We start from the raw sequence: 115,343 nt of genomic DNA, 5'->3' as shown, positions 1-115,343 counted from the left end.
CCCGGATGTGATCCTGGTAGCTTCGGGTTCGGAAGTTTCAACACTGGTTGCCGGTGCCGAACTTCTGCGCAAAGAAGGTGTGAAAGTACGTATTGTTTCCGCTCCATCCGAAGGATTATTCCGTAATCAAAGCAAAGAATATCAGGAATCCATACTTCCTGCAGGAGCCAAAATCTTTGGTCTGACAGCCGGACTACCGGTAAATCTTGGAGGTCTGGTAGGTTCCAATGGTAAAGTATTCGGTCTTGAATCTTTTGGTTTCTCCGCACCTTACAAAGTACTGGATGAAAAGCTTGGATTCACAGCAGAAAACGTATACAATCAGGTAAAAGCAATGCTCTGATCAATCATTCAATGTGCTAATGTGTCAGCCCTCCGGGACTGGGGCATTAGCACATTCACTATATTAGCACATTAAAGAAAATGAAGAAAATTGGAATTTGTTGCGACCATGCCGGTTTTGAATTAAAAGAATATGTAAGAGGCTGGCTGGAAGCAAAAGGCTGGGAATACAAAGACTTTGGAACATACTCGACAGACAGCTGTGACTATCCCGACTTTGCCCACCCGCTGGCACTGGCTGTAGAAGCCGGTGAATATTATCCGGGAATTGCCATTTGTGGCAGTGGAAACGGTATCAGTATGACACTTAACAAACATCAAGGTATACGTGCGGCACTTTGCTGGTCAGCAGAAATTGCACACATGGCACGCCTGCACAACGATGCAAATGTATTGGTCATGCCCGGCCGTTATATCAGCACCGAAGAGGCGGACATGATTATGACAGAGTTCTTCTCGACTCAATTTGAGGGCGGACGTCATCAAAAACGTATTGATAAGATCCCGGTAAAGTAAAACCATACGGTTTCATATCAGTAGAACACTAATTCTTATAATAATACAGCCGCCCCCTGAAGGGAGCGGCTTTTCTGTATGTAAAAAATCTCTCCGAACCGACAAGCCTCGCTATAACACAGACTCGTGTCCTAAAAAACATCCGGAAAAGATTCCGTCTTTTTCTATTTAGAGACAATCCGGCATACTTCTCTATCAGTGCTTTTCCTTACGTTCAAACTCACCTTCTTCACTATAATACTTCCACGTACCTTTAGGTTGATTATTTGCATACTTCCCACGAAATTTCAGTTTACCGTTTTCGTAATATTCACGGTAACGACCATGACGTTTTCCTTCTTTTATCTCCGCTTCGCTTTTCAAAGCACCTTCCGGATAAAACTCCCGTAACACATTTCCCTGAAACTTTTCAACATAGAAACGCTCCAGTTCACTCATCAGTTCTTTCTCTGTATCCGCCTCTTCATCCATCTCTTCATCTTCTTCATCCGTATCAACCGCAACAAGCTCTTCGGGTTGATACGGGCTGTAATCCATTACATACTGTAGCGAAGCAGAACGGGTGTCCCCTACAACCTGCATGGTCCAGTAAGGAAACGAATACAGAATGTCTTTATTAGATTGTATTTCTTTCCAAGTAGTAGCATTCATCATAGGTTTCAACTGGGAATAGAATTTACGTACGTCTGTATAAAGGAAAATTGTAGAACTCGAACTTAAATAAGACAATGCGTTTTCAAATCCCGGATTATCCTTCAACAGATTCTTCTGTTTGTAATCTTCCACAAAAGAAAGCAAAGACGAAGCTTTATTACTGAAAACCACATAATCATCTACATACGTATAGTACGGCTTCTCAAACTTATCGAACAAACCTCCGAAAAACAGGCGAAAGAAGCCCTTCATTTCAATATAGTTAATCTCAAAATCTTTATAATTAACAGTTTTAACCCTAACCGGTGTACGCCTCTTGATCTTTTTTTCGATAAACTCCATATTCTTATGGGCATGTTCAATATCTTTAGCTCCAATAGCCAGAATAAGTTCGGGTTCACGTCCCAGCAACCCCGGTTCGGACTGTGTGATGGCAAACTCTCCCGACATCCAGCTCAGGAAATTTTCTTCCAAAGAGATGCCGAATACACTTTCAATCTTTTTTCGGGAACTCTTATAAGAATCATACAACAGTTTATCATGAACAGAAAGCGCATTCTCCAACTCGTTTACAAAAGTTATGGGATTGCTAAAACCGATATTGGTATAAAGAGCGGTTCGTCCGGACAAAATCCGATGGGCTTTCATCTTATGCTTACCTGAATTCAATAAAGCAGTCACATAAGGATCTGCCGTATCTTTCCGTAAAGTATACCCTTTTACCTCCATCCGCTCTTTATCCGTATTAAAATATAATCCGGCAAAATCCATGGAGTTGCTGAACATATCAACATATTCGTTTTTAGTCCCCAGATAAATAGTCATGAATTGAGGCAGTCGGGCGTAATTAATAAAAACCCGAAGAAGCCCTTTACCGGAAACAAGTTTCTCCGCTTCAATAAAAGCATGATCGAGCCCTATCCTGGGCTTATTACGTGAGTCAATGGCTAACTCGACAAGCCCGGACGTAAAGGAGCCTACAAAATGATTGTCCACAAAAGCACAATAAAAAATATCATGTGTATCCGGATTATGCATTTCAAGAATATTGATACCGTCATGCTTCCGGTTCGTCACCGAATTGCCAGCCATAGTCAGCACCGTTTCAATCTGATCCTTCAACAAGTCCATTTTAGACGCCTTCTGCATATCCAAAATGATCAAAAAATCCCAATCGGCCGTACGTATCTTATGAAGAGAAATAAGCATATCCCGCTTGCCAACAAGCGACAGCAACATCTTATTACTTTTAACAACCGAATCAAGCATCTCTACACTCTTTGTAATCTCCTCAAAAGATTTCGCTTTCTTCAGGCATTGCCATGTTTCACTGCTACTGAATTTCTCCCAATCGTCAATCGGAGCAGAAGACTGAATAATGAAAGCTGCATCTTCAGGAACCAGATATATCTGCTGAATATTACGGTCAGGTGAAACAAATAAATGGATTATGGAATATGCAAAATATATAACCAACACCAATCCGGTAACAGATAAAGCTCTTTTGACGATTTTATACGTGCGTGTTTTCTTTCTGGGCTCAGTATTCAATTCTTGTTGCCCGCTACTTGATTCATTCATCTTCATTTTATTTTTAACTGGGACAAAAGTACTAAAAAAAGCCGGAAAATGAAGTTCACTGATTACCAAGTGATAAGAGTACATTAAGATAAGTACATTAAAATATAAAAAACATAATTCCTCAAAAGTCTGATATAATCAAAGATTTGTAAACCATAAGACCCCGCTAATGCTTATGAACGCAGAAAAAGAGTATCAGATTAACAAAAAAGGATTCTATACCCGGATCCCTATTTTTTTCAGTTTTCCTATTTTTCACAATAGAGATGAACAGGTTAAAGGATAAAAAGCTATCTTTGTGACTCAATAATCCGGAAAATCAAAAGATATGGATCAACTGAAAACCATCAAAGAGCTTATCAACCAAGGAGATATAGAAAAGGCGCTTCAGGCACTTGACGAATTTCTCCGGACTGAACCAGCCGGAAAAGATGAAGCTTACTATCTGATGGGAAATGCTTACCGCAAATTGGGAGACTGGCAAAAAGCTCTCAACAATTACCAGTCCGCCATCGAACTCAATCCCGACAGCCCGGCTCTCCAGGCACGCAAGATGGTGATGGATATTTTAAATTTCTACAATAAAGATATGTATAATCAATAAACGTAATAAAGACAGATTATGGCAAAAATCAAAGGAGCAATCGTAGTCGACACGGAGCGTTGCAAGGGGTGCAACCTGTGTGTGGTAGCTTGTCCGCTCAACGTAATATCCCTCGCCAAAGAGGTGAATGTAAAAGGGTATAATTATGCCCAGCAGATTCTTGAAGATACCTGTAACGGATGCAGTTCATGCGCAACTGTATGCCCGGACGGATGTATCTCTGTTTATAAAATTAAAGTAGAATAAAAGAAAAGAATATGGCAGAAGAAGTTGTATTAATGAAAGGAAACGAAGCCATCGCCCATGCGGCCATCCGCTGTGGTGCCGACGGATACTTCGGATATCCTATTACTCCGCAATCGGAGGTGTTGGAAACTCTTGCCGAACTGAGACCTTGGGAAACTACCGGTATGGTAGTCCTTCAGGCGGAAAGTGAAGTGGCAGCTATCAATATGGTTTATGGCGGTGCCGGAAGCGGCAAAATGGTGATGACCTCATCATCAAGTCCCGGTGTCAGCCTGAAACAAGAAGGTATTTCTTATCTGGCAGGTGCCGAACTTCCATGTCTGATCGTAAACGTAATGCGCGGCGGCCCCGGTTTGGGTACCATCCAGCCCAGCCAGGCAGACTATTTCCAAACTGTAAAAGGTGGAGGACACGGTGACTATAAACTCATCGCATTGGCTCCGGCTTCTGTTCAGGAAATGGCAGACTTTGTCGGACTCGCTTTCGAACTTGCGTTCAAATACCGTAATCCGGCCATCATCCTTGCAGACGGTGTTATCGGACAAATGATGGAGAAAGTGGTTCTTCCTCCCGCAAAAGCCCGCCGTACGGATGCGGAAGTCATAGCACAATGTCCATGGGCTTCTACCGGAAAAACAAAAGACCGTAAGCCCAACATCATCACTTCGTTGGAACTGCGTCCGGAAGAGATGGAGAAAAACAACCTCCGCTTCCAGGCAAAGTACAGAGTAATTGAAGAAAACGAAGTACGTTTTGAAGAAATTGACTGCGAAGACGCAGAATATCTGATTGTAGCTTTTGGCTCAATGGCACGTATCGGTCAGAAAGCCATGGAGTTGGCACGTGAAGAAGGCATTAAAGTCGGTATGCTTCGTCCCATCACTTTATGGCCGTTCCCGACGAAAGCAATTGCCGAGTATGCCAATAAAGTAAAAGGTATGCTGGTAACCGAGCTGAATGCCGGACAGATGGTAGAAGACGTCCGCTTAGCGGTAAACGGAAAAGTAAAAGTAGAACATTTCGGCCGCCTGGGAGGCATTGTTCCCGACCCGGACGAAATAGTAACTGCATTGAAAGAACAATTAATCAAATAACTACAGTACGATGAATCCCGATAAAATAAGAAACGTATTGAACATACTGTTTATGATATTGGCTCTGGCAGCTATCATCACCTACTTCGTAGCGAAGGATGACTTTAAGGTGTTTATCTACGTATGCGGCGCGGCAATCTTTGTCAAGCTGATGGAGTTTTTTATACGGTTCACCAACAGATAAGTTTCTGAGTTTTTGTGTTTTCAAGTCCGTGAGACTTCAAACCTCCGAACTTAAAACCATAAGTTCAGTGATTTAAAGATTAAAAAAAGAAGTTATGACGAAAGAAGAAATAATCAAGCCCGAGAATCTGGTTTATAAAAAACCGACTCTGATGAATGACAATGGTATGCACTATTGCCCGGGTTGCAGCCACGGCGTGGTACATAAACTGATTGCCGAAGTAATTGAAGAGATGGGATTGGAAGACAAAGCTGTCGGTATCTCACCTGTAGGTTGCGCTGTATTCATATATAATTACCTTGACATCGACTGGCAAGAGGCTGCCCATGGACGTGCACCCGCACTTGCTACAGCCATTAAGCGCCTCTGGCCCGACCGCTTGGTATTTACTTACCAGGGAGACGGCGACCTTGCCTGCATCGGTACGGCAGAAACCATCCATGCACTGAATCGTGGTGAAAATATTACGATTGTCTTCATCAACAACGCCATCTACGGTATGACCGGAGGACAAATGGCTCCTACAACCCTGATGGGAATGAAGACGGCTACCTGCCCTTATGGACGTGATCCGGAACTCCACGGCTATCCGCTGAAGATTACTGAAATCGCTGCTCAACTGGAAGGTACAGCTTACGTAACCCGCCAATCGGTACAAACAGTTCCCGCCATCCGAAAAGCTAAAAAAGCGATTCGTAAAGCATTCGAGAACTCAATGAACGGAAAAGGTTCCAACTTGGTAGAAATCGTTTCAACCTGTAGCTCCGGATGGAAAATGACTCCGGAGAAAGCCAACAAATGGATGGAAGAACACATGTTTCCATTCTATCCTTTGGGCGACCTGAAAGATAAATAATAATTTAATATTATTAAGATGAAAGAAGAAATAATTATAGCAGGATTCGGTGGACAGGGTGTGCTGTCTATGGGAAAGATTTTAGCTTACTCCGGACTGATGGAAGGCAAAGAAGTGACCTGGATGCCGGCTTATGGTCCTGAACAACGTGGCGGTACAGCCAACGTTACAGTCATTGTAAGCGACGACAAAATATCCTCACCGATTTTGAGTAAATATGACACAGCCATCATTCTGAATCAGCCTTCACTTGAAAAGTTCGAAAGCCGTGTAAAGCCAGGAGGTATCCTGATTTATGACGGATACGGAATCATTAACCCTCCTACCCGCAAAGACATCAAAGTATACCGCATCGACGCAATGGATGCGGCCAACGAGATGAACAATGCCAAAGCATTCAACATGATTGTACTGGGAGGATTACTGAAGCTTCGCCCCATCGTTACATTAGAGAATGTAGTGAAAGGTCTGAAGAAAACATTACCCGAACGTCACCATCACTTGATTCCGATGAATGAAGAAGCCATCAAAAAAGGTATGGAACTGATCAGAGAGGTTTAAGCCGACTGAGAATTGAGAATCGAAATTTAAAAATTATTAGCTATGCTACAGCCTGGGAAACCGGATAATTTTTAAAATTCAATTCTCAATTCTCATTTTAATAAGTATCTTTGCGGCTAATTATGAGACGAATCCTACTTACATATATACTCCTTGTCGTAGGTTTACTGACCGCACAGGCACAGTTCAATCCTACACAACAAGTCGATCCCCGTACCGGTAGAGATGCCAACGGTAACCAGATAGACCCGGCCATGCAGGTGCATGAAGACAGTACAGACGTTGAAATACAAGGACTTCCCCCAAAACTCTACATGTGGCATGTCAGCGAAAACCTGGGAACAATCCAGAAAATACCCGCTGATACGGCAACCCACATGTTTCAAAACACTAATTTAGTGGAAGGCTTGAGAGGGCATTATAATTATCTGGGTAACTTAGGTTCTCCCCGCCTGTCACGTCTCTTTTTCGAACGACGTGACGCAGAACCGACTATCTTTATGGAGCCATTCTCCAGTTTTTTTGTTCGTCCTGACGAATTCAACTTTACTAACAGTAACGTACCTTTCACCAATCTTACCTACTATAAAGCCGGCAATAAGGTAAACGGAGAGGAGCGTTTTAAGTCCTATTTCTCAGTTAATGTAAATAAACAACTGGCATTTGGTTTCAATTTCGATTATCTGTACGGAAGGGGATATTACAACAATCAAAACACTTCCTTCTTTAATGCTGCACTCTTCGGAAGTTATATAGGCGACCGCTACGAAGCAACATTGCTTTATAGCAACAACTATCTAAAGATGAATGAAAACGGCGGTATCACCGATGACCGTTACATCACCCGCCCGGAAGAAATGGCAGAGGGAAAAAAAGAATATGAATCACAGAACATCCCCACCTTGTTAAGCAAAAGTGCCAACCGTAACAAAGACTTTTATATATTCCTCACCCAACGTTACAAACTGGGATTCACTCGTGAAGTGGCCAAAGCCAAAGACGATACCACCAGTACGGAAAAGACGGAATTTGTTCCAGTTACCAGCTTCATCCATACAATGAAAGTGGAACGTACCCGCCACCAGTTCACTTCGGAGGACGAATTGTACAAAATCTACCCGGAAGCTTATATCCAGCCGGGCAATAAGCTGGTGAATGACTCTACCAGCTATATCGGAGTAAAAAACACGTTAGGAATCGCCCTGCTCGAAGGTTTTAATAAATATGCCAAAGCCGGGTTGACTGCTTTTATCTCACATAAGCTAAGTAATTACCGGCTAATGGACAGAGACTCCGTGAGCGTAGATAAATACAGTGAACACGAAGTTTTTGTCGGAGGTGAGTTGGCCAAACGACAGGGAAAAACGCTCCATTACCGTGCCATGGGCGAAGTTGGTATTCTGGATAAAGCGATTGGTCAGTTCCGTGTCAATGCCGATCTTGACCTGAACTTCCGCTTATGGAAAGATACGGTCAGCTTTATTGCCCGCGGATCGATCAGCAATACCCTTCCGGCATTCTATATGCGTCATTATCATTCTAAATATTTTTACTGGGATAATGACAATATGAACAAAGAGTTCCGCACACGCCTGGAAGGCGAGCTGAACATCGAGCATTGGCAGACCCACCTGAAAGCCGGAGTAGAAAATATTAAGAACTATACGTACTTCAATCAAAAGGCACTCCCTCAGCAGAATGACGGTAATATTCAGGTACTTTCCGCCACTCTGTCGCAAAATTTCCGATTGGGTATTTTCCATCTGGACAATGAAGTGACCTGGCAAAAGTCGAGCAACACTACCGTATTGCCCTTACCGGAGCTTTCACTTTACCATAATTTCTATATTCAGACGACCTTGGCAAAAAAAGTGCTTCATGTGCAGTTGGGAGCCGATGTACGCTATTTTACCAAGTATTATGCCCCGGCGTATACTCCGGCCATCCAGCAGTTCCATCTGCAACCGGAAGACGATCAGGTAAAGATTGGCGGTTACCCCATCATCAATGTATATGCCAACCTGCAACTGAAGCGTACACGTCTTTTCGCAATGATGTATCATGTCAATCAGGGAATGGGTAACTCGAATTACTTCCTGTCGCCCCATTATCCCATCAATCCGCGCCTGTTTAAGATCGGTGTTTCCTGGAACTTCTACGATTAATCGCTACCATGAATCTATTGAAGCCTAAATATCTGAAATATGTAGTATTAGGACTGATATCAGCCCTCGTTGTCACATTCTGGCCTCGTAAAGAGAAGCCGCAAGGACATCCGCGCGACTACGCAGAGATCGAAGAAAGCGGCATCCTCCATGCCGCCACGGAATATAACTCCATCAGTTTTTATGTGGATGGAGATACCGTTTCGGGATTTCATTATGAATTGATAGAGGCATTTGCACGTGACAAGGGCTTGCAAGTACAGGTCTCTCCGGTGATGAGCTTCAACCAACGGCTGGAAGGATTAGCCAATGGCACCTATGACGTAGTAGCTTATGGTATACCGACAACAAGTGAACTGAAAGACTCTCTGCTCCTCACCTCACCCATTATCTTGAGCAAACAAGTCCTGGTGCAACGCAAAGCCGAAGAGAACGACTCGCTTGCTATCAGAAGCCAACTCGACCTGGCCGGCAAAACACTGAACGTAGTAAAAGGTTCTCCATCCATTCTTAGAATACGCAACCTCAGCAATGAAATAGGTGATACAATCTATGTAAACGAAGTAGAAAAATATGGTTCCGAACAACTGATTGCGCTGGTTGCGCATGGGGATATCGATTTTGCCGTATGTGACGAGAGCATCGCCCGGATAGCCGTAGATTCATTGCCTCAACTCGATATTAATACCGCTATCAGTTTCACCCAATTTTACTCGTGGGGAGTCAGCAAGCATTCCCCTGCTCTGCTCGATAGCCTGAATACATGGCTGTCCGACTTCCGAAAGAAAGGTGAATATCAGGCTATCTATCGTAAATATTACGGGAAATAATAACCGGCTTTCTTCCCCCTCCCGTTTCCTTTAAAGATAATAGTTACCAGTTGTACAACTGATACTGTACGAATTGAGCAACTGGTAATATACGAGTTGCACAACCGGAGAATGTAAATTAAGAAACGGGCACAGACAATCTCTATTATGATAACTGTTAATCATTCGTCGCTTTCAGCAGAATTGAGTATATTTGCGGATGGATAAATAAAAAAATATGAGCGATAAGATTATAAAATGGGGATTCATTGGTTGCGGAGAAGTAACCAAATACAAAAGTGGACCTGCCTTTCAGAAAGTAGAAGGTTCCAAAGTCATAGCAGTCATGAGTCGTGACGGCAATAAGGCCAAAGCTTATGCCAAAGAACGGAACATTCCGAAGTGGTATGACGATGCACAGGAACTGATTGACGACCCGGATGTAAATGCCGTATACATAGCCACTCCTCCCTCTTCACACGCCACTTATGCCATCATGTCCATGAAAGCCGGAAAACCGGTATATATCGAAAAGCCAATGGCGCAAACTTACGAAGAATGCGCCCGTATCAACCGTATTTCTCAAGAGACAGGAGTGCCTTGCTTTGTAGCTTACTACCGGCGCTATCTGCCTTATTTTATGAAAGTCAAGGAACTGGTAGACAAAGGAATTATCGGAAATGTGATTAACGTGCAGATCCGTTTCGCTCAACCCCCACGCGACCTGGATTACAACAGAGAGAACCTGCCTTGGCGTGTACAGGCAGACATTGCCGGAGGAGGATATTTTTATGACCTTGCCCCCCACCAGATCGATCTTCTACAGGAAATGTTCGGTTGTATTCTTGAAGCCAGCGGATATAAGAGTAACCGTGGGGGACTTTATCCAGCAGAAGATACATTGAGTGCTTGTTTCCAGTTCGACAATGGTTTGGTAGGAAGTGGTTCATGGTGCTTCGTTGCCCATGATTCGGCTCGCGAAGACCGCATTGAGATTATCGGTGATAATGGCATGATCTGTTTCTCCGTATTCACCTATGACCCGATTGCCCTTCACACCGAAAGAGGACGTGAAGAAATAGTTGTAGAAAACCCCGAACATGTGCAGCAACCTTTGATTCAAGCTGTGGTAGACCATCTTCTTGGAAAATCGACTTGTTCCTGTGACGGCGAAAGTGCCACAACGACCAATTGGGTCATGGATAAAATACTTGGAAAGATCTAAACGATAAACGTTTTAGACTATGAATGAATCATGCAACGCTAAACGATCAACGATCAACGGTGAACAATGACTGATGAACAATAGAGATTGTTTTTTCCTTATGCCTTCGGCTTATTAAAGCACCATTCATCATTGATCGTTCAGTGTTGATAATTACTTCATCGTTTTTTTTTCTTTTCCATGTCACGTTTTCCTTCCTCTTCCGTCTTGCTTATGTAAATGGAACTAAAACAATTCAAAATAGCCGTTCTTCCACTCCGCGACAAATTGCTAAGTTATGCGCGGAAGTTGACCGATGACCATTCGGATGCCGAAGATGCCGTGCAAGAAGTAATGCTGAAACTATGGAACCTCCGTCTAAAACTGGACGAGTACCACAGCATTGAAGCACTTGCCATGACAATGACGCACCATACCTGTATGGACATCTGGCGGGGAAAACATCCCGACAACCTATCGCTCGACAGCGTACAGGCTGCCAGCCCGGTTGCCACCCCCGAACGCTTACTGGAAGAAAAAGACGAATTCCGCCTGATGCGCGAAATAATCGGCACGCTACCGCCTCTGCAACAAACCATCCTAAGGATGAAAGATGTAGAAGAGTATGAAACCGAAGAAATCGCCGAAATAACAGGATGCAGCTCCGAAGCCATCCGCAGCAATTTATCCAGGGCACGAAAAAAAGTGAGAGACATTTACCTGCAAACCATACAGCAAAGAAAAAGGAGAAACGAAGCATGAATATAGAAGAATTATTGAACAAGTATTTTGAAGGAGAAACCACCTGTGAGGAAGAACGTGAGCTCCGCCGTTTTTTCACCCGGGGCATCGTACCGGAGCATCTGCAGATATACCGCCCGATGTTTGGTTTCCTCAACGAAGAGAACCGGCAGAGCAAGACTGCCGTCCCTGAAGTTCCGAGAACTTCTGTCCCTCTGCGCCGCCGTCTACTTTACATATTCAGCGGAATGGTTGCCGGAATATTGCTTATATTGGGCATTGCCGGTCTCAACCGACATATCAATACCTCGACCGCTAATTATGTAATCATCGACGGGAAATGCTATACCGATGCCAAGCTGGTACACGAACAAGCCATGATCGCGTTTCGTGATGTCAGTATCAGCGAGGAGGAAGTATTCGCTACGCTGTTCTCCGAATAAAAAAAGAAAATAATAAAAGAAACGAAGTATGAATAAAGTCATTCGCACCACATGGATTGTCCTGTTACTTACTGTCGCCTCCGGCATGGCAAGAGCACAACAGGGACTACAAATAGCTTCCGTATTCCAGAAATACGGTAAACAAAAAGGAGTGACTATGGTAGAGCTGTCCAACGAAATGCTGGAAACCTACCAGATGACTCTCTATAAAAGCCTTGTCTTCAAAGATGTCGAGGAAGCACTGCCCACCATTCTCAACTGTCTGGATGCCGACAAAAAGAAAGCTAAGAAAGTGAAGGAAGTGGTGGCAGGCGGCCAAATCCAGTCCGGCTATTATCAATTGCCCCAGCTAAAAGAAGACGTCAACCGGTTCATCCTGTTCAAAACCGGCAAAAAAGGATCGGCTACCCTGATTTACATCGAGGGCGAGTTGGATGCAGACGATTTGGTAACCATGTTATTTATGAAAAAAAACTAAACATTATAAGAATATGAAACACATTTATTTATTACTGTTTATGCTGATCCCGATGACGGGAATGGCTCAAGAAGGCATTTCTCAAGACACGACTCTTTACGTCAACGGACGCAAAATCCTGATTAAAGAAAACGAGGGGAAAATAAAGGTAAAACTTTACGAACAGTCTTCGCACGGCGATACGATAGAGAACGATCAGATTTTTGAGGGAATCTATACGGATGGACAAAGCACCGAACGCCGTACGGCATTCACCGTCCCCTTCGTCAAAAGAAAGAACCATTATCGGTTCGACCCGCATATTGCCGGATTCTATATGGGATACACACGGCTCTCTGACGGCATCAATTTCAATACTCCAGACGGACTGAATATAAACGCCAACAAGTCCTGGGAAATCGGTTTCAATCTGTTTCAAGGCTCCCTGACACTCTCACGTGATCGCCAATGGGGTATAACGACCGGTTTAGGCTGGGGATACCGCTCTTTCCGCCTGGGCAACAACTATGCCTTCAGACAAATAGAGGGAGTCACCGGCATTGTTCCGGGCGTTCCCGACGAGGAAGTGTATACCAAAAGCCGGTTACGTTATTTCTACTTCCGCATTCCGGTAGCCCTGGAATGGCAAAAAAGATTCAGCCACAGCAACGGCCCACTATTCTTTTCAGCCGGACTTGAAGCGGAAATCCGTCACGGGGCCAAGTCGAAAGCAAAAGTCAACGGACATAAAAAGAACCTGGACAGCAACCTGAATATCCACCCGGTAGGCATTAACCTCCTGGCACAAGCAGGTTACGGTGACATCGGAGTGTATTTGCGCTACTCTACCTACAGCCTCTTCGAGCACAAAAAAGGTCCCGAACTTTATCCCTACTCTTTCGGCCTCTGCTGGTATTGGTAACAGGAAGCCTGACGGATGGCAACTATATCCCCGTCCAATGGCATCAACAGTCTGACTATTCAAAAAGAATAAGCTGATTTCTCTGCCGGAAGGAACAATCTATCGTTCATATTGTTTATATTTGCAAAAAGCGTATAACAATATTAACGATAGATTTTTATATCACATGACCAAAGAAGAACTAATGAGGAAAGCCATCGAACTTTCCAGAGAAAATGTAGCAAACGGAGGAGGTCCCTTCGGAGCTGTCATAGCAAAAGATGGAGAAATAGTGGTCACAGGCGTCAATCGTGTAACAGCCTCATGCGACCCTACCGCCCACGCAGAAGTAACCGCCATCCGTGCTGCCGCCTCAAAACTGGGAACTTTTAACCTGAGCGGTTACGAAATTTATACTTCCTGCGAGCCCTGCCCCATGTGCCTGGGTGCTATCTATTGGGCACGATTAGACAAGATGTACTATGGCAATAACAAGACAGATGCCAAAAACATCGGGTTCGACGACTCGTTTATCTACGATGAACTGGAACTGAAACCGGAGAACCGCAAACTACCATCCGAAGTATTACTCCACGACGAAGCAATCAAAGCTTTTGAGGAGTGGATGGAAAAAGAAGATAAGATAGAATACTGATAAAACAAGAATCCCCGTAGAACACTGCATCGTCCTTCGGGGATTTCTATACACACAAAAGTTATAATTTAATTGCTTGGGAATCTAATTAGAAACGGAGACCTAAAGTAAACAGTACTTGGCTACGGGTATTAGTTACTTTGGTTGTTTCCGGTGTCAGCACCGTAGTTGCGTTGTTCTCCTCATACTTATTTACGAACGGATAGAAATCTTCTTTATATGCAGAGAATTTATAAGCCAAATCTGCATAGAACATAGATCCACGATATCCAATACCCAAAGTATAATTGCTCAAAGCTTTCGTATTTGCCCAGTCAGTATCTGTCTGAATAGAATAATAAGGCATATCTTTGAAAGCATCTCCATGGAAAATTGCCGAAGAGTAATTATAACCGGCACGCAAAGCAAACTGGGGAATCACTTTATATTCAAGGCCAAGACGGAGGGTATTTACACCTTTCATCATAGGTCTCGTACTATTTTCAAACGTAAACTCTGAACTTGAACCGGTCGGTCCTCGGAACTTCATCGTTGAATAATCCTGATATTCATATTCAGCACCTAATGCCAGACTGGTACCCACGGTGTATCCTAAACTTACATTGTAAGTCCACGGAGTCTGAAGCCGGAATTCACGTACCATATCTCCATTTCCGGGTAACTTATCCCTCGTATCTATAGACCACTGATCTATCTTCCCTGTCTCAACATTCAGCACATCCGATTCCAAATAAGCACTGGTCTTATAATCCAGATTATAGAATGTAGGAGTATGGATAGCAAGACCGATACGGAACGGAGAATCTTCGAACGGACGAAGAATCGTACCTAATTTTACATCAAAGCCGGAACCTCTTACTTTATTCCAACTTCTTAAGTTGTAATTCTGTGGTGCATGCGCTCCTGTATATGCTTCGGAATAATAAGTGTACTTACTATAATCAACAGCATATGCTCCAATAGTCAATCCCAAATAAAACCGATCATTAAAATTGAAAGCAATATTAAAATCATACTGATCGATTCCTCCACGTTCCTGTGAGCTAAAGTTGGCAACACCATCATCATACATACCATAATAATTGCCCGGTGTTGTATACAATGGTTTACCATTGATGTCATATCTTTGATTCCCATCTTTATCCACATACGGAGAATTAGGCTTGCCGGCTGCATTCATTTTATCAGTTGTAATATCACTAATCAACCAACCGTCATATCCCAATATGGAAAGCCATCCTATCTCCGGATCATCGTAAGGATGATCTCCCCATTTTGATATACCGCTTGCCTGTTCGGCCATCTGATAGGTCTGCGAACTGTTACCAAGTCCTCCTGCCATCTTCATATTCTTATAAAAAGACTTAGCCTTGTGATAGTTAAATCCAAAATTCACATAACGCAAAGAAGTTTCATTGCCAATCTTAGATGCAAATACAAAACCCAGATTATCAAAAGAACCTTGCATTTTATCCGACTTAAATTTATCTCCCAAATATTTGCTTTCCGTCCCGTATGAAGAAAAGCCGAAAGAAGTCATAAAATCATTACTGCGATAGATACCGATACCGGCAGGATTCGTTCCGATTGTAGAGATATCCCCCCCTAAAGCTCCCATGGCGCCACCCATGCCGACAAAACGGGCGGTTCCGTTCAAGTCCTTTCCTGTTATCTTGGCAGCATCGTACACAGTCTGTGCACTTATCGGGGCTGCTGCTACCAACAGCCCCAAAGTTGCTAAAGTAATTATTTTTTTCATCGTCAAATGCTTTTTTAAGTTAATACCTCCATTATCATCTTCTGCCCCTTGAAGAGCCACCGCCACCACCGGAAGAACGGGAAGAACCACCACCGCCACCGGTAGAATAACTACGTGAACTACTACCTGAAGGTGAAGAATAACTACGCGTAGACGAACTGCTGCTGCGAGAAGGAGTACTGTTGTACGAACGACGAGTGGTACTCTCATTGTAACTACGCGAAGGAGCCGTAGAACTGCCACGAGTATAAGTAGAACTGCTTCTTGTACTTGCCCTTCTGCCTCCTTCCGAGTAAGACGGAGAACCTGTAGTAGTGCTTCCGCCGCGGGTTCCTTCATAAGAAGAACTGCTGCGTGTGCTACTTGGACGAGTATAGGTACTTCGACGTGAAGAAGAAGCATCTGTACGGGTAGTAGATCCCGGACGCTCACCGACTACACGCGTTCCTATCACACGTCTGGCAGAGCTCTCTCCTCTATTGTAAGAAGATGTTCCTGACGAACGAACGGAAGAACCGCTATTGGAACGAACCGCACCTGAACCATACCGGCGAACAGTTGAAGAGTTTCCATAACTGCTTCTCACAGCAGACGAACCACGGCGGGTATAAGTATCGTATCTTCCTGCCCAGCTACCTCCGCCACCCCATCCGGGATGATAGTGATGATGGTGTCCCCAGTAGCCGCCATACCAGCCGCCCCAGTAACCACCCCAATAACCGGGATAATAGCCTCCCCAGGCGTAATAAGGTGAAGACCATCCCCAGCCCCAGCCCCATCCGGGACCATAAGAGTTATAACGCCAATCCCACCACAAGCGGTTGGTAAACGTCGGGAATGCATAAGCATAGAAACCGTCTGTATAAACATTCCAATCCCAAGAATTAGCTCCATAAACAATATCCCAGTAAAGCGGGCTGCTAATGCTTACCGCAAAACGGGGATTACGGAAACGAATGATGCGTTCAGCGTACTCGTAGTCATCCTGTGAGCCATTGAACCCGTTCACCCATTCACCATCCGGATCGGAGACAGCTTTTTCTTTTACATATAATGTATCGTCCTCCATTGCGAACTCATTATCTTTAGCATCGTAACGGCGGTTATACTCATCCACATCACGCATATCACGTTTGTTTCCTTTACGGTCCTGAACCACTACCGTAGTACCCGGAGCCGTATAAATATTCGTAGTGACTGTCCTTTTTTCCGGCACCTTCTTTACAGGAATCTTTTCTGCTTCCTGCTTTTTTTCCTTAGAAGGCACGAAATAAAGGTCGTCATTATTGCTTTGTGCCATCACAGCCAGTGGAAGGCACAGGGCAAACAGCGATAATAAAACAATCTTTTTCATATTTCCGTGGTTTATTGGTTACTTTATCTTTTTATTCACGTTACAAAGATAAGCAAGGTATTCACGCTGTCGGATAGATTTTCCCCAAACAATAATAGGGATTTCCCTATTTTGCCGTTCTTTAACTTAACAAACCTCAACCCGATAAAAACAATGTTTACTTTGTTTCTATCCCTTTAAATCGTACTTTTGCAAATAAAAACACCTATGAAGTACTTTGAGTTCACTTTTGATACACATCCTTGCACCGAAACGGTGAATGATGTGCTTGCTGCCGTGTTGGGTGAAGCCGGATTTGAGAGTTTTGTCGGACGGGAAGGCGGACTGACCGCTTATATTCAGCAATCACTTTACAATGAAGAGACATTGAAAACAGAGCTGGCAAATTTTCCTGTGCCGGATACGGAAATTTCTTATACGTTTGCCGAAGCCGAAGACAAGGACTGGAACGAAGAATGGGAAAAAAATTTCTTCCAACCGATTGTAATCGGAGACCGTTGTGTGATTCATAGCACATTTCATCAGGACGTGCCTAAGGCAGAATATGATATCCTGATCAATCCGCAGATGGCATTCGGAACAGGGCACCATGAAACAACAAGCCTGATTATCGGAGAATTGTTGGATAGCGAACTGACCGGCAAGTCGCTGCTGGATATGGGTTGCGGAACTTCAATACTGGCTATTCTCGCACGAATGCGGGGAGCTAAGCCTTGCACAGCCATCGATATCGACGAATGGTGTGTACGCAACTCGATAGAGAACATCGAACTGAATGGAGTGACAGATATTGCCGTCTCGCAGGGGGATGCTTCGGCATTACAAGGGAAAGGGCCATTCGATGTAGTAATAGCCAATATCAACCGCAATATCTTACTGAACGACATGAAGCAGTATGTAGCATGCATGCATCCGGGATCGGAGTTATTTATGAGCGGATTCTATATAGATGATATTCCGGCTATCCGCCGGGAAGCAGAAAAGCACGGACTCACCTTCGTACACCATCAGGAGAAAAACCGATGGGCAGCAGTAAAGTTCGTACTTTAACACACACGGGTCTGCCACAGAGTAGCACACGAACGACATAACAGTCAGCCCTGTGCTAATCTGCGGTATGACCGGATCAGACTTCAAATTCCTTTTTCACCTGCCTGCACCAGTCTTTTATTCGCTTATCAGTCATTTCCGACTGATTTTCGATGTCAATGACCAATCCACACCATTTATCACCTTTCAGAGCCAGGGAACGCTCGAAACTATATCCGTCTATAGAAGTAAAACCGACAAGCGTAGCTCCATCATTCTCAAAAACTTCGGCAAGCAGTCCGACACCATCGGCAAAGTTCTCGGGATACTTCACCTGATCGCCAAGCCCGAAGATAGCCACTTTCTTCCCTTTCAACTGCAAGGTGCGGAGTTCGGGCAGAAGCTCGTCCCAATAAGTAGGCAGTTCGCCATCGAACCAGGTGGAAGCACCGACTATGAAATTATCATAGGCTTCAAAATCATTCTGCCAGGCATTTTCGATAGCTACAGACTCGGCAGAAGCACCAAATTCTTTTTGAATCTTTTCAGCCACCCAAGAGGTTTTATCGGCTTTGGCAGCATAGAATATTCCTATCTTTTTCATGATTGATCGTTTTTTTAATTAGAACTCCATCAACTCTTTGGCTGCTTTATATATCTTTTCATCATTCGGCAGGATAGCCCGTTCCAATATCGGATTGAAACCTACCGGAGTAAAGGTGGAACCCACACGTTGTACCGGGGCATCCAGGTAACGGAACATTTCTCCGGCAATCTGCGCTGCAATTTCGGCACCGAATCCGGAGAAGACTTTGTCTTCATGAACCACCATCACTTTACCGGTTTTCCGTACGGAAGCAAAAATTGCCTCTTTATCCAACGGAATCAGCGAACGGAGATCGATGACTTCGACACTCCCCACCCCTTCCCGGGCAAGACGTTCGGCAACATCCAGACAAAAATGGGTAGTATTGCCATAAGTAATTATAGTCAGATCGGTTCCTTCGCGACGGATACGGGCCTTACCAAAGGGAACTTCAAACTCTTCGGGCACAACGGCAGCAGCCTCTACTGAGTTGTAAAGCGCTTTGGGCTCCAGATAAAGAGTGAATCCCTTGGAACGCATACTGGTGCGGAGCAGCCCGGCAGCATCGTCGGCAAACGACGGACAAACAATGCGGGCACCGGGTAAAGTCGTAAGAGCCCCTTCAAGGTTCTGCGAATGATACAATCCACCGCCAATGTATCCACCCGAAGCAAGGCGAAGTGTAATATTGGGAGTAAACTTACCGTTGCTACGCCAATACTCGTGTGTACACTCAACGTACTGCTCGACAGCAGGCCAGAAGTAATCGGCAAACTCAGCGCCTTCAATAACCACATGTATTTTAGGATCGAAACGGCACATTCCGTTGGCCGTTCCCACAATGTAATCTTCGGCTATCGGAGCACTGAACACACGGGCATCACCGAACTCCTGTTGCATCCCCTTGGTGACATTGAATACGCCTCCTTTATCTTTATTGGCCACGTCTTGTCCCCAGATAAAGGTATCAGGATTGCGGCGAAACTCCTCTTTGAGCGTTTCATTAATGGCGTTCACCATGAAACTCTTCTCACCTTCGACAGGGCCCGGAAGTCCGTCTTTATACTTTTGAGGAATATACGGTTCGGGAAGGACAAAGTCATAAATGCTCTCCGGAGTCGGATCGGGTGCAGCCAACGCTTTACGATTGGCGGCAGCCAGTTCTTTCTTGGCGGCAGCTTCTATCTGTTGAAGGTCCTCTTCCGTCAGGCGCTTGTAGCGCAACAGCATCCGGCGGAACTTCATCAGCGGATCGGCTTCCTTCACGTATGCCAACTCATTCTCGTCGCGATAGAGAGTATGCTTATCAGAGTTGGAGTGCGAACCGATACGTACGCAATTGGCATGTACTATAACCGGAGTACGGTTGGCTATAGCAAATTCACGGGCTTCGGTCATGGCATTCATCGAGTCAAATACATCCTTTCCATTGCAATGAATGATGCGGAGGTTCTTAAAACCGGAGAAGTTATCGGCCACTTTACGATTGGCAGTCTGATCCTTTTTAGGGACGGAAATGCCATAACCGTTGTCCTGGAATACAAAAATAACCGGAAGACGTTCGTTGCTGGCCCCGTTGATAGCTTCGTAGACAAATCCCTCGGATGTGGCAGACTCACCATGTGAAGTAATGGCAACCCCCTTATGACCATAATAAACCATGGCACGCCCTACGCCTGCCGCATGAAGATCGTGCGTACCGGTAGCAGAAGAGATATTCTCAATGTGCCATTCCGGTTTGGCAAAGTGATTGGACATGTGACGTCCGGCACTACCCGGATCTGTAGCTTTTGAGATACCGTTCAGAATGAGTTCCTCCGGAGTCATTCCGGCAGAAAGCACAGTGAGCATATCCCGGTAATAAGGAAAAAGATAGTCCTCACCAAGAGTAAAAACCTGCCCGATAGCAAGCTGAATACCGTCATGCCCGGCATAAGGAGCATGATAGGACCAGCCAAGAGATTGCAGCAAATAGGCGGGTGCCTTCTCGTCGAGCGCACGCCCCAAAGTCATTAAATGATACCACTTGCGGAGCGTCTGTTCGTCAGTGGTTTTTATATCGTATTTCTTCATATTTAAAGTGGGTTTAGGATTTTCACCACAAATCACACAGATGATCACAGTTTAAGGATAAAGCTCCCCGAATAAGTTCAGCAACAATCCGGGAGATCTGTGGTGAGACTGATTTATTATTCTGTAAATCTCCGATATGACGACTATTCTTTCCAGTTCTCCAGATAGTCGGCAATGAAGTGCAGGAAGTTACCTCCCAGCGAACCATCCACCACACGGTGATCATAAGAGAGTGACAAGTACATCTTATGGCGAATGGCTATCACATCTCCTTCGGGAGTCTCCACCACAGCCGGCTTTTTCTCAATGACGCCCACTCCGAGAATAGCCACCTGCGGCTGGTTGATGATCGGAGTGCCGAACAACATCTTAAACGTACCGAAATTGGTGATCGTGAATGTTCCGCCATCAATATCGTCAGGCATCAACTTATTAACCCGTGCCTTTTTCGCCAACGAATCGATAGCGACGGCAAGTCCGTTAAGATTCAAACGATCGGCATCATGCACTACGGGAACAATCAAGTTTCCATCATCTTGCGAAACAGCAATGCCCACATTGACATGTTTCTTATACAGAATGTTGTATCCGTCTACCGAGACATTTACCTGTGGATAGGCAGCCAACGCCTGGGCAGTGGCCTCAGCAATGGCAGGCATATAAGTCAGCTTCACACCTTCACGACGGAAGAAAGCGTCTTTGGTCTTTTCGCGCCAGCGCACCAGCCGGGTGACATCTACTTCGACCACATTAGTCACATGCGGAGAAACCTTTTTCGACATCACCATGTGGTCGGCGATGATGCGACGTACTCGATCCATTTCTTTGACCTCTACCGATGCGTCTGAAGAAACGGCAGAAGCAGATTGTCCATGCTGAGCCTGAGGAGCCATAGTGGCAGCCTTCTTTTGTACTTCTGCAGAAGGGACAGACGAAGAACCCGAATTATTCCCTGCAACCGCTGAAACCACCGTAGTAGAAACGTCAGCTGCCGGAGCACCTTTCTTCATCTCGATGTAACTGCGGATATCTTTTTTACTCAGCCGACCTTCATAACCTGTTCCGGGAATCGAATCCAGTTCTTCCTGAGAAATCTTCGCCTCTCGTGCTAATTGAAGTACTGCCGGCGAATACCAACGTTCTACTTTGGGAGCGGTAACTTCCGCCTGAACTTTCGGAGCAGACGCAGTGCCCGATACCTCGGCAGCCTTTGGAGCAGATGCCGTTTCTACAGAGTCTGCGGTTTCCGATGCTTCTCCGGAACCTTCTCCATCCATATCTACAATGGCAACTACCGTACCTACAGGTACCGTATCGCCTTCCTTAAACAATATTTCCACCACTTTCCCGGCAACGGGAGAAGGAATCTCCGCACTGACCTTAGCAGTGTTCACTTCGAAAAGTACGTCGTCCTCATTGACCACGTCACCTACTTGCACCGACCATGATAAAATGGTTCCTTCGGTAATACTTTCGCCCAACTTGGGCATTTTTATTTCGAATCTTGCCATATACACAATTATTTATTCTTTCACTTGTACAAGTAGAACAAGATTGTGAAAAAGAAAGTTTTAAGTTAATGTTTTTTTAAGTAATCGCCTGGATAAGAAAGCCGTTTAGTGGCTAAAAACATAAGAAAGCAAGCCGATTTCATAGCAAACATAACGCATTATCAATAAACACTTTACAATCCATTAAGGTATCTTTATCTCAGCCCGGGTATGCGGGCTCATGAGCCCGGGTACGCGGGCCCACCAGCCCAGGTATGCGGGCTCATGGGCCCGGGTATGCGGGACGAGATAAGAACCTGACCATTTTCACTAAAGGTACTAAGGAAAACAAACTGCTTTAAAGGGCATAAACGGATAGGATAACAGATACATCTATCTGTATATCAAATACACACAATGAATCGAGCTTGCCAAATCGAGGGTGGAAGATGGAAGATGAAGGTGGAAGATAAATGGCATAAAAACAGCATCTTCCACCGGGACAGATATCTTATAATCAACGACATGCGTCCTAAAAGGTGGAAGATGGAAGATCGAAATGCATTTTTCGTATGAGAAGGCTGAATTTTGAAGGGAAAATAGTTCTCCTTCACCGGATACTGAATAATCAGACTGCTTGGTAATATTCACGTCAGTTACAGATGATGTTGTATTTATTTTCCCGTACCCCCTCGATAATTGCCAGTTCCTCCTTACTGAACGCTTCGGAAACCGAAGGACCTGCAAAATAACGAAAAATCCACTCCCGGAATTTATCTGTAGATAGAGCCGGATGCATGTACTCTTTCAGATTCGTCACTTCGCTACGAACCGAACGGACAGTAGGATGTACAGCAACCTTTTCCTCAAGTCCTTCTACCTCAAGCAACTTATTCAATAATACCAGATTTGTATCATACAGCAGTGTGCAATGATACATTGCACGATTGCGATGTACGCATTGCGCACTGCCCGAGACTTTTCGCCCGTCGACATAAATACCCAATCGTTCGTCGCCTCTCACTGCAACTCCGGCGGCAGTCAACATTTCAACCGTTCGCTCCAGATAAGTTTCGAAACGCGCCAGACGGGTAGTTTCAATGAACGTAAGATTGATGTTGCCCAAATCGTGATATACGGCACCGCCACCGGAAAACCGCCGGAATACAGGAATCTTGTTTTGTTCCGCCATCGTCCGGTTCACTTCCGTTTCCACCCGCTGATGCTTGCCTATAATTACGGACGGAGCACTTTGCCAAAGCATGAATACATCTTCTGTACCCTGCTTCAACAAATACTCTTCAGCCGCCAGATTGAAACCGGCATCCGTAGAAGAGCTATTTATAAACCGCATCAGGCAAACAGTGTCTCGTGGTAAATTTCACCGACTGTCGGGTGCGGGAAAACACTCTTTCGGAATTCATCGACCGTATATCCTCTCTGGACAGCAATGCCTGCCACAACAATAATTTCCGAAGCCGGATTGCCCAACATGTGACAACCGATAATCCGATCGTTATGATCGATAATCAGTTTACACAGTCCGTTCCCCAACTCGTTTTCGGCAACAAAACGCCCCGAATAAACCATCGGTAATTTTTGTATCCGATAATAAATACCCTTAGCTATCAGTTCCTCCTCCGTTTTACCCACACCGGCCAGTTCGGGATTGGTATAGACTACGCCCGGAACACAATCATAATCCATCCGGTCATCTATTCCCAAAATATGATTAATGGCAACTTCTGCTTCACGAATAGCCGTATGTGCCAATAAAGAAAAGCCGGTAATGTCACCGCAAGCATATACGCGAGGATGAGAAGTCAACATGTGTTCATCTACGACGACCCCATTTCGGTGCAACTCAATATTCAGTTTATCCAATCCTACTTGGGTGATATTCGCTTTACGGCCTACGCTCACTAAAATCCGGTCGGCATCGATAAACGAACTTTTTCCATCCTTTTCCACAGTTACTCCTTTATCACTCACCTCGGTTACTTTCGTGTTCAGATAGAAATTAACCCCTTTCTTTGTATAGTCAGCACGCAACATCGCACTGGTTTCTTTATCCATTGCTCCAAGAATTTCCGGCATCATCTCGATCACTTTCACCCTAACGCCCATGCTGTTAAAAAACGAAGCAAACTCCATTCCGATCACTCCACCTCCAATAATGGCGAGTGATGATGGAAGAACAGTGCTATCCAGTGCCTCTCGTGAGGTCCAGTAATCTACGTCCGAAAGCCCCTTTATCGGAGGGATCACGGTCTCCGATCCGGTACAAACCAGCAGATAGGTCGCCTCGTATACCTCTCCATCACAGCGGATATGGAATCCTTCTTCACCTTCGCCCTCTATCACCACTTCCTTATCTACAATAGTCACTCCGTAAGAGTTTACCGTCATTCTCACTCCGCCCGTCAACTTCTGTACCGTTTTGTTTTTCCGACCGATGATTTTTTCCATATCAAATGCAGGAGCACCATCTACCGAGACACCGTATTTCGGCGCACTCTTGATACCGTCCAGCACCTTAGCGGAATAAAGCAGGGCTTTGGTAGGAATACATCCTTCATTAAGACACACACCGCCCATTGCTTTTTTCTCGAACAAAACAGCACGCAAACCGTTAGCTCCTGCTCTCTCGGCAGCAGTATACCCGGCAGGTCCACCACCGATAATAGCTATATCATATCTCATAATCGTATGTTTTTTTTAGTTATTCATATCATTAACAACAAAAAAAGATAGGCCTTAGTTTTAAAAGGTCGTTTTTTTACAATGGCCCCAATAGGGTAAACAGTTACTTCTGCTGCACAAAGTATAAATCATTATAAAATTGTTCACTAATAAAAAACACCTACCGGCACAGGAAAAAAGCAAAGGTCCGGTTACGGAGATCGATGACATTCCAAACAAAAAGATTATCTACAGGCAAATTCTATTATAGAATGAATAAGCAGTCACACCTCATTCATCTTTATCAATATGATCGTTTCCTTTTACTCTGTCCCCCTTTACCCGTATAGAAAGCAGGACTTATTAATCAATTTTAGATAAGGGAAGATATTTTTCTGATAAATTATTTGTCTATTAAGCGACAAGCCTGCATATTTGCACACTTTTGAAACCTACTATCTGTATTTACGGAAAGTCGGGATACAAAAAGCTTTCAGGATATCATCCGTCTGATATGAACGGATAATATCAAGATAGAACTAACTATAAAAATAAAACAGTATAAAGAATCCATTATAGTAATATGAAGAAATTGCTTTGTCCCCAGTGTAAAATAGCCGGTATGTATGTAAAAAACGATCAGGGTGAACGCCTGTTAGTATATATTGCCCAAGATGGAACAGTCGTATCCAAATATCCGGAAATCCCAATCGAAGGATTCGATTTTACGGAAGTATATTGTCTGGGCTGTTCCTGGCATGGATCGCCCAAACAACTGACAAGATTCTAAGCGATACGCCACCATCCTGTGCTAATAAGCCAAAACTTCACCACAGATTAACAGATTACACAGAGAAACACTATTATCACTTATCTCTTGCTATATAGTTGTGTAATCTCTCAATCTGTAATGAAGCAGGCTTTAGACATGGATAAAAATCTCATATAGCCGTATAGTCAAGAGTGCAGGTCAATTGTCCCACTGCCTGAAATCAATCCAAACCATCTTCGACATTTTGAGATCCGTCCTAGCCGAATCGTGCCCATAACGAATGCCACAGTTATAGTGTACATACGTCTTTTGTAAATCGATGGCATCTGTGATAGCGACAGAAACGACTCCGGGCTGTGCATCCGACTCTAAAGAGTAAATGCACTGCTGTTGATGCAACTTCATACTGTTGTTGATGTGATTTAAATAATTCTGGCGAAGAGTCCAGCCTCCCCATGTTACATAGTTGGGTGTCATCGCCTGTGCAGCGTCTATCCAACGCAACCCCTGACTTGTTTCGTAAACAAAGGCTTCCGCCCTGTCGTAGAACTCTCCGGGAATAAACTGCCAAAGCTTACTGTACAACCCGTTACCAAACTGCCCTTTACAGGAATAGTCCATCGATTTAGTATTGTAAGACACTTCGGTAGACGATTCTTTGCCAAACGACACTTTGAATGCCTCCCAAGGTTTGTCTTCCAGTTTGGTGGGTGATACGGAGACAGACACTTTCCAGAAAGAGTTCTCCGTATAACTGGCACCATGATTCACTGTTTGCGGCTGATAACTGATCTCCCGAAAAATTCCCCCGTCCGAATGAATGGTTATCTCACTGGAAGCTTCCCGCATCAAATTCCAGATGTAAGCATAGACATTAATACCTTTGGGAGTGGTATAATCTTTGATATTGGCAGTGAAGCCATTTCCTGCGTTATTCGTGATACTCAATATGCAGTTGTTGTTCTTACTATATATCTGGAAGTTATAGGCATCTATCGCCCAGAAATTATCTATAATCACATCAGGTGCGGCACCTTCTTTCATCTTATAAGGGACTGCCTGCATCGAATAATTCATGTCTCCCTGAGCATAACCATAAATACGGTTATAAATCTCAATCCTTTTCAAGGCCTCTTTATCCGCCATTTGCGCATTATATCCGGGATCCGGATCGTTACCTTCAGGTAAGGTATCAACAGAGCGGCTCAACAGTTTTTGATTAAAGGAAGCCACTCCCTTACCAATCATATTATCTTTGGCATACGGATCGGCAGAAGGAAAAATACGGTAATGCTGTACGTTATCATAATTGATCGCGTAATAGCCTGCTTCCATATAGACTCCTATCAGTGAAAGCATCTCCTGCTTCTGTTCCGGAGTGGACTGAGTGGCAATCACATAAAAATCCCTTTTATAGAACTTCAACATACGAAACAGAGATATCGGATATTTACCGGAGATAACATCATTGATATTCAAAATGACCGTCATATAAATCTTCGGATTCTTGATGTCGGCATTAAGTTCCGTCTCAGGATCTTTCATCTTGTCATAGTCTACAATGGTCTTCTTACCTATTTCCCAGGAAGAAGGAATGTTGTTGAACAAGCGGGATGTAATATCTTTCACTTCCGCATCGTTAGTTCCCATGCGTATCAGGACCACGTCCTTCTTGTCTACCGCATAGTCCTCATCCGTCCCCGGAACATCATCAATGACGTCCCTAACGCACCCCCCGAAAAGAATACTTGAGAACAGAAGTATCATATATATCATTTTAGTTTTCATCATAATCTTTTTTTATGGTTCGTTTTACCAGTTATTATAATCTATCCACACTGTAGTGGTTTTATGCACATCCACAGTAGCATTGTAAGCCGTTCCGGCACTGCTCGGCAAAGAATGAATCACCGCCGCTCCCCAACTCGTAAACCAAGCTCCTCCACGCTGCAGCACCATTCCATCAGTTATTTCGATGGCTACAACACCAGCCGACGCACCGGTTGTCCGGGCGGTAATGGCACATTGCTGCTCGTAATTGAGCAGATTCTGGTTAAACTGCAAGTCGTTGTCATAGTCACAGAAAGGATTATCCGTACCCGGAGTTCCCGCCACATGATCATAAAGAATATCATACCATGCAGGCGAAATCATAGTGACGGCATCGATCATCCCCTCTGCATTCATAGCCTTGCTACCTCGGAAAAGAGTTTCAGGATACCACTTCCAGCAATAACTCATCTCGGCATCGGTAATGGTACGAGTCACCTCACGGGTCATTTCCGCCAACTGATAAGTAATGGACTTACCCCAACGATACTCACCCTTTAAAACCGGAGTTGCTCCCAAATCAAATCCCACGCTCTTTTCGTATGCATGCTCAATGGTACTCTCTGTCTCCGGCAAGCCTGGTGCAAAGTCAATAAGTTTGAGATTCAACTGTGAACTTTGGTCGTCACGGATATTAATCTTTGTATAAGCATTGTTTCGCAATCCCCATATCAATGCCCAAAGTTCATACATCGGTGGATTATCCAGGGATACCAATGAATGGTCGAGCCTGTTGGAAAAACCATTTCCACCCGAACTATAAACAGCAAGCATATTATCTCCATTGGTCGGTGCGTAAATACGCAGATTATAAGCATCAATGGTCCATTCGCGATCAACCATCCCATCATACCTTTTATCATCCCGCGGGAGATACTCCCTGATATCAGCCGTATAGGGTAATAGCGTCTCATATCCGGTCATGTGATATTTATAATCACTGGTATATACATAATACCGATTGCTGATATAGATCTTCTTCATAGCATGCAATGCCCGTTCGGTAACTTCCGGAGCCGAAGGATCATCCGTCGGTCCGGGAGAGCCCAACATGCTACGAGTATGAGGATTGAGGCCGCCCGTTCCGCAAAGCTTCTTCAAAGCATCCGGATCGTTTGCGTCATAATAGGCATAGCGCTGTTCGCGCGGAAAGCTGACTTTATAATATCCTTTATCTACATAAAGCCCGAAAAGTTTAAGCATTTGCGCCTTCAAATCTTCTCCCTTACCGTCTTTGGCAATTAAGATGACTCCCTGACGATTGTGACGGATGTCCTGTATCATTTCAGGACTGTAAGTACCTGCTATGAAATCGGCAACACTACCTACAATCGTCAGATCGTTCAAAGAATCTTTTGCCATGGTTTCCAGGGTTTCCACCTTGTCTGTCCCCGGTAAATCATTAAAAGACACCATCTTGTCATAGTGGTTCACTGTTTGCAGTTGATCTGTAACTTTCTTTGTTTCCGCACTCATTCCATTAAGCCAGATCAGATAGCTGCCCGATCTGGAAGCTACATCGACCTCATCCGTATTAGTACCGGTTGCAGCCGATAAGTCTTCTGCGCTGATCGGTTCATCCGTATCGCAGGAGTAAAATGCAAGCAAAACAAATAGAAAAATGAATAAAGTTTTCATATTCATATATGTTTAAAAGTGAGACAATATGCCACATTTACCGGCTGAAATGTGACGGGGTTAATTACTTCGTCTATAAAAAGAGAACGTATAGCAAAAAGAATAGGTTCAACCCGATATCACTCAAGCATAAAATACAGTCTATCAAATGGAAGCAATCTATGTCCGGAATCCCTATAAACATTGCAATGTAGAAAGTTATTAGAACTTTCTAATTATTTCATTTTAATAATCCTGACCGGACGAAAGATTTTAATTGATTAGTGATACAGAATAAAACGCTCAATATATTGATAGAAATCATCAGACAGAAAGTCATCCCATATTGAGTAAAGTTTTTTAGAAAGGGAGCAAAAAAATCTCTCACTTAACGAAGTTTATCAGTCCTGCAGCTAAACTAATAATCCTCAGACGGGTTATACCAACAGTATTCACCCATTAATGATGTATCATGGACAATAGTATTTTAATCAATAACGTTCAAATTTTCGATGGAAGCAACGAACAGACCGGCCGGGGAAATGTGCTGGTGGTAAACAGCCGGATTAAAGCCGTTTCAGAAAGTCCGATCCCTACAGACGGAATTTCCAATCTTACCATTCTTGACGGAAAGGGAAAATTCCTGATGCCCGGACTGATCGACGCACACTGGCATGCTTATATGTCATGCAATACGATGATGGATCTGCTTACTGCAGACACCGCTTATACGCAGTTCAAAGCCGGACAAGAAGCTCAAGCTACCCTACTCCGCGGCTTCACAGCCATCCGGGATGCAGGCGGTCCGGTCTTCGGGCTTAAACGGGCCATCGACGAAGGAATCCTTTCCGGACCACGCATCTATCCCAGTGGTTCCCTTATCTCTCAGACAGGAGGGCATGGAGATTTCCGGGCAGTATATGACGAGCCCCGCCCCTTTGACTGTTGCGGACTGACGCATACCGAAGAGATAGGGGCTGCCCTTATCGCCGACGGAATAGACGCCGTGACCGTTGCCGCACGCAATAATCTCCGCTTAGGAGCCAGCCAGATTAAATTGATGACGGGCGGTGGAGTGGCTTCCTTGTATGATCGGCTGGAAGATACACAGTTTTTCGAGGAAGAAATTCATGCTGCCGTTAAAGCGGCGGAAGATGCAGGCACATACGTAATGGTACATGTTTACGTGCCGAGAGCCATCCAGAGAGCTATCCGAGCAGGAGTGAAAAGCATCGAGCACGGTCATCTGATTGACGAGCCTACCATGCAACTGATCGCAGAGAAAGAAATATGGCTCAGTATGCAGCCCTTCACTTTAGGAGATAATCAATTCCCGACAAAAGAACAACAGGAGAAGCATGCCCTGGTAGTTCAAGGTACGGACCAAACCTATCAACTGGCAAAGAAATACAACGTCAAGCTGGCATGGGGAACAGATTTACTGTTCAATCCTGCCAACACGAAGAATCAGAATCAGGGAATCCTTAAATTAAGGCAATGGTTCAGCAACTTTGAAATTCTCAAAATGGTAACGCATGATAATGCTGAATTGCTGGCTCTGTCCGGTGCACGAAATCCCTATCCCGGGAAATTGGGTGTTATAGAAGAAGATGCCTGGGCAGACTTAATTTTGGTAGATGGGGATGTACTGAAAGATATTACCCTATTGGGAAATCCGGAAAAGAATTTCATAATGATCATGAAAGGAGGAGAAATATACAAGAATAGAGTCTGACAACTCTGCTTTTCGCAAATGTCACTTCATAGAGACAGCTGATACAGCATACAACAAGGGCCCTGAAAGATCATACTTCCAGAGCCCTTGCAATTTCTACTCTTACTACTCAACCACCATGATACGGTCGTTCAGCCCCACTTTCGTATTCTCCTCCACAAAAATCTCTTTCACCACTCCATCGGCAACCGAACGAATTTCGTTTTCCATCTTCATGGCAACCAGTACGCACAGCGGATCACCCTTCTTCACTTCATCTCCCTTCCTGACGTAAGTTTTCAGGATAACGCCCGGCATGGGAGCTACAACTACCTGACGTCCTACGGCATCTGCTCCGCTACGGGCATTATGTATCTTCTCGAGTTCTCCTTTCAGCTCAATCTGATAAAGTTCCCCCTTATTCATAATGGTATAAGAGGAATGGGAAGTCGGAGATATCTGTACACCGTGCGAATGATGATTGATGATAATGGAGTAGATAGAGTCACCCCCTACGTTGTAGTCCACATCATACACTTTTCCGTTAACCGCCACTTTCTTCACAGGCCCGTCTTCCAGTATCTCCACTTTATACTCGCTGTCGGGCACATCCTGTATCTTGGCATAATAGGTTGCTAATATTGTTGTCATAATCATTCTGAGTTTAATAGTTATTGGCAGTCATCTGCAACTTGCCGTAATATTTCCAAAGCGAATCTCCTACTACCGGAAGCGTAGTGGCGCGTGAAGCAGCCTCTTTTTCTTCTTCATAGTGCTTCAGCGCAGCAGCAATCACCGCTACAGTCGGATCGGTATTCTGCCTGCGCTTCAGGTCTTCCTTATCGAAACGGGTGTCGATAAAGGTAGTATCGTATTCTCCTTTCAGGAAAGCCGCATTCTTCAACACACGCTGGTGGAAAGGAATCGTAGTCTTGATACCCAAGATCTTATATTCCCGCAACGCACGAGCCATATTCGAAATAGCCGAATCACGGTTACGCCCCCAACAACAAAGTTTGGCAATCATCGGATCATAATGCAACGAAACCTCAAATCCCGCATAAGCCGCACTATCCAAACGAACATTACGTCCTTCGGGAGCTTCACGAACGGTTATCACCCCGGGTGAAGGCATAAAGTTGTTTTCAGGATCTTCGGCATAGATGCGACATTCGATGGCAGCACCCCGAAATTCGACATCTTCCTGCCGGTAAGGGAGACGGTTGCCCGCAGCCACCAGAATCATGTCTCGCACTAAATCCACTCCCGTACACTCTTCCGTCACCGGATGTTCAACCTGCAGGCGGGTGTTCATCTCCAGAAAATAAAAATTCTGGTCTTTATCCATCATGAACTCCAGCGTACCGGCACTGTAATAATTAATCCGCTTACAGGCCTCCACTGCAACCTTCAGCATCTTGGCACGTGTTTCGGGCTTCACAAAAGGAGAAGGCGACTCTTCGATCACTTTCTGATTACGCCGTTGAATGGAACATTCACGTTCGTACAGATGAATCACATTGCCATACTTATCGCCCAGTATCTGCACCTCAATATGATGCGGATTCTCGATATATTTTTCAATATAAACGGCATCGTTGCCAAATGAAGTTCCGGCTTCGGATTGCGAAAGGCGAAGTGCGGTTTCCATCTCCTCTTCACTGCGTACCAGACGCATACCTTTTCCACCACCTCCGGCAAGTGCTTTCAGCATAATGGGATAGCCAACTTCGGCAGCTACCTTTTTGGCTTCGGCAATACCTTTCACCGGATCTTCCGTGCCCGGTACGATCGGTAAACCGGCTTCACGCATAATCCGACGGGCCTCAGTCTTAATACCCATTCGGGCAATAATATCGGCACTCGGACCAATAAAGATAACCCCCTCTTCCTCACAACGACGGGCGAAGTCTGCATTCTCAGACAGAAAGCCATATCCCGGATGAATGGCAGCTCCCGTCTTTTTAGCAATCTGCAGAATCTTCTCCGGCTTCAGATAAGAGGTATCTTCCGGCGAATCGGAGATACAATAAGCCTCTTCGGCATAACGTACATGCAAGGCACCACGGTCTACGCGGGTATAAATAGCCACCGTAGCAATGTTCATCACCCGACAGGTACGGAAAATACGCATGGCAATCTCGCCACGGTTCGCAACTAATATCTTTTTTATCATACGATGTTCTCCTCTGCTTTAAAGTGGAAGGTTTGAATGTTTCTTCGGCGGATTGGACTGCCGCTTATTAGCGAGCATCTCAAAACTGCGTATCAGGCGCATACGGGTTATGGCCGGGTCGATAACTTCGTCTACATAGCCCAATTCGGCAGCCCGGTACGGATTGGCAAATTTACTGCGATAATCATCCTGTAGCTCTTTTCTTTTCGCCTCGGCATCTGCAGCTTTGTCAATCTCTTTGCGGAACAGAATATTCACCGCACCGTCCGGCCCCATTACGGCAATCTCGGCAGTAGGGTATGCCAGATTCACATCTCCCCTGATATGCTTGGAACTCATTACATCATAAGCACCGCCATAAGCTTTACGGGTAATGACAGTTACTTTAGGTACAGTGGCTTCGCAATAAGCATAGAGCAGTTTAGCACCGTTACGGATAATGCCGCCATACTCCTGATCCACACCCGGAAGGAACCCCGGCACATCGACCAGCGTGAGCAACGGAATATTGAACGCATCGCAGAAACGCACAAAGCGTGCCGCTTTGATAGAAGCATTGATATCGAGTGTTCCGGCCAGTGCCAACGGCTGATTGGCCACCACTCCTATCGTTTTCCCGTTCAGGCGGATATAACCGATAACGATGTTACGGGCAAATTCTTCCTGCAATTCAAAGAAACTATTATCATCCGCCACGGCACGGATCATCTCTTTTATATCGTATGGCTGATTGGGGTTGGTAGGCACGAGTTCCGATAGTTCGGGCGTAAGCCGCGTCGGAGAATCGGTGGTAGCCACAAACGGAGGTTCCTCCATATTATTGCCGGGCAGATAAGAAATCAGTTCACGGATGTAATTGATACATTCAATATCATTTTCGGCAGAAAGATGCGCCACCCCCGACTTCATAGTATGGACATCCGCCCCTCCCAGATCTTCTTTGCTGACCTCTTCCTGCGTAACACTTTTTACCACATCGGGACCGGTAATAAACATATAACCGGAGTTTTTCACCATCAGGATAAAATCGGTCAATGCAGGCGAATAGACCGCCCCGCCCGCACACGGGCCCATGATGGCACTGATCTGCGGAATGACACCCGAGGCTAAAGAATTGCGTAAGAATATCTCCGCATAACCGGCCAGCGAACGGACTCCTTCCTGAATGCGGGCTCCTCCGGAATCGTTCAGCCCGATGATGGGTGCTCCCATCTGCATAGCCATATCCATTACTTTACAAATCTTCTTGGCATACGTTTCGGACAGTGCACCGCCAAAAACGGTAAAGTCCTGAGCAAAGACATAGACAAGCCGTTTGCCGATCATTCCGTATCCGGTCACAACCCCGTCACCGGAAATCTTCTGTTTCTCCATACCGAAATCGGTACAACGGTGGGTGACCAGTTTATCGAGTTCAATAAACGATCCTTTCTCCAGAAGCAGGTCGATACGTTCACGTGCTGTCAGTTTTCCGACAGAATGCTGTTTCTCGATACGGGCGTCTCCGCCACCTTTTTCAGCTTGCCTGTTCAACTCTTCCAGGCGATTGATAAGCTCTTTCATAGGCTATTATTTTAAAGTATATGTAAAGTTAGCATGTAAAAAAGAGAATAGATGTAATCCAAATTACAATTGCTCGTTTATTTTCACTCTCTTTCCCGAAGAAAATGAAAAGTTTGGAATCCCGACTTTATTAGGATAACAATTATTTGCTTAAAAATGTTAGCGTGCATGTCCTATAACATTATTTTGAGTATGAGTCAACAAACTTCCCCTCTCAGACGTTTAATCTCGCAAATAGTTTATGTAAAAACCTAGACCAAAATGAAAATGAGAACAATCAAACATTTTTTAGCAGCATGCTTCCTGCTTGTGTTTGCCACAGGCATACATGCACAAGAGCAGGGAACAAAAACTTATCTGCCCAAGTTTGCCATCAAAACCAATGCCCTCTACTGGGCCACCAGTACTCCGAACCTGGGATTTGAAGTGGCTTTGGCGAAAAAACTTACTCTTGACGTATCGGGCAACTACAACCCCTGGAAATTCTCCAAAGACAGACAAATCAAGCACTGGCTGGTACAACCCGAACTCCGTTACTGGCTTTGCGAACGTTTCAACGGTAGTTTTTTCGGGCTGCATGGCCATTACGCCGATGTAAACATGAGCAATCTCGACATATTCGGATTGGGCAACTACCGTTATGACGGCAAAATCTATGGTGCAGGTATCTCTTACGGTTACCACTGGATACTCAAGAATCGCTGGAGCATGGAAGCTACCATCGGTGCAGGATATGCCCGCCTGAATTATGATAAATATGCGTGTGGCAAGTGTGGTGAGAAGCTGGGACATAACAACAAGAATTATTTCGGCCCGACGAAAATAGGACTCAGCATTATTTATACTATCAAGTAAAGCCCCACACACATTCTCCGGAACCAATTATAAAAAATTAAATCAATAGTAACAATGAAAAGAAAAATCATATATTTCCTCTTGGCCCTCGCAGTTGTTATGCCGGCCAGTGCCCAGAAATTCTTTAAAGATGCCATCAGTCTATCCGATGTTTCGCTATGGCAACAAGGCAATTCGCTTTATGTAGACATGCAGATCGACATGAAGAATCTAACGGTCAGTCCCGAACGTATGCTCACACTTACTCCGCTCCTGACAGACGGACAGCACAACGTAGCGCTGGAAGAGATCATCATCAACGGCAAACGCCGTCAGAAGGCTTATTTGCGCGGATTAGCCATCAGCCGCGAACTACCTGCAGGAATCGTAATACCTTATAATAAAAGAGAAGTGCTCAACTATGCCCAGGTGATCCCTTATGAACCCTGGATGGCAAATGCCTCACTGAATCTGGTTGAAAACCTCTGCGGATGCGGCAATAACGAAGAGATGCTCGCACAGGAACTGATCACCAATGACGTCTCTACCGAAGCCAAACGCCTGAGCGCCATGGTACCGGTGGTTGCTTATATTCAGCCTACCGTAGAAGTTGTGAAAAACCGTAGCGAACAGTATGAAGCTCACCTCGACTTTCCTGTCAGCAAAGCTGTGATCCAGCCGGAATTCATGAATAACCACAAAGAGCTGATGAACATTCATGCTATGTTCGACAAGATTCAGAATGACAAGAACCTGACAGTAACAGGAATCAGTATCGAAGGATTCGCTTCACCGGAGGGTCCGTTGAAATTCAACGAACAACTGTCGCAGAAACGTGCCGAAGCTCTGAAGAATTATCTGACTACCAACGAAAAAGTTCCCGGCAAACTTTACAAAGTAACTTTTGGTGGTGAAAATTGGGACGGATTGGTACAAGCATTGGAAAAATCGTCTATGAAGGATAAAGATAAATTTATCGGTATCATCAAGAATACGACTGACGATGCGCGCCGCAAACAGGAAATCATGCGCGTGGACGGCGGTGCTCCTTATCGCACAATGCTGAAAGAGATTTATCCGGGACTCCGCAAAGTGAACTGCAAGATAGACTACACCGTAGCCAACTTCGATGTAGAACAAGGACGGGTGGTGATAAAAGTCAACCCGAAATATCTGAGTCTGAACGAGATGTATCAGGTGGCCAACAGTTATCCGAAAGGAAGCAACGATTTTGTGAATGTATTCGACATTGCCGTACGCATGTATCCGAACGATGAAGTAGCCAACCTGAATGCCGCAGCCGTATCACTGACCAAGAAAGATCTGGAAAACGCAATCAAATATATGGATAAAGCCAACCATCAAACAGCAGAATTCATCAACAACGTAGGTGTATACAACTTCCTCAATGGAGATGTACAACGCGCCATCGCTGCTTTCAACCAAGCTGCCCAGATGGGTAACGAGGCCGCTAAAGCCAACCTACAGCAACTGCAACAGATCTTGAATATGAAGAAAAAATAAATCCCCGGCATTGGGGTGTAGCCATCCGATAAAAAGGGTGTAGCTATCCGGACCAAAGGGTGTAGCCTTTCCATGCGGAGGGCTACACCTTTTTTTATTTAACGCTATACAGCAAAAAAATAATTATTTCATCCGTCAAAACAGGTTCCGGTTTTGTTATATCAATATCTTAACTTAAACATCAACTATTAAAAACAGACAATTATGACACTGATCCTTGCCATCGTTCCGGTATTGCTCTTGATTGTATTAATGGCATTTTTTAAAATGCCGGGTGACAAAAGTAGCGTCATCTCCCTGATAGTAACTATACTGATAGCTCTTTTCGGATTCCATTATGCGGTAGACAACTTGGTATTTTCATTCGTATACGGTGCACTGAAAGCGGTTTCTCCCATCCTGATTATCATCCTGATGGCTATCTTCAGCTACAATGTATTGCTGAAAACAGAGAAGATGGAGATTATCAAACAACAATTCTCTTCCATCTCTACCGATAAAAGTATCCAGGTACTGCTCCTTACCTGGGGTTTCGGAGGGTTACTTGAAGCCATGGCAGGTTTTGGTACAGCTGTTGCCATCCCCGCCGCTATCCTGATCAGCCTGGGATTCAAGCCCATCTTTTCAGCCACCGTCAGCTTGATAGCCAATAGTGTGGCTACGGCTTTCGGTGCCATAGGTACACCGGTCTTGGTACTTGCCAAAGAAACCAATCTGGATGTACAGGTGCTGAGTACGAACGTCGTACTGCAACTTTCCGTACTAATGTTCCTGATACCGTTGGTACTGCTCTTCCTGACCGACCCGAAAATAAAATCATTACCTAAAAACCTATTTCTGGCACTGCTGGTAGGCGCTGTATCTTTAGGTAGCCAGTACGTTGCGGCCCGATATATGGGGGCCGAATCACCGGCTATCATCGGCAGCATCTTGTCTATCGTCGTTATCGTCATTTATGGCAAACTGACTGCCCCCAAAAAAGAGAAAGCGCAGCAGAACGCACTGAAAGGGAAAGATATCCTGAATGCCTGGAGCATCTATCTGCTGATTTTGTTACTGATCATACTGACCAGTCCGCTTTTCCCAGGACTCCGAAGTACGCTCGAAAATAACTGGGTGACACGTATCAGCCTCCCCATCAATGACTCCAGCGTGAACTATACCATCGCCTGGCTGACACATGCCGGAGTTCTGCTTTTCGTAGGCACGTTTGTAGGCGGTCTGATACAGGGAGCCAAAGTGAAAGAACTGTTTGTCGTTTTATGGAACACGGTGAAACAATTAAAGAAAACGTTCGTCACCGTTATCTGCCTGGTGGGGTTATCTACCATTATGGATACGGCAGGCATGATTTCCGTGATTGCCACTGCACTCGCGACAGCCACCGGAAGCCTCTACCCTCTCTTTGCTCCGGTTATCGGCTGTCTGGGTACCTTCATCACCGGAAGTGATACATCCTCGAACATCCTCTTCGGAAAGCTGCAAGCCAGTGTGGCAGGACATATCAATGTCAGTCCGGACTGGTTATCAGCCGCCAATACGGTAGGTGCGACAGGAGGCAAAATCATCTCTCCTCAAAGTATCGCCATCGCTACATCGGCAGGAAACCAACAAGGGAAAGAAGGAGAAATCCTAAAAGCAGCCATTCCATATGCACTGGCTTATGTAGTCATTACGGGAATCATTGTGTATATATTCAGTTAACCATTAACGGTATTGATAAAAAAGGTGTGTCGCAACTCTTATTCACCGCAGAGTTATGACACACCTTTTGTCTATTGTATTAATCTATCTGATTTTTCAGAAACAGGTCATATAAAATCAGTTGACTATGATTTCTTATTTCAGATTCGTATTTGCATTCGTCTCTTTTTCAGGAATAGAATACAAATAATACTTACTATTGGGCACAAACTTCGTTCCATCGGGAAAGCTGGTGAACCAATGTCCTTCCGGATGATACTTCTTGAAAGTACCGTTCTGCTGCCAACAATCGTACTCCTTAGCAGCTTCCACATCAGTCAGTGCGACACGTACCACAGGACGTTGCGTACGGAGGACATCAGTGATACCAAACCCTTCACCCCAAAGTTCACGGCGACGTTCCATCAGAATTTCATCAATTACCTGCTCTTGCGTTTTTCCGGTAAGATCATAATCGGCCAGTCCACGGGCATTCCTTAAAGTATTGAGCGGTTTTACGGCTTCGCCCAATTGACCTTTACGCGCCAAAGCTTCGGCAGCTATCAAATACATTTCGGCAGAACGCATGATGACAATATCGCCCGTCTGGTCAGAACGGATGCGGAACTTGCGGTATCCCAGATAACCTTCACGCATCCACTGGAACAATTCCAGACGGATATCACCTTCGGTAAAAGTATCCTTGAAATGCGGATCGGCCATAAAACTATTATATGAATCGGGTTCCACCACATCCAGATAATAGAAGTTATAGCTGGCATCGGACTGGCTGACAGATTGCGGATGTCCCCAGATCCACTCGGTATTCGATATATCGTTGAAACCCATATAGTTTTTGGCGTCCGTCATCAAAGTATAGCCTTTGGCTGCTTCAAGCGCGGCTTTAGCAGCTTCGTCCCACTGTCCGGTGAGCAGATAAGTACGGGCCAGGAGTCCGTTTACCACATCAGTGTTAGGTTTATATTTCGACTTGTCGTTCGGACGTACATAGCCGTCAAGAAGCCCTTTGGCACGGTTAAGGTCATTAATGATCTGTGTATAAATCTCTTCAAGAGTCGCCTTCCCCTTGGGCTGGGTATTCGGATTGGTGGGTTCGGTATACAACGGCACACAAAGAGCATTCTTATCTTTCAGATAGGTGAACTGATAATGCTGTGCCAAATGAAGGTAACAGAAAGCACGTACGGTGAGTGCCTGTCCCTGGGCATGCCGGAACTCAGGTGTATCATCGTCTCCGGTGGCTTGAATAGAAATGGCCGTATTACAGTTGTCAATGGTCTTATACATCAGATACCAGGCGAAAGTGGTACGTCCGTCGGAAGGCATCACCACATCATTAAACTGATAAGAAGAATTAAACCCGTACATGGGGCGCGAAACCACGTCGTCAGCCATCATGTCGTCCAGGCACATCAAAGCACGATAGCCGATGTTGGCATAAGTGGTACCATATTCGAACAGATTGTACCACGCACCGTTAAAGATGCGTTCGGCATTCGAAGGCACGGGTACGAGACCGGAATCTACGGCATCTGTCGGCTTATTGTCTAAGAAGTCACTGCTGCAACTCCCCAGAAACAAAAGAAAGAAGAGAAGGAGAAAGGGAACCTTACCTTTAGGGATCTTATCTCCGGAGGCATTACTCACGGAAGTCTCTCTCCTACCCTCTTCCCGAAGAAAAAGAGAAAAGGAGATACGTCTGTTATTGTTAAATCGTATTGTTCTCATATCATCTATTATTTTATACTTTACTATATATGATTTATTCATGATTAAATCGAGCTGAAGCATACTATTGCAACAGTACCTTTTCTGGGGATTAAAACCTTAGAACGAAACATTGATTCCTCCGGAAATGGAACGCATGGCCGGATAACGGTAATACGTCAGTCCACTGATATCCTGTTCGGGGTCGAGTCCCTGATTCTTCGAAACGGTGAGCAGATTATCGGCCTGTACAAACAATTGCAGGCTGTTCAGGCTGATCTTCTTTATCATCGGTTGTGGGAAGTTATACGATAGTGTGATATTCTTCATCCGCAGGAACGAGTTATTAAACAGGTTACGCGTCGAATTTGCATTCCAACTGTTCGATACGGTTTTCAGTGCCGGTACATCAGTATATCGATTCTCCGGTGTCCAACGGTTCAGGATTTCTGTCGACCAGGCACGTCCGGTAGAACTTCCGTTATGCCATAGCATAGTCACGTCACGGTCCACGATATAATTTCCGATACTATAGGCAAAAATTGTCGATAGTTCAAAACCCTTATACGAGAAAGCGGTATTAAATCCCCCGTACACTTTGGGTAAAGATGATTTGCCGGTATAGTAATAATCCGCCTGGGCATAGTCATTGGTAGTCGTACGCCCGGTGATCTTGTTATTGGCATCTTTCACATTTTTGTACCACAACGGATCCCCGTTTTCCGGATCAACTCCCGCCCATTTTTTCATGTAAAAATCATAAACAGAACGTCCCACAGCCAGTTTATGAACTCCGCTCACAGGCATATCTTTCAATGGAAGGTCGGTCACGACATTCTTATAATGTGTCAGGTTAAGCCCTAATCGCCACATAAAGTCCCGGCTATGGATTAAAGTACCTTTCAGATCGATTTCCACACCGGTATTCTTTAGTTCGCCTACATTCTCGTCCACTGCATTATAACCGAGCGAGGGAGCCAACGGACGGGAATAGAGCAAATCTTTCGAACGCCGCTGGAAGAAATCGAACGAACCGGAGAATCGGTTGTTGAACAGCGAGAAGTCAATGCCGGCATTGAAGTTCAGGTTGGTTTCCCATTTCAGTTTTGGTGTAGCCAGACGATCGGATACCAATGCGTTCTCTCCGTTATTGCTCACCACCGAATAAAGTCCGCTGCTGGCATAATACGTTCCCAAATTATCGTTACCCTGCGCACCATAGCTGACCTTCAATGTGAGGGCAGAAAGCCAGTCGCTCGTAGCCACCATGAAGTCTTCACGATCGATACGCCAGGAAGCACCGACGGACCAGAAATTACCCCAACGGGTCTCTGGAGCAAAACGGGAAGATCCGTCCCGCCGATAAGAACCCGAAAAGAAATATTTGCTTTGATAGTCATATTGGGCATTTAAGAAGTATCCTACCAACGAGTAATTAATGCGGTATCCTGTCCCTCCGGTTACCAGCGAACCGACAGCCAGTTCGGGAAAATCGGGCAATGCCATATTCGAACGGGATGCTCGCAACACATCGTAACGGTAAGAATAAGCCTCTTGTCCGGCCAACAGGTTGAAATGATGCTCTCCGAGGGTTTTGTCATAAGTCAGGATATTATTCCAGGTCCACGAAAAAGTACGGTCATTTTCACGACTCGATGAACCTCCGGTATTAACAGCCGGCCCTATTTTAGGGTTGGTATAGTCGAGTGAATTATAGTTGATCAGGTCGAAGTTGAAGCTGGTTTTAAACTTCAATCCTTCGATAAAGGTAACTTCGAGGAAAGTACGTCCCGAAAATTCATCTTTCATACGCTCCGACTTATCATTGGGTAATGTAGCCGGAAGGTTCCAGTTAGCCATCGAACCGGACGGACGGTAAGAACCGAAATCGTATATCCGCTGTCCCTCGGAATCCAGTTTATAGGTTCCGTCTTCGTTCATCTGATAGATGGGATAGAACCCGTTCATCAGACGGCCGGCATTGATGACGTTACTTGTTTTCGTATCCGATGATACAGGATAATTCTGCAAAGAGTGGGCAAAGCTCATGTTCACTCCTCCCCGAAGCCATTTGGTCATCTGGCTTGTCACGTTCGAACGGAGATTAAAGCGTTCATAGCCGGACTCCAAGGCAATACCTTTATCATTCAGATATCCGGCAGAGAAGTAATATTGATTGGTTTTGCCCCCTCCTGAGACATTCAATCCCAATTCCGTACGAAGTGCCTGCTGCTCCATGGCATCCTGCCAGTCGAAGTTCCAGAGTGGAACGGCCCCGTCCACCAATTTTCCATCCGTGCCTACCGGCTGAGGGTATTTAGCCCCATAAGGATTGGGACCACTCCCCATCAGTTTTCCTACCAAGTCTTTAGAAGCTTTGATAGCCGCTGTCTGAGGAGTATAATTCTTTGTATCCAGTGCATATTGGTTACGTAAAGCCTCCCAATAAAGTTCGAAGTACTGATCGGTGCCGATCCGGTCGTAATCGCGTACCGCACGATTGGAACCACCGAAACTGGCTTTCACATTCACCGTAGTCTTCGAATCGCTTTGTCCCTGTTTAGTGGTGATAATGATTACACCATTGGCTCCACGCGAACCGTACAAAGCAGCCGAGGCCGCATCTTTGAGAACCGTCATCGATGCAATATCTTCGGGGTTGATAGAGTTCACACTGCCGTCATAAGGCACACCATCCACTACATAAAGAGGTGCACTGGACGCATTGATGGATCCGATACCGCGGATACGTATGGTTGCATCGGTACCCGGCTGACCGCTTGCGGCACTTGCCTGCAGACCGGCTACGGTTCCTTCAAGGGCACGTGAGACACTCGAGGTTTGTAACTTTGCTATCTCGTCACCTTTAACGGTAGAGGCGGCACCGGTGAAACTATATTTTTTGGCAGTGGCATAGGCTACTACCATCACTTCTTCCAATTGCTTGCTGTCGGGCACCAGTTCGACATTGATCACTGAGCGTCCACCCACTTTATGTTCCACAGATTTCAGTCCGATAAAACTGAATACCAGCGTACCATCGGACGGTACATTAATGGAATACTTACCGTCGATACCCGTAATGGTACCGACACTGGTTCCTTTCACTAATACCGATACACCGGGCAACGGGTCTCCTTCGGACACAACAGTGCCCGAAACACGTATGTCATTCATTGTCCCGGCATGTAATGCTGCAACCGAAACCACAAAGAGCAACGTAAATAATAGACGTAAATTGGTCTTCATACCTTAAGTTTAGTTATGTTTAAATTAGAATCTTTTGTTTAACACACAATCCGGCAGATTGTTGTTAAAAGCTTTGAAATTGTTGTTTTATTCTTGAAGGTGTGTCAAAAGCCACCTACATTTTTTAATTAATTTTCACGGATCATTTCCATGCTGCAAAAGTAGAGTATAGGGGTTGTTCCCGAAATCCCTTTTATAGGGGATTCTTGTACCGCATTTGTGGTAGAAGTGACACTTCTGTTTACAAACCGATGCTATTCCCTTGGTCATTCCGTAGATTCTTTGTAGCTTTGCCCCCGTCCGATAACAAGATATCCCCCATATAGCTTATGAAAAAAGAAAGGTATATATCGCATTCGTTCATCCGCTTCCGCCAGTGGAGCCGGAAAGCCTATGCTATATTCGCCACTTTGGGATTGTGTGTCACCATCGGACAATTGAGAAAGAATGTCACGGAATGTGCGTTGTGCAAGCAACAGACTCCACATACGGAAGGAATTGATCCGCAACGTGAAACAGAAGATTCTGTCCCGGAAGAAGATTGGGAGAGTACCGTACTGTCTCCCACACCCTTACTCTTTCTTTTCATTCCATTTCAATCTTTGAAATATTCTTATTCAGGTGCCGCGCAGTCAACTGTTGCGACATCCGTTTTATACATTTCATATAAAGAGGTTGCCTCCCATCCAAATGGGACCGGCAACCTCTTTTTTAATTCCCCATCCTATGACCATTGAAGAAATCAAAAACCAAGTATTACAGGGAACGACCATCAGCCGTGAGCAGGCCGAATGGCTGGCACAATTTCCCCGAAAAGAAGAGTTGTACGACGCAGCGCACGAAATCACCCGTTTCTGCGCTTCACAGGAGTTCGACATGTGTTCCATCATCAATGCCCGTTCGGGACGCTGCCCCGAAAACTGCAAATGGTGTGCACAGTCGTCCCACTACAAGACGAAGGCAGATGTATACGATCTGGTGAGTGCGGAAGAGTGTCTGCGTCAAGCCAAATACAACGAGGCGCAAGGAATCAATCGTTTTTCACTGGTGACCAGCGGTCGGAAACCTTCACCCGGAAACATGAAGGAACTTTGCGCGGCCGCACGACGGATGCGACGTCACTCGTCTATCCGGCTATGCGCCTCACTGGGACTATTGGACGAAGAAGAATTACAGGCACTGTACAATGCCGGAGTCACCCGGTATCACTGTAACCTTGAGACTGCTCCTTCACATTTCGACTCACTCTGCACCACACATACACAGGAGCAGAAACTGAAGACCCTGCATGCCGCACGACGGGTGGGAATGGACCTTTGTTGCGGAGGTATCATCGGTATGGGCGAAACCGTGGAACAACGAATCGAGTTTGCCTTCACGCTCCGCGAGCTCGACATTCAATCCATCCCGATCAACTTGCTGCAACCCATACCGGGCACTCCGCTCGAACATCAGTCACCGCTCAGCGAAGAAGAGGTACTGACAACAGTTGCCCTTTTCCGTTTCATAAATCCTACAGCCTACCTGCGCTTTGCCGGGGGACGTTCGCAGTTAACGCCCGAAGCTGTCCGGAAATCGCTCTATATCGGCATTAACTCCGCCATTGTGGGAGATTTGCTGACTACTCTTGGCTCTAAAGTATCGGATGACAAAGAGATGATTCTTTCGGAAGGCTACTATTTTGCCGACTCACAGTTCGACCGCGAACACTTATGGCACCCGTATACTTCGACTTCCAATCCACTTCCGGTCTATAAAGTGAAACGGGCTGACGGTGTCACCATCACATTAGCAAGCGGGCAGACACTGATCGAAGGTATGTCATCGTGGTGGTGTGCAGTCCACGGATACAATCATCCGGCATTGAACCGGGCAGCACAAGAGCAACTCAGCAAGATGTCTCACGTCATGTTCGGCGGCCTTACGCACGATCCGGCTATCGAACTGGGCAAACTGTTGCTGCCGCTGGTTCCGCCTTCCATGCAAAAGATATTCTATGCCGATTCAGGTTCGGTAGCAGTTGAAGTAGCAATGAAAATGGCCGTACAGTATTGGTATGCAGCCGGGCAACCGGAAAAAAGTAATTTCGTCACCATCCGCAACGGCTACCACGGAGATACCTGGAATGCCATGTCGGTATGCGATCCGGTAACGGGAATGCATAGCATCTTCGGTTCGGCACTCCCTATCCGCCATTTCCTCCCCGCCCCTACTTCACGGTTTGGAGACGAATGGGATCCGGAAGACATCCGTCCGCTGGAACAACTGCTGGAAAAGCAGTCCGGAAAACTGGCGGCTTTCATTCTCGAGCCAATTGTACAAGGTGCGGGAGGCATGCGATTCTATCATCCGGAATACCTGCGGCAAGCCGCACGCCTCTGCCGGCAGCATGGGGTATTGTTGATCTTTGACGAAATAGCGACCGGATTCGGGCGTACCGGAAAATTCTTCGCCTGGGAACATGCCGGAGTAGAGCCGGACATTATGTGCATCGGCAAAGCACTGACAGGCGGGTATATGACCCTGTCGGCAGTACTCACCACCAACGAAGTGGCAGACTGCATCTCCAACCACTTCCCGGGTGCCTTCATGCACGGGCCTACGTTTATGGGAAACCCGTTGGCATGTGCCGTGGCGTGTGCATCGGTACGGCTGCTTCTGGAATCCGGCTGGCAAGAAAACGTAAAACGGATCGAAGCGCAACTAAACCGTGAACTGGCTCCGGCACGTAATCTTCCTCAAGTGGCGGACGTACGGGTATTGGGTGCCATCGGAGTGATCGAAATGAAAGAACCGGTGAACATGGCACACCTCCAACGCCGTTTTGTAGAAGAAGGGATCTGGCTGCGTCCGTTCGGCAAACTGGTATATGTAATGCCCCCGTTTATCATTACATCCGAACAGTTGACGAAACTGACGGAAGGAATGATAGAATGTATAACCGACGGCTCCACCTGTCTCTAAACTGATCAGAAATGAATATAACTCACCACAGAGGACACAGAGAACACAGAGGATATATTTCTCTTAAATGTCCTAATAAACAAGAGATTAAAACTCTGTGTTCTCTGTGTCCTCTGTGGTGAATAATACTCAAAACCATTACAATCATGAACTATAATCAAGAAACGGAAGGCTATGAATCCGTCCGTTTCTTTGAGGAGTTGAAACTTCTCAAAGAACAGAATAATTTCCGTATCCTCCCTACCCTGATTCATCAAGGCAAAGAGGTCATCATTAACGGGCAACGGATGCTAAACCTATCGTCCAACGATTACTTGGGACTGGCCAATGATACTGTCTTACTAAATGCTTTCTGGCAGACAGTGAAACCGGAAGAAGTCAAATTCTCTTCCTCTTCCTCCCGTCTGCTTACGGGTAATTTTGCCGCATACGGTGAACTGGAAGATCTCTTGTCTTCACTTTTCGGAACAGAAGCAGCATTGGTATTCAACTGCGGATATCATGCCAATACAGGTATTCTGCCAGCCGTATGCAACACAAAGACACTGATCCTTGCGGACAAACTGGTACATGCCAGCCTGATAGACGGTATCCGGCTATCGGAGGCCAAATGTATCCGCTACCGGCACAATGAATACAGCCAATTGGAAAGGTTAGTGGAAACCCACCACAAACAATACGAACAGGTGATTATCGTTACCGAAAGCATCTTCAGTATGGATGGAGACGAAGCAGACCTGCCCCGGCTGATCAAGCTCAAACAAAAGTATCCGAACATACTGCTCTACGTGGACGAAGCCCATGCTGTTGGGGTTCGGGGGACCGGTGGACTGGGATGTGCCGAAGCTTACGGATGCATAGCGGATATCGACTTTCTGGTAGGTACTTTCGGGAAAGCGCTGGCTTCCTCTGGGGCATATATCGTGTGCAGGCAAGTAATACGGGATTATCTGATTAACAAAATGCGTCCTTTCATCTTCACCACCGGCCTTCCGCCTGTCACCCTGCAATGGACTTCATTCGTACTCCGCCATTTGGCCGGATATCAGGCAAAGAGGGAACACTTAGCAGCCATCGGCAACCGTTTGCGGGCTGCACTCCGGGAGAAAGGTTATTCTTCCACCTCAGTCAGTCAGATCGTGCCTATGGTAGCGGGTGAAAGCGCAACTGCCTTACAGATAGCGAAAGAGTTACAACGCAAAGGATTCTACGCATTACCTGTACGTCCGCCTACAGTACCGGAAGGTACTTCCCGCATCCGCTTTTCACTGACCGCAGACGTGACGGATGAGGAAGTCGAAAAACTCATATCAACAGTAAATGATAATCGATGAACTGTAAACGATGAATGATAAATTGTGAACGATAAACAATAAAGCTATGATACTTAAAAGACTATATCAATCAAAATATTCTCAGAACTCTCCTCTCCCCGGGAGAGAGACCGGGAGTGAAGTCATTCTCTTCTTTACCGGATGGGGAATGGACGAAACTCCCTTCATACATTATCTCCCGCAACATAGAGACTTGATTATCTGCTATGATTACCGTTCCCTTGACTTTGACAAGACGTTGCTCTCCACATATACCCAAATACAGGTTGTAGCCTGGTCAATGGGAGTATGGGCTGCTTCACAAGTGCTGCAAGGCAGTAACCTCCCCATAACGCAAAGCATTGCCATCAACGGTACCCCTTTCCCCATCGATGACGCAAGAGGAATCCCCCCCGTCATTTTTGAGGGCACACTCAACAACCTCAGCGAAGCAACGCTACAGAAGTTTCGCCGGCGGATGTGCGGTTCGGGAAGTGACTTTAAGGCTTTCTGCGAGATAGCTCCCCAAAGAACGGTTGAGGAACTGAAAGAGGAACTGGCCGCCATCCGCAAGCAATGCAACGAACTGCCCCCATCCGCCTTTGTCTGGAATAAAGCGATTATCGGAGAATCAGACCATATCTTTCCGTCCCGGAATCAGGAACAGGCGTGGGAAGGGCATTGCACTGAAATACAACGATATGAAGGAGCACATTATGACGATAAGATATTGAAAGAGAACCTCTCTCCCATTATTCCCTTTTCCAAACAACTGATCGCTCAACGCTTCTCGAAAGCAATCGATACCTATCCTCACGAAGCCCGCGTGCAACAGCAGATTGCCCGGAAAATGTGTACCCTGTTACAGCAGCACCTCCCCCGGCAATCTTTCCGCCGCATCGTAGAGTTCGGTTGTGGCACGGGTACTTACTCGCGTTTGTTGCTCCGTTCGTTTCGTCCGGAACGCTTACTACTGAATGATCTCTGTGAAGAGATGCGCCACAGTTGCGAAGATATCCTGAACGAACAGGTTTCTTTCCTGCCCGGAGATGCCGAAGCACTTGCTTTTCCCCACGGAACGGAACTAATCACCTCGTGTTCCGTCCTGCAATGGTTTGAGCATCCCGACGCTTTTTTCCGCAAATGCGAAAACATCTTGAATGCAAAGGGATACATCGCCTTCAGTACATTCGGGAAAGAAAACATGAAAGAGATCCGTCAACTGACCGGACAGGGACTCGCCTACCGTTCGAGAGAAGAACTGACTGCTTCGCTCTCGGCACTATACGACATCGTACATACGGAAGAAGAAATCATCTCACTGAATTTCAGCAATCCGATGGAAGTACTTTATCACCTGAAACAAACCGGAGTGACGGGTACCTGTAACAGCGCCTGGACCCGGAGCAAACTGAACCTCTTCTGTCAGGAATATGAGCGTCTGTTCAGCCCCGGTAAAGGCTCTGTTTCACTGACCTATCATCCCATTTATATCATTGCGAAAAAGAGATAATAACGACCTGCGGGTCTCAAACATAAGAAGTATGAAAAAGAATGTGTATTTTATCAGCGGCATCGACACAGATGCAGGCAAGAGTTATGCCACAGGTTATCTGGCACGGGAATTGAACCGGAAAGGCCAACGTACCATTACCCAAAAGTTTATCCAGACCGGAAATACCGGTCATTCGGAAGATATCGACCTGCACCGCCGCATCATGGACATTGCCCTTACCGATGACGACCGGGAAGGATTGACCATGCCTGAAATCTTTTCTTATCCTTGTTCCCCACATCTCGCCTCACGTATCGACGGACGGCCTATCGATTTCGACAAGATAGAACGTGCCACAGAAGAGTTGAGCCACCGTTACGACATCGTCCTGCTCGAAGGTGCCGGCGGACTGATGGTTCCACTCACCGAAGAGTTCCTTACCATCGACTATGTAGCGCAAAAGGGTTATCCGTTGCTTTTTGTCACTTCGGGCAAGTTAGGCAGCATCAACCATACTCTCCTCAGTCTGGAAGCTATCAAAAGCCGGGGCATCGAACTGGATACGGTGTTATACAACCTCTATCCCACAGTCGAAGACCGGACTATACAGGAGGATACACAGCTATTTATCCAACGGTATCTGAAGAAGCATTTCCCGGAAACTAAATTCAGGACAGTACCGGAATTATAAATGCCACGGTACACGATTGCAAAATCTCTTTCACCACAGATTAACGGATTACACAAACAGACAATTCACGGATAAGCAACCCCGGCTGTTATATCTTTGTGTAATCTCTTAATCTGTGTATTTTAATTGCTGTTTACGGAAACTTTATACCGATGATAAATGTTTATTCCATGACATTAGTTTTTAGACACATCAGGTTAAATAGAAGTTTTCAGTATGAGTTTCAACATTGTAAAAAACGACAAGAAGCGTGTCATCATCGTAGGTGGTGGCTTCGGTGGTCTCAAGTTGGCCAACAAGCTAAAGAAATCTGGCTTTCAGGTTGTTTTAGTAGACAAGAACAATTATCATCAGTTTCCTCCCCTGATTTATCAGGTCGCATCCGCCGGACTTGAACCCAGCTCTATCTCCTTCCCTTTCCGGAAGATTTTTCAGAAGCGAAAAGACTTTTACTTCCGCATGGCAGAGGTACGGGCCATTTTCCCCGAGAAAAAGATGATCCAGACTTCCATCGGTAAAGCAGAATATGATTACCTGGTACTGGCAGCCGGCACTACTTCGAACTTCTTCGGCAACGAACACATCGAAGAAGAAGCCATGCCTATGAAAACCGTTTCGGAAGCCATGGGATTGAGAAATGCTCTGCTGGCAAACTTTGAACGGTCAATCACCTGCGCCACAGAACGTGAGCGACAGGAGTTGCTTAATGTTGTCGTAGTGGGCGGGGGAGCCACGGGAGTGGAGATAGCCGGAGTACTTTCGGAAATGAAAAAGTTCGTACTCCCCAATGATTATCCGGATATGCCCAGCAGCCTGATGCACGTCTATCTGATTGAAGCGGGAGACAGACTGTTGGCCGGAATGTCCGAAGATTCATCGCGTCATGCCGAACAGTTCCTACGTGAGATGGGAGTCAATATCCTGCTGAACAAGCGGGTGACGGACTACAAAGATCATAAAGTGGTGTTGGAAGACGGTACAGAGATAGCGACACGCACCTTCATCTGGGTGAGTGGTGTGGCAGCCATCACCTTTGGCAATATCAGCGGAGAGTTACTGGGACGGGGAAGAAGAATCAAGGTAGACGAATTTAACCGTGTACAGGGAACTGAGCATATTTTCGCAATCGGCGACCAGTGTATCCAGACTACGGACAAGAACTATCCCAACGGACACCCGCAACTGGCACAAGTAGCCATCCAACAAGGAGAGCTGCTTGCCAAAAACCTGCAAAGACTGGAAAAAGGAAAACCGATGCAACCGTTCCATTACCGCAACCTGGGATCGATGGCAACCGTAGGACGCAACCGTGCCGTAGCAGAGTTCAGCAGTTTCAAAACCGCCGGATGGCTGGCTTGGGTGATGTGGCTGGTTGTTCACTTACGTTCCATCCTGGGAGTCCGAAACAAAGCAAACGTATTGCTTAACTGGGTATGGAATTACTTCACTTACGACCAGTCTCTGCGAATGATTGTTTATGCAAAAAAAGCAAAAGAGGTGCGTGACCGTGAAGAACTGGAAGCAAAAACTCATTGGGGTGAAGAGAACCATACACAGCAATAAAGGAATTATCGCTCCGCTCAGGAATCGGAGAAATAAAACCAACTGATTTTGCAATGACTTTTAATTCACTACAGAGTACACAGAGAGCACAGAGTTTTTAATCTCTGTGTACTCCGTGTACTCTGTGGTGAATTGTATTCGTATCTATTCCGTCAGGTTACTCATATCGTAATGACCGTGCCGGTTTCCCCACTATAATCTTCACTGTCTGGCAGGCTACTGTCACAAACGAAATCAGCAGCATCAACACTACCGGAATTATAAAGAACCATGCTTTCAGGTCCGTGCGGAAAGTATAATGACTCAACCAGGCATTCATGCTGAACCAGGCGACGGGCAGCGCAATGACTACTGCTACCAGGATTAATTGGAAGAAGCCTTTACCCAGTTGATAGAACAGATTCCAACGGGTAGCCCCCAATACTTTCCGGATTCCCATCTCCTTGGTACGCGTCGAGCACGAAAACATTACCAGTACCCACAATCCCAGACAAGAAATGAAAATAGCCAGACCTGTAAAACAGCCGATCATGACACCGAACACCTCATCCTGCCGATACTGATGATCGAAGAACTGGTCGAGGAAGAAGAAGTCGTAACTGGAATCTTCGAAATAGCGATGCCAGATCTCCTCAACCTGTGACACCAGCTCCTTCGGGTCGCCGGACTTCATCACAACAGAGATATACCGTTGCGGCAACCAGTCGATTTTATCTTTATGAATCAACATAATCGGCGTATAATTTTTATTGAGTGCCTGCTGGTGATAATCCTTCACCACGCCGATGATCTGCATCGGAGCATCGGTACACTCCACCTCTATCTCTTCGCCGAGAGCCTCTTCGTTAGAAGCAAATCCTAAGTTACGGACAGCAGACTCGTTGACCACCAACTTATTCACGTCGTCTCCATAATCCTCGGAGAACCCGCGTCCAGCCACAAGCTGAAGTCCGTAAGCATCGATGTAGTCCGGGTCACACACCAGCATTTCATAGAGCCGGTTTTGCTTCAAAGCGTCGCTTTTCCGGCGATTGGATAAGAAAGTAGCCACCTCCTCACCCGGAACCGCACCAGAAAAAGTGACCTTATCCACCAAAGGCAGACAGGCAATAGCTTTCTTCATGGCTTCGAGTTTGGTATTCATCCCTTCGGTCCGTCCGGGGAATTTCACCACCAGGGTCTGGTCCGTCTTCACTCCCAACGACTGACTGCGCATGAAGTTCAACTGCGCAAACACAATCAATGTACCGCACAGCAGAATCATGGAAGCTGTATACTGAACAACCACGAGCACTTTGCGAGTGCCTTCTCCCGACTTACTGTTGAGGAACTTTCCCTTCAGCAACGTAATCGGTTTACGATTCAGCAGTGCCAGCGCAGGATAGTAACCGGAAAGGAAAATGCCGCCAACTAACACGAACAACAGTAACAACCACCAATATCCGGTCAACCAGACAGAGAAGGTAACCGTACGGCTTACCAACTGATTGAAATACGGGAGAACCAGTTCAATCAGCCCCACAGCCAGCACAAAAGCAACCAGGTTCATCACCAAAGCCTCAAACAAGAACTGTGAAATAAGCTGTTTGCGGAAAGCTCCTATCACCCGGCGTACCCCTACTTCCTTGGCACGTTCCATCGAACGGGCTACGGTCAGGTTGATATAATTGATCCAGGCAATTGCCAGAATGGCTATGGCAGCAAAAATCAGGGCAATCATCGCCGTGCGGTTTCCCTTGATCTCGGCCTCGTATCCCACTTGGGGTTTGAGATGGATATCGGCCAATGGAGTCAGTGAAACGCCCCAGATTTTGTTCTTCAAAGCCTCGTCCGTCTTATATTTCTCCGCCATTGCCGGAAACGCTTCTTCTATTTCTGCCTTCCTTTCGGGAGAATCGAGTAATACGTAAGTATAGACCTCGTGCTTATACCAATAATCATGCAAATACTGTCCGAGCGATTTATAGGAAATCAGGAAATTGTAATGGACATGTGAATTGGAAGGCATCTCTTTCATAACACCGGTCACTTCGCAAACCACCTTGTCATAAGGTCCAGTAAAGATAAGTATCTTACCGATTGGATCTTCATCCTGAAAATATTTACGGGCAATCCGTTCGGTGATGACCACCTGCCGGGGCATGGAGAGGCAAGTGGCCTTATCTCCTTTCACCAACTCAAAGTCGAACAAACGGAAGAAGCCGGGATCGGCATAAGCAATCTGGTTTTCACGTAAAGTAAGTTCACCATACTTCACAATCTGTTCCGGCTGATACAAGGAGACCACCCGCGTATAGTCTTCAATTCCGGCCAGATTCTCTTTCATGGCCGAACCATAACCAAACGAACTGCTGGCCCAATAGTCGGTCTGTACTTCGCCTTCATAGAAAGTGCTTTCCACACGGAAAATGCGTTCGTACTTCTCGTGCATCTTGTCGAAACTGAACTCAAAAGTGACATAAGTCAATATCAGCAAGGCAGATGCCATGCCGACTGCCAATCCGAAAACATTGATGAAACTGAATCCTTTCCGTTTCATCAGGTTACGATAGGCACTATTCCAATAATTCCCTATCATACGCTCTCTGTATTAGTCCCGGAAGTTTCGGCCAACGGACGGTTGATATTCTCGGCTACGATCTTCCCATCGAGCAGGCGGATAATCCGGTGGGCATAAGTCGCATCACGCTGCGAGTGAGTAACGATGATGATGGTAGTCCCCTGACGGTTCAGTTCCCGTAGTAGCTCCATCACTTCCACACCGTTTACCGAGTCGAGGTTTCCGGTCGGTTCATCGGCAAGCAACAATTTACAGTCCGTCACCACGGCACGGGCTATGGCGACGCGCTGTTGTTGTCCACCGGAAAGCTGTTGCGGAAAATGATTGGCACGGTGCAACAAGTTTACCTTCTCAAGTACCTGTTTCACCTTTTCTTTTCGTACGGCAGGTTTCATGCCCAGATATACCAGAGGAAGCTCCACATTCTCGTATACGGTCAGTTCGTCAATCAGGTTGAAACTCTGGAAAATAAATCCCAGATTTCCCTTACGCAGGGCCGTCAGTTGATTCTCGTTCATCTTGTCCACCTGTTTGCCTTCGAAGAAGTAAGAGCCGGAAGTGGGTGAATCGAGTGTACCCAGGATATTCAGCAGAGTAGACTTGCCACACCCGGAAGGACCCATGATAGCTACAAATTCTCCCCGCTCCACTTGCATGGTCACTTCATTCAACGCTTTGGTCTGCACCTCCTCGGTGGTGAAGAGCATAGACAGTTTTTCTGTTTTAATCATAATCGTTATATATTATATTAGTTATTCATATTTTAAGATGCGCATAGGTTTCTGGCGGATGGTACGCCATACCTGTTGGAACACAGTGAGAAAAGCTATCAGTATCAGCAGTACAAAAGTGGCTGCATATATCCACCAGGACAGCGAAATGTGGAAAGCGTACGTTTCCAGCCAAACATTCATCAGCACTGCCGATACAGGAATACCGATTGCAGATGCCAATACGGTAAGCAACAACAGTTCTTTGGTCAGGACAAAGAACAGGCTGGTTTTATTTGCGCCGAGCACTTTGCGGATACCCACCTCCTTCAAACGTGACAAGGTGGAAAACAGTGTTACAATCCACAATCCAAGGCAAGCAACAAATACAGCAAGCAATGAGGCACTGGCAAATATCCAGCCAAAATTACGATCGGATTTGTATAGGAATTCATTAAAATCATTCAAAAAGAAATAAGAAAATAAAGAAGTCGGGAAGTATTCACGATACATCTGTTCAATTTCCGTCAAGACACCGGCATCCCCCTTTCCTTTCAGACAGACAGAAATATAAGGCGTTGCAATAAAAGGAACACGCTCTTTCAAAAAGAAAATGATAGGTTTGTAAGCCACGGCAAGCGATTGCTGGTGGTAGTTCTCCACCACTCCTATTATCTCAAGCGGGTCATTAACCACTTCCATTTTAAGTTGTTGCCCCAACGCCGCTTCTGCCGATTCGTAGCCCAACAGCCTGACAGCTTCTTCGTTAAGCACCACCCGGTTAAGATCGCCACCATAATCTTCGGAAAAACTTCGTCCGCAAACCATACGGGGCATATAAGCAGACAAATAGTCGTAATCGACAGAAAACATCTGTATCAATTTTACTTGTGAGGGATCGCTTCCATACGGCCGATTGGTAAAATAGTTGGCAACTTCCACACCGGGAACAGCTCCCGAAACTGTCACGTGACTTACATCCGCCCGTTGCTTCAAACGTTTGGTGAAGCTCTCCATGCGCAGCGACAGTCCCTCGGTGAACGAAGGATATTTAATGACCAGAATGCGGGTATTCAGATCCGATTCGGCCTCACGCTGCATGTAACGGACCTGTTGAAACACAGTAAACGTGCCTGCAATCAGAACAAAAGAAGCCAGGAACTGAACAACAATCAACGCCTTTCTGATCCGGTTGCCTCTCTTTCCGTGCAACAGTTTACCACGCATAATCTCCGACGGACGGATAGTGACCATCAGCCAGGAAGGATAAAGCCCTACAACCAACGTACCGATGATAACCACTCCGGCTACAATCCCCCAGAAAGCGGGTTGCATAAGTATGTCTGTCCCGAAGCTTTGCCCTGCCCAGCGATAGACAAGAGGCAAGAGGAGTTCCAACCAGCCGAAAGCTATCAACGTAGCCAGCAAGTTCATGAAACCGGACTCAAGAAGTCCCTGGATAATAATCTGACGGCGCGAAGCACCAAAAGCTTTACGGAGCCCGAACTCCCGTCCACGCTCCAAAAAGCGGGCTACGGTCAGGTTCAAGGCATTTGCCCAACCTATCAGCAGCAGAATGGCGGACATTACGAACAAAATAAGAACCGCCGTCCGGCTTCCTTTCACCTCTTTCTCGTATGCTTTTTGCGGAGTAAGGTGAATGTCTTTCAACGGGATCAGTTCTACAGCCCAGGTTTTATGTTTCAGTGCATCAGTCTTGTACTTGTCGGATATGTCACGGAAAGCCTGTTCAATTTCTCCCGGAGTCTTTCCGGGCATCAGGCGGACGTAAGTATATACACCGTGAATGTACCAGATGTCCTGCCGTTCCTTGGGAATCGTATTGTAGGAAAGCAGGAAATCGTAGCGCAGGTGCGAACGGACAGGCATATCGGCAATAACGCCCGTTACTTCAAAGTTTTGCTGTGATGAAGAGGTACTGAAGGTCAGTATCTTGCCTATCGGGTCTTCTTCACCAAAATAGCGGCTTGCAGCGCTTTCAGTCAGTACCACCGTATTAGGGCGTACCAGTTGCCCGGTCTTTTCTCCTTTAACTATGGGGAAGTTGAATATTTCGAAAAAGGCAGGCTCGGTATAGCAGTAATGTTCCTCGGCAAATCTCCTGTCGAAGTAATTCACCACCTGCTCGCGATCCTGAGCCGTAACACGGACGTACTTCTCAATTCCCGCTATTTCCCTGTTCATGGCAGGAGCATGCCCATAAGCCGTAGTCGCCCAGTTATCCGTCAGCATCTCGCCCTCATACAACCTGCTTTCAACACGATACACACGGTCGGTATCATGAAATGAATCATAACTTAACTCCGACCAGACATAAAGCATAATAAGAAGTGCCGCCGCAATGCAGACCGACAACCCTGTTATGTTTATCAGCGTCAGAGACTTTTTAACCCGCTGGCTTCGTATCACTTGCGAAATGTAGTTCATAGTATTCGGTTCTTATTTCAATATAAGTTTCTCGTTATCCCCAAACAATTCATATCCGGATACAATCACCCGGTCGCCCGGTTTCAATCCCTCAGTCACTTCATAATATTGCGGGTTCTGCCGTCCGATCCGGATGGGACGGCGCGTGGCAAATTTACCACTTTCGTCAACAACATACATCCAGCGGCCCCCGGTTATTTGAAAGAATCCGCCACGAGGAACAAGAATGGCCTGGGCAGGATCTCCCAACTGGAGATTGATGTGATAAGTCTGTCCGGCACGGATGTTCTCGGGACGTCCGGAAGTAAATTGAAGGTCGGTGCGGAACTGGCCCTCCTTTACCTCGGGATAGGGTTTGGTCACCTCAAGTTTATAGTTTCCTGCGTCACGGGTAAAATCAGCCGGAAGTCCGGGAATCACCCGTTCCACATAATGCTCATCAATCTGTGCCTGCACTTTCAGATCGGGCGTAATGATCTGTCCGATATGCTCGCCGGCAGCAATGGACTGGCCGATCTGAGCATCGAGGTTCCCCACCTGTCCGTCTATGGGAGCTTTTACTTTCAGATTTTCCACCCGTTCACGTACCAGGGCAAGACTGCGCTTCATATTACGAATGTTTTCATCGAGACTATGGATCTGGCTCTCCCTGAAAATATTGTCCTGGCGGATACGTTCGTCCACAACATCCAGTTGTGCCTGTGCCGCCTCATACTCTTCACGTGCCAGTCGGAAATCCTCCTGTGCTATCAATTGCTCTTTGATAAGGCGGCTGTACTGGTCGTAACGACGCTGCTTCACAGCCAGTTCCTTACTCAGCCCGATGCGCTCCTGCTTCAGCTGCAAGCGCTCCTGTTCCATACTGATGCGGGTGTTACGCAACTCGTTTTCCTGGTAGGCGAGATCGGCTTCGCTTTGCATGATCCCGATGTTCAGGAGCGGATTGCTGAGACGGAGAATGACATCACCTGCTTTGACGATGGCCCCCTCTTCTTTCAGGCGCTCCTCGACACGGCCTCCCTCTACCGCATCCATATAAATGATGCGGTTGGGCATCACTTGTCCGATGACCCGGATGTAATCACTGAACTCTCCGCGGGTAACAGTAGCGATGGTCAGCCGGTCTTTTTCTACACTCATAGAAGAGGAAGTGTCCCTGAAAATAAAATAAAAGATAAGTCCCACCAGTGCCACGGCTCCGGCAATAGCATAATAATGTTTTCGCTTCATTCCGGGCTTCCGTTCGATCATTGTATCCATAGATAGTTATTGTTTTATGTATGATTCACGTTTGTTTATAAGATTATCCCGTCAGGTCGTAAAGGAACGATGTACCGGTCACATACCCCGTATATCACTTCTCACCGGGCAACGTACAAAAGCTTCCCGTCCGATAATAAGTTTCCATCTTCCGGGTCATATCCACCTGTAAGCGCACCCGGGTCAACTCGGCCTTGGCAGAGATAAAGCGATTGCGGGCTTCCATCAGCTGGAATACGGAGATAAGCCCCTCTTCCCATTTTCGTTCGGATTCTTTCAGTACCAGTTCTTCGGCCCTAAACTGCTGCAATACCTGCCGGAATTCATCATATCCGGAACGGAGAGAAAGAACCGTTTCCTCCACCTCTGTATAGAGTTGTTGTTTTTGAAGTTCTTCCTCATTCCGGAGACGGAATATATTCAACTTGTGTTTGCGCAGGGTGGTCAGTCGTTCCAACCCGCTCAATAAAGGGATGGAAATGCCGACACCGATATACTTTCCTAAATTGTCGTTCAGCTGTTTGGTAGAAAAACCGTCGAGATAACGGGAGGCCATTGAGAAACGGGCAAAAACCGTCGGCGAGAACTTACCGCCCGCCATGGCATACTCTTTACGGGCGGCCCGCTGCCTGAGTTCCATCATCCGCATCGAAGGCATTGCTACCAGAGATTGCATATAGAGCTCATCTGTCTGGGGCAGCGAACAAGACGGAAGAGATTCGTAGTTGATTGTATCCTGAAGTACCAACGTATCCCCGGCATGCAGGTTCAACAATTGTTTCAGTTGGAGCAATGCCAGGCGACAACCGTTCTCACGCACCTGGTAACGGTAAATATCACCCTCGCGACGGGCTTTGACTTCCTGCAAGTCGGAAACCGACTTCAAACCCAGTTCTACAAAAGCTTCGGTTTGTTTGAGATAACGTTCGCTTAGCTGGCTCTGCTCAAAAGCCAGATCGAGCATCCGCTCTTCAAGCAGGAGTTTATAATAGGCATCCGTCACCCGGCAGGCAAGTTCGTTGCGCCGTTCCTTCAAAGCCCATTCACTCCGGCTGCGGTTCATCTTCTCAAAACGTACCCGGTTGATGCGGGTGAAACCTTCGAAAAGAGAAAGCGTCATGTCCAGCCCCACGGTTCCTTCATCGAACGTATTATTGGTGTATCCGTTGGTGCTCGGATCGATGGAATGTCCGAAGTTTCGTCCGGCTTCGGCCGATACACTGACGCGGGGAAGGAAACTCCCCACGGCAGAGATATAGTTCATCCGGTTTTCCTTGATATCTATCTCGCTATTCCGCAAAGACGGATTCTGTTTCCATGCGATACGAATACATTCGTCGAGCGATCTCTCTGTCTGTGCAGACAAAAGAGCGGAAAAAAGAAATAAGGTACAAAGTGATATAAGATGTTTCATATAAACCATCTGGGCAAAGAGTGTGCCAAAAAGAATAAACAACTAAAATTCAGCCACATAGATTTATCAATAAAAAGATACCGTCCAATATTTGGACGCTACTGCGTACAGATATTGGACGGTTGACGTCAACATTCCCCGGATTTGTCCCCACATCCCCTTCCCATATAAATTCTCAATTCGAAAACGTCTAATTATTGGACACTCTCTTGCAGGGAGTTACAAAAACAAATATCTTTACCACGAACTTAAAAACAGGAAGCGAATCAAAAGGAGATATCATGAACACGGGAACTATTCTGATTGTAGACGATAACAAAGGGGTGTTGGCTTCACTCGAACTTTTGCTTGAAAACTACTTCTGCAAGATACTGACGGCTTCGAACCCGAATCAGATCACTGCCCTGCTGACGACCCACCGCATCGACGTGGTCATCCTGGATATGAACTTCTCGGCAGGCATCAATAATGGCAACGAAGGGCTGTATTGGCTGGGACATATCCGGAAGATGGCTCCTACCCTGCCCGTAGTGATGCTGACTGCTTACGGAGACGTGGAACTTGCCGTAAAAGCACTCAAAAACGGAGCTGCCGACTTCCTCCTGAAGCCATGGGATAATCAGGCCCTGATCGATAAAGTGACGGAAGCCTACCGCAATAACAGGAAACCTTCGGAACGGCAGACAAAAGAAAACAAAAAAGAAGGGTTCGAAATGCTGGTTGGACATTCGCCTGCCATGCTGCAACTGATGAAAGTAGTATCTAAAGTGGCACGGACAGATGCCAACATCCTGATAACAGGAGAAAACGGAACCGGTAAAGAGATATTGGCACGGGAGATTCACCGCCTTTCACCTCGCGGTGCACGCCCGATGCTGAACGTAGACATGGGAGCGATCAGCGAATCACTGTTCGAGAGTGAACTGTTCGGGCACGAACGGGGGGCTTTCACCGATGCTTACGAAAGCCGCCGGGGAAAGTTTGAAGCCGCCGACGGAAGTTCACTGTTTATGGACGAAATAGGCAACCTGCCCCTGTCGCTCCAGGCCAAGTTGCTCACGGTACTCCAAAGCCGCAATGTGATGCGGTTGGGAAGCAACAAAGTGATCCCGGTAGATATCCGCCTGATTTCGGCAACAAACAAGGACATACCCGCAATGGTAAAAGAGGGGATGTTTCGTGAAGACTTGTTCTACCGCATCAACACCATCCATCTGGAACTGCCTCCCTTGCGTGAGCGGGGAGACGACATTTTGCTCTTTATCGACGGTTTCTTACGTAAATTCGCTTCCAAATATCAACGTCAGGAAATACGGATGCACGAACAGACTGTTGAAAAACTGCGCGGGTATCACTGGCCGGGCAATATCCGGGAGTTGCAGCATACCATCGAGAAAGCGGTCATCTTGTGTGAGGGCAGCGTGATCCGTCCCAAAGATATCTTGGTGAAACAGACCTGGCAGCCACAGGCAGCAGTCACCGTACCCAATCTGGAAGAGGTGGAACGGCAGGCCATCGAAACTGCCATCCTGCAAAACAACGGTAACCTGACTGCCGCTGCCGAGCAACTGGGCGTGAGCCGGCAAACGTTGTATAACAAGCTCAAACGATTCAAACTCTGACCCCGATGATATTCAGCCGACGCATCTATTTCATTATACTGCTCCACATCGTACTGATACTCGCTACGGCAGGTGCCGGACTATGGCTAATCTTATCCGGCACCGGATACATCATCGGCAGTATATTGTTGCTATGTTCTCTTTTTCAGATCGGTGCACTGACCCGGCGGCTAAATACATTCAACCGAAAAATCAAATTGTTCTTCGATGCAGTGCAGGATAAAGACAATATGCTCTACTTTCCGGAAGTGAATGTCAGCAAAGAACAGGAACAACTGAACCGTTCGCTCAACCGGCTCAACGACCTGCTTGCCCGTACCAAAGGCGAAAACCAGAAACAGGAGCACTTCTACCGATCGTTACTTGAAGAAGTGCCCAGCGGCGTGCTTGCCTGGGATGCTTCAGGCCGAATCATCACTGCCAACAGTGCTGCCTTCTCTCTGCTGAAGTGCAACCGTCTTTACACCGAAATGCAACTGGCACAACTGCTGAATGCAACCGGCATTCGCGACAGCCTCAGCATATCCCGAAAAGAGATGATCCTGGAAGGTGAAACCATAACCATCTTATCCATCAAAGATATCGGTGACGAGCTGAGTGATAAGGAGAGTGAATCGTGGAGCAAACTGACACATGTGCTGACCCATGAAATCATGAACACGATTGCACCGATCATTTCACTCTCACAAACTTTATCCGCATATCCGGATATCAACGAAAAGTCAGCCCGCGGACTACGGATTATCCAAACACAAAGCGAACGGCTGATGGAATTCACGGAATCATTCCGGCATCTGTCCTACCTCCCTCACCCGGAAAAGAAACGTTTCTCACTGACCGATATGTTGCATAACCTGGAAGAACTGTTGCAAAGTGATTTCCGCGAACGTGGCATTCACGTCGTGTTACAATCCACACCGGATTCGATAGAAACCAACGGCGACGCAAACCAGCTGTCACAAGTATTCCTCAACTTACTGAAGAATGCGATGCAGGCTCTCGAAGGACAGACGGAAGGCAGAATCATCCTCCGCCTGCAACAGGCAGACCGTCTGCTGATAGAAATAGAAGACAATGGTCCCGGCATCCCGGAAGAAATACGTGAGCAGATCTTCATTCCTTTCTTTACCACAAAAGCGGAGGGAAGCGGAATAGGACTCAGTCTCTGCAAGCAGATCATCCGACAACACAACGGACACTTATCGATCCGTAAAAGTCGTCCGGGACAAACAATTTTCAGTATCGACCTGCCTCAGGACTGAAACATTTTAGTAGGTGTAATGTTATAAATAGAGAGGAATCTCTACTCTCCTTTTTATTTATTATGAAAGAAAAATATTGGAAATATTCTTTGATTATCATCATCATCGGGCTGGGCATCATCTTGTTCCGGCAAATTACCCCTTTCCTCGGCGGATTATTGGGAGCACTCACCATCTATATCCTGGTCCGACGACAAATGATGTATCTCGGTGCACGAATGAAACGAAGTTTCGCAGCCCTGCTGATTACAGGTGAAGCCATCCTGTGCTTCCTGGTACCTATTTCTCTGATTGTATGGATGCTGGTCAACAAGTTGCAGGACATCAATCTGGACCCACAGGCCATTATTGCCCCTGTTGAAGAACTGGCAGGGATCATCAAAGCGAAAACAGGATATGATGTGCTGGGCAGTGACACACTTTCGTTCATCGTTTCTTTGCTCCCCAAAATAGGACAGGCAGTCATGGGAGGTATCAGCAGCTTTGCAATCAATCTGTTTGTTCTGGTCTTTGTACTTTATTTCATGCTGATAGGAGGAACCAAAATGGAGTCCTACATTGACGACATCCTACCTTTCAATGAGAAAAACACCCGGGAGGTAACACACAATATCAACATGATTGTCCGCTCCAATGCCATCGGTATTCCCTTACTTGCCGTTATTCAGGGAGGAGTCGCACTAATCGGCTACTTTATCTTCGGAGCACCGAATGCCTGGTTAGTGGGTGTTCTGACTTGTTTTGCTACAATCATCCCGATGGTGGGGACTGCTCTCGTCTGGTTTCCGGTGGCTGCCTACCTTGCACTGACCGGTGAATGGGCAAATGCCATCGGACTGGCAGCTTACGGAGGAATTGTCGTTTCGCAATGTGACAACCTGATACGCTTTATCTTACAGAAGAAAATGGCAGACACCCATCCGCTTATTACAATCTTCGGTGTAGTCATCGGATTACCGTTGTTCGGATTCATGGGAGTCATCTTCGGACCGCTTATATTATCGCTGTTCTTGTTATTTGTCGATATGTTCAAAAAGGAATATCTGGACAATAAGAAATAAGAAAGAAACAAATCACCTAATCTCTGAAAAATTATGTACTTTTGCGACTTAAACATCTTGTAAGATTCAATGGAAGCATTCACATTCAATACGGCCGAACTGATACTGCTATCAGCCGCAGGCGTTCTTTTGATCGTTCAACTTATCTACTATCTCGGACTGTATAACCGGATACACACCCACAACCTTGCTGTTGGAAAAGATGAAGTACACTTCGGACGGGAACTTCCCCCGCTGTCTGTAGTCATCTGTGCACGCAACGAATCGGAAAACCTGCGCCAAAACCTGCCCTCTATCCTGAAACAGGATTATCCGGACTTTGAAGTAATCGTCATCAACGATGGTTCTACAGACGAAAGCGAAGATCTCCTGTCGGAGCTGGAAGAAGAATACCCGAACCTGTATCACAGTTTCACACCAGACAGCGCGCGGTACATCAGCCGGAAGAAACTGGCACTGACGCTGGGCATTAAAGCCAGTAAATATGACTGGCTGGTATTCACCGAGGCCGACTGCACTCCGGTCAGTGACAAGTGGCTTCGACGGATAGCACGCAATTTCACGCCGAGTACAGACATCGTACTGGGATATAGCGGTTACGAACGGGGAAAAGGATGGCTGCACAAACGGGTGTCTTTCGACTCGCTTTTCACCTCGCTTCGTTATCTGGGTTTTGCCTTGGCGGGTAAACCGTACATGGGCATCGGGCGCAACCTGGCCTACCGCAAGGAATTGTTCTTCAAAGTCAAAGGATTTTCTACCCACTTGAACATGCAGCGGGGAGAAGATGACCTGTTTATCAACCAAATTGCCAATGAAAACAATACCCGGGTGGAAACCTCACCGGATTCAGTGATACGGATGCAACCTGTGGAACGCTATAAGGACTGGAAAGAAGAAAAGGTAAGCTACATGGCAACCGCACGCTTCTATAAAGGTTCACAACGCTGGTTACTGGGATTGGAAACCGCCACGAGGCTATTGTTTTATGTCGTCTGCCTGTCGGGAATCGTATTCGGTATCCTCTCTTTTCACTGGCTGGCTGCGGGACTGGCTTTATTGTTATGGATCGTACGTTATTCGGCGCAAGCCTACGTCATCAACAAAACAGCCAATGAGATGGGAGACAACCGCTCTTACTACTTTACACTACCGGTTTTCGACATCATCCGTCCGCTACAATCCCTGAAGTTCAGACTCTACCGTCTCTATCGCAGAAAGGGTGATTTTATGCGAAGATAACTTGACTACTCGTACCGCATAGAACTGGCCGGATTGATCTTGGTTATCAAATAAGAGGGACCGACCAACATTAATACAGAAGCCAATAAGGTGCCGACATTGATCAGAAGGAAAAGCCAGATGTTCATGGAAACCGGCACCATACTTACATAGTAAGTTTCGGGATCGAGTTTAAAAAGTCCCAACTGTGACTGCAAAACACAGAAAGTAATACCAATTGCATTTCCCCACAACATCCCTTTCCCAATCAGAAAGACAGAGAACCACAGAAATACTTTACGGATAGTGAAATCATTGGCTCCCAAAGCCTTCAGGATGCCAATCATCTGTGTGCGTTCAAGGATGATAATCAATAATCCGGAAATCATCGTGAAGCCGGCTACCCCAATCATCAGGATAAGAATGACCCATACATTCAGGTCGAGCAGATCGAGCCAGGCAAATATCTGAGGATTCATTTGTTCGATGCTCTGTACGTAATAAGTCCCCCCGTAAACATCTTGCTTATTGTCCGTATCAACGGCTATACCATAGGTTATATCTTCCAGTTTGTCATAGTCACGTACCTGCAACTCTGCTCCGCTCACTTGTCCGGGAGCCCAGTTATTCAAACGGTTCACCAAATACAAGTCAGTCAGCAGAAAGAGATTATCATATTCAGAAAAGTTCGTTTGGTAAATACCTTTCACCGTCAACCGGCGGGCACGCACATCTTTCTGGATAAAATAGGCATATATTTTATCTCCCAGTTTCAGTTTCAGCCGGTCAGCTATCGCTTTCGATATGACCACCTGATTGGTGGAAGCCGTATCACTGAAGACCGGTATCTCTCCTTCTACCAGATGGTCGCGGAAAAAGGCAGGATCAAACTCCGGACCGACACCTTTGAGCACCATGCCCTGAAAAGCGTCATCTGTCTTTATCATCCCCGGTTTGGTGGAATATCGCTGCACATGTTTCACTTCCGGACGGGCGGAAAGAGCGATCATCATACTATCATCCACCACAACCGGATGAGTTTCGTAGGACCCTACCGCATCAAAATTACTGATCTGGATATGGGAGCCGAAGCCGATCACTTTATTACGTACCTCACTCTTAAAACCAATCACTACAGATACGGCAATGATCATCACCGCCAGGCCGATAGCAATGCCAATCATGGCAATCAGGACAGCAGGACGAGAAACTTGTTTTCCCCCGTCCGTATCACGATAAATCCGACGGGCAAGAAAATAGGAAAGCCTCACCTTGCCCTTCTCTTTGGAAAAGGGAACGGAGTTGCTTTGACTATGTGAATGAATGGATGACATCAGGTCTTATTCTGTTCTTCCCGGATAAGCCTCCAATGCTTTTTGCAGAACAAAGAGCGCACGGGTTAAATCTTCCTTTTTCAATACGTAAGCAATACGGACTTCATTCTTTCCGGAGCCCGGAGTAGTATAGAAACCGGAAGCCGGAGCCATAAACACTGTCTGTCCTTCATACTCAAACTCAGAGAGACACCAGGCACAGAATTTATCCGAATCATCGACCGGTAGCTTGGCTACTGTATAGAAAGCTCCCATCGGAATGGGGGAATAAACACCCGGTATACGGTTCAGACCGTCAATCAAACATTTACGGCGCTCAACGTATTCGTCATAAGTTTCGCGTGAGTACTCTTCGGGAGCATCCAGTGAAGCTTCGGCAGCAATCTGTCCGATCAGCGGAGGACTCAAACGTGCCTGACAGAACTTCATCACTGCATCACGCACTTCTTTATTCTTGGTTATCAAGGCACCGATGCGGATACCACATTCTGAATAACGCTTGGAAACAGAGTCAATCAGCACTACGTTATTTTCAATTCCTTCCAGATGGCAAGCCGAAATATAAGGGGAACCGGTATAGATAAACTCACGATACACTTCATCGGAGAAAAGGAAAAGATCATACTTCTTCACCAGGTCACGGATCTGATTCATCTCACGTCGGGTATACAGATAGCCAGTCGGATTATTCGGATTGCAGATCAAGATACCCTTAGTACGTTCGTTGATCAACTCTTCAAATTTCTCTACTTTCGGAAGCGAGAAACCTTCTTCGATTGTCGTAGCAATGGTGCGTATTTTAGCTCCGGCCGAAATGGCAAAAGCCATATAGTTGGCGTAAGCTGGTTCGGGAACAATGATCTCGTCTCCCGGATTAAGACACGACATGAATGAGAAAAGCACGGCTTCGGAACCTCCGGTAGTAATAATTATATCATCTGCTGTCAGGTTGATATTGAATTTCTCGTAATATCCTACTAATTTCTCGCGATAGCTACGATAACCGGCACTGGGGCTATATTCAAGCACCTTGCGGTCGATGTTGCGTATCGCGTCAATCGCGGCCTGAGGAGTGGGCAGGTCTGGCTGTCCGATGTTCAGGTGAAATACATGGATTCCCCGCTGTTTGGCAGCATCTGCCAAGGGAGCCAGCTTTCTGATAGGAGATGCAGGCATCTCTGTTCCGCGAATCGATATGGTTGGCATAATCTTGAATTATAAATGGTCAATTAATAAATATGAGCGGCAAATGTACACAATAAATCGGACACAAAGACATAAAAACTTTAAAAACCTTATCAAGGGTAAAAACGTTGTGGTAATATCAACAGAAAACGATACATTTGTATAACTACAAACCTAAAACGATAACATAATGACCATAAACCTGATCACATTTGCATCGATTCTGCATAAGCAAGCCACTGTACGTAGTTCACACGAAGCGATTCTCAGTGAACTGGAAAAATATTTCACCGTGAAGTTCATGGATTACCGGGACATCGACCGATTGCCAAAAGATGAATTCAGTATCATTTTCATTGCTACCGGAGGGGTCGAAAGGCTGGTAATGCAATGCTTCGAATCGCTTCCCCGGCCTGCCATTATACTGGCAGACGGAATGCAAAACTCCCTGGCTGCGGCACTGGAAATCTCCTCTTGGTTACGTGGCCGAGGTATGAAGAGTGAAATCCTCCATGGGGACTTTATGAGTATCGTTCAACGAATTCAGGTACTTTATACCAATTTCAAAGCACAACGTTCATTAGCAGGCCTTCGCATCGGAGTGATCGGTGCTCCTTCCTCGTGGCTGATCGCAAGCAACGTGGATTATCTGCTCGCAAAGCGGCGTTGGGGAATTGAGTATCTGGACATCCCGTTGGAACGAATTTATGACGTATACGATCGTATTACAGACAATGAAGTCGGTGCCTCATGCGCCGCAGTTGCTTCTCAAGCCTTGGCATGCCGCGAAGGAACTCCCGAAGATATGATTAAAGCAATGCGCCTTTACCGGGCCGTCAAGCGAATTTGTAAAGAAGAAAAACTAAGTGCCGTAACCCTGAGTTGTTTCAAACTGATAGAGCGCACCGGTACTACCGGTTGCCTGGCTCTTGCCATGCTGAACGACGAAGGGATCATTGCCGGATGTGAAGGGGATTTGCAATCTGTATTTACATTACTCGCTGCTAAAGCACTGACCGGGAAAGTGGGCTTCATGGCAAACCCCTCGATGATTAACGCCCGGAACAACGAAATAATACTGGCACATTGCACGATCGGAATGAAACAAACCGAACGTTATATCATCCGTAGCCATTTTGAAACGGAAAGCGGTATTGGTATTCAGGGACTGCTGCCGACCGGAGATGTCACTATCGTGAAATGTGGTGGAGAATGTCTGGACGAATATTACCTTTCTACCGGAACTCTGACCGAAAACACCAATTACATCAATATGTGCCGTACACAAGTACGTATAAAAATGAATGCACCGGCTGATTATTTCCTGAAGAATCCACTCGGAAACCATCACATTTTGCTACAAGGCAATTATGAAGATGCATTGAACGAATTCTTACAGGCAAACTCCTGTAAACGCACGGAATAAATCCACTCACAGCTTAACAGAGGTAAAGTCAGAACTCACCACAGAGAATACAGAGTGACACGGAGAGAATTTCAGATCATTGGTTACCAACACAGACAATCTGTGTTATCCTGTGTTCTCCATAGTGGAAAGAATATTGACGCATTCCTCCCGTCAAGGCCTAATTTAACACATGCAATGAAAGACACACGATATATGAAAAGAATCTTCCTGTCAGTACTGTTTATCTGTACTTTCCTTTCTCATCTTACTGCACAAACAGGCAAAGAAAGCGAACTTATCAAGCAGAATTATATCCGGTCGGTTATCGGACTGGATGAGAGCAAACAACCTTTCTTACAACTATTATCTAAAATTCCTCCCGAAAAAGAGGTATCTGACCAGAACGTTATCGAACTTCAACAACTTTACCCTATCCACCGGGAAGAGATACACCGACTGATCAGTACGATACGGGGAGACGGTTCATGGCCGGACATCAACTATGTTGATACCAAACGTTCGGGATGGGAACCGAAACAACACGCAGAACGGATACTGAAACTAACCAAATATTATGCCCGCGAAAAAGAGAATGCTTCCGCACAGGAGATTTCAGCCGTGACCAGCATTATTCACCAAGCCATGAATTACTGGTTCACCAAAAAACTGGCCTGCAAAAACTGGTGGTATAATCAAATAGGTATTCCCCGCACCTTGGGACCGGCTTTCCTCCTTTTCGAAGCAGAAATGACGGAAAAAGAAAAGCAGGAAGCCGTGCGGGTGATGGAACAATCCCATTTTGGCATGACAGGACAGAACAAAGTATGGCTGGCAGGCAACGTACTGATCCGGGGCTTACTCTTGAATGACTCCCAACTGGTAAAAGAGGCACGGGAAAACATTGGCTCGGAAATCGTATTGGGACAGAAAGAGGGTATTCAGCCGGACTGGAGTTTCCATCAGCATGGTCCCCAACAACAGTTCGGCAATTACGGACTTTCTTTCCTCTGCAACATGAGTTTTTATTCCGAACTGTTTGCCGGCACCCCTCTTGCATTCAGCCAAGAGCAACAGGATATCCTTGTATCCCTTCTTCTGAAAGGGTATCAATGGATTGTATGGAAAGGTCATTGGGACGTAAACGGATTGAACCGGCAACTCTTCCACAGCGCCGATCTTCACAAATCATTCAACCTGCTCTTCGCAGCCTGCTCACTGATGAAGGGAAGCAATGAACAACAGACACAGGAAATAGAGGCATTTATAGCCCGTAACTTCCTACATCCGGATGCAGAAAACGATTTCACAGGAAATAAGTTCTTCAAAGATTCCGACTTGACCATTCACCGTACCTCTGACTGGATGGCATCTTTACGCATGGCATCCAGCCGGGTAATTGGTACGGAACTGGTAAATGAGGATAACCTGAAGGGATATTACATGGCAGACGGAGCTGTCTATACGTATATTCGAGGAGATGAATACCACAATATTTTCCCTTTCTGGAACTGGCGCCGGATACCCGGTATCACAACCTATGAAAGCAATGCTCCCATCCCGATAGACAACGGACCGAATTCACGCAACAAAACCAATTTCACAGGTGGAGCAACAAACGGAAAACAGGGAATCACCGCCATGCACTTGAACCGTAACGGGCTATCCGCAAACAAAGTATGGATATTCACCAATGAATTTATCCTGTGCTTGGGAAGTGATATCCATGCAGACAGCACTGCCACACTTATCACCTCCATCGATCAACGGTTCAAGAATGGTGAAATATGGACGGAAGAAAACCGCCGTTATTTCCACGACAACACCGGATATATCCTTCTGCAGGACGAACTTTGCCTGGCACTGGCAGAAAAGAAGAAAGGACAGTGGCACGACTTCATGGGAATGTACGCTCCCCGGATGTTGGAAGATGAAATTTTCTCTATTTACATCAAACATCCGTCAGGTATCCCTGCCACTTACCGGTATTTGGTGCTCCCGGCTTCCACTCAGGAGAAGACGGCTGCATTCGATATTTCAAAAGTACAGGTATTGCAAAATGACGAAAAGGCACAGGTGGCATTTATCGACGAAATGTACTACGTCGCTGTTTGGCAGCCAATGACTCTCAAACTGTATAACGGAAAAAGAATACCTATAAAAAAACCGGGAGCCTATCTTTATCGTGCAGACGGTGCCCCGGTTTCCCAAGCTGTTTTTCCCAAAGGAGAGATCTAAAAATCTACCTTCCGACTATTTCATATTTTCAGGCAATTCGTAATATCTCACCCAGTCAACCTCCATCTGTACGGGAAGCTCCGCGTCGTCTATCTCTCCGGCCCATCCTCCGAGTACCTGGTTGAGCAGTAAGAAGAAAGGAACATCGAATGGCCACTGCACAGCCCCCTCCTCTTTAATGCGGGGATAACTGAAAGTGAGTGAATCATTGATGAACATATCAATTTTATCCGGTGTCCATTCCATCCCAAACACATTAAATTCATGCGGATTGTAGGATGCAGTAGTATAATAGTCCGGATCTGTTTTATGTCCTAACACTTTGATATATTCGGTATGCATGGTATGATAGACAAACGTATCTTTGTTCAGTTGTTCCATTATATCGATCTCTCCACATTTAGGCCACGCACCATACGTTGTAGAGTCAGTAGGCTTAAGCCAGATAGCAGGCCAGGAACCTTTAGCACTACCCAGTTTGGCACACACTTCAAAGCGTCCGTACAAGAAGTCTTTTTTGCCCAAAGTCTCAACACAACCAGCCATGTAGCGGATCGTATCATTCGGATCGTTATTGGGCAAAGCACGCAGAATCAATTTACCGCCCTTTACTAACGTAACAAAGTTATTATCCCGGCAAAAAGGATGCCAGGGAGAGAACACCCATTTCTCGGGATCGGGTGCACCGTTTTTATCGAACTCGTCCTGCCAGGTAAGTTTCCAGTCTATATCACTTTTATAAAGTTTACGGACAGGAGTGTCTTTACAAGAGGACAATGATATGCCGGCAAATACAAAGAAAGCAAACGGCAAAGCTAACAATAAGTTTTTGTGTTTCATGATATATTGGTTTAAAGTGGCATCTCTATCCATTTCCCCCCGTGCCATTCGGTCACTGTTTCAAAGCCTGCTTTCTGCAAAGCAGCCAATGCCTCGGGACGTCCGCTATTGATCCGTTCGGGATAATGCGAATCACTGTTCACCTGCACACGAACTCCCAACTTCTTAAGCAACGGGAAATACCGTTCGTTCGGAAAGAAAGTATTCAAGTGATGCAAAGCTTTTGTATTGATCTCTACAATATATCCTTTAGCTGCAACAGCAGAGAAATAGTCGTGTATCAATGCATCGTACCAAGGCTCGTCCAACAGACCGGGACGGTAGAAGGCGGCATTGTGATGCATCTTATCGGCATGTCCTAAGATATCAAATCCTCCCAATTCCACCATTCGTAACAGACGGTCATAATACAGATGAATCACACGGTCGAGGTCACCGCCGAAATGCTGATCGACGATATCCCGGAACACCTCTGCACATACATCGATATCCACTACTTCATCCCGGTCATTGTAAAGCAGATGTACCGAACCGATACGGTAGTCGAGCGGCAACTCCTGGAAACGCCGGACGGAAGGATTACTGTCTTCGTTCAGGTAATCTATTTCCAGCCCGACAGCCAGTTCGATTTCCGAAGCATATTTCTCTTTCATCCGGGTAAATTCATCCAGATAGTCGTCCATACGATCCCACTCCATCGTCCAATGAGTCGGAAACGGCAGTGGGGCGTGTGAAGAAATACCATAGGACGTAAACCCTCGGCTGATGGCAAAACGGATAAAATCCTCCATGCCGGCACGGCCGTCACAATAGAGGGTATGACTATGATAATTGGTCAGGTTCATGATTCTATTTCGCTAAGTTCAAGCCAACGCATGGTTTTCTCGTCTATCAGATCGTTTACCTCGGGCAATCGCTTCGATTTCTCTGTCAGTTCGTCCACCGAAAGCGTACCACTGCAGAGCAGTTCTTCTATCTGCAGTTTCTCTGTTTCCAGCTCAGCTATTTCCTTTTCCAGTTGTTCGAATTCCCGTTTCTCCTTGAAACTCATCTTGCGCTTCTCGTTCAGGCGGACACGGGCTGTTTTTTCTTCCTGTGGTTTCTCCGCCTCCTTCTCCTTTTGGGATTTGGCTTCTTTCCAGTCACGATAATCGCTGTAATTACCGGGAAAGTCACGAATATCTCCCTGTCCGTTGAATACCAACAAGTGGTCGACCACTTTATCCATAAAGTAGCGGTCGTGCGAAACGACAATGACACATCCCTTGAAGTTCTGCAAATATTCCTCCAACACATTCAAGGTAATAATATCGAGGTCATTCGTGGGCTCGTCAAGTACCAGGAAGTTCGGGTTACGCATCAGCACGGTACAGAGATAAAGTCGACGGCGTTCTCCCCCACTCAATTTGTATACATAACTATGTTGAGTTTCGGGAGTAAATAAGAAGTGTTGCAGAAACTGGGAAGCCGTCAGCTTCTTGCCGTTACCCAACTCAATGACCTCAGCGATATCCTGCACAACGTCAATGACTTTCATCTGCTCGTCAAACTGTAATCCGTCCTGCGAGTAGTATCCGAAACGTACGGTCTCTCCAATATCCAGTGTACCACTGTCAGGCTGCACCTGTCCCATCAATATTTTTATAAAAGTAGACTTCCCCGTACCGTTATTCCCCACAATTCCCATCTTTTCATAACGGGCGAAGATGTAAGAGAAATCTTCCAATATCTTCAGGTCGCCAAAACTCTTATAGAGATGATCAGCCTCGAATATCTTGCTGCCAATATAAGAAGCTTTCACTTCCAGCTTCACATTGTCATTGTTAAATCGTTGTTTGGCAACTTTCTCCAGTTCATAAAAAGCATCTTCGCGATACCGGGCTTTGTGTCCGCGTGCCTGAGGCATACGACGCATCCAGTCCAACTCAGTACGATATAAATTGTTCGCACGCTCTATCTCAACCGATTTCGCTTCAATACGTTCCTGGCGTTTCTCCAGATAATAACTGTAATTTCCTTTGTATTGATAAACCTGACGGTTGTCTATCTCGATGATTTCGGAACAGACACGGTCGAGAAAGTAACGGTCATGCGTCACCATCAGCAGACTGAGGTTCGTACGGCGAAGATACTCTTCCAGCCATTCGGTCATGTCGAGATCCAGATGATTGGTAGGCTCGTCCAAAATCAGCAAATCCGGTTCGGTAATCAAAGCATTGGCCAAAGCTACCCGCTTAAGCTGTCCTCCGGAGAGATGCTTCACCTGTTGGTCAAAGTTCCGTATCTTGAGTTGCGAAAGTATCTGTTTAGCCTTCTGTTCATACTCCCAAGCCTTTTCATGGTCCATACGTACCAGCAGGTCATCCAGTCCCGGATGTCCTTCGGTTTCCATGCACCGTTCGTACTCCTTTATCAGCTCTACGGTACTGTTACCATGGTGAAAACAGGCTTCCAACACAGTCAATTCTTCGGGATATTGCGGATCTTGCTCCAAATAATCAACTCGAAGGTCACGGCGGAACACAATATTGCCGCTATCATATCCTTCCTTTCCGGAGAGTATATTTAATAAGGTGGTTTTACCCGTACCGTTTTTAGCGATCAAGCCGATACGCTGGCCTTCGGCAATACCGAAGGAAATATTTTCGAAAAGAACCAAATCGCCAAAAGATTTGGTAAGATTATCTACTTGTAAATAAGGGGTCATAATAATCGAATGTGATAATAGGTGGTTAGTGTATCAGTGCCTGCTTATATGCCTCTGCCACTTCGCAGGCTTCTCCGGCTTTCACCCGGCTCCACAGTAATTTCATCGGATCAATCAACTGTTCCGAACCTTCATACCGCAACACCGGCACTTCACGGTTACCGTCAACCAGCGTCATCCATTCCATACCCTCCACTTCATTAGCCAGAATCGTACAGATGGCGATACCGAACGCCAGCCAGGGTTCTTTTTTCTTAGGAGAGAGAACGCCACTGTCAATCACATCCTGTATCTTTTGCAGGTCTTCTTCCAGTCCCTGAAAGTCTTTTTTCAATTGCGTTTTCACCGTATCTGTCACCCACTCGTAGGCCTCGTTCACCTGATAGATCTCAGAAAGGCGAATAGGAATGATTTCCGCAGGATACTTTTGTCCGTCTTTACGGATCTCAAGGCTGGATATAATCTTTTCCGCCTCATCCACATGTTCTCCTTTCGGTACGGTAAACGAACATTCGAAGGCAACATTGTCAATGCCTGTCACCCAAAGATGGCTGGTGTAATAGGTACCCTCTTCCTCAAACATCTCCTTGCTGTAGGCACATTCCAGATGTCCCACCTTCACCAAGGAGGCCGAAGGGTTTTCTTTCAGTTCCTGACGGACGGAATCCTTTCCATAATTCATACCGCCCGGTGCGGCAGCATCTTCTTTATAGGCTGATATACGGAAATTACCCGTCCAATGTTCGGGATTATAAAAAAGGAAGGAGCCTTCGCCGTCTTCAAATTCGCTCCAGTCTGACGGATATATCATTGAGAACCATGTCCCCGGGGAGATAAATTTCTTACCTTGTATCATATTGCTTTCTGAATGTTGATAACCTTACAAAAGTAACAATCCCATCGCTGATATGCAAAAAATAGCATAAAAAAACAGCCGATTCTCACGAACCGGCTGTTCCAATCATCATCTATGAATGAAGACAGCTTTTTAGCGTCCTCAATATTTTCTGAATTCCAACCGGGCATAGTCCGACTGAAGAACCAATTTGTTACTATTCAGCTTCTCTACGGCAAAGTCCTGTACCCGGCCATCCATGCCGAAAACTTTCATCTGTTCCGCCGTAGCGTCGAGTACTTGTATGTGCATGGAGTCGTTCTCGTAGACATATTTTCCAAAGAACTCACTATTACCCAACTTCCTCAAGTGGATGATATCCATCTGAAAACTGAAATAAGTGTCCAGTGGAGTATCGATATTACCATCTTTATATTCTATACGTTGCATCTGCCACATTCCATCCAGATAGCGATGCCCGAATTTCTTTCCACACGACGTGAAACCGATCAGGACGACAAACAACAATAGGATTCCTTTTTTCATTTCTTCTTACCAATTAAACCTGTTTTACGAATGGTGAGCATACCGCCCCAACTTTCTCCTAACATATTGCCACGGTCTACCGCACCGGCCAGCGTGAAACTCCATCCCCGAATCTGTTCGGGTTTATAAGTCACCTCCAACAATCCGTTCTGGTTTCTTCTGATATTCCGGTACGGACTACCGTAAGTTCCCCAGTGCTTAGCAACACTTACCAGAATGCGGTAATCTATCTCTGAGGTAGGACTGCCATTCAAACCGATATGGAATCCTTTCACACGGTTACTCTCAAAAGCCAGGTTTCCATCCTTATTATATATAGGTGAGGTAACCAACGGATTACCAATACCCTGTCCCCAATGTTCCCAACCGGCATACTGCGAATTATTGTAATAATTATCGGCTCCGGTAAACGAATGATCAATGGCCGGAGTAGCAAAGTAATGGAAAGCTCCCGATTGGTGCTTCGTATACAAAAACTCTCCGACAATCGTTTTCACAAAAGGATTCTCCGGCAACGTCACCTCCAATCCGGTCAGGCAATCTCTCCACATGCCATAAGTCAGTGTCATTCCCGAGCGGTCCTCAAAAAAGTGCTCCCAGTAAGCCTTTATTTTCCAGGTCGGAAAATGATACCCCACAGCGGCACTGTAACTTCCGACGTGATTTCCCAGAATATTTATCTGGTCACTCTCCGAAGCCCCACTGTCTCCGTTGCTTGGAAAGAAAATACGGAAAAAGTCTTTCCAACTGTCCGGTGTACGCAACACCGTCCCGTCCGGATAATAGCAATCGCCTCCAAACTGAGCTGCCATCTCGATACCCAATTCCACCGAAACAGGTGACTTCTGCAGATTCTCTACCTTCAGGAAAGCTGCTTTCGAATGAAACAGAGTCTCTTTCGTGTATTTAGAACGCCCGGCAGTGAAACGCTCCTGGAATTTTTCATCCGTAAACATCCCATAAGCTACGTGTCCCTTGATATGCAACCAGTTTTTGGTCCACGGAAAAGGAATATACTCGGGTATAGAAACCCGAACTTGTGGAATGGGACGGGCATTGGTAGAAAAAGTCATACTACCGGAGCTCAACTGATCATTTTTCATTTCGTTGCCACGCTCCTTACTGCCGACACTTATTTCCATCCCCCGATAACGCAAATCCACATAAGCCTGTTGGATGAAGAATTTAGAAGTGAAGCGACTTGCACCCACCATTTCCAACCCAAAGGCATAAGAGAACTTTTTATCCTTCTCCAAATCCCGAAAGATACCCGCATCCAAATAAGCATTGTTTTTTCGAATAGACGAAAGCCCGTGCTTATTTGCCACGAGCCAAAAAGGCGTGTTGTGCCCACCACTTACAGTTGCACTGGTTTCAATCTTATAGTTTAGGCCTTTGTCAAATTGCGCCTGCACAGTCGCAGGAGCCATCAGCATCAAACAGCTGAATATGAAATAGTTTCTTCGTTTCATTCTAACGTGTGTTTGGAATACATCCAAATATTGAACGGCAAAAGTACAACAAAGACATGAAACGAATCTATATATTAGAGTTTTATTAGGATTATTTAGCTACGAGCTGTACGAATCGTTTTTTAAGTAAGTCCCCGCCTTCGTTTTACTTTGGCGTCTTCAGGTCACTTTCCTATCGGCTGTATCTTCCGGCGTACATCTTTCGAAATCTCCAGGAACATATAGTTCAGCTTGCCGGAATGAATACCTTTCTCGTTTTCCTTATACTTCTTATTGGCATACTGTTTCGACTTCTCAAAGGTGAGCAGGGACATTTGATTCTGTGACTTACCTACCATAGTGGAATCCAGTTGTTCATCGGGGAAAAAGTCGTCCAGATCGACATCACCTATCATCGTTGTTTCCAGAAAATTCATATCCTTATGTGAATTGTCGGTATAGTACCCCACAAACATGTGACCGGGAGTACGTACCAGAATCGGTTCGATATTGATGGCACGGAGCAAGGAAGCAAACAGGACACTACCGTCCACACAGTTAATCTGCGATGACTCCAATGCGTCATCAAACGTACGTACACGCTGAGAATAGACCACATTGCTGGACAGGCTGGTGTTGGACACCGAACTGTAACGGAATTTACGTTTCTGCAAAACATTCCATAATGCATATACCTGTTTATCTACAGCTCCGGGAGCCGGATTCTGATAGCCCAGAAAGCGATTGACTATCCGTGTGTTCAATGCTTCGCGAAGCAACTGGTCGATCATCGGATTCTCTTCGTTGACATATGCGGCAAAGAAAATCCCCGTATCGTGGAATTTTGTACCATTAGTCACATACCCCAACAGACACTCGTTGACACTCCGTACAGAAAAAGTGCGTACACGCTGTCCCAGATCTTCTCCGTTCATTTCTACCGTAACGGCCACACTGATGGGTTCCGCCTGGTTATTGTTTTTCAACGCTTCGTAGTTCCAAATGATATCGGGATAAATGGTATATTCCGTACGAGGCTTATTGAGCACGAACTCCGACACCGAACGTGAAAAGAATGGGGTTTCCGCAACATCGATCCGCACACGGCTATAAGCAGAACGTGACTTTATTTTTATGGCTATGCACGATTTAGGATTGCCCAGATATACGGAGTCAGCCGGTTGAATAACCTGGGCGTCGGTCGTAGCAACCGAGAGGATAGCAGAAGGAAAAATATTCCCTCCCAGCTCGTCAGTTATCTCAAAACCGGAAGTTGCGGAAGAGAACTTAAACACAGACACTCCTATAGCTATAAAGAACAAAGCGACAACCGTCCAAAGCACCTCACGTTTGCGTTGCTTGAAATCTATCTTAATCATTTTGATATTTCAATTTATTGACAGAACAAAGATACAACATTTTTGTTGATAAAGTGTCTCCCGAATCTCGGAAATGTAATCGAATCGTAATACGTGTTTCATCCCCTCGTAACAAAAAGCCTCCATCTTTGCAGAAGAAAAGAAATAAAGTTTAACTTTGTAGTATTACATTAACAAAGAATACAATGAACGATTACCGTATTTTAGTGGTCGACGATGAAGAAGACCTCTGTGAGATTCTGAAGTTCAATCTTGAGAACGAAGGGTACGAAGTAGATACTGCCAACTCTGCAGAAGAAGCCCTGAAAATGAATATCAGCAGCTATCACCTGCTGTTATTGGACGTCATGATGGGGGAAATTTCCGGATTCAAAATGGCCAATCTGCTGAAAAAAGATAAAAAGACAGCACAGGTTCCCATTATATTCATCACTGCCAAAGATACGGAAAATGACACCGTCACCGGATTCAACCTGGGAGCGGACGACTATATTTCAAAACCTTTCTCCCTGCGTGAGGTCATTGCCCGCGTGAAGGCTGTGCTCCGGCGCACTGCTACTTCGGATACGGAAAAAGCACCCGAACAACTCTGCTACCAGTCTCTGGTGATCGATATTACCAAAAAGAAAGTGAGCATCGATGGTGAAGAAGTGGCGCTAACCAAAAAGGAATTTGAAATCCTCTTCTTGTTGCTACAGAACAAAGGACGTGTTTTCTCGCGCGAAGATATTCTGAGCCGGATCTGGAGCGATGAGGTCTATGTACTTGACCGTACCATAGACGTCAACATCACCCGGTTACGGAAAAAAATCGGCATCTATGGCAAACGTATCGTCACTCGTCTGGGATACGGTTATTGCTTCGAAACGGAATAGAAACGAATACGATTCACCACAGAGGACACAGAGAATATCTTTCTCTTAAACATCCATATAAACAAGAGATTAAAACTCTGTGCCCTCTGTGTCCTCTGTGGTGAATAATACTCAAAAACATTACATATATGAACCTACCTGTCACCCAAAAGCACTTTCTCTCTTTTAGCCGGAAGTTATTCCTTTCGGTCATTTCCCTGTTTTTGGTATTTGCCGCTTGCTTCATGGCTTATCAGTATCAGCGGGAGAAAGAGTATAAAGTAGAGTTATTGAATATACAGTTACAGGATTGCAATAATCTGCTGTATGAAAAGTTGCACGATCACCCACAGGATATGACTGAAGTGATCTCCGATTACTTGCAACATAACGCATTGAAAGATTTGCGTATTACTGTAGTAAACCTCGATGGAAAAGTGCTTTTCGACAGTCAGGAACAGAATGTGGAGCAGTTGGGCAATCACCTCGACCGGGAAGAGGTACAAAAAGCCCTGCACAATGGGGTCGGCTTCGATGTACGTCGCACCTCCGAAACAACCGGAGTCCCCTATTTCTACTCCGCCACCTTATATAAGGACTACATCATCCGCTCGGCTCTGCCCTACAGTGTCAGCCTGATCAATAACCTGAAAGCAGACCCACATTACATCTGGTTCACCGTTATCGTCACCCTGTTGCTGATGATCATCTTCTATAAGTTTACCAACAAGCTGGGTACTTCCATCAGCCAGCTCCGCGAATTCGCCATGCGCGCCGACCGCAATGAACCCATCGAAATGGCAATGCAATCGGCCTTCCCACATAATGAACTGGGTGAGATTTCGCAACACATCATCCAGATATACAAACGTCTCCACGAAACGAAAGAGGCGCTTTATATCGAAAGAGAGAAATTGATCACACACCTGCAAATTTCTCACGAAGGACTGGGAGTATTCAATAAAGACAAAAAAGAGATTCTGGTAAACAACTTGTTTACCCAATACAGCAATCTGATATCGGACTCAAACCTGGAAACGGCAGAAGAAGTATTCAACATCAGCGAACTCAAAGAGATAACGGACTTCATTAACAAAGCTCCCAAACGACCTGTCGGCAAGGAAGAGAAACGAATGTCTATCACCATCAATAAAAACGGAAAAACTTTTATCGTAGAGTGCATCATCTTCCAGGATATGAGCTTTGAAATCAGCATTAACGATGTCACTCAGGAAGAAGAGCAGATCCGCTTGAAACGACAATTGACACAAAACATTGCGCATGAATTGAAAACCCCGGTCAGCAGCATCCAAGGTTATCTGGAAACTATTGTCAACAATGAAAACATCCCGAGGGAAAAAATGAATGTATTCCTTGAACGCTGTTACGCACAGAGCAACCGCCTGAGCCGGCTACTACGTGATATCTCCGTACTGACGCGTATGGACGAAGCCGCCAACATGATCGATATGGAAAAGATAGACATCAATGTTCTGGTAACTAATATTGTGAACGAAGTATCTCTGGAACTGGAAGAGAGACACATCACGGTAGTCAATTCACTGAAAAAGGAGATTCAGATACGGGGCAATTACTCGCTGCTCTATTCCATTTTCCGCAACTTGATGGACAACGCCATCGCTTATGCCGGAAACAATATCCAAATTCATATCAACTGTTTCCGTGAAGACGAGAAATTCTATTACTTCAGCTTTGCTGACACAGGCATAGGCGTATCGCCCGAACATTTGAACCGTCTTTTCGAACGCTTTTATCGGGTGGACAAAGGGCGCTCCCGCAAATTGGGAGGCACAGGGTTAGGTTTGGCCATTGTCAAGAATGCCGTTATCATCCACGGAGGAAGCATATCGGCCAAGAACAGCCAAGGGGGCGGCTTGGAATTTGTATTTACACTGGCCAAAGAAAAGTAGAGTCCTCACCAAACTCTCTCTTTAAACCACTTAGTATCCAGATTCTTCAGACCGGAATTTCCGGTAAGATTATCTATAGCCACCTGTACGGCCTCCTTTTCGGTAGAGTGGCGTCCGGACAGGCTATCACTGCTTATCCAGAAGGCCTTGAGGAAACGAAGTCGTGCATCTACTTCTTTCTTCCGCGCTTTTCCGGCAAATGGAGCAAGCGGATAGGCACGTACCCAATCTTTATTCCGGTTGTCCATCACCAAACTTTCCAATTGCGCTATCGTATACTTTCCGACAAGCGCATCTGTATACTTCCGGAATCGGCTATACACACCGGAGGACCCCGTAACTGCCTTGGATGCCGCAAAAACTTTTTCGTAACGTTCGCGCCCCAGTGTATTGTATGCCGTCCAAAACCAAGCCGTATCCACCACTCCCATAGAGATCTCCAGAGGCGACAGAATAGTATAAGGATTAATTCTTGTCTCATCTACATCATGGTAGCACTCCCTTGTGTAAGCATAGAACAAATTTGCCGCACAAGTCAGCCCCTTCCATCCGGTAGCTTCTTCTACCATCTCCAGCCAACGGGGAGAATATACAGCCATCTCCATCAGGCGTTTCGGAGTGATACCGGCACGTTCGACAAGCATCTTCAACCAGTCCGACGTATCTGTCGGCAAAGGAGCGCAATGCAACATCAAATAACAGAACATACCTATACGGGTTTCACTAGTGTCGTAATACCACTTATCGAGCCGTACGAACTTTTCCTTCCCCATAAGACTCAACAAGCGAATCATTACTTCGGCCCCGAACACGCCGTCCAGTTTCTGAGCCAACGAAGTGACCTCAGTACGGGCTTCTCCCCTTTCTAACTCTATCTCGAGGATACGCTCTGTCACTTTTTCCAACACTTTCTTAAAACCACTGAAATCATAATCCCGGCAATCGGTATATTGTCGTTTCTCCTTTTGATTTTTTTTATAAAAAAAGCCCACAGACTCTCCTATCAAAGCAGGCGAAATCGGACGATCCATCAGTTCAACAATCAACATATCTTCAGACAATATTCCTCTTTGATAGGCTCTTCCGAAGTCGACTGCACGAATAGGAAATTCAAGCGGATAAGGTTCTTCCTTATAAGATAAGAAGTTACACAAACGATACAGTTCGTAGCGTATCTTGAAATCGGCCGTAAATTCATCATCGGTCAGTAAACGCTTCGGGTGTTTCAGCCAGCAGTCTATCCAATAACAATGAACAAGCACGACACGATGATCATTGGTAGAGCCAAACCACTCACGCACACTGTACAGGAAGGTGATATTCCGGGGGGTAAGCAATGGAAGCAGGTGGAGCAGAATGTAATGTGAGTACTTCAGATACACCTCCTGGTCACGATAATCCCACTCCAAGGCCCAGAGAATTTCACTCAAGGCATAAGGGTGCGCAAGACGCCTCAATGCCTGTTCATACTCTACCAAAGGTATTTTTCCGTATAACTTATCGAGCAACGTACCGAAACCTTTACGCCAGACACAAGTCTGCGAATGGGATGCCACAAGACACATCTCTAACAGAAGTGAATAATCCTTCACTTCCGTCTCGTAGAATCGTATCCATACATCGGCAAACGGATAGCGCCCTATCGCTGTTGGTGAATCCGAGTCACGTTTCGTCCTTTCAATTTGATCCCTGAACAGATGTACTTCTCCCCAAGGATCACTATAGGTCAGTTCGCCATGAATTGCGATCTGATATTGTAGTTTGTCAAAAAGCTCTAATACTTTTCCCGACTGTATTCCTCTAAAGATTGCCTCTGTAGTTGATTGTCCTTTTTTATTCTTCATGTTCAATTTGCTTGTTGTGTGTCCAACGTTTTCATGATTAAGTACAAATATAGAATAAAAATACTATCTTTGTCCCATATCAAAACAAAAGATTATGATAAGCAATGTAAAATACCTTTCATTTGCCTTGTTATTGGCACTTAGTGCCTGTAAAAGCGGTTCTGTCTCCAGCCAAGAGCAGTCCGAGAAGCAAGATACGCTTAAAATTTTCAAATTACCCGAAATACCTGTAGTACTGAATACCGTAGAACAGCGTGCAGACTATATGGTGAAGCACTATTGGGATCGTTTCGACTTTTCAGATACCACCTACATCAGTCAGATCGAAGTTGCCGAACAGGCTTGGGTGGATTATTGCGACCTACTGGAACACATTTCCCTACCTGTCGCACAAACTGCTATGAAAGAGACTTTCAACCGGGCGGAGAAAAACAAAAGAATGCTGGACTTCTTTGCAGAATTGGCCGATAAATACCTCTACGACCCTAACTCACCCATGCGTAACGAAGAGCTTTACATCCCCGTGCTGGAAACCTTGATTGCCTCCCCTACCCTGAATGAAACGGAAAAGATACGCCCGCAGGCGCGGCTGGAACTGGCGCAAAAGAACCGGTTGGGCACAAAAGCCCTCAACTTCACCTATACACTGGATTCGGGCGCAAAGGGTACGCTTCATCAGTTCCCGGCGGAATACACACTGCTGTTTATCAACAACCCCGGATGCCACGCTTGCGCGGAGATGATAGAGGGATTAAAAAGCTCTCCGGTCATCAACGGGTTCATAGCCGGCAAGAAGTTGAGGGTGCTGTCTCTCTATCCGGATGAAGAACTGGATGAATGGAAAAAGCACCGGGGCGATTTCGCGAAAGAATGGACCAACGGATATGATAAGGAGCTGGTCATCAAAAACAAAAACCTGTATGACCTGAGGGCTATTCCCACCCTCTACTTACTGGATAAGAACAAAATCGTATTGTTGAAAGACGCCACCCTGCAAAAGGTAGAGCAATATCTGGCAGAGCGCGGTTAAGAAAAACATACCGGAGCGGAGCATTTGCCCCAAAGATGCGGAGAGGGTCGGATTATCATTTTGGCAGAATGATAATCCGACCTCTCTATTTTCCGTTCTTTCGGCCCGACGCACGATATGCCTCTCAAAAACGTCTCCAATTCGATTTGCCGGTTATCTCTTTGCCCGCAATTTCCCGCTTTTGTTTACCGAAAGAAAGAGACCGGAAAGTGTTCTGTCCATAAAGCAGGTTTTAACCTTGAAACCATCTCTTTCCGACACTTCCGGAACGATCATATCGGGTGAGCAACGGGAGCAAGATCCGGAGCTATAAGCCCCGGTTTTCATAACAATATATGTAATGGAGCATAACATATAGAGATATTTGAAAAAGAAGTAAGCATTTTCGGAAAATGCTTACTTCTTTCGGGGCAAATGTAACCGTCTTTTGGAGTGAATGCTTACTTCTTTTCCGCAAAACCCCGACTCTAATCCACCCAAAGCCCGGCTTTCGGAACAGAAAAGACCGGCTTTCCTCTTGTTTTCCCTCCGGTTCATCCGTTTTAAAGAAAGAGTGTGTCAGTCAAAAGGCTGATTAACCATCATTCTGCCATCATAACCCTCCGGAATCAAGATAAATGGCATCGCCTATCTAAGTCATTCCGATGTGCCGTCTGACGTTATCCGGATGACCTGTCCGATGTTGCTCCGTCCGTTCCGCAATGCATAACGAATAATCACAAATTATTATGCTATTTCTAATATTCTTTTTATCTTTGCAGTGCATTGGTTTGTATTCTCCGTATACCGGGGATGCAATTAAAAGGGAATCAGGTGCAAATCCTGAACAGTCCCGCTGCTGTAAGTTTCACATCAGATTGTTGTAAGCAACCACCACTTGCCACTGGGAAACGTTTTCCTGGGAAGGCGCTTATCAACAGAAACGAGTCAGAAGACCTGCCTGTGCATCTTTTTCATTGCTTTCGAGGAAAAAGCGTTGAGTCTAATGAGCCGGAATTATTCCATCCGTCATTTCATTCATCACTCTGATTCAGAGAAAGTAAGTTATGATAATAAACTCTGCCAAGTTTATTTAGTATGTCCGGCCGAAGTGAGTTCGTCCGGACATTTTAACAACAAAAAACAAAGATGAATATATTTAGATTGCCTAAGCTACTACACGCCTGTGTTGCTTTCTGTTGCTGCCAGGGTCTTACCGTTTCACTTTTCGCCCAACAGCAGAAAGTAGATACCGCCCGTACTTATTCAATCCCCGAAGTAACCGTTGCCGAAGCATACCACACCCGCGAAGTGAGAGCGATGGCTCCCACCCAAGTGTTCTCTAAAGAAGAACTCAAAAGCCTCAACGTATTGCAAGTATCGGATGCCGTGAAGCACTTTGCCGGAGTTACGGTGAAAGACTACGGCGGCATTGGCGGACTGAAAACCGTTTCATTGCGAAGCCTCGGAGCCGAGCATACCGCCGTGGGATATGACGGAATAACGATCAGCGACTGCCAGACGGGGCAAATAGACATCGGACGTTTCTCACTGGACAATGTAGACCGCCTCTCGCTCAGCAACGGACAGAGTGATAATATCTTTCAGCCCGCAAGGTTTTTCGCTTCCGCCGGGATACTGAACATACAGACGCTGACACCGCAATTCAAAGACAACCGGCGTACCAACCTGAGCGCCTCGTTCAAAACGGGTTCGTGGGGACTGGTCAATCCGTCTCTCCTGATCGAACAGAAACTGAGCCGCAAATGGGTGCTCTCCGCCAACGGCGAGTGGATGTCGGCCGATGGTCATTATCCTTTCACATTGCATTATGGCGAGGACAATGACCTGACCTCCCGTGAGAAACGGAAAAACACGGAAGTGAAAAACCTCCGTGCCGAAGCGGGATTGTTCGGTAACTTTTCGGATACGGAACAATGGCGACTAAAGGCCTATTACTATCAGTCGTCCCGCGGACTGCCCAATGCCACGACTTATTATTACGACTACTCCTCACAGCACCTCTGGGACAAGAATGTCTTCGTGCAAAGCCAATACAAAAAAGAATTCAGCCGCCAATGGGTCTTCCAGACTTCGGCCAAATGGAACTGGAGCTACCAACGTTACCTCGACCCCGACTATAAAGGTTCGGAAGGCAAAACGGAAAACAGTTATTACCAGCAAGAGTATTACCTCTCGGCTTCGGCGCTCTACCGGGTGCTCAGCAACCTCTCTTTTTCGCTTTCGACAGACGCGAGCATCAATCGGCTGAACGCGAACCTGAAAGATTTCGCATATCCTACCCGTTATTCGTGGTTGACGGCCTTTGCCGGAAAATACGTTAACGACTGGTTGACCGCATCCGCCTCGGTACTGGCAACGGTCATCAACGAAGAGGTGCGCCAAGGCAGCGCCGCAGCCAACCGGCGGAAACTCTCTCCGTACGTCAGCGCATCGTTCAAGCCCTTTGCCGGCGAAGAGTTCCGCATCCGCCTGTTCTATAAAGACATCTTCCGCTTGCCCAGCTTCAACGACCTGTACTACGGGCAGGTGGGCAACACGAACCTGAAACCGGAAAGCACCACACAATACAACCTGGGACTGACGTACAGCCGATCGATCAATGAACTGATCCCCTACGTATCCGTCACGGCAGATGCTTATTATAATAAGGTGAAAGACAAAATCATCGCCATCCCCACCAAGAACCTCTTTATATGGAGCATGGTGAACCTCGGCGAAGTGGACATCAAGGGAATAGACATTGCCGGAAACATCAGCCTGCAACCCTGGGAGAAACTACGGGTGAACCTTTCGGGGAACTACACTTATCAGCGTGCACTGGATATGACTGAACCGGGAGGAAAAACCTACAAGCAACAAATCGCCTATACTCCCCGTGTATCCGGATCGGGACAAGCCGGTATCGAGACTCCGTGGGTGAACCTCTCCTACTCGTTCCTCTTTTCGGGCAAGCGCTATATGCTGGGGCAGAACCTCCGCGAAAACCGGCTGGACAGTTACAGCGACCATAGTGTATCCGTCAGCCGCGATCAGCGCATCCGTAACGTAAACACATCCCTGACAGTGGAAGTGCTGAACTTACTGGACAAGAATTACGAGATAGTGAAGAACTTTCCCATGCCGGGACGGTCAGTGAGAGTGACGATGAAAGTAAGATACTAAAGATACTCCAGACATTGAATCAGTAATTATCAAAAGAAACAGCAATATGAAAACAACTTCATTCAATAACGGCAGAAGCAATTCCTCCTCCCTCTTTCGGAGAGGTATGGGAGGCGTGTCCTTCTTTTTCCTCCTCTTCCTACTTCTCTTCGCCTCATGCGATGACCTGGAAGACACCGATACCCCTTCGGGTGGCGACGACGGTATACCCACCGAAACCGGAACAGCCGAACTCTACATCCTCAGCGAAGGACTCTTCAACCTGAACAACAGCTCGCTGGCTTTGTATTCCTTCAAGAACAATCAGCTGAACACCGACTACTTCCGCAGCATCAACCGACGCGGCCTGGGAGATACAGCCAACGATATGGCCATCTATGGCAGCAAACTCTATATCGTAGTCAACGTATCGAGCCAGATAGAAGTAGTCGACTTGCAAAGCGGAAAGTCTGTCAAACAGATACCGATGTTATCGGAAAACGGAAGTTCCCGGCAACCCCGCAACATCGCTTTCGACGGAGGCAAGGCATACGTGTGTTCCTTCGACGGAACAGTGGCGCGAATAGATACTGCCTCTCTCTCCATCGACGCACTGACCCGGGCGGGCAGAAACCCTGACGGCATTTGCGTGCAGAACGGAAAGCTATATGTTTCCAATTCCGGAGGACTGGACTGGGAAGGCATCGGGGTAGACCGCACGGTCTCTGTGATCGACATCCCTTCTTTCACCGAAATCAAGAAGATAGAAGTAGGCCCCAATCCGGGAGAAATACAGGCCGGGCCGGATGGCAGCGTTTATGTAGCCACGCACGGCGAAAACATCGAAGCGGGTGACTATCACTTCGTACAAATAGACGGGCATACCGATCAAGTGGTACGGACTTTCGACGAAAAGGTGTTGAGCTTCACCATTCACGACAACATGGCCTATCTGTATAACTACGACTACCGCACCCAAGATTCTCAAATCAAAGTATTCAATCTGAAAGCCGGAAAGACAGAGCGGGAAAACTTCATCACAGACGGTACCACGATACGCACTCCTTACAGCATCAGTGTCAACCCTTACAGTGGAAACGTCTACATCACCGACGCTTACGACTATAAGGTGAAAGGAGATGTGTTATGCTTTAGTCCGCAGGGACAACTTATATTTAAGCTGCCCAATGTGGGAATCAACTCCAATACCGTCCTGTTCCGGAACAAAGCCTCGCAAGGCAATCCCGACGAAAATCCCGCAGACCCGGAAGCAGGCGCCTTCGCCAATAAAGTATTGGAGTATAATCCGGCGCCATCACAATATATGAATACCTCTTATACTGCTTACGAAGAGGGATTCACGGACGTTCAGGTATTGGCACGCGCCACCGAACTGCTGCAGGACCGCACCACCTGTCTCTTCACGCTCGGAGGATCCGGAGGTAACATTACCGTAGGATTCGACCATACCATCCCTAACGTCCCCGGTGAATATGACTTCAAGATATACGGCAACGCCTACTATGATATGTATGGCACTCTGCTGGATAAACCCGGAGGAAACTCCGAACCGGGAATCGTGCTTGTATCCAAAGACACGAATGGCAACGGATTGCCGGATGATGAGTGGTACGAATTGGCAGGAAGCGAATATAACTCGCCTGCCACCATCCGCAACTACGAAATCACTTACTACCGTCCCACTCCGGCAGACGGGGATGTGAAGTGGAAAGACAATCAAGGCAAAGAGGGATACATCTACCGGAACACGTATCACACCCAGGGTTCTTATTATCCGGCATGGATGCCGGCTGAAATCACATTCCGCGGAAGCCGCCTGGCGGACAACTCTATCAACGAGCCACGTCCGGGCATGCCCGAGCACTGGGTAGGCTACTGTTATGCCTGGGGATATGCCGACAACCACCCGAACAATACGGAGTATTCTCAATTCAAGATAGACTGGGCAGTAGATAAAGACGGAAAACCGGTTCATCTGGACGGCATCGACTTCGTGAAGATTTATACAGCGGTCAACCAGAACTGCGGCTGGCTGGGTGAAGCCTCTACGGAGATACAGGCGGTGGAAGATTTACACTACAAGAAATAAAACCAAGTGGAAAAGAGATAAGAAATGAACATTTACCAATTACTTAATTTAATGACTCAAAAAATGAAAATGAAAAAGTATCTATTGCTATTTGTGACAGCATTAGCGTTAGGATTTGCTTCTTGCTCGGATGACGAAACCATCCCTAACCTGACGGGTATCGCCATCGAAAGTGAAGGCGGAGTGACCGAAGTTATCCAAGGTGGAACACTCGCACTGACCGCCAACTATACAAGCAACGTGAACCCCGAAGTAAGATGGGAAGTCAACGGAGAGGTGAAGTCAACTGATAAGGAGTTCAGCTTTACTGAAGCCGAACCGGGAAAATACTATGTAACTCTGGTGGTATCTACGGAAGTAGGAGAGAAAAGAGTAAACCTTCCGGTCACCGTATACGGCAAATACAAATATGGAACCTTTGTTCTAAATGAAGGCAACTTCGGCAATCCTCCCAGCTCGCTCATCTTCATTTCTCCGGAAAATGAAATGACGGAAGAAGCATACTTCGAAGCAAACGGTACACACTTGGGAGTTGTATCACAAGACCTGTTCATTGCAAACAATAAGATGTATATCATTTCTCAGAATGGCGGCGAAGACGGTATGCTTGTAATTGCCAATGCCGAAACACTGAAAAAAGAGAAAGGATTCAGCAAGGATCAACTGGCCGACCTCAATTGGCCTACCCACGTAGCCGCTCTGGATGACTCACACGTATACATCCGCGACAACAACGGCGTGCACTTGTTCGATCCGACAACAACCTCCCTGAGTTTAATAGAGGGAACAGACGGAGCGATAAAAAACAGAATGGCGGTAACAGCCCAGAAAGTATTCGCAGGAGCCAACAACAGTCTGCTGGTGATTAAAGATAACAAAGTGATAAAAACCATCGCTTTGGAAGGCACACCGACAGGAGTTGTAAAAGCTTCGGACGGTAATGTATGGGTTTCTGTCAACAGCACTCCGGCAAAGATTATGAAGGTATCATCTAAGGACTACTCAATCTTGAAAACAAACGAATTAGGAAGTTTCCAGGTATCAGCCGGCTGGGGAGCCACTCCGGCAATCAGCGCCAAAGGTGACAGCATTTATTTTGGTAACAACAGCACTACTATCTATCTCCATGATTTCGCGAAGAATCAGACCAAAGAGCTGGCTAAAATCGGTGATTACATACAAAATGCCACAATGACTTACAATAACCTTGCGGTAAATCCGAAAAACAGTGATGTATACGTCACTACAATCAAAGGTTACGGTAACGATTACCTGACCAACAGCATCGGCGTATTTAACTTCACAAGCGGTACTACTAAACTGGTGCAAGACTACAAAAATGCGACTCGCTTCCCCGCAGGAGTATTCTTCACTTACGACTTTGAATAAAAGTAAAAGGTGTAGTCCCCGGTATACCAGGATATAACCATATTGAAAAGGGGATGTGTCATCATTCACCACAGAGTAACACAGAGTTCCATAGAGCGAACTTAATCTATTGATTTATCTGTGTAGTCTGTGGTGAATACGAATTTCGACACACCCCCCTTTTATTTTTTAATACTGCACCGGTGGTGTGCTCCAGCTACCGGACAGCGTCAGGTTATCGGTTCCAAGCAAAGGAAGATTCACCGGAACGGTAACCGTTATATTACCAATCAATAATTTAACGGTTACATTCAGCACAGGACCGAGCAAGGGGATTCCTCCCAATATACCATCCAGGTTAGCAATATTCTTCAACTGTACAGAGAGTGTCAGCGAATGGTTTCCGTCGTTCTGCTGTGCATACGATTTCAACCCCAGGCTGACAAACGAATAGTTCGAACGATACCTGTAATTCGTATTGACTGTTGCCTGTATCGGATCTGTGATATTCACAAATACTCCATTCAGCAACAACGGACCGTCAATCACATCGTCCACCAACAATCCGGAGATCAGTCCGGGTTTGGCAACATGAATCTCCCGCACATCATATAGGCCATGAAAACCTCTGATCAGAATATCTTTCTCACTATTCGTCGTACCGGGTGTAGGTGTGAATCCATACCGGAAACGATGATTACCCGTATAGAAATCCTTCACATTCAGGTCTAAGTCCACAGTCTTCGGGAAATTGTTTATGTTCACTAAAGCATAAGCAGCATCACTGCCCCTCCAGGGATTCAGTAAATCGCCCAACGCTCCCAATGCACCGTTCTGCGTAGCATTACCGGAGAGAGTCAGCCCTATCTGATTGACCAGCCCTTGCAAAAGTTGTGCATACAGTGCATCCACGACCGGTTCGACCAATGCTGCAACCACCAGATTGACTGCGGCATCGAGCCCGCCAACAACATTATAGACAACATTACCAACCACCCCTAAATCCATTGCCGCTTTCAGTAATCCTGGCAAAACTCCTTGTACCGTCGTCCGGATTATATTCCTATACCCTACTTGCGTCACAATATTATTGGTCAGAGAATTCAAAGCGGTTTGTGCATCCACAAACACTCTTCGCAAATTCAGCATACTGATAATGCGCTGCAACAGTACATAAGGTTGAGCAGAGGTATCCGAGAAAGATACATTGGCCAGATAAAATTCCGAAGTGTCGGTAAACTCCGCACCGGGTAACACGATCCGGGCATTCGCACGTGTTGTCTGGTAATTCGTCAACACATCTGCATAGTTGGTTCCTCCGCCCGAAACGGGAATCGGGAACTGTGTTTTCTCTACATTGGCCAGAAATACGGCTGTATATTGTCCTTTCGGAAGCGTATCTTTCAAGGCAGCCATCGGCCAGGAAGGAGCAGCATCCGTAGTCTTCAGCACCACCTTTTCTTTCACAAACTCACCTGTCGACTTATAAATGACGTAACGCAGGTGACGAACCCGTGAATCGGTCCCCGTGACGGGCGTACGGGTATCAACTCCTCCGTATCCGGCAGAGAAGGTTACTTCAAAATATCCGTCGGGCAAGTCCGAAGGCTTACCTTCCGGAGGAAGTTGCCCGGGGTCTTCACCGGGCACTTCGACCAGCTCTTTCTCACATCCCGTCAGGAAGAGAGAAAGAAAAAGGCTTATCATTATTATCACTTTCGTTTTCATCTCCGGTTCTTTTTGCTTTCAGTTTCTATTGAAGGCCATCCCAGGCATTGTCATCCAAGTTGATGTTTCCTGCCAAAGTGAAACCTATATTGATATTCGCATAACTTCCGGTCACTTTCACCCAATGATTAGGAGTAAAAATAATCCGGTTTCCCGAAACCACACCGGGAGTATCCGGCAGTTTCACCGTATAACGTTCAGTGAAGATTCCATAGGACACATCCAGATAAAATAAGGTCTTTCTACTGTCCGGAATAGCCAGCAGAAACTGGTTGAAACTGGCTTTCCCCGAGACCGGTGCTTGAGTAGCCAATGTTTTTATACCGCTGTCACCGGCTGTTTGCCATGCCAGTGCCGTCCCATCCGTTGCACGGGTAGCCGTCACAAGTTGCTCGGCTATCAATGTCATAGAGTTGACATATGCGGGAATATTGGTCACTTCGAGCGTTAAACCACTAACCAGCCTTTTCAGTGTACCTGTCACATAATTGATTTGCGAAGGTTTAAAAACAGGACCAACCAACGTTGTACCCTGGTAACCGTTTCCGAAACACGAAAAGAACTCCGGAACTACCGTCGGATTGACCGGTTGCAAATACAAATTAGCCAACGTAGCCGGATTACCAGTCGAACCGATATTAAACCGCTTCGTTGCACCTCCGCCACTGGCAAAATCATAATCACTCCGATTATATCCGATCACCAACAACTGATAGGTAGAGGCTGCTGAAAGATTAAGCATCGTGACTACTGCCGGAAACGAATTGACATCCAATTGTCGGGCTGCGCTATATTCCGGAACGAAATTAGCTGCATCGTTTGGCAATGCTTCATCCGTTTTCCGAAACGGCAGAATCAGTATCCTGTTGACAGAGAGAGCTGCATCTCCCGGCGCACGACTCATGACCCCGTCCCGCTTTATTTCAAAACGGACCGGAACCCCTTCTTCCAAGGGGAGTTCGGCAACATCATCTGTTGAGCAGCTGCCCAACAAGAGCGTTGCCAGAAATCCCGTCAGAAGGATAGTTATATAGCCTGCCTTTCTCATAGCCATACCATGATTCTGTTTTTGAGTTACTTTTACTGGATCACCAGGTTATGAATCAGTTCCCATGCCGGACTGATAGTGATTACAATGTTCTGGTCGGTCAATAAATCGACCGGAGCGTCATCGTCACCCGGATTCCCCGGTGTTCCACCATCCACACTACCCGTAGCACCTTTCACACCTAATGCATAAAAATGATTTGCCAGCAGATTAAACTGTGTTGCTCCCGAACTATTAGTGTCGCTCACGGTCCACTCTTTTATAGCGGTACCACTCGCATCATAAAGTCCTAAAGTCATGCTCACGCCACTAACCGGCATATAGAACGAACCTCCCAATTGTGAATTAGGCACTTTCACCACTCCCTGTCCGGACAAATCGTTGCCCACATACACGCCGTTGGAAACAGCCTGGCCGGAAAGATCCATATCTATTATATTATAAGGAGTAGCGGCAGTATTGATACCTACACCATTAGTCAGATTCACCTGCTGATTGGAGTTGCTGACTTTCAGACGCAAATACTTCACAGTGGTTCCGTTAAGCACTTGAGGAACATTCTTGAAGTATCCCAGTACACCGGCCACCTTACGGGTCATCTCAATGCTGACACGAGTTCCGCCCTGAGCCATTACTTCCGCATCGGCCGAACCTGCAAAGATTTCCGATTCATCGCCCGAATTCACGATAGTAGCAAGCATATCCGTATAATTGGTATTACCGGAAGTCGGCGTAGTCACAGAGAAGTGGTCACTTGCGTCACGGCCTACAGCCAAAAACTTATATACCCCTGCAGGAAGCTTGTCAGCATCGGGAACGGCAAAACGTTTGAAAGTAGTACCATCGGTCCAGCCGGTGATATCATAGGTCTTTTGATGCAGATAAGTCGAACCGTTCTGCATAAAAGCATAAACACTGACACGAGTGACATGCTGTGTAGCCTCCTGGCTATACACCGGCATTCGGGTTCCAATCCCATCTGTCAGACCATTAACCGCGGACAGTTCAAATGTAATCCCATTATTTTCAGGATTCACTTCAGACGAAGGATCATCTTCGCTGGAACAAGCAGCAAATACAAAGAGGCTTGCTGCCACCAGAAGCATTAATTTTTTCATAATAGCAAAGTTTAGTTTAAATAAATAGATAAGGAAAAAGAGATCAGTAGATATCCAGGCGATGTATCGTGAGCCATTCCCCACGGATAAACATCTTGATTTCCCAGATTCCTTCTGATGTATTATAGTCTATAGAAACAGCAGTTATTTCATTACGCCGCATATCCATCTCCATCACCGGCAATTTCAGATATGGAGTTTCTGATGCACGTGTACCACCGGTGTAGAAAGTCAAAGTCAATTTGGAATGTCCCTCTGCCGAAGTAGGAGCAAGCAATGTCTCCAGGACATTGGTGAACGGCACATTTTTGTCAACTTGAGTGCTTCCGGCATAATTGAGGCCCGCATCCGTCGACTGATAAACATGACTTACATTCTGTTCAATACGTGTTATCTCAGCCGGGAAATTGGAACAGAGCAGTAACAACTTTCCCTTCGTCCGTTCCAGTGTCAATTCTTCTGTCTGATAATCGGGAGAGAAATGCAAGACCCCGCTTGTCACATAAATATCAGTATGTTCCTTCCCATCCTGATGCAAGATACCGGTGGGATAGTCCGTGGTCAGATTTCCCCATACGGCCAATTTATAATCACCGTCGGGTATGCCCGGAAAAGCAAGGGTGTATTCCTTTTCTTCACCTTCTGTAGAGATGACCGCCGACTCTCTGATCAATGCCCCGGTAGATGCATCATACAGAGCGTAATAGAGAGTTCCTGTATAAGTCCGGAAAGGCAGATTTTCGTCTACCGGGCTCAACTGTGGAAACTGCGATATATTCAAATAGTTCTTGTCCTTAACAGATACCCGAACCGAGTAAGGTTGTTCTACCGGACATTCGTCTCCGCAAGAGGAAGCAAGTACCATGCCAACTACCATGCAGAAGATCTGTATTACTCTTCCATTCATAATCTCTAAAGTTTAAATATAAAACAATTCGTTCAATCACTCAGAAATCAGTATCCTAAAACCAAGATACTTCCCATATGGTAGTTTTGTAAGCGAGGCACCGTTGCTCCGCATAAGTCAAATATCAACAGAAAGATTATGCATTTGTTTTGCCATGAATCATTATTATCTGTTAAAGTTATATCGCGTCATCCTATTGTTTAAATGATTCATAAATAAACAAGCGGAGAAAACAAAGTTTATCCTCTAAATGTTGTAGAATAAAACAAGATTTAAAAGAAAGAAGATTATGACTGAAAATTATGAACTGATAGACAATGAAGAAAAACATCAATATGAATTTCATGTTGAAGGTTATGTTCCCCGGATAGAATACATAAAATCCTTAAATGGCGAGATTTATCTGACCCATACCGAAGTACCGGCCGCCTTGGGAGGACACGGAATAGGTTCACAACTTGCAGAGAAAGTTCTCACTGACATTGAACGGCAGGGCTTGCGCCTGGTTCCTCTCTGTCCATTCGTGGCGGGATACATACACAAACATCCGGAATGGAAGCGTATTGTACTTCGTGGTGTTCACATTCAATAATATAAAAACAGTTATGGGAAAACAAATAGAATACAGCAATGGCGAACTAACCATTGTATGGCAACCGGAACTCTGCCGGCATGCCGGAATCTGCGTAAAGACACTGCCTAACGTATATCACCCGAAAGAACGTCCGTGGATAAAGATGGAGAATGCTACCACGGAAGAACTGATTGCCCAAATCAAAATGTGTCCGTCGGGAGCGTTGAGTTATAAACTAAAGAAATAAGCAAAATCGCCGGAAATATCATTTGAAAGAATTTTCCAGCGACTTTTCTTATTTCCTCTCCGTCCACAAACTGCGGTTATAAGATTTAGAGTATTTCGCTTTGTTCCGACAGCGCAAACGATTTGGCATCCAATTGATAGGCTTTAAACCATAAATCTTCTCCAGTTTCATATATATCTTTGCCGGTCTGCAAGTTGGCATACCGCCCCCAATAACGATCGCCAATAATAGGATACGCTTTATCATTGTATTTTCTTCATGGGGTATCACATTCATTCACGGAATACGCAGATGTCACCTGCCACGTCATCACAAAGTCCGGATGCAGCAAATAGCGGATCATGAACTTCTTCTTATGTTCCGTACGGTATTCTTCCGCCGGAAACTCCCCGTGTTCACATACCTGGAACGGCATGATGCGAAGATGCTCCCTAAAATCGACCTCTGAAGCATCCATACACTTAAACATCACTTCTTTTGCTGACCAATGTAAAAGTAAAGACCAGGTATCTTCTCCCTGATATTCAGAAATCAACTCGTCCGGACGCATATATTTATGAGCGACCTTGTGCACCCGCTGCCCGTATTGCTCGATATCGATTCCCACTTCGGACATGGGACTCAGTATAACCGCGACATAACCGCGAGTGTGAGAAATGCTGATGAAATAAGAAGAGTCCGCCAAACGGGGTTTGCCACTGGGAGCATATTCAATTATCTTTTCCTCCCCCAGCAACTGATATAGCAATACACGTACGGAAAGCCATTCCAATTTACGATGAGGTGAAGAAAAACGCGTCAACTGTTGCTCATATCTTTCCGGATCGGGCAACAGTGCCAAAAGTTCTTCCGGAGACTCTTCTGTTTTCCAGATTCCCCACTGATAAGCAATTTCTTTATATTCCCGCAACAAAGCCATGGTAAAAGCAGATATCAGGAGGTTTCTTCCTCTGTGGAAGGCTCGTTAACGGTAAACTTCACTTTCAGGATTCTCCGGCTGTCCATAGCCAGCACTTCAAATTCGTATCGATGATAGAGAACCTTCTCGTGGAGTGCCGGAAATTCTCCCTTTATCTCGAGCAACAGTCCGGCCAGTGTATCGGCATCTCCATCTACTTTGTCAAAATCATCTTCGTCGACCTTCGTAATCTTATAAAAATCGGTCAACTGTGTTTTAGCCTCAAACACCCAGGTATGATCGTTAATCACCGTATAGGTACGCTCTTCATCATCATATTCATCATGAATCTCCCCAACGATCTCTTCAATGATATCCTCCATTGTCACAATTCCCGATGTACCACCGAATTCATCCACAACAATAGCAATATGAATTTTATTTGCCTGGAAGTCACGCAGAAGATCGTCAATCATTTTAGTCTCAGGCACAAAATAGGCGGGACGAATCAATGATTGCCAACGAAAATTATCCCCCTTATTTAGATGGGGCAGCAAGTCCTTAATATAAAGCACTCCTTTGATATTATCGCGTGTACCGGAATAAATAGGGATACGGGAATACGCATTGTCGATAATACATTGAATTACATCTTTAAAAGGAGTACGTATATCAAGATCGACCACGTCGAGGCGGGAAGTCATAACCTCCTTGGCTGTTTCGCCACCAAAACGAATGATGCCTTCCAGTATATTATTTTCTTCCGTAAGTTCGGCCTTGTCGGTCAGTTCAAGGGCATGAGAAAGTTCGTCAACCGATATATTGTGATTCTTTTTGGCAAAATGTTTATTCAAGAAAGCCGTAGAATGTACTAACACAGCAGAGATAGGAGCAAATACTTTACGCAACACATAGATGACCGGAGCGGAGAAACGGCAGAAAGCCAATGTCTTCTGGGCCGAATAGATCTTAGGCATAATCTCTCCGAAAAGCAACAAGAGGAAAGTCAGGATAACAGTCAGTATCAAAAACTCTGCAAGAGGCGAATGAAAGACAAAGACATTCATGAAGAAGAAGTTACAGAGCATGATAATGGTAACATTCACAAAGTTGTTTGTGATAAGAATGGTTGCCAACAAACGTTCGGAGTCTGCGAGCAGATTGCTGATTTTCCCATCAGAAGGATGATTGCCTTCTTCTATATCATTCAGATCGGAAGGCGAAAGTGAGAAGAAAGCGATTTCGGATGCCGAAGCAAAGCCCGAGGCGAGCAGGAGCAAACCTGCCAGAATAATGGCTATTATTGCCGATAATGAAGGTGTGTTTACGGATATTCCGTTAAAAATTTCTGCCAATTGGCATAAATAAGCGTCTGGGTCCAAAATATTGGTTTTAAGTTAATAATAAGTAGCTACATGCAAATCATGTGCCACAAGTTGTCAGCTAAAAGTTATCACTACAAGTTAAGGTTAGATGCCGGATGGCAATTCTAACTCTTAACTTGTAGCCATTAACCATTAAAACGGCAGGTCATCCGCCGAATTATCTTGCGAAGACACCGGTTGCTGCGGTTGTTGCGATTGAGGTCTCACGGGAGCAGCAGCCTGCTGCTGTGCCGGAGCATACGATCCCGAACCGGTACCTTTCGGAGTGAGCATTTCCATATTATCCACAAAAATCTCGGTAACATAGCGTTTAGCCCCATTCTGGTCATCATAAGAACGGGTTCTTATTTTCCCCTCCACATAGAGCTTATCACCTTTATGTACATACTTTTCGGCAGTTTCTGCCAGTCCGCGCCAAAGGACAAGATTGTGCCATTCGGTCCGTTCGGGCACTTGTGTACCATTCGACAAAGTATATGCGCGGTCGGTCGTAGCCAAAGGAAAACTGGCTACAGCAATACCTGTATCCAAATATCTCACTTCAGGGTCTTTTCCGACATTTCCTATCAATATCACTTTATTTACTGACATATTCTCAGAATTTTATGTTTCTAAATACCGAATTTCGTTGCCAAAATTAAATAGAATAACAATAGAATGCAAGAATTGTTACAACTTTTATAAAGCTCTATAAGTTTTATTGCGCACTTTTCTCAAAATGGTTTGCAATTCAAAAAGCTTGGCTGGATTCTTCTCTGCAAGATTCTCCTGTTCATAATCTTTAGTCATGTCATACAATTGCGGAATGCTCAGATTACCCGTTTCTATTTTAGGTCCCCAGGTTATCATGTGAGGACCGTCGTTAGGTTCAATGTATTTCCAGTCCTTGGTACGTACTGACAGTGTATGGTTAGAGGCTTGCTCAATCACCCAAGGACGGTCGGTAGAATCCGTTCCCAGCCAGTTGCCCAGACGGTCAAAACTATCGGGAGCCGCTCCTTTGGGAACCCTTGCATCAACCAAGGAAGCTAAAGAGGCCAGCCAGTCGATTTGTGAAACCAATACATCCGACACCTGCGGCTGAGTAATTTTCTTAGGCCAGCGCACAATGGCGGGAATACGGGTTCCACCTTCGAAAGCACTATATTTGTTGCCACGCAGCGGACCTGCCGGACTGTGCCCGTTGAGCAACTCCTCTGCACGATCCTGATAACCATCATCCACAACAGGACCGTTATCACTGGAAAGAATAATCAATGTGTTTTCAGAAAGCCCCAGCTTGTCAAGTGTTTCCAGGATTTGCCCTACACTCCAGTCGAACTGTACAATGGCATCTCCGCGCACCCCCATCGGATTCTTACCACGGAAACGCTCGTGTGGAAAGCGTGGAACGTGCACATCATTCGTTGCAAAATACATAAAGAACGGTTCATCCTTATGTTCGCGAATAAAGTTGATGGCATGTGTAGTGATCGAGTCGGCAATATTTTCATCTTTCCATAAAGCCTTGCCTCCCCCTTTCATATAACCGATGCGGCCGATTCCGTTTACGATAGCCATATCATGTCCATGACTGTGTTTCTGGTTATACAACAGCTCCGGATGATCTTTCCCTAAAGGTTCTCCTTCAAAAGGTTTGCGGTAGCTGACTTCGATAGGGGCACTCGGGTCATAGTTTGCCACTTTTCCGTTTTCAATAAATACACAGGGCACACGGTCGGCAGTAGCAGCCATAATGTATGAATAGTCAAATCCCAAATCCCCCAATGCAGCGGGAAGTGGAGCATTCCAGTCTTGCTCTCCGCTTTTATCTCCCAGTCCCAAATGCCATTTACCGAGAGCAGCAGTCACATAACCGGAATTTTTAAACATATCGGCCATCGTGTAATCTTCCGGACGGATAATCATTCCGGCATTTCCGGCTGCTACATCCGTTCCCGGACGACGCCAGGCATATTCTCCCGTAAGCATGGAGTAACGTGAAGGAGTACTGGTAGCCGCAGTAGCATGCGCATTAGTAAAGCGAATACCTTCGGATGCCAAACGGTTAACATTAGGAGTTTGTACATTTTTAGCTCCATAACATTCCAGATCGCCATATCCCAAATCATCTGCATAGATAAACACCACATTCGGCAGTTGTCGGTCATTCACCTTCTGTTTGTTTTTTCCTCCTTTTTGTCCACTTGCGGCCATCAGGCAAGCTACGGGAGAAAGACAGGCTAATAGTAAGTAAGGTCGTTTCATAATTTTAGATATTTATAATTCAACAAAATATATTCAGTTTCTATTTCAATCGATGTATTTCTCTATAAAGGCATGCACCAGTTTTGAGACGGCATATTGTTCCAGCTCTTCAGCCTTTATTTTTTGATAAGCAGCAAACGAATGACTATCTTCCGGAAGATCTACTATATAAAAATTGGCATAAATCACCCGGTGGGAAAGCACGTGTTTCACGTCCCGGCAAACCGAACGGACTACCGGAAGTTCCTTGGGGGCAAACAATGCCTTTAACTCGGGCAGTGCCAAAAATTCCTCCTCCGAAACAGCAACCGGAGTTTCAATCAACGGAAGCTCGAACAGATTTCTCCAAATATCATTTCCCGTCCTTTTATTTATGAAAGTATGCACGCCCATGCGTACATATATATAATTGAAATAACGATTGGTCGTTTTTATTTTGTGCTGCTTGACCGGAAGCTCCGCCACTGTCCCCTTTGCCAGCGCCGCACAACTGTCAGCCAACGGACAAAACATGCAGTTGGGAGTTTGAGGAGAACATTGGATCGCTCCGAAGTCCATAATAGCCTGATTGTATAATGCGGGGTTCTTTCTATCCAGCAATTCATCCGCCACGGCCGCAAACAACTTTTTCCCTTCTGTAGAATCAATCGGTGTATCGATACCCAGATAACGCGACAGCACTCGATATACATTCCCATCAACTACCGCGTAAGGCATGTTATAGGCAAAAGAACAGATGGCAGCGGCAGTATAGTCACCTACCCCTTTGAGGGCACGCACCTCTGGATAAGTTTTCGGAAACACCCCATTCATGCTCTTGGCGGCTGCATGCAAATTACGGGCACGCGAATAATAGCCCAGTCCCTGCCAATACTTCATCACTTCGTCTTCATCCGCCTCGGCCAAAGTGGCGACATCGGGAAAACGTTTCATAAAGCGAACGAAATAATCGTATCCCTGCACCACACGCGTTTGCTGAAGAATGATTTCCGATATCCATATTACATAAGGATCCGCCGAATCCCTCCAGGGAAGTTCACGTTTATATTCCTTGTACCAATTCTCTATTGCATTGCTGAAATTCCGGTTCATGCTTTTTGGACGGATTCTACTTTTTGTTAACTTTATCCTTGCACAAAAGTAGTCATTTTCGTTTAATTACGAACTAAGAAAGCTTAATGAAGCGACTTTTTTAGAAAATTGTTCGGGATATATTTTTTTGGGAGACTAAAAAGCTATATATTTGCAGTCCAAAAAATTAGAAAGAACATAGTAATAATATTTTTTTTAAGGAAAAATGACTAAAGCAGATATTGTAAACGAAATTGCAAAGAACACTGGTGTTGACAAAGTAACAGTACTTACAACAGTTGAGGCATTTATGGATGCAGTGAAAGATTCTTTGTCTAAGGACGAGAATGTTTACCTCCGTGGATTTGGTAGCTTCGTCGTAAAGAAAAGAGCTCAAAAAACCGCTCGTAATATTTCTAAGAATACGACTATCATCATTCCGGAACACAACATTCCGGCATTCAAACCAGCTAAGACATTCACCCTTTCGGTAAAGAAATAATAAACAAGAGTATTAACCCATAAAATTTTGAAGCTATGCCAAGCGGAAAGAAGAAAAAAAGACATAAAATGTCTACGCACAAGCGTAAAAAAAGACTAAGAAAGAACAGACATAAAAGCAAAAAGTAATTTTTAGTCTGAATCTGGACAGAAACAAAGAACAAACTTGTGAAGCAAATGTCTTTCGGGTTTGTTCTTTGTTTAAATACCCGACTGAATGAACAAACCCATTGAGTTATTCGTTCATTTTTTACAAAATTAAATAATTAGGAAACAAAGGTGACAAGCGAATTAGTAGTAGACGTACAGCCCAAAGAAGTCTCCATCGCCTTACTTGAGGACAAGAGTTTGGTGGAACTTCAAAGCGAAGGAAGAAATATCTCCTTTTCGGTGGGCAATATGTATTTGGGCCGCGTCAAGAAATTGATGCCCGGACTGAATGCTTGCTTCGTGGATGTCGGTTACGAGAAAGATGCTTTCCTTCATTATTTAGACCTGGGTCCTCAATTTAACTCACTCGAAAAGTACGTAAAGCAGACTTTAAGCGACAAAAAAAAGCTTAATCCCATTTCGAAAGCAACCCTGCTTCCCGACCTGGACAAGGATGGCACAGTAGCCAATACATTAAAGGTAGGACAAGAAGTAGTGGTGCAAATTGTAAAAGAGCCTATCTCAACCAAGGGGCCGCGCCTGACTTCCGAAATCTCATTTGCTGGAAGATATCTGGTGCTGATCCCTTTTAACGACAAGGTTTCTGTCTCACAAAAAATCAAATCGAGCGAAGAACGCGCACGCCTGAAGCAACTTATCATGAGCATTAAACCGAAAAATTTCGGAGTAATCGTTCGTACTGTAGCCGAAGGTAAACGCGTTGCCGAACTTGACGGAGAGCTTAAAGTATTATTAAAACATTGGGAAGAGAGTATTGTCAAGGTACAGAAAGCGACCAAGTATCCTACACTGATTTTTGAAGAAACCAGTCGTGCCGTTGGCATGATACGCGATTTGTTCAATCCATCGTATGAAAACATCCATGTGAACAACGAAGCGGTATTCAACGAAATCAAGGATTATGTGACGCTGATTGCCCCCGAACGGGCAGGCATCGTCAAGTTGTATAAAGGTCAACTTCCCATTTATGACAATTTTGGTATCACCAAACAGATTAAATCGTCTTTTGGTAAAACAGTATCCTACAAGAGTGGTGCCTACTTGATTATTGAGCACACTGAGGCGCTTCACGTAGTAGACGTGAACAGCGGAAACCGCACCAAGAATGCCAACGGGCAGGAAGGTAACGCACTCGAAGTAAACCTGGGGGCTGCCGACGAACTGGCACGCCAACTGAGGCTAAGGGATATGGGTGGTATCATTGTGGTAGATTTCATTGACATGAATGAAGCCGAAAACCGTCAGAAGCTTTACGAACGTATGTGTGCCAACATGCAAAAAGACAGGGCGCGTCACAACATTCTGCCCTTAAGCAAATTCGGACTGATGCAGATCACGCGTCAACGGGTTCGCCCGGCTATGGATGTAAACACGATGGAAACTTGTCCAACTTGCTTTGGCAAAGGCACCATCAAATCGTCCATCCTCTTTACGGACACACTGGAGAGTAAAATTGATTATCTGGTCAATAAACTGAAGATTAAGAAATTCTCACTACACATCCACCCGTATGTGGCTGCCTATTTGAATCAGGGACTTATGTCGCTGAAACGCAAATGGCAGATGAAATACGGATTTGGTATTAAAATTATTCCGAGTCAGAAACTCGCTTTTCTTGAATACGTATTCTACGATTCACATGGAGAAGAGATCGATATGAAGGAAGAATTTGAGATTAAATAAAAAGAAAGGCGGCTTGCAATCAAGTCGCCTTTCTTTTTATTTCCCACCACCGACTAACTCAAAACTGGTGCAGATGAAAGAATCTCTTCATGAACAACAGATATAATATACTCAACAGCAATATGCTTCCTGCCAAATATACATATCCGTACTCCCGTAATACCAGGTATCCCGCCACAACTACGCCCTGCACCACCATATAGGTCAATGACACCGCGACATGAGGTATCTTCAGTTCGTTAGCCATTATCTGATACAAATGTTTCCGGTGGGGCAGACCAATATTTTCATGTAGCAACAACCGGTGTACGATCGTCAACACACTATCCACTCCATATACTGCCAGAAGCACAATCCAACTAAAATCTTCCGTATCGATTATCAGCTTACCGATTAAAAACAGAATAATAAAAGCAATACTGACCGACCCCACATCACCGGCAAAGCATTTTGCCCTCTTACGGAAATTAAAGAAATTAAAGACCAGCATCGCACACAGCATGGTATAAATCAAACCCGGTTCAACGAACGAAACAACCCAATGATTGATAAACGCCAAAGCTCCAAGTACAACCAGCGAATATCCCCCCGTGATTCCATTAATTCCATCCATAAAATTATAGGCATTGATAATCCCTGTACATGCGATCAAAGCCACAACTACAGTCCACCAGGGGAGAGTAAACAACTCCCACTGATAGAACATCAAAGCCATCGCCGTAAAATGAAAAACAAGACGAAGTCCTTGTGATATGGAGCGGATATCATCTACAAAGCTGATCACCGTCACCAGAGTGAGAGCCAACATAAACCAAGGGTACTCAAATTGACTTGTCAGAAAATAAACCAATGCACCCAAGTAGAAGATAATTCCTCCACCCCGCAGCGTGATCCGGGTATGCGAACTCCGTTCGTTCGGTTTGTCGATAATATTATATTTATCAGCAATACGAAAATAAAAAAGTTCTGCCAGAAATAGCAGAACTAAGATTATCAGATAATACATAAGTTATTCAGTTTCTTCAAATGAACGAATAGTCTTTATCAGCCCTTCTTTAGCGGTGACCGGCATTTTATCAATCCCCAAAGCGACCTTTATCTTGGCGTTACTTACTACATAGTTCTCCGTCAGTTTACGAAGTCTTTCGGTATTCAAAGGCAAGTGGAGTAAAGTGCCCAATCTGGCACATCCTTCCATAAAACGCTTGTTCATTTTCCAGATGTGAGGCTGTTTTCCCATTGCCTCGCACATGATGGCAATCAGTTCATTCGTTGACAGAGCTTCATCATCACCCATGTGATAAATACCCGAAGGGACATCTTTTGCCAATAATCCCTCAATCACATAACATAGATTATCGATTGAAGTAAATGAACGACGATTTTCAAAATCACCCAATGGCCAGGGAATTCCTTTCTTCACCACATTATACAATAGATTCAAGTTTCCTTTATTACCCGGACCATGAATCATACAGGGACGAAGAATATACACCTGCTTATCCGTATTTGAGAATGCAAAACGCTTCTTTATATACTCCTCAGCCTGTATCTTGCTTTCGCCATAGGGCCCTACCGGAGTCGGAATCACGTCTTCAGTAAGTACATCCCCTACTACACTATCAGCAGCAGCTTTCACCGAACTAAAGAAAATGAATTTCTTGACAGATGATTCCAGAAAGAAATCAAAGATCTTTTGGGTAAGACCGGTATTGATATCAAAATAGGACTGAGCGGCCGATTGGTTTTTAGTATCATGGGCCTTTCCGGCAAGATGAATAATGACATCAAACTTAGGAAGAGTTTGAAGAGGAAAAGAAGAAGGTTCAAATTCTGCCCAAGAGAATCTTTTTATGTCCATCTGCTTTTCAACATCTATAATATCCAATCCATAAAGAGTATGCACCCTTTTTAAGACTTTAATCAAGTTAGTCCCCACAAACCCACAAATACCAGTAATAAGAATGTTCATTTAATGTTTATTTATTACTAACTAATCAGAAAAATCCTATAATGCTTCCCGAGTATCCCATATACAAATCAAAAACATCCAATAAAGACAAGCGTATATATATTCACATAATAACAGCAAGCGCATATTCTAAATTTCAAATATTATAACACAAAGATTATAGCAATAGCTACAATAAAAGAACATCCCCAATAATATATAAAATATTTCATAACACAATTATTAAACAATCACTTGTCATTGTTCAAATACAGAAGTCAATCTCTTAAATCCAAACTTACTCCAATAGTGTAGTAATGAATTCAAAAATATACAAGCATATTTCAATGATTTCCTTGCAGAACGAGTCCCTTCATATACCACAACAGCATCAGGATAATATATTACTTTATAGCCTTTATCATGTATCTTCTTACAAAGATCCATATCCTCACAATACAAAAAATATTTTTCATCCATGCCACAAACTGCTTCATAAGCTTCCTTAGAGATCATCATAAAAGCTCCAATTACCCAATCTACATTTTCTAATTCGGTTATCGTAATCACTTCATTCCGTCTATAAAAAATTCGTCTTAACTGTCTCAGAATAAAATTAGACGGCGTTAGAAATTTACGAAAACTATCCTGCACCTCACCTAAAGAGTTTACTATTTTAGGTGACACTATACCTATCTGTTCATTAAAGTACAAATAATCAAACATACGTTCTATACCATATTTTATTCTCACATCTGGATTCATTATAACCAAAAAATCACCAACTGCCTTCTCTACTCCCCTATTCATAGCATAAGCAAAGCCCCCATTCTTAGAATTAAAAACCCATTTGACGTGTTCTATTTTCTTTAACATTCTTTCCTGTACTTCTAATAAATAACATGAATTAGAAGAAACAATTACTTCATATGATAAAGAAGTAGAAGAACGGATAGTAGTAATACACTTAACAATATCATCAAACGAATGATACTCAATAATTATAAATGAAAGAATCGGATTCATAGCAATAAAAGAGAATACATGATTTTACACCTTTTCCCACTTATTAGTCGTTTTGTTAAATTTTTTAATTACAGTAGCAGGATTACCAACAGCTATCGAATAAGAAGGAATTGATTTACATACTACTGAATTTGCCCCTATTATAGAAAAATCACCTATTTTTACTCCAGCTAAAATTGAAACAGATTCTCCAATCCAAACATTATCTCCAACAAATACACTTTCCGCAAATAGAGAGCGTTCTTTGGGCGGGATGTCGGGATAACAATCGTTGGATATCTTATTAGAATTGTAAGAACCATGTTGAATATCAGATATAAACACCTTACTAGCAATTAATACATTATTCCCTATCTGAACAGATAATCTTGCAGCAATATGCACAAAATCATTAATTTCTACATTATCCCCAATTTTTAAGATTCCTTTTTTATGTTCTATAGGATAAACTTCCAACCTACAATATCGGCCTGTTGTGAGATTGCTACCAAAATCAATAAATGATTTCCCTCTTATATCAATTGGAAAACGTATTAATCTAGACTTTCTAAAAGCAATCTTTGTGCCAATAAAATCTAAGGCCAAACGCATTACACCTAATACCCCATAGTTCATCAATAAATATCTCATACTTTCCGAATTATTGATTTACAAATTTCCAAATAAGATTTTGCTCTTTCTTGAGATGTTTTAAAACCTTTCAACACCAAGTCTCCCTCAAGACACAAATTTTGATATAATTGCTTATTTCGTACCAAAAGAGAAATCTTCTCAACAATATCATGCGCATTCATTGGGTCAAAATATAATGCTGCATTTTTACATACATTAGTAGCAAAAGGAAGATTAGAAGTAACAATAGGCTTCCTCATCTTCATTGCTTCTACATAATTAGCACTAAAACATTCAAGCAATGTTGGTAAAAACAATGCGTCACATTCATTATAAAGTTGAGGACATTTAGAAACATCAATAACTCCCAAATTAACAATTGACTTTTTGGCCTCTTCAGACAAATAATACTCAAAACTTTTATTATCTACAGTTAAAACGAAAATAATTTTTATGTTTTTTAAGGTATCATTTAATAGTGGGATTACCTGATTCAATATTTGCAAGTTTTTATGAACAGCAAAAGAGCATAAGCTTAGAAACTTAAACTCTGTAACATCTTTCTCCACAAATGAATTCAAAGGGAGCTTAAATTGGTCAAAATAATGATTATATGTATTAGAAACAGTATATACTCTATCAGAGGATATTCCCAAATATTTCTTTAATCGATTAGACACATCTTCTGTTTCACAAACATAATAAAACCCATTTTTTTTCAAAAAGTATTTATGTATTTTTTTATATAAGCAAAAACGTATCTTATCTTTAATAGTCATTATATCAAAAACAGGAGACTCTGGATATACATAATGTGGATAGGCGTACCCCATTAAATGGGGTGCTTTGGGAGTCCAATAAGAAGGGCCAAAAATACTAAAAACACAGTCTGGCTTTATTATAGCTTCCATGGTTCTTAAATATCGCCTTGTAGAATAACCTTCTATAAAATATCTAGGATGTTTATCTATAACATAAAATTTAAAATTAGAAGGGAATTTCTCTATTTCAACTTGACTATAAACATGATTACTTAGAAAAACGAAATAATAATTTTCCTCAAATCGTTTACATTCTTCAATAAATGAAACCGCAACTTGAGTAACTCCCGTTCCACTTAAAGTAGAAGCATTAATTATTAATTTCATAGGGTAAAACTTTGTAAATTATTCTTTTCAGAAAAGAAAAACGAGGATATAAAAAGCAAAAAAGATGTTTCTTCAGTTTAGTAAAAAAACTTGCGCCGACTGTATTTAGTTCAAATGAAACAAAATAATATCCATGCAGCTTCTCAATATCTTCTATTTTAGGAAACAAAGAACCAAGCACTTTAGAACCTTCTCTAAGCCATTTAAAATCTAAGAAACAGACTTTTTCTGGATAATGATTCTTTATATAATTCCCATAGGTTTCATATTCACTAAATAAACTCGCATCATCACCTAAAAGATTATTAATAATTATCCAATTCCAATGATTCTCAAAATTAAAATTAGACTCTATCTTATTCAACATTTCAGTCACTATATTTTTGTTAAATAACATATATTGAGAAATGAAAGAGAATTCTCGGGATGGACTTTCTTTCAGAAGATTTATATAATTTTCAAAGTAAGGTTTATGATATTCTTGAGCTTTAGTAAAAACAAAACGTCCATTATCAAATAATGGAATTCTTTGCAAAAATATAGTATCAGCATCCAGTACTAAATAATTCTCTGACAAATTATCTAGTTTAGAGATTCCAAGTTTCAAAAATTGCTGAAAATACCAACCTGATCTTTTTGGAAAAAATGGCAAAGACAATTTGCTTAACTGATTCAATGTCATATCTGGTAAAACAGAATCTTCATCAATCAGATTAATCTTTATATCCTTCCTTACTGGAAAGTATTTAAAATATTTTTTATTAGTAATAATAAAAACAGATCTAATATCATTTAGCATCACCATCTTCTTCAATGCCAAATTTAACACATATAAATGATCTATCTTTGTAACAAATACTAAGTCTATTTCCATCTTTTTAATTCATTTAAGCAATTATATAAATACAATACTATTTTATCATAAAAGAACGAACATAATATTTTAATACAGCTACGCAATAATCCCATAAAGAGAAATAAAGATTCTTGGTTTTATGAGATACTTTTATTTTCAACGTTTCACCACAAACTTTTAATATATTTCGATTACTAATTCCACCATCTTGAACTATTGCAGTTATTTCAGGTAAATAATATGGAATTATTACATCTTTTACACGCAAAAGGAAATCATAATCTCCAGCTATTTTGTAATCACTATTAAAAGATCCATAATTATCAAACAAACATCTTTTATGCATACAACCCACATGTGCTATGCAACAATAAGAATTCATCAACTTTCCCCATGGTTTGCCATAAATCATTAATGCTTTTAATTCACTATTTACTAATTTACACTTAGATGATATAAAGTTTACACATTTTTTTGAAATCAAAACATTCATATATTTATGTATAGAGTCGGGTAAATAAATATCATCGCTTCCAAGAAAAGCAATCCATTCACCTGTTGCAATTTCCAACCCCTTATTCCAAGCGTCGTAAATCCCTTTATCGGGTTCTGATATCCATTTCAATCGCCCTGAAAACAAAGGTTCAAACTTTTGTATTATTGATACTGTTTTATCACTTGACCCACCATCAATTATAATATATTCAATATCTTGATAAGTCTGATTGTATACGGACTCTATAGTAGCCTCTAATGTTGCTTCCGAATTATATGAAGCCGTTATTATCGAAACTTTAGAATATAACATTATTATCAATACTTACAATTTAAATATTTCTTACTTTTTATATAATCAATAAGCATATAAAAGACTAAAAGTACCATAACAGAAGAAAGTTCTGGTCTATAAAAAAAAGTCAAAAGTATCACAATATATATTTTAAAAAATAATTTTCGATTTTCCAATGGAACATTGACAATTAATAACAATAAATAAATTAGAAACGCATAAAAGAAAAACGAACCAATAACACCATATCGTGCGAAGACAGCAAAAACATTAGAACCCTCCACTTCTTCACTCCCAAGTCCTACTCCAAGCAAGAAATTATTAAAAAATATTCGTCTATCATTTTCCATTGGGCCAGCTCTATTATTATTACCTCTAGCATCTTCAGAAAAATCCAACCTTTCAAATGTCAGTTTGTATATTGTACCAAGAGATCCACCATTACTATTCTGCAAAGAAAGATAACAAATAAAAACTACAGATATTATTAATGGTACATATTTCATATCTTTTTTAGTCACATAAAAGAATAAAAAATAAAAAAATATTGTTACATAAAATGCTATTGAGAAAGTGAATATAGTTACCAATATAAGTAAGAGTTCCTTATTTTTATCATTAAAATATACCTTATTCAATATTAAGGCAAAAATTGAGAACAAAGAGAAAGTACCTGGTTCGTCAAAGAAACCAGCATAACGAATTACCCTAATACCTTCACTATCAAAAAAAACATTTGTTGTTGTCAAACCTAAAAAATAAGATATATCAGATCCATATTCAACTCTGAATATAGGAGTTATCAAACCCAATAAATGCAAAAAAAAGGTCAAGGTTCCACCGGCACCCATAATTAACATTATCCAGATAAATGACTTCACAAAAACATCAAATCCGACATAGATCTTAATATAGGATATAATAATGCACAACGAAATAAGTTGTACACAAAGATTAACATTTTTAAAATCAGAATGATAGAAAGAGATTAATATATAATAACATATTTGCAACAAGACAATAGCGAAAATGGAACTATCTACCCGCTTAACACCTCGTCCAACATTTAAATGAAAAACCATAGTGAATAAGCATAAAAAAGACAATGCTTTATATGGATGCCCAGGCCATCTAAAAAAGACAAAAGGAGCTGTACTTGTCAAAAATATCCAGACTAATATCAATGAAAAAATAGAATTACGTTTACTCAAATCGACATGAATCATAATTATTAAAGTAATTTTGATTTATCTAAAAACAATTTGATCATATTCTTAAAATTCAAAGACATTAAACTTTTTTTCCCACCATTTATTTTTTTCATTATACGAGGCACATAAGATTCACTTAGATACATTCGTTTAAAAACCTTACTATGAACATGAATATTCTTAAGGAGATAGATAGCTTGATCATAAAACATCAAAATTCCTTTATCATCATCTTGAATAAATTTCAATTGAGATAAATCAATTATACAATTCTCATTCTGAAATCCATTAAAGATAGGACGACTTGCATTCCTGAAATCTATCCCTAATAAATATTGTCCAATTGAAGCTGCATCATAGATGCATTGTACTTCATTAGATACAGGCATCTTACATAAGGAATTTTCAGATGGTAACGGGAACACATTTACCGATACAGATGCATATTCTGCCAGTAATTGCATGTCATCTTTAAAAGTTTTTTGCTCATTAAAATAACCTATTAAAGCATCTAATTCTGAAAACGAATTTATGTACATAAAAGACGCTGCTGCTTTTTTATTATTCAATATAGGATAAAATAGTCCATTGCCAATTTTATCTAGAGATATAGATACACCTTCCAAGTTATAAACGATATTATCCAATTCTGCATGAAAGATGGCATGAACATTATAATGATCCATATAAGATCTTAATACATAAAATCTTTCAGTCGTTTTGTACCAAAAACCGTCACGAAAATTTTTCAAAGGACTTTCCGCTATCAAATTAACAAACTGTCTTCTATCATAAAAATCATCGATATTTATATATTCAACATTTGCAACATGATTTTGAATTTCACAATCATGCAATAGAGTGATTCTATTATATTTCGAATTTATCTTCAATGAATATATAACATATTCAGGCAAACGCCCCAAATACACAAAAACTAAACGACACGTATCATGTAAAATATTCATATTTTTAATTTATTAAGAAATTGTCTAAATTTATAATTTATACGAATAAAATAGATTTCAACAGTATTGAAATTTCTATTAACTAACAATTTCTCTTCATTTTTAAATAATTTCAAATTATTTCCAGAAAACCCCAAAGACTCCCATAAGGAAACAACCACATCAACATATAAAAATTTTTTTTCATTGATAATTGATTTAAGTAAAAGGTCTCTATCAGCTATAATTTTATAATCTAAACTATAAGTACCTAAATCCATAAATATAGATCGATTAAAAAAAATACTCTGATGACAGATAGTATCAAGTAAAAAATACTTTTTTCTAATTTTCAAAGGAGGTACAATAACTCTTCCTGTTTCCTTTACTACTGTTTTACCATACAAAATATGAAAATTTTTAAAATCACAATATCTATAGATATCAACCAATACATGATCATTATAAAATAGATCCCCGCTATTCATAAAATTAATCCATTCACCTTTACAAATAGCCAATCCTTTATTCATTGCATCATAAATACCATTATCTGGCTCACTTATCCAATATGAAATTTTATCCTCATATTTTCGTATTATATCTAATGTTCCATCTGTACTACCTCCATCAACAATAATATATTCAAAATTTGAATACGTTTGATTAATAATACTGTTAATCGTATCCTCAATACTTTCTTTAGCATTATATGATACTGTAATAATTGAAAACAAAGGATTAGTCCCACTCTTATCCATAAATAATATATTATTTTCTATTTCTCAAAGAATTTAAAACTCCACTCAACATAATGATACAAAATGAGAGTGGCATCCAATAATTATATTTCAGACACACATATAAATTATGATAAATCTTATTACCTTTATTTATTTGTTGCCAAAACATTATTTTTTTTATATTAGAATAATAAGTTTTATTCATTTTTTTTTGAATAAAATAGACTTTAGCCCACTCATAATACAATTCTAACTGATTTTGAATAGAGAAGGACTCTTTATGTGCTCTGAAAAAGCTAGCATCATATTGTAAAATTGAAATATGAGCATAATTTAGCACGATATTTAAAAAAATCAATAGATCATTACCTGCACCATTTTTTTTTGAATCCAGTCCATCAGTATTAGGAATATCTATAACAAAGTTATCATTCAGATCTTTCGTTCTAAAAAGAGCACACCCAGGAGATAATGGGAATTTCTCAATATTTTGAAATAATATATTATACAGATACTCTTTTCTTGTATATTTTTGTTTCTTATACTTTACATTATCTACAATACCATTTTCTGATACGATCTTATGATTTGATATAACAAACGCTGACTTCTCATCAATTAGATTCACTGCTCTTTCAATAAAATCTAATGCCATCCAATCATCAGACCAAAGAATCTTTATATACTCACCTGAAGCATGCTTAAAGCATTCGTTCCAATTTAAAACAGGTCCTATATTAGTTTTATTCTGATATATTTTAATTCTATGATCTTTTCTTGCCCATGTTTTCAAAATACTCCAAGTTAAATCTGTACTACAGTTATCAACTATAATAATCTCAATATTTTGATACGTTTGACTAATAGCAGATCTTATAGCATCTTCTATGTATATGTGAGTAGTACCTTAGCCGTATCAAACATTCGTAATCGGACATACACCAATTGCGAAGTCTATTTAATAGATTATGGATACGGAGATTTTAAGGAAAAAATACACTTTATGGAGTAATATCATTG

General features: G+C 44.4%; 94 protein-coding genes and 1 riboswitch (1 of these 95 running past the window's edge). Of the genes, 44 read left to right on the top strand and 50 right to left on the bottom strand.

Annotation, left to right across the window (positions count from 1 at the left end):
• Positions 1–343: the final stretch of a transketolase family protein gene (locus tag FDF36_RS17305; RefSeq protein WP_220392192.1), read on the top strand. Its footprint begins 1,667 nt before the window's first position; the window shows 343 of its 2,010 coding nt (coding positions 1,668–2,010); its start codon lies beyond the left edge, outside the window; its stop codon occupies positions 341–343.
• Positions 344–423: 80 nt separating this feature from the next.
• Complete coding sequence (rpiB, locus tag FDF36_RS17300) at positions 424–858, top strand: ribose 5-phosphate isomerase B (RefSeq protein WP_220392191.1); 435 nt, start codon at positions 424–426, stop codon at positions 856–858.
• Positions 859–1,053: 195 nt separating this feature from the next.
• Here rpiB and FDF36_RS17295 read toward each other — a convergent pair whose 3' ends face one another.
• Positions 1,054–3,093, bottom strand: a complete 2,040-nt coding sequence (locus tag FDF36_RS17295; RefSeq protein ID WP_220392245.1) for a DUF3352 domain-containing protein — start codon at positions 3,091–3,093, stop codon at positions 1,054–1,056.
• 328 nt (positions 3,094–3,421) lie between these two features.
• On the opposite strand from FDF36_RS17295, the gene FDF36_RS17290 reads away from it, so the two are divergent.
• The 14 genes from FDF36_RS17290 (at position 3,422) to FDF36_RS17225 (ending at position 14,013) form a co-directional block, all read left to right on the top strand.
• Positions 3,422–3,697, top strand: a complete 276-nt coding sequence (locus tag FDF36_RS17290; protein ID WP_195316573.1) for a tetratricopeptide repeat protein — start codon at positions 3,422–3,424, stop codon at positions 3,695–3,697.
• 18 nt (positions 3,698–3,715) lie between these two features.
• Positions 3,716–3,943 (top strand): 4Fe-4S dicluster domain-containing protein, encoded by a 228-nt coding sequence (locus FDF36_RS17285; RefSeq protein ID WP_195316574.1) that lies wholly within the window; start codon positions 3,716–3,718, stop codon positions 3,941–3,943.
• 11 nt (positions 3,944–3,954) lie between these two features.
• Entirely contained in the window at positions 3,955–5,037 is a 1,083-nt protein-coding gene (locus FDF36_RS17280) for a 3-methyl-2-oxobutanoate dehydrogenase subunit VorB (protein ID WP_195316575.1), read from the top strand.
• 37 nt (positions 5,038–5,074) lie between these two features.
• Entirely contained in the window at positions 5,075–5,221 is a 147-nt protein-coding gene (locus FDF36_RS17275) for a hypothetical protein (RefSeq protein ID WP_162531701.1), read from the top strand.
• Positions 5,222–5,315: 94 nt separating this feature from the next.
• Complete coding sequence (locus tag FDF36_RS17270) at positions 5,316–6,077, top strand: thiamine pyrophosphate-dependent enzyme (RefSeq protein ID WP_005776427.1); 762 nt, start codon at positions 5,316–5,318, stop codon at positions 6,075–6,077.
• 18 nt (positions 6,078–6,095) lie between these two features.
• A complete protein-coding gene (locus FDF36_RS17265) occupies positions 6,096–6,638 on the top strand; it encodes a 2-oxoacid:acceptor oxidoreductase family protein (protein ID WP_005776426.1) in 543 nt (180 codons plus the stop codon).
• Positions 6,639–6,760: 122 nt separating this feature from the next.
• Positions 6,761–8,803: a putative porin gene (locus FDF36_RS17260; protein WP_220392190.1), complete on the top strand. Its 2,043-nt coding sequence runs from the start codon at positions 6,761–6,763 to the stop codon at positions 8,801–8,803.
• 8 nt (positions 8,804–8,811) lie between these two features.
• Positions 8,812–9,633 carry a transporter substrate-binding domain-containing protein gene (locus FDF36_RS17255; RefSeq protein WP_220392189.1) on the top strand — a complete coding sequence of 274 codons (822 nt, stop codon included), beginning with the start codon at positions 8,812–8,814 and terminating at the stop codon, positions 9,631–9,633.
• 217 nt (positions 9,634–9,850) lie between these two features.
• Entirely contained in the window at positions 9,851–10,837 is a 987-nt protein-coding gene (locus FDF36_RS17250) for a Gfo/Idh/MocA family protein (protein ID WP_032531880.1), read from the top strand.
• Positions 10,838–11,056: 219 nt separating this feature from the next.
• Positions 11,057–11,578: an RNA polymerase sigma factor gene (locus tag FDF36_RS17245; protein WP_005776421.1), complete on the top strand. Its 522-nt coding sequence runs from the start codon at positions 11,057–11,059 to the stop codon at positions 11,576–11,578.
• Entirely contained in the window at positions 11,575–12,000 is a 426-nt protein-coding gene (locus FDF36_RS17240; protein ID WP_220392188.1) for a hypothetical protein, read from the top strand. Before FDF36_RS17245 ends, FDF36_RS17240 begins: the two co-directional genes overlap by 4 nt.
• A gap of 28 nt (positions 12,001–12,028) precedes the next feature.
• Entirely contained in the window at positions 12,029–12,478 is a 450-nt protein-coding gene (locus FDF36_RS17235; RefSeq protein ID WP_005776419.1) for a DUF6108 family protein, read from the top strand.
• Positions 12,479–12,491: 13 nt separating this feature from the next.
• On the top strand, positions 12,492–13,379 hold the full coding sequence (locus tag FDF36_RS17230) for a hypothetical protein (RefSeq protein WP_220392187.1): 888 nt from the start codon (positions 12,492–12,494) through the stop codon (positions 13,377–13,379).
• Positions 13,380–13,545: 166 nt separating this feature from the next.
• The gene (locus FDF36_RS17225) at positions 13,546–14,013 is read left to right on the top strand and encodes a nucleoside deaminase (RefSeq protein WP_005776417.1); all 468 of its coding nucleotides are present in this window, start codon (positions 13,546–13,548) and stop codon (positions 14,011–14,013) included.
• 88 nt (positions 14,014–14,101) lie between these two features.
• On the opposite strand, the gene FDF36_RS17220 is transcribed toward FDF36_RS17225, so the two are convergent.
• Both FDF36_RS17220 and FDF36_RS17215 read right to left on the bottom strand, forming a co-directional pair.
• Positions 14,102–15,772, bottom strand: coding sequence for an OmpP1/FadL family transporter (locus FDF36_RS17220; RefSeq protein WP_220392186.1), 1,671 nt, complete (start codon positions 15,770–15,772; stop codon positions 14,102–14,104).
• Positions 15,773–15,806: 34 nt separating this feature from the next.
• Positions 15,807–17,126 carry a hypothetical protein gene (locus tag FDF36_RS17215; protein WP_220392185.1) on the bottom strand — a complete coding sequence of 440 codons (1,320 nt, stop codon included), beginning with the start codon at positions 17,124–17,126 and terminating at the stop codon, positions 15,807–15,809.
• Positions 17,127–17,333: 207 nt separating this feature from the next.
• Between FDF36_RS17215 and prmA the strand changes: the two genes are divergently transcribed.
• Positions 17,334–18,176: a 50S ribosomal protein L11 methyltransferase gene (prmA, locus tag FDF36_RS17210; RefSeq protein ID WP_220392184.1), complete on the top strand. Its 843-nt coding sequence runs from the start codon at positions 17,334–17,336 to the stop codon at positions 18,174–18,176.
• A 76-nt stretch (positions 18,177–18,252) separates the two neighbouring features.
• Here prmA and FDF36_RS17205 read toward each other — a convergent pair whose 3' ends face one another.
• The 5 genes from FDF36_RS17205 to lpdA form a co-directional block, all read right to left on the bottom strand.
• A complete protein-coding gene (locus FDF36_RS17205) occupies positions 18,253–18,759 on the bottom strand; it encodes a flavodoxin (protein ID WP_008768295.1) in 507 nt (168 codons plus the stop codon).
• A gap of 18 nt (positions 18,760–18,777) precedes the next feature.
• On the bottom strand, positions 18,778–20,814 hold the full coding sequence (locus tag FDF36_RS17200; protein WP_220392183.1) for an alpha-ketoacid dehydrogenase subunit alpha/beta: 2,037 nt from the start codon (positions 20,812–20,814) through the stop codon (positions 18,778–18,780).
• Between the two features lie 143 nt (positions 20,815–20,957).
• A complete protein-coding gene (locus FDF36_RS17195; RefSeq protein ID WP_220392182.1) occupies positions 20,958–22,325 on the bottom strand; it encodes a dihydrolipoamide acetyltransferase family protein in 1,368 nt (455 codons plus the stop codon).
• Positions 22,326–22,956: 631 nt separating this feature from the next.
• Positions 22,957–23,658 (bottom strand): lipoate--protein ligase family protein, encoded by a 702-nt coding sequence (locus FDF36_RS17190; protein WP_220392181.1) that lies wholly within the window; start codon positions 23,656–23,658, stop codon positions 22,957–22,959.
• Positions 23,658–25,007: a dihydrolipoyl dehydrogenase gene (gene lpdA / locus FDF36_RS17185; protein WP_121963519.1), complete on the bottom strand. Its 1,350-nt coding sequence runs from the start codon at positions 25,005–25,007 to the stop codon at positions 23,658–23,660. The genes FDF36_RS17190 and lpdA overlap by 1 nt, the downstream gene beginning before the upstream one ends.
• Before the next feature lie 562 nt (positions 25,008–25,569).
• Between lpdA and FDF36_RS17180 the strand changes: the two genes are divergently transcribed.
• Positions 25,570–25,776 carry a hypothetical protein gene (locus FDF36_RS17180; protein WP_220392180.1) on the top strand — a complete coding sequence of 69 codons (207 nt, stop codon included), beginning with the start codon at positions 25,570–25,572 and terminating at the stop codon, positions 25,774–25,776.
• A gap of 180 nt (positions 25,777–25,956) precedes the next feature.
• On the opposite strand, the gene FDF36_RS17175 is transcribed toward FDF36_RS17180, so the two are convergent.
• Positions 25,957–27,549, bottom strand: a complete 1,593-nt coding sequence (locus tag FDF36_RS17175; protein WP_220392179.1) for a hypothetical protein — start codon at positions 27,547–27,549, stop codon at positions 25,957–25,959.
• 21 nt (positions 27,550–27,570) lie between these two features.
• Positions 27,571–29,226 carry an ATP-binding protein gene (locus FDF36_RS17170; protein ID WP_220392178.1) on the bottom strand — a complete coding sequence of 552 codons (1,656 nt, stop codon included), beginning with the start codon at positions 29,224–29,226 and terminating at the stop codon, positions 27,571–27,573.
• A gap of 451 nt (positions 29,227–29,677) precedes the next feature.
• Here FDF36_RS17170 and FDF36_RS17165 point away from each other — a divergent pair, with 451 nt between their 5' ends.
• Positions 29,678–30,940, top strand: a complete 1,263-nt coding sequence (locus tag FDF36_RS17165; protein ID WP_220392177.1) for a metal-dependent hydrolase family protein — start codon at positions 29,678–29,680, stop codon at positions 30,938–30,940.
• Positions 30,941–31,045: 105 nt separating this feature from the next.
• Here the strand turns inward: FDF36_RS17165 and FDF36_RS17160 are convergent, their stop codons facing one another.
• Genes FDF36_RS17160 through FDF36_RS17150 form a run of 3 tightly spaced genes read right to left on the bottom strand, consistent with a single transcriptional unit; the run spans position 31,046 to position 34,658 of the window.
• Positions 31,046–31,570 (bottom strand): biotin/lipoyl-containing protein, encoded by a 525-nt coding sequence (locus FDF36_RS17160; RefSeq protein WP_005786452.1) that lies wholly within the window; start codon positions 31,568–31,570, stop codon positions 31,046–31,048.
• 13 nt (positions 31,571–31,583) lie between these two features.
• The gene (accC, locus tag FDF36_RS17155) at positions 31,584–33,095 is read right to left on the bottom strand and encodes an acetyl-CoA carboxylase biotin carboxylase subunit (RefSeq protein ID WP_005786450.1); all 1,512 of its coding nucleotides are present in this window, start codon (positions 33,093–33,095) and stop codon (positions 31,584–31,586) included.
• A gap of 18 nt (positions 33,096–33,113) precedes the next feature.
• Entirely contained in the window at positions 33,114–34,658 is a 1,545-nt protein-coding gene (locus FDF36_RS17150; protein ID WP_005776394.1) for an acyl-CoA carboxylase subunit beta, read from the bottom strand.
• A 267-nt stretch (positions 34,659–34,925) separates the two neighbouring features.
• On the opposite strand from FDF36_RS17150, the gene FDF36_RS17145 reads away from it, so the two are divergent.
• The 3 genes from FDF36_RS17145 (at position 34,926) to FDF36_RS17135 (ending at position 38,720) form a co-directional block, all read left to right on the top strand.
• Complete coding sequence (locus tag FDF36_RS17145) at positions 34,926–35,513, top strand: DUF3575 domain-containing protein (protein WP_005776393.1); 588 nt, start codon at positions 34,926–34,928, stop codon at positions 35,511–35,513.
• A 54-nt stretch (positions 35,514–35,567) separates the two neighbouring features.
• Positions 35,568–37,016, top strand: a complete 1,449-nt coding sequence (locus FDF36_RS17140) for a DUF3868 domain-containing protein (protein WP_220392176.1) — start codon at positions 35,568–35,570, stop codon at positions 37,014–37,016.
• A 204-nt stretch (positions 37,017–37,220) separates the two neighbouring features.
• Positions 37,221–38,720, top strand: a complete 1,500-nt coding sequence (locus FDF36_RS17135) for an L-lactate permease (protein WP_220392175.1) — start codon at positions 37,221–37,223, stop codon at positions 38,718–38,720.
• A gap of 135 nt (positions 38,721–38,855) precedes the next feature.
• Here the strand turns inward: FDF36_RS17135 and FDF36_RS17130 are convergent, their stop codons facing one another.
• Together FDF36_RS17130 and FDF36_RS17125 are read right to left on the bottom strand one after the other, a co-directional pair.
• The gene (locus FDF36_RS17130) at positions 38,856–40,448 is read right to left on the bottom strand and encodes a RagB/SusD family nutrient uptake outer membrane protein (RefSeq protein WP_220392174.1); all 1,593 of its coding nucleotides are present in this window, start codon (positions 40,446–40,448) and stop codon (positions 38,856–38,858) included.
• 99 nt (positions 40,449–40,547) lie between these two features.
• Positions 40,548–43,676: a SusC/RagA family TonB-linked outer membrane protein gene (locus FDF36_RS17125; protein ID WP_220392173.1), complete on the bottom strand. Its 3,129-nt coding sequence runs from the start codon at positions 43,674–43,676 to the stop codon at positions 40,548–40,550.
• A gap of 329 nt (positions 43,677–44,005) precedes the next feature.
• On the opposite strand from FDF36_RS17125, the gene FDF36_RS17120 reads away from it, so the two are divergent.
• The 6 genes from FDF36_RS17120 to FDF36_RS17095 all read left to right on the top strand — a co-directional run bounded on the left by FDF36_RS17120 (position 44,006) and on the right by FDF36_RS17095 (position 51,702).
• Positions 44,006–44,413 carry a hypothetical protein gene (locus FDF36_RS17120; protein ID WP_032541362.1) on the top strand — a complete coding sequence of 136 codons (408 nt, stop codon included), beginning with the start codon at positions 44,006–44,008 and terminating at the stop codon, positions 44,411–44,413.
• The gene (bioA, locus tag FDF36_RS17115) at positions 44,403–46,640 is read left to right on the top strand and encodes an adenosylmethionine--8-amino-7-oxononanoate transaminase (RefSeq protein ID WP_220392172.1); all 2,238 of its coding nucleotides are present in this window, start codon (positions 44,403–44,405) and stop codon (positions 46,638–46,640) included. Before FDF36_RS17120 ends, bioA begins: the two co-directional genes overlap by 11 nt.
• Before the next feature lie 146 nt (positions 46,641–46,786).
• Complete coding sequence (locus FDF36_RS17110) at positions 46,787–47,974, top strand: 8-amino-7-oxononanoate synthase (RefSeq protein ID WP_220392171.1); 1,188 nt, start codon at positions 46,787–46,789, stop codon at positions 47,972–47,974.
• Positions 47,975–48,020: 46 nt separating this feature from the next.
• Positions 48,021–49,466: a malonyl-ACP O-methyltransferase BioC gene (gene bioC, locus FDF36_RS17105; protein WP_101602959.1), complete on the top strand. Its 1,446-nt coding sequence runs from the start codon at positions 48,021–48,023 to the stop codon at positions 49,464–49,466.
• A 31-nt stretch (positions 49,467–49,497) separates the two neighbouring features.
• Complete coding sequence (bioD, locus tag FDF36_RS17100; RefSeq protein WP_101602958.1) at positions 49,498–50,139, top strand: dethiobiotin synthase; 642 nt, start codon at positions 49,498–49,500, stop codon at positions 50,137–50,139.
• Between the two features lie 216 nt (positions 50,140–50,355).
• On the top strand, positions 50,356–51,702 hold the full coding sequence (locus FDF36_RS17095; protein ID WP_005819251.1) for an NAD(P)/FAD-dependent oxidoreductase: 1,347 nt from the start codon (positions 50,356–50,358) through the stop codon (positions 51,700–51,702).
• A 157-nt stretch (positions 51,703–51,859) separates the two neighbouring features.
• On the opposite strand, the gene FDF36_RS17090 is transcribed toward FDF36_RS17095, so the two are convergent.
• From FDF36_RS17090 to FDF36_RS17070, 5 genes are all read right to left on the bottom strand, one after another.
• Complete coding sequence (locus FDF36_RS17090) at positions 51,860–54,280, bottom strand: ABC transporter permease (protein WP_220392170.1); 2,421 nt, start codon at positions 54,278–54,280, stop codon at positions 51,860–51,862.
• Complete coding sequence (locus FDF36_RS17085) at positions 54,277–54,993, bottom strand: ABC transporter ATP-binding protein (RefSeq protein WP_032536326.1); 717 nt, start codon at positions 54,991–54,993, stop codon at positions 54,277–54,279. The genes FDF36_RS17090 and FDF36_RS17085 overlap by 4 nt, the downstream gene beginning before the upstream one ends.
• Positions 54,994–55,014: 21 nt before the next feature.
• Positions 55,015–57,420 (bottom strand): ABC transporter permease, encoded by a 2,406-nt coding sequence (locus FDF36_RS17080; RefSeq protein ID WP_220392169.1) that lies wholly within the window; start codon positions 57,418–57,420, stop codon positions 55,015–55,017.
• A gap of 12 nt (positions 57,421–57,432) precedes the next feature.
• A complete protein-coding gene (locus FDF36_RS17075; RefSeq protein WP_220392168.1) occupies positions 57,433–58,680 on the bottom strand; it encodes an efflux RND transporter periplasmic adaptor subunit in 1,248 nt (415 codons plus the stop codon).
• A gap of 94 nt (positions 58,681–58,774) precedes the next feature.
• Positions 58,775–60,094, bottom strand: a complete 1,320-nt coding sequence (locus FDF36_RS17070) for a TolC family protein (protein ID WP_220392167.1) — start codon at positions 60,092–60,094, stop codon at positions 58,775–58,777.
• 281 nt (positions 60,095–60,375) lie between these two features.
• On the opposite strand from FDF36_RS17070, the gene FDF36_RS17065 reads away from it, so the two are divergent.
• The 4 genes from FDF36_RS17065 to FDF36_RS17050 all read left to right on the top strand — a co-directional run bounded on the left by FDF36_RS17065 (position 60,376) and on the right by FDF36_RS17050 (position 65,281).
• Positions 60,376–61,716: a sigma-54-dependent transcriptional regulator gene (locus tag FDF36_RS17065; RefSeq protein WP_220392166.1), complete on the top strand. Its 1,341-nt coding sequence runs from the start codon at positions 60,376–60,378 to the stop codon at positions 61,714–61,716.
• A gap of 5 nt (positions 61,717–61,721) precedes the next feature.
• Complete coding sequence (locus FDF36_RS17060; RefSeq protein ID WP_220392165.1) at positions 61,722–62,978, top strand: sensor histidine kinase; 1,257 nt, start codon at positions 61,722–61,724, stop codon at positions 62,976–62,978.
• 62 nt (positions 62,979–63,040) lie between these two features.
• Positions 63,041–64,039: an AI-2E family transporter gene (locus FDF36_RS17055; protein WP_005809158.1), complete on the top strand. Its 999-nt coding sequence runs from the start codon at positions 63,041–63,043 to the stop codon at positions 64,037–64,039.
• Between the two features lie 69 nt (positions 64,040–64,108).
• Positions 64,109–65,281, top strand: coding sequence for a glycosyltransferase (locus tag FDF36_RS17050; protein WP_220392164.1), 1,173 nt, complete (start codon positions 64,109–64,111; stop codon positions 65,279–65,281).
• 5 nt (positions 65,282–65,286) lie between these two features.
• On the opposite strand, the gene FDF36_RS17045 is transcribed toward FDF36_RS17050, so the two are convergent.
• Together FDF36_RS17045 and FDF36_RS17040 are read right to left on the bottom strand one after the other, a co-directional pair.
• Entirely contained in the window at positions 65,287–66,531 is a 1,245-nt protein-coding gene (locus tag FDF36_RS17045) for an ABC transporter permease (RefSeq protein WP_220392244.1), read from the bottom strand.
• A gap of 69 nt (positions 66,532–66,600) precedes the next feature.
• Positions 66,601–67,800, bottom strand: a complete 1,200-nt coding sequence (locus FDF36_RS17040) for a pyridoxal phosphate-dependent aminotransferase (RefSeq protein ID WP_005776370.1) — start codon at positions 67,798–67,800, stop codon at positions 66,601–66,603.
• A 169-nt stretch (positions 67,801–67,969) separates the two neighbouring features.
• Here FDF36_RS17040 and FDF36_RS17035 point away from each other — a divergent pair, with 169 nt between their 5' ends.
• A complete protein-coding gene (locus FDF36_RS17035) occupies positions 67,970–69,205 on the top strand; it encodes a fucose isomerase (protein ID WP_195316596.1) in 1,236 nt (411 codons plus the stop codon).
• Between the two features lie 195 nt (positions 69,206–69,400).
• Positions 69,401–71,422, top strand: a complete 2,022-nt coding sequence (locus tag FDF36_RS17030) for a polysaccharide lyase 8 family protein (RefSeq protein WP_220392163.1) — start codon at positions 69,401–69,403, stop codon at positions 71,420–71,422.
• A gap of 15 nt (positions 71,423–71,437) precedes the next feature.
• Here the strand turns inward: FDF36_RS17030 and FDF36_RS17025 are convergent, their stop codons facing one another.
• The 7 genes from FDF36_RS17025 to FDF36_RS16995 form a co-directional block, all read right to left on the bottom strand.
• Entirely contained in the window at positions 71,438–72,262 is an 825-nt protein-coding gene (locus tag FDF36_RS17025; RefSeq protein WP_220392162.1) for a glycoside hydrolase family 16 protein, read from the bottom strand.
• An 11-nt stretch (positions 72,263–72,273) separates the two neighbouring features.
• Positions 72,274–73,107, bottom strand: coding sequence for a histidinol-phosphatase (locus tag FDF36_RS17020; protein ID WP_220392161.1), 834 nt, complete (start codon positions 73,105–73,107; stop codon positions 72,274–72,276).
• Entirely contained in the window at positions 73,104–74,969 is a 1,866-nt protein-coding gene (locus FDF36_RS17015) for an ABC-F family ATP-binding cassette domain-containing protein (RefSeq protein WP_005786400.1), read from the bottom strand. The genes FDF36_RS17020 and FDF36_RS17015 overlap by 4 nt, the downstream gene beginning before the upstream one ends.
• Positions 74,970–74,994: 25 nt before the next feature.
• Positions 74,995–75,825, bottom strand: a complete 831-nt coding sequence (locus tag FDF36_RS17010) for a DUF3805 domain-containing protein (protein ID WP_005786399.1) — start codon at positions 75,823–75,825, stop codon at positions 74,995–74,997.
• A 141-nt stretch (positions 75,826–75,966) separates the two neighbouring features.
• Positions 75,967–76,350, bottom strand: a complete 384-nt coding sequence (locus FDF36_RS17005; protein ID WP_195316601.1) for a lipocalin-like domain-containing protein — start codon at positions 76,348–76,350, stop codon at positions 75,967–75,969.
• A complete protein-coding gene (locus FDF36_RS17000) occupies positions 76,347–77,822 on the bottom strand; it encodes a capsule assembly Wzi family protein (RefSeq protein WP_220392160.1) in 1,476 nt (491 codons plus the stop codon). Before FDF36_RS17000 ends, FDF36_RS17005 begins: the two co-directional genes overlap by 4 nt.
• 164 nt (positions 77,823–77,986) lie before the next feature.
• A complete protein-coding gene (locus FDF36_RS16995) occupies positions 77,987–79,180 on the bottom strand; it encodes a hypothetical protein (RefSeq protein WP_195316603.1) in 1,194 nt (397 codons plus the stop codon).
• Between the two features lie 185 nt (positions 79,181–79,365).
• Between FDF36_RS16995 and FDF36_RS16990 the strand changes: the two genes are divergently transcribed.
• Together FDF36_RS16990 and FDF36_RS16985 are read left to right on the top strand one after the other, a co-directional pair.
• A complete protein-coding gene (locus FDF36_RS16990) occupies positions 79,366–80,055 on the top strand; it encodes a response regulator transcription factor (protein ID WP_220392159.1) in 690 nt (229 codons plus the stop codon).
• Between the two features lie 128 nt (positions 80,056–80,183).
• A complete protein-coding gene (locus FDF36_RS16985) occupies positions 80,184–81,965 on the top strand; it encodes a sensor histidine kinase (RefSeq protein ID WP_220392158.1) in 1,782 nt (593 codons plus the stop codon).
• A gap of 5 nt (positions 81,966–81,970) precedes the next feature.
• Here the strand turns inward: FDF36_RS16985 and FDF36_RS16980 are convergent, their stop codons facing one another.
• Positions 81,971–83,809: a DUF5724 domain-containing protein gene (locus FDF36_RS16980; protein ID WP_195316606.1), complete on the bottom strand. Its 1,839-nt coding sequence runs from the start codon at positions 83,807–83,809 to the stop codon at positions 81,971–81,973.
• A gap of 94 nt (positions 83,810–83,903) precedes the next feature.
• On the opposite strand from FDF36_RS16980, the gene FDF36_RS16975 reads away from it, so the two are divergent.
• From FDF36_RS16975 to FDF36_RS16960, 4 genes are all read left to right on the top strand, one after another.
• Complete coding sequence (locus FDF36_RS16975; RefSeq protein ID WP_220392157.1) at positions 83,904–84,839, top strand: DUF5106 domain-containing protein; 936 nt, start codon at positions 83,904–83,906, stop codon at positions 84,837–84,839.
• Between the two features lie 749 nt (positions 84,840–85,588).
• Positions 85,589–85,797: riboswitch (cobalamin riboswitch) on the top strand.
• Positions 85,798–85,967: 170 nt separating this feature from the next.
• A complete protein-coding gene (locus FDF36_RS16970; RefSeq protein WP_220392156.1) occupies positions 85,968–88,004 on the top strand; it encodes a TonB-dependent receptor plug domain-containing protein in 2,037 nt (678 codons plus the stop codon).
• A gap of 46 nt (positions 88,005–88,050) precedes the next feature.
• On the top strand, positions 88,051–90,093 hold the full coding sequence (locus tag FDF36_RS16965) for a DUF5074 domain-containing protein (protein WP_220392155.1): 2,043 nt from the start codon (positions 88,051–88,053) through the stop codon (positions 90,091–90,093).
• Between the two features lie 69 nt (positions 90,094–90,162).
• Positions 90,163–91,482 (top strand): DUF5074 domain-containing protein, encoded by a 1,320-nt coding sequence (locus FDF36_RS16960; RefSeq protein WP_250707019.1) that lies wholly within the window; start codon positions 90,163–90,165, stop codon positions 91,480–91,482.
• A 168-nt stretch (positions 91,483–91,650) separates the two neighbouring features.
• Here the strand turns inward: FDF36_RS16960 and FDF36_RS16955 are convergent, their stop codons facing one another.
• The 4 genes from FDF36_RS16955 to FDF36_RS16940 are packed head-to-tail and all read right to left on the bottom strand — an operon-like array spanning position 91,651 to position 96,262.
• Positions 91,651–93,189 carry a FimB/Mfa2 family fimbrial subunit gene (locus tag FDF36_RS16955; protein ID WP_220392154.1) on the bottom strand — a complete coding sequence of 513 codons (1,539 nt, stop codon included), beginning with the start codon at positions 93,187–93,189 and terminating at the stop codon, positions 91,651–91,653.
• 25 nt (positions 93,190–93,214) lie between these two features.
• The gene (locus FDF36_RS16950) at positions 93,215–94,243 is read right to left on the bottom strand and encodes a hypothetical protein (RefSeq protein WP_220392153.1); all 1,029 of its coding nucleotides are present in this window, start codon (positions 94,241–94,243) and stop codon (positions 93,215–93,217) included.
• Positions 94,244–94,269: 26 nt separating this feature from the next.
• Complete coding sequence (locus tag FDF36_RS16945; RefSeq protein WP_220392152.1) at positions 94,270–95,355, bottom strand: FimB/Mfa2 family fimbrial subunit; 1,086 nt, start codon at positions 95,353–95,355, stop codon at positions 94,270–94,272.
• A gap of 43 nt (positions 95,356–95,398) precedes the next feature.
• Entirely contained in the window at positions 95,399–96,262 is an 864-nt protein-coding gene (locus FDF36_RS16940) for a FimB/Mfa2 family fimbrial subunit (protein ID WP_188520909.1), read from the bottom strand.
• A 289-nt stretch (positions 96,263–96,551) separates the two neighbouring features.
• Between FDF36_RS16940 and FDF36_RS16935 the strand changes: the two genes are divergently transcribed.
• Together FDF36_RS16935 and FDF36_RS16930 are read left to right on the top strand one after the other, a co-directional pair.
• A complete protein-coding gene (locus tag FDF36_RS16935; RefSeq protein ID WP_122130497.1) occupies positions 96,552–96,854 on the top strand; it encodes a GNAT family N-acetyltransferase in 303 nt (100 codons plus the stop codon).
• 13 nt (positions 96,855–96,867) lie between these two features.
• Positions 96,868–97,083, top strand: coding sequence for a (4Fe-4S)-binding protein (locus tag FDF36_RS16930; protein WP_005786366.1), 216 nt, complete (start codon positions 96,868–96,870; stop codon positions 97,081–97,083).
• A 256-nt stretch (positions 97,084–97,339) separates the two neighbouring features.
• On the opposite strand, the gene FDF36_RS16925 is transcribed toward FDF36_RS16930, so the two are convergent.
• The 5 genes from FDF36_RS16925 to mutY all read right to left on the bottom strand — a co-directional run bounded on the left by FDF36_RS16925 (position 97,340) and on the right by mutY (position 102,705).
• Entirely contained in the window at positions 97,340–98,002 is a 663-nt protein-coding gene (locus FDF36_RS16925; RefSeq protein ID WP_220392151.1) for a 4'-phosphopantetheinyl transferase family protein, read from the bottom strand.
• Between the two features lie 14 nt (positions 98,003–98,016).
• Positions 98,017–99,363, bottom strand: coding sequence for a gliding motility-associated protein GldE (locus FDF36_RS16920; protein WP_220392150.1), 1,347 nt, complete (start codon positions 99,361–99,363; stop codon positions 98,017–98,019).
• A gap of 135 nt (positions 99,364–99,498) precedes the next feature.
• Positions 99,499–99,957, bottom strand: coding sequence for a single-stranded DNA-binding protein (locus FDF36_RS16915; protein ID WP_005795194.1), 459 nt, complete (start codon positions 99,955–99,957; stop codon positions 99,499–99,501).
• Between the two features lie 87 nt (positions 99,958–100,044).
• Positions 100,045–101,613 (bottom strand): sulfatase family protein, encoded by a 1,569-nt coding sequence (locus FDF36_RS16910; RefSeq protein WP_005786357.1) that lies wholly within the window; start codon positions 101,611–101,613, stop codon positions 100,045–100,047.
• A 45-nt stretch (positions 101,614–101,658) separates the two neighbouring features.
• A complete protein-coding gene (gene mutY, locus FDF36_RS16905) occupies positions 101,659–102,705 on the bottom strand; it encodes an A/G-specific adenine glycosylase (protein ID WP_220392149.1) in 1,047 nt (348 codons plus the stop codon).
• Positions 102,706–102,910: 205 nt separating this feature from the next.
• Here mutY and FDF36_RS16900 point away from each other — a divergent pair, with 205 nt between their 5' ends.
• Together FDF36_RS16900 and FDF36_RS16895 are read left to right on the top strand one after the other, a co-directional pair.
• On the top strand, positions 102,911–103,186 hold the full coding sequence (locus FDF36_RS16900) for an HU family DNA-binding protein (RefSeq protein ID WP_005776335.1): 276 nt from the start codon (positions 102,911–102,913) through the stop codon (positions 103,184–103,186).
• Between the two features lie 278 nt (positions 103,187–103,464).
• Complete coding sequence (locus tag FDF36_RS16895) at positions 103,465–105,039, top strand: Rne/Rng family ribonuclease (RefSeq protein ID WP_220392148.1); 1,575 nt, start codon at positions 103,465–103,467, stop codon at positions 105,037–105,039.
• A 58-nt stretch (positions 105,040–105,097) separates the two neighbouring features.
• On the opposite strand, the gene FDF36_RS16890 is transcribed toward FDF36_RS16895, so the two are convergent.
• The 11 genes from FDF36_RS16890 to FDF36_RS16840 all read right to left on the bottom strand — a co-directional run bounded on the left by FDF36_RS16890 (position 105,098) and on the right by FDF36_RS16840 (position 115,212).
• Entirely contained in the window at positions 105,098–106,045 is a 948-nt protein-coding gene (locus tag FDF36_RS16890; protein ID WP_220392147.1) for an MraY family glycosyltransferase, read from the bottom strand.
• Between the two features lie 3 nt (positions 106,046–106,048).
• Positions 106,049–107,011 carry an NAD-dependent epimerase/dehydratase family protein gene (locus FDF36_RS16885; protein WP_220392146.1) on the bottom strand — a complete coding sequence of 321 codons (963 nt, stop codon included), beginning with the start codon at positions 107,009–107,011 and terminating at the stop codon, positions 106,049–106,051.
• A gap of 237 nt (positions 107,012–107,248) precedes the next feature.
• Entirely contained in the window at positions 107,249–108,016 is a 768-nt protein-coding gene (locus tag FDF36_RS16880) for a glycosyltransferase family 2 protein (protein ID WP_259281469.1), read from the bottom strand.
• A gap of 24 nt (positions 108,017–108,040) precedes the next feature.
• Entirely contained in the window at positions 108,041–108,646 is a 606-nt protein-coding gene (locus FDF36_RS16875) for an LbetaH domain-containing protein (protein ID WP_259281468.1), read from the bottom strand.
• On the bottom strand, positions 108,643–109,776 hold the full coding sequence (locus FDF36_RS16870; RefSeq protein WP_220392145.1) for a glycosyltransferase: 1,134 nt from the start codon (positions 109,774–109,776) through the stop codon (positions 108,643–108,645). Before FDF36_RS16870 ends, FDF36_RS16875 begins: the two co-directional genes overlap by 4 nt.
• Complete coding sequence (locus FDF36_RS16865; protein ID WP_220392144.1) at positions 109,760–110,650, bottom strand: DUF6492 family protein; 891 nt, start codon at positions 110,648–110,650, stop codon at positions 109,760–109,762. The genes FDF36_RS16870 and FDF36_RS16865 overlap by 17 nt, the downstream gene beginning before the upstream one ends.
• Positions 110,651–110,687: 37 nt before the next feature.
• Positions 110,688–111,440, bottom strand: coding sequence for a glycosyltransferase family 2 protein (locus FDF36_RS16860; protein ID WP_220392143.1), 753 nt, complete (start codon positions 111,438–111,440; stop codon positions 110,688–110,690).
• 5 nt (positions 111,441–111,445) lie between these two features.
• Complete coding sequence (locus FDF36_RS16855) at positions 111,446–112,648, bottom strand: hypothetical protein (protein WP_220392142.1); 1,203 nt, start codon at positions 112,646–112,648, stop codon at positions 111,446–111,448.
• A 5-nt stretch (positions 112,649–112,653) separates the two neighbouring features.
• Entirely contained in the window at positions 112,654–113,601 is a 948-nt protein-coding gene (locus FDF36_RS16850; RefSeq protein ID WP_220392141.1) for a hypothetical protein, read from the bottom strand.
• Positions 113,598–114,341, bottom strand: coding sequence for a glycosyltransferase family 2 protein (locus FDF36_RS16845; protein ID WP_220392140.1), 744 nt, complete (start codon positions 114,339–114,341; stop codon positions 113,598–113,600). The genes FDF36_RS16850 and FDF36_RS16845 overlap by 4 nt, the downstream gene beginning before the upstream one ends.
• 10 nt (positions 114,342–114,351) lie before the next feature.
• A complete protein-coding gene (locus FDF36_RS16840) occupies positions 114,352–115,212 on the bottom strand; it encodes a glycosyltransferase family 2 protein (RefSeq protein WP_259281471.1) in 861 nt (286 codons plus the stop codon).
• Between the last annotated feature and the right edge of the window lie 131 nt (positions 115,213–115,343).

It is taken from the genome of Bacteroides fragilis (assembly GCF_019583405.1).
Classification (GTDB): domain Bacteria; phylum Bacteroidota; class Bacteroidia; order Bacteroidales; family Bacteroidaceae; genus Bacteroides; species Bacteroides fragilis_B.
This window is presented reverse-complemented; position numbering and strand designations above follow the sequence as displayed.

What these genes read in the sequence shown, in the direction of transcription:
- rpiB (WP_220392191.1), top strand. Translation starts at nt 424, where the DNA reads ATGAAGAAAATTGGAATTTGTTGCGACCATGCCGGTTTTGAATTAAAA.
- FDF36_RS17295 (WP_220392245.1), bottom strand. Translation starts at nt 3,093, where the DNA reads ATGAATGAATCAAGTAGCGGGCAACAAGAATTGAATACTGAGCCCAGA.
- FDF36_RS17290 (WP_195316573.1), top strand. Translation starts at nt 3,422, where the DNA reads ATGGATCAACTGAAAACCATCAAAGAGCTTATCAACCAAGGAGATATA.
- FDF36_RS17285 (WP_195316574.1), top strand. Translation starts at nt 3,716, where the DNA reads ATGGCAAAAATCAAAGGAGCAATCGTAGTCGACACGGAGCGTTGCAAG.
- FDF36_RS17280 (WP_195316575.1), top strand. Translation starts at nt 3,955, where the DNA reads ATGGCAGAAGAAGTTGTATTAATGAAAGGAAACGAAGCCATCGCCCAT.
- FDF36_RS17270 (WP_005776427.1), top strand. Translation starts at nt 5,316, where the DNA reads ATGACGAAAGAAGAAATAATCAAGCCCGAGAATCTGGTTTATAAAAAA.
- FDF36_RS17265 (WP_005776426.1), top strand. Translation starts at nt 6,096, where the DNA reads ATGAAAGAAGAAATAATTATAGCAGGATTCGGTGGACAGGGTGTGCTG.
- FDF36_RS17260 (WP_220392190.1), top strand. Translation starts at nt 6,761, where the DNA reads ATGAGACGAATCCTACTTACATATATACTCCTTGTCGTAGGTTTACTG.
- FDF36_RS17255 (WP_220392189.1), top strand. Translation starts at nt 8,812, where the DNA reads ATGAATCTATTGAAGCCTAAATATCTGAAATATGTAGTATTAGGACTG.
- FDF36_RS17250 (WP_032531880.1), top strand. Translation starts at nt 9,851, where the DNA reads ATGAGCGATAAGATTATAAAATGGGGATTCATTGGTTGCGGAGAAGTA.
- FDF36_RS17245 (WP_005776421.1), top strand. Translation starts at nt 11,057, where the DNA reads ATGGAACTAAAACAATTCAAAATAGCCGTTCTTCCACTCCGCGACAAA.
- FDF36_RS17240 (WP_220392188.1), top strand. Translation starts at nt 11,575, where the DNA reads ATGAATATAGAAGAATTATTGAACAAGTATTTTGAAGGAGAAACCACC.
- FDF36_RS17235 (WP_005776419.1), top strand. Translation starts at nt 12,029, where the DNA reads ATGAATAAAGTCATTCGCACCACATGGATTGTCCTGTTACTTACTGTC.
- FDF36_RS17230 (WP_220392187.1), top strand. Translation starts at nt 12,492, where the DNA reads ATGAAACACATTTATTTATTACTGTTTATGCTGATCCCGATGACGGGA.
- FDF36_RS17225 (WP_005776417.1), top strand. Translation starts at nt 13,546, where the DNA reads ATGACCAAAGAAGAACTAATGAGGAAAGCCATCGAACTTTCCAGAGAA.
- FDF36_RS17220 (WP_220392186.1), bottom strand. Translation starts at nt 15,772, where the DNA reads ATGAAAAAAATAATTACTTTAGCAACTTTGGGGCTGTTGGTAGCAGCA.
- FDF36_RS17215 (WP_220392185.1), bottom strand. Translation starts at nt 17,126, where the DNA reads ATGAAAAAGATTGTTTTATTATCGCTGTTTGCCCTGTGCCTTCCACTG.
- prmA (WP_220392184.1), top strand. Translation starts at nt 17,334, where the DNA reads ATGAAGTACTTTGAGTTCACTTTTGATACACATCCTTGCACCGAAACG.
- FDF36_RS17205 (WP_008768295.1), bottom strand. Translation starts at nt 18,759, where the DNA reads ATGAAAAAGATAGGAATATTCTATGCTGCCAAAGCCGATAAAACCTCT.
- FDF36_RS17200 (WP_220392183.1), bottom strand. Translation starts at nt 20,814, where the DNA reads ATGAAGAAATACGATATAAAAACCACTGACGAACAGACGCTCCGCAAG.
- FDF36_RS17195 (WP_220392182.1), bottom strand. Translation starts at nt 22,325, where the DNA reads ATGGCAAGATTCGAAATAAAAATGCCCAAGTTGGGCGAAAGTATTACC.
- FDF36_RS17190 (WP_220392181.1), bottom strand. Translation starts at nt 23,658, where the DNA reads ATGCGGTTTATAAATAGCTCTTCTACGGATGCCGGTTTCAATCTGGCG.
- lpdA (WP_121963519.1), bottom strand. Translation starts at nt 25,007, where the DNA reads ATGAGATATGATATAGCTATTATCGGTGGTGGACCTGCCGGGTATACT.
- FDF36_RS17180 (WP_220392180.1), top strand. Translation starts at nt 25,570, where the DNA reads ATGAAGAAATTGCTTTGTCCCCAGTGTAAAATAGCCGGTATGTATGTA.
- FDF36_RS17175 (WP_220392179.1), bottom strand. Translation starts at nt 27,549, where the DNA reads ATGATGAAAACTAAAATGATATATATGATACTTCTGTTCTCAAGTATT.
- FDF36_RS17170 (WP_220392178.1), bottom strand. Translation starts at nt 29,226, where the DNA reads ATGAAAACTTTATTCATTTTTCTATTTGTTTTGCTTGCATTTTACTCC.
- FDF36_RS17165 (WP_220392177.1), top strand. Translation starts at nt 29,678, where the DNA reads ATGGACAATAGTATTTTAATCAATAACGTTCAAATTTTCGATGGAAGC.
- FDF36_RS17160 (WP_005786452.1), bottom strand. Translation starts at nt 31,570, where the DNA reads ATGACAACAATATTAGCAACCTATTATGCCAAGATACAGGATGTGCCC.
- accC (WP_005786450.1), bottom strand. Translation starts at nt 33,095, where the DNA reads ATGATAAAAAAGATATTAGTTGCGAACCGTGGCGAGATTGCCATGCGT.
- FDF36_RS17150 (WP_005776394.1), bottom strand. Translation starts at nt 34,658, where the DNA reads ATGAAAGAGCTTATCAATCGCCTGGAAGAGTTGAACAGGCAAGCTGAA.
- FDF36_RS17145 (WP_005776393.1), top strand. Translation starts at nt 34,926, where the DNA reads ATGAGAACAATCAAACATTTTTTAGCAGCATGCTTCCTGCTTGTGTTT.
- FDF36_RS17140 (WP_220392176.1), top strand. Translation starts at nt 35,568, where the DNA reads ATGAAAAGAAAAATCATATATTTCCTCTTGGCCCTCGCAGTTGTTATG.
- FDF36_RS17135 (WP_220392175.1), top strand. Translation starts at nt 37,221, where the DNA reads ATGACACTGATCCTTGCCATCGTTCCGGTATTGCTCTTGATTGTATTA.
- FDF36_RS17130 (WP_220392174.1), bottom strand. Translation starts at nt 40,448, where the DNA reads ATGAGAACAATACGATTTAACAATAACAGACGTATCTCCTTTTCTCTT.
- FDF36_RS17125 (WP_220392173.1), bottom strand. Translation starts at nt 43,676, where the DNA reads ATGAAGACCAATTTACGTCTATTATTTACGTTGCTCTTTGTGGTTTCG.
- FDF36_RS17120 (WP_032541362.1), top strand. Translation starts at nt 44,006, where the DNA reads ATGAAAAAAGAAAGGTATATATCGCATTCGTTCATCCGCTTCCGCCAG.
- bioA (WP_220392172.1), top strand. Translation starts at nt 44,403, where the DNA reads ATGACCATTGAAGAAATCAAAAACCAAGTATTACAGGGAACGACCATC.
- FDF36_RS17110 (WP_220392171.1), top strand. Translation starts at nt 46,787, where the DNA reads ATGAACTATAATCAAGAAACGGAAGGCTATGAATCCGTCCGTTTCTTT.
- bioC (WP_101602959.1), top strand. Translation starts at nt 48,021, where the DNA reads ATGATACTTAAAAGACTATATCAATCAAAATATTCTCAGAACTCTCCT.
- bioD (WP_101602958.1), top strand. Translation starts at nt 49,498, where the DNA reads ATGAAAAAGAATGTGTATTTTATCAGCGGCATCGACACAGATGCAGGC.
- FDF36_RS17095 (WP_005819251.1), top strand. Translation starts at nt 50,356, where the DNA reads ATGAGTTTCAACATTGTAAAAAACGACAAGAAGCGTGTCATCATCGTA.
- FDF36_RS17090 (WP_220392170.1), bottom strand. Translation starts at nt 54,280, where the DNA reads ATGATAGGGAATTATTGGAATAGTGCCTATCGTAACCTGATGAAACGG.
- FDF36_RS17085 (WP_032536326.1), bottom strand. Translation starts at nt 54,993, where the DNA reads ATGATTAAAACAGAAAAACTGTCTATGCTCTTCACCACCGAGGAGGTG.
- FDF36_RS17080 (WP_220392169.1), bottom strand. Translation starts at nt 57,420, where the DNA reads ATGAACTACATTTCGCAAGTGATACGAAGCCAGCGGGTTAAAAAGTCT.
- FDF36_RS17075 (WP_220392168.1), bottom strand. Translation starts at nt 58,680, where the DNA reads ATGGATACAATGATCGAACGGAAGCCCGGAATGAAGCGAAAACATTAT.
- FDF36_RS17070 (WP_220392167.1), bottom strand. Translation starts at nt 60,094, where the DNA reads ATGAAACATCTTATATCACTTTGTACCTTATTTCTTTTTTCCGCTCTT.
- FDF36_RS17065 (WP_220392166.1), top strand. Translation starts at nt 60,376, where the DNA reads ATGAACACGGGAACTATTCTGATTGTAGACGATAACAAAGGGGTGTTG.
- FDF36_RS17060 (WP_220392165.1), top strand. Translation starts at nt 61,722, where the DNA reads ATGATATTCAGCCGACGCATCTATTTCATTATACTGCTCCACATCGTA.
- FDF36_RS17055 (WP_005809158.1), top strand. Translation starts at nt 63,041, where the DNA reads ATGAAAGAAAAATATTGGAAATATTCTTTGATTATCATCATCATCGGG.
- FDF36_RS17050 (WP_220392164.1), top strand. Translation starts at nt 64,109, where the DNA reads ATGGAAGCATTCACATTCAATACGGCCGAACTGATACTGCTATCAGCC.
- FDF36_RS17040 (WP_005776370.1), bottom strand. Translation starts at nt 67,800, where the DNA reads ATGCCAACCATATCGATTCGCGGAACAGAGATGCCTGCATCTCCTATC.
- FDF36_RS17035 (WP_195316596.1), top strand. Translation starts at nt 67,970, where the DNA reads ATGACCATAAACCTGATCACATTTGCATCGATTCTGCATAAGCAAGCC.
- FDF36_RS17030 (WP_220392163.1), top strand. Translation starts at nt 69,401, where the DNA reads ATGAAAAGAATCTTCCTGTCAGTACTGTTTATCTGTACTTTCCTTTCT.
- FDF36_RS17025 (WP_220392162.1), bottom strand. Translation starts at nt 72,262, where the DNA reads ATGAAACACAAAAACTTATTGTTAGCTTTGCCGTTTGCTTTCTTTGTA.
- FDF36_RS17020 (WP_220392161.1), bottom strand. Translation starts at nt 73,107, where the DNA reads ATGAACCTGACCAATTATCATAGTCATACCCTCTATTGTGACGGCCGT.
- FDF36_RS17015 (WP_005786400.1), bottom strand. Translation starts at nt 74,969, where the DNA reads ATGACCCCTTATTTACAAGTAGATAATCTTACCAAATCTTTTGGCGAT.
- FDF36_RS17010 (WP_005786399.1), bottom strand. Translation starts at nt 75,825, where the DNA reads ATGATACAAGGTAAGAAATTTATCTCCCCGGGGACATGGTTCTCAATG.
- FDF36_RS17005 (WP_195316601.1), bottom strand. Translation starts at nt 76,350, where the DNA reads ATGAAAAAAGGAATCCTATTGTTGTTTGTCGTCCTGATCGGTTTCACG.
- FDF36_RS17000 (WP_220392160.1), bottom strand. Translation starts at nt 77,822, where the DNA reads ATGAAACGAAGAAACTATTTCATATTCAGCTGTTTGATGCTGATGGCT.
- FDF36_RS16995 (WP_195316603.1), bottom strand. Translation starts at nt 79,180, where the DNA reads ATGATTAAGATAGATTTCAAGCAACGCAAACGTGAGGTGCTTTGGACG.
- FDF36_RS16990 (WP_220392159.1), top strand. Translation starts at nt 79,366, where the DNA reads ATGAACGATTACCGTATTTTAGTGGTCGACGATGAAGAAGACCTCTGT.
- FDF36_RS16985 (WP_220392158.1), top strand. Translation starts at nt 80,184, where the DNA reads ATGAACCTACCTGTCACCCAAAAGCACTTTCTCTCTTTTAGCCGGAAG.
- FDF36_RS16980 (WP_195316606.1), bottom strand. Translation starts at nt 83,809, where the DNA reads ATGAAGAATAAAAAAGGACAATCAACTACAGAGGCAATCTTTAGAGGA.
- FDF36_RS16975 (WP_220392157.1), top strand. Translation starts at nt 83,904, where the DNA reads ATGATAAGCAATGTAAAATACCTTTCATTTGCCTTGTTATTGGCACTT.
- FDF36_RS16970 (WP_220392156.1), top strand. Translation starts at nt 85,968, where the DNA reads ATGAATATATTTAGATTGCCTAAGCTACTACACGCCTGTGTTGCTTTC.
- FDF36_RS16965 (WP_220392155.1), top strand. Translation starts at nt 88,051, where the DNA reads ATGAAAACAACTTCATTCAATAACGGCAGAAGCAATTCCTCCTCCCTC.
- FDF36_RS16960 (WP_250707019.1), top strand. Translation starts at nt 90,163, where the DNA reads ATGAAAAAGTATCTATTGCTATTTGTGACAGCATTAGCGTTAGGATTT.
- FDF36_RS16955 (WP_220392154.1), bottom strand. Translation starts at nt 93,189, where the DNA reads ATGAAAACGAAAGTGATAATAATGATAAGCCTTTTTCTTTCTCTCTTC.
- FDF36_RS16950 (WP_220392153.1), bottom strand. Translation starts at nt 94,243, where the DNA reads ATGGCTATGAGAAAGGCAGGCTATATAACTATCCTTCTGACGGGATTT.
- FDF36_RS16945 (WP_220392152.1), bottom strand. Translation starts at nt 95,355, where the DNA reads ATGAAAAAATTAATGCTTCTGGTGGCAGCAAGCCTCTTTGTATTTGCT.
- FDF36_RS16940 (WP_188520909.1), bottom strand. Translation starts at nt 96,262, where the DNA reads ATGAATGGAAGAGTAATACAGATCTTCTGCATGGTAGTTGGCATGGTA.
- FDF36_RS16935 (WP_122130497.1), top strand. Translation starts at nt 96,552, where the DNA reads ATGACTGAAAATTATGAACTGATAGACAATGAAGAAAAACATCAATAT.
- FDF36_RS16930 (WP_005786366.1), top strand. Translation starts at nt 96,868, where the DNA reads ATGGGAAAACAAATAGAATACAGCAATGGCGAACTAACCATTGTATGG.
- FDF36_RS16925 (WP_220392151.1), bottom strand. Translation starts at nt 98,002, where the DNA reads ATGGCTTTGTTGCGGGAATATAAAGAAATTGCTTATCAGTGGGGAATC.
- FDF36_RS16915 (WP_005795194.1), bottom strand. Translation starts at nt 99,957, where the DNA reads ATGTCAGTAAATAAAGTGATATTGATAGGAAATGTCGGAAAAGACCCT.
- FDF36_RS16910 (WP_005786357.1), bottom strand. Translation starts at nt 101,613, where the DNA reads ATGAAACGACCTTACTTACTATTAGCCTGTCTTTCTCCCGTAGCTTGC.
- mutY (WP_220392149.1), bottom strand. Translation starts at nt 102,705, where the DNA reads ATGAACCGGAATTTCAGCAATGCAATAGAGAATTGGTACAAGGAATAT.
- FDF36_RS16900 (WP_005776335.1), top strand. Translation starts at nt 102,911, where the DNA reads ATGACTAAAGCAGATATTGTAAACGAAATTGCAAAGAACACTGGTGTT.
- FDF36_RS16890 (WP_220392147.1), bottom strand. Translation starts at nt 106,045, where the DNA reads ATGTATTATCTGATAATCTTAGTTCTGCTATTTCTGGCAGAACTTTTT.
- FDF36_RS16885 (WP_220392146.1), bottom strand. Translation starts at nt 107,011, where the DNA reads ATGAACATTCTTATTACTGGTATTTGTGGGTTTGTGGGGACTAACTTG.
- FDF36_RS16880 (WP_259281469.1), bottom strand. Translation starts at nt 108,016, where the DNA reads ATGAATCCGATTCTTTCATTTATAATTATTGAGTATCATTCGTTTGAT.
- FDF36_RS16875 (WP_259281468.1), bottom strand. Translation starts at nt 108,646, where the DNA reads ATGAGATATTTATTGATGAACTATGGGGTATTAGGTGTAATGCGTTTG.
- FDF36_RS16870 (WP_220392145.1), bottom strand. Translation starts at nt 109,776, where the DNA reads ATGAAATTAATAATTAATGCTTCTACTTTAAGTGGAACGGGAGTTACT.
- FDF36_RS16865 (WP_220392144.1), bottom strand. Translation starts at nt 110,650, where the DNA reads ATGGAAATAGACTTAGTATTTGTTACAAAGATAGATCATTTATATGTG.
- FDF36_RS16860 (WP_220392143.1), bottom strand. Translation starts at nt 111,440, where the DNA reads ATGTTATATTCTAAAGTTTCGATAATAACGGCTTCATATAATTCGGAA.
- FDF36_RS16855 (WP_220392142.1), bottom strand. Translation starts at nt 112,648, where the DNA reads ATGATTCATGTCGATTTGAGTAAACGTAATTCTATTTTTTCATTGATA.
- FDF36_RS16850 (WP_220392141.1), bottom strand. Translation starts at nt 113,601, where the DNA reads ATGAATATTTTACATGATACGTGTCGTTTAGTTTTTGTGTATTTGGGG.
- FDF36_RS16845 (WP_220392140.1), bottom strand. Translation starts at nt 114,341, where the DNA reads ATGGATAAGAGTGGGACTAATCCTTTGTTTTCAATTATTACAGTATCA.